Raw genomic sequence first — 112346 nt, forward strand, 5'->3', positions numbered from 1 at the left:
GCGACTCAAGCCGCAGGGCGGGCAATCGGTTCCGGAACATTTTAGCAAAATTGAATGTTTAGTTGGAAATGACGAAGCTGGAAATGGACCCTAGGCCATGGCTGTAAAGATCGGGCGATGAAGTCACACTCACCGTGACAATCCTGAAGGTACTGGACAACGGCATGTCGAGCGTGAGCATACCCTCTTACAGCTTTCCCTTTTCGATCGAGACACCGAAGAGAACAAGGGCTGGCCAGAAATCGAGATCACCGGCTTTGTCACTCGGGTGGATGACGAGGACGGCAAGGTGACTGTCAGGATCGAGGGACGTGGCCTAGTCACGGTAGACATCGAGGCCGTCTCGCGCGAACAGACAACGAAGGTGCTCAATCGCTCCTGAAAATCGGCCTGTGGATAGTAACCCGCCGTTTACCACGTCGCTGCAATCGCATTGAAGGTCCCACACGAGCGCCTACCGTGTATTTGCGCCTGTTGTTGCCGGCGCGCCCCCGCCAAGCTGGCGATCGACGTTTTCACGTTTCTCTACAGTATGCGTCGATCGCAGCTCTCCCCGGATTCGACATCTCCCCAATCGCAAGGCATGATCATTGCCGGCGTTCGGGGGGATGCTTATGGGTTGGGGCAGACAGAACACACGGCCAAAGAAAACTCGTCGGCCGGCGAGGCGTTCGGCTTTTCGCGATCCTCAATTTCGCTTGGCAGCGGTAGTCCTGCTCGGTGCGGTGGGCTACGTCTCAGTCAATTATTCGGATTTCGAGCGGGTCCCGTTCCTGGGAACGATGAAAAATCCCGGCGCGGTCGCCGGGGTTGCTTCCGTAATTGACGGTGACACCATCGAGATCCACGGCCAGCGCATACGCTTCAACGGGATCGATGCACCGGAATCGGCCCAGCAATGCGATGATGCCAAGGGCTTTCGCTACCAATGCGGGGCAAAGGCCGCCGCGGCGCTCGATGCGTTCCTAGCTGCCTCCAAGCCGGTGCAGTGCACGTTTGTTTCGTGGGATCGCTACGGGCGCTATGTGGGCGACTGCGCTCGTGCTGACGGTGTCGAGATCGCTTCCTGGCTCGTCGAGCACGGTCAGGCTCTGGATTGGCCACGGTACAGCCATGGAGCCTACACACAGCAGCAAGCGAAGGCCGAGGCGGCAAAGACAGGCATCTGGGCCGGAACGTTTCAGGCCCCATGGGATTGGCGGGCGGAGCATTCAGAAAATTCACCGGCGGTCAGCCAACCGCTTGGGATCATCAGCCGTCGGCAGCTTGCGCAAAGCTACTCGTGCCAGCCGCGGCGCACTTGCTCGCAAATAAGTTCCTGCGACGAAGCTCAATGGTATCGCAACAACTGCTCATGGGGCGGCAAGCTGGATCGCGATGGGGATGGCACCGCGTGCGAAACGCTTTGCTAACGGGTTAGCCGGCGACAGGGGTGTGGTTCGCTTCCGCCACTAGGTTTGAAAGGCGCCGGGCTTTTCGAGTTCAATGCCCCGATTAGGGGGGAGATCAATATGCGGACGAAATTCTGGCTGCTCACAGTTCTGCTTTGCGGAGCATGTACTGTCTCGCAACCAATAAACGTACAAGCAGGGGTCCAGCTATTCCGACCGCCTAAGCGCCTTCGATCAATGCGATTTCGAAGCGATCCAGAAGATACCGCGCGCCTTGGCAACCCAAATTAGCGGGGCTACTACAATCCGGGATCTCTGCAGTGCAACACATTCGGCACAATGACGACGTGCAACCGCGTCGGCGAGATGAATATTCCAGCCACTGCCACAACCTACGATGCGAACACTGCGATCCGGACCCGCTACATCAATCGGTGCCTCGAAGGTAAGGGGTATGTCGTTTTGCAGCGCGCTCCCTGTCGAACAGACGCCGAGATCGCAAAGGCGCGATCAATCCTCGACAACCAGCCAAATCAGGGTGAAATCACCTGCGCGCTGACATCACGATAGCTAATCGCAGGCTTCCGAAATCTGCGCCGTTCTCGTATCGTTGTGCCCGGAGGCTGTTGACGGGTCGGCAGGATTAACGTCGCTGTGTGGGATTATCTGTGGGACGCGTAAAACCCTGAACAGGTGGCCACCGCCGGATGGGCCGCTACAGGGCGGTTGATGGGAAAAAGACGGCTGGCGCACTCCGACCGAATCGGTTGTGAGTTGTGCGGCGCACAATCTAGACGAGTCGGCCGGAATCAGAGATGCTCCGATAAAATCGGCAGAAAACCGCAGACAGGCAGTTAGGAGGGGATCAAGCAAGCCGTTGATTCTTGCGAGTTTTTTAATGCGCCCCTAAATAGCGTGGAACGCCGCTTCTCGTCACCTTGACTCTAGCAAACGAGACCACTCATATCGTCGGCGCGGCGGGAAGCTTCCTGCTGCCCGAAACGACAAAGCCGGGGCTCACGACCCCGGCTCCGTATCGGTAACCGCAAAGTCTTGGATGGCTTGCGGCTAGTCGTTTGGTGACAAGGGATACATACCCTCATTCGACTCGCTGTCAAGCCATCCAGGCCGATAGAAGGTTTTGGACCAATGAGCGAGACCAATCCCACATACAAATTGACGTTCGATGACGCTGTCGAAATTTGGTTGCGGCACTCGAACGGCGACTACCAGCACCACATCGCCGCTGACTACTGGGTGAACCCCGGTCGTATTAACGACGTGCTCAAGGGCCGGAAACATCTTGGAAGCGAAAAGATCGCAGCCGAAAAAAGGACTGCGGCCTAATGGAAAAATCCGGAGATGAGATCGACAAGGGCGCACTCAACGCTTCCTCGGTCAAAAAATGGTCAAGGACCGCAATGAACGCAGCGGGGGGCATCCCGTTCGTGGGAAGCTTCCTTTCCGCCGCTGCTGGGCATTGGTCCGAAGAGGAGCAAGAACACGCAACCAATGTCATCCGACAGTGGCTTCAGATGCTCGAGGACGAGCTTCGGGAAAAAGGCAAGACGATCGCCGAAATTGTCGCTCGGTTGGATATGAAGGACGAAAAGGTCACGGAGCGGATCGAGTCTCTCGAGTATCAGTCGCTGTTGAAAAAGTCGTTTCGGAATTGGTCGTCGATAGACACAGAGTACAAGCGACAACGCCTTCGCAACATCCTGACGAACGCGGCTGCAGCGGAAACCGCGTCTGATGACGTCGTTCGGCTCTTTATTGATTGGGTGAATCTCTACTCCGATTTCCACTTTGAGGTGATCGGAGAGATTTATCGAAATCCAGCGATCACTCGCGGCGAAATGTGGAGCAATCTCGGCAAACCGCAAGTGCGGGAGGATTCTGCAGAGGCCGATCTGTTCAAGATGCTCATTCGGGATTTGACACTCGGGAGTGTCATTCGCCAGCACCGCCCAACGGACTATGCAGGCAACTTCCTCAGGAAGACGCCTTCGAAGCGGTCTGCTCCTGGCCAAGCCCCGGCCACGGCAAAATCTGCCTTCGACGAAATCGACCCATACGAGCTAACAGATCTAGGCAAGCAGTTCGTCCACTACGCAATGAATGAGATCACCGCGAAAATTGAGTATCACGAATTCACTGAGCCAAATTCTGTTGGCGAGAAGGCAGCATGAGCGAACATCTTTTTCAGGGTCCAAGCTGGCATCAGGAATTTGAAGCCAGAGTGCGCAAGGCGATCGATACCGTTGCAAGAATGCCAAGGGATGAGGTTTCGAATCCTGCCTCTGCCGGAATTTTGGACGAGCTTGCGAGGTCATTTCGATTTGATGTTCCCACCCTTCTTGTCGATCAGAAATCTGGGAACCGCCGCGAGGAAAGGCGAGTAACTGAAGATGGCTGGGGAGAGAGAGTGAACCACTCATTCCCCATAATGGACATCACAATACCTTTCTCTGGTGATCCAGATGGATTTCGGCTTCATCCTTCTCATTCGCCGCATGGGCTCCGGGCGACCATTCGGTCGGGCTCGATTGTACTAAGCCTCCCCGATGATGATAGGGTTCAATCTGCTGTCGATAGCTTTGAGGGTCGTGTCTCTCAGACGTTGGATTTGCTGCGAAGGGAGGTAGCCACGTCGGAGCCGCTCCTTGCTACGGCAATAGAGAACGCCTTCCAGCAAAGGCATAAGGAAGTGGAGGAACAAAGCCGCCGTGACGGCAATTTGAGTTTCCGGTCCGGTAAAAGTCCGACTTATACAACTTTTATGTCAAGCACTACGTAGGAGGGCCATAGTCGCCGAGTGCTAGATCTGCGCCGCCCGATCGGGCCCCCCCATGTCGTTGCCACTATCGTCCCGAGCTGAGCAATCTCAGCGCATATTAGCACGTTGTTCCTCCAACTTCCCCGCCGACCAACCTGGCCACGCCGTGTCCATCATCGGCATACAATTGCAATAGAGGTCGTCCACAAACCCGGTTGCCCGATCTCCGCAGCGCCATGTTGATAGTACTGGTCGTAGAACTGGTGCCAGGCAGCCACATACAACGGGTATGGGCGGGCGGTAATATCCGCCACCGCCATACCCGTTGTTCGCCGCAGCGCGGGCCGCAGCTGCTACACCCGCGACCGCTATGCGCTACCCCTGCATGATCGTGTCGGACAACGGCACCGAGCTGACCTCGAATACCATCTTGGCGTGGCAGGAAGATCGGCAGGTCGAATGGCACTACATCGCACCGGGCAAGCCGATGCAGAACGGCTTCGTGAAGAGCTTCAATGGTCGACTGCGCGATGAGTGCCTCTTCACCAGCTACCGGCAAGCCCGAAACAGCATCGAAGAATGGAGGATCGACTACAATGTGAACCGCCCGCACACCAGCCTCGACGGGGGCTTGCCCCGACCGAATTTGCCACCCGGTCCGCAAAGGATCACAACGTGAACAAGGCCAACTTATAGACGCGGACAAACGCGGAGCACGTCAGCCGATACCCAGCTTCTTCATATCGGCCCAGAAGAGATGGTGTCGATTCCGTCCTGGATGAGCCACCTGCCTCACAGCTACTCCCATTCGGCCAAGTGCCCTTGCTGATACACCGCCAATCGCAATAATGCGCTTCGGCTTAAACGTGTCGAGGATCAGTGTCAAAGACTCCCGGCAAAGTTCGTGATGCTCGTGAGTGGTTTCTGCATTTCTGACTTGCCCGTTTCGCAGTTTGAACGGGTGCAGCATGACGACGTTCCACAGAAGTGGCATCGGCTTTGGGAAGATTTCCCAGATCGCTGTTGATGTTCGGCTTGCGCCGCTTTCTGGATCCCGTGTCGGCACGGCGAAGGAGTTCGGCAAGCCCAGCATGTCGGCCATTTCTTTCAAGTTGTCTTGATGGGTGAAAGGCACGCCCGACCAGCGCGCGCCATAACGCGAAGGGGCCTCGGCTATCCACAAGTCGATAGTTGGTCGCTCAATAAAACTCCGAAGATAGAGCCCAAGATTATGCCGGCGTAATTTCGGCGCATCCGCATCCTCGCGGGCGGCTTCATAGCTTTCGTAGTGATTGAATAGATTGGGCTCAGAAGGTATCCGCCGGATCGCGTCAACAATTACGTCTGCGGCGTCCATGGGGTACCTTTTCAGTTCACATTCCCATAGCACCCGCCGATTTCAACGGGTCAAAGCAGACATCCACCCGGCGGACGAGCCATGCTGACATTGTGGCTCGGCGGGCTTCAGAGCGCCACTAGCCGTCTTTGTCGAATTGATCGGGTACAGTGTCCATGCAATCATCATGGAATGTTTCTGATCCCGTCGCAGGAGGGATACCGAGCGCATCCCCAGAACCGTTTGCCTGCATAGCGACCCCGATGGGCAAGGCGGCTTACCATGGCAGATCCGCATTTAGGGCATGTCACTCGGCCCGGGCTACTGGATAACGGCGGTTTTCGGCTAGGTAACGCCGGGGATCCCGGCGACAATGGTCTTGCTGAGTAGGAGGAGGAATGTTTCGCGTTGGCAAACATTGAGTCTGGCGGCGCGAGATTGAGGGGCGACACGGCGATTCCGATCAGTTCTGCATCGGCCTCCGCAACCTTGAACCTGCGATAGGCCTCCACCAGACTCGCATGGGGGTTACTCTTTGAAGTTTCAATGCGCTTGATCGCATCGCGCAGCGCGTCGGCACCTGAAACCAGCCGTTTCTGGAGATCACTACGCATCTGAGCGACTTTTTGGTCGATCCTTTGCCTCTCAGCTTGGTCGACGGGTGTAGGATTTGGATTGAACACGAACCGCGCATCGTGGCGCCTTTTCCAGTCCAGGAGACGCTGTCTGCGGACTTCTCCTATCCCGGGAACCCTTGTGACGTTGTGGTCAATATCTGCAGCCGTTTCGTAACCATACGCGACAAGCGTCTGGGCGAGGCCTCGGTTGATTGACTGGATTCTCTCCTTATCGACCCGGAATCTGTCGAGATAGTCACTTAGTTGCTTCGCGCGGCGGCTATCCTGATATTCGCTGTGCCACTTCGCCTGCAATTGCGGTAGGCTCTGATACTCCTGTTTGGCTCGCTCCAAGGCCGCCTTAATTCTGAAAGGCTCAATAGAACCACTGTTGCGATGGAAGGTCTCTAGCTCGGATGCGACAAGGCCGCGATCCCGGTCCAGTGCCTTTCTGACCTGCGTGAATGCCTCCGGGGTGGAACTGAGTCTGTTGAGACCGAAGCCTGCCATCCCCAGTGCTATCCACCAAAGTGCCGGAATGAAAGCGATCAACCCACCCGCTGCGCCAATAAGCAGCAGGCCAAATACTCTGCTGGTCCAGCGAGCACCGACGGCCTCTCTCCCTGCACTGCTGGGGACGGGCGTAGTGAGAGGCAATTGCGGAAAGACAGTCTTTGGATCCGGCAAGACAACAGCCTCGATCGCTGCCCAAATCTGATTGAGATCGAAATTGGCAACCGCTGCCGGCGACACGGCGCTGGCCCTGAAGACCAGCGGAAATAGGACGGTACCAAATCGGTTGTCCATGGCGCACCAAGGACAAGATCCAGCATCCTTCGGAAAGAAGTGCTCCTTGTGGGTGGGACAGGTCACGAGTGAGCTTTCGATAGTTCCTATTAAGCTGACCCAATCTCGAGCACTCGGTCGTATCCGGCTGGCATCTGCCGTAAAGGCTTGCTCAAAAGCCATTGCGACGGCCTTAGGCATCATCGACGGACCCGGGCCATGTGGAGGGGGAGCCATGCCTGTCTGACGCAACGTGGAGTAGGCGTAACGCCCCTCGGCAATAGCCCGCTCAAGTGGCATCTCATCAGTGCCGCTATAACGCCCGGCGAAAGGATGCTTGCCTAAGAACAGCAGCTGAAAAATCGCAACCGCTAAGCCGAACGCATCGTGATTGACGGTTCGTACGATCTGGTCGAGGGATTTTCCTTGAAGTTCCGGCGGAGTGTATTCCGGAACACCTACGCGGCAAAGATGGTTTGTCCCGTTACGGCTGACCTGAAAGCTATCGGCATCGATTATTGCGACAAGAGCGCGATCGGAGATCAGGAAGCCGGAATGATTGATGTCACCCACGATACAGCCGGCATTGTGAACGATCCCCACTGCCGCAGCCGCATTCTTGGCGGTGCGCACCAGAAAGCGGTAGTCAGCCTCTGGGAAGTTCTGCTTACGGGCCTTGGGGGCGTAGAGTTCATGAAGCGGCTTCGACGCACTGACAAGGTTCATCGTGAATCCGAGGAACTTGCCCTTCGTGTCAGTTACAATCTCGGTCGGAAACGAAATGAGCTTCGTGCGGGACGAAAACCCGGCTTGGACGATGGCGCTGATCTTTTCGAAGCGAAGCTGATCTGGCTGGAAATAAACTTTCACCGCCTTCGTAGGATCATTTGCTAGCTGATACACCTCACCCTCTCCGCCCTTGCCGATTCTGCGGCCGAGTGGAACCTGTTGCCCTCCTACGCGAATAATGGGCGCGGTCATCAGCGTACGGCTACGATCATCGTTTTATCGTCATCGGTTCGCTCATTGATCTTCGGCGACCCAAGGTATGAATGGAGTTGGCGCGAGAGGGCGCGTTGAGCTCCCGGCAGTCCGCTGTCTTTCATGGCTCCGCTGATAGTATCGAAGAACCCTGATGGCGCGGTGTGGCTCGCAAAATCGAGGACAAGTCGCTCTATCCCGTCAGAAAACAAGGCGATCGCATGCGGTGGATTGTCAAAGGTCGTGGTGCGCAGGCGGACGCCAGCGTTGTCCGTCACGAAGAAAGTAGTCGAAGCGTACTCACCAGACTCTGGCCAGGACACACATTCCCATTGCCCGCCCGGATCATCCTGCCGAACGATCGCTCCGTCGCCAATATGGGCGATGAATAGACTTCGAGCGTCCGACATTGCAAATAGCATGGTCGCCGCGAAATCGCGCATCTGCAGCCCGTGGCGTGTAGCTGTTGAAGCGATCGAATCTCGCAATTCGTCGATCCATTCCTCGAAGAGATTTCGATTAGGCACCTTTCCATGTAACCGCGCTCGGTTGGTGAGAAACCGGCAGGTGATGGTAGCTCCATATCGACTGTGAGACGCGCTCCCAGCTCCGTCCGAAACGGCCGCAATCAGCCTGCCATAACGAGACTCGAAGCAGCGATAGGCATCTTGCCTATGGGTGTTGGACCGCTCGTGCGACGTCCCCCGCCTCGAGGCGGCAATCCATTTCCACTTCGACACAGGTCACCCGGCAACGGCCCATCCATCCGGTGCTGCCGGGTTTTGCAGTGGAACCTGCTCACCCGGTTTCGACTGCGAAACGGAACTGAGTGACGCTGAAAGCCACCGGAAGAACTCGGCGAACTGCAGGCCCTTAAGTTTAAGCGGTGCACGCACTGATATTTGTTGGAGAACGCCGATGTCAGCGCCCTCGACACCCACGGCATAGAACATGAATTCCTTTTTGCCCTCGCCCTGATGCACAGCTTGGGCGGCAGCCTGCCAGGAATCCGTGGGTGCGCCGTCCGTGATCAGGAATATCCACGGGCGATAGTAGGGAGTACCATGGGCCTTGTAGGCGGATTTGCGGTCACGAAGCATCTGAAGGCCGTGCATAACTGCTTCACCTAGGGGTGTCGCTCCGGCCGCTTGGAGAAGCGGCGGATAAAAGCCGTCCACCGTCACGAATTCCGAGACGGTTTGTACCGGTCCGAAGCTGACTATGGCGATTTCAACGCGCTTGGCGGCGAGACTGTCTTCCGACAGCGCTTGCTTGAACGCCGCGATACCCTCGTTTAACTGGCGAAGTGGTTCGCCAGTCATAGAGCCGGAGTTATCGAGAAGAAGAATGCAGGGACAGCGCGGCTCCGTATTCTCGATGAGATCCGCGCCGCCAAATGGCGTTTGTTCAAGATCGGTCATGTCTGAGTCTTTCTTTTCCTGATACTTCAAGTTTTCGAAACTTGGGCGGCTGTGCGTCAGCGCATGAGGGCGGCGGCTACCCATGGGATACTATCGCCGCCCACCTGGTCGGCGTTCAGTGAAAAAGCTTTGCCAATAGACCCCAGAACGAGAATGTCGTCCGGTTGTAAACCCGATTGTAGGCGGCCTTTTTCGGACTTGTAATCCAGCCCAAACCTCCTGGCGCGCGAAGGCCGAGCTTCGTCTTGATGATCCGTTTTGGTGATATACGTGCCGCGAAGCTACGTCGCAAACTAGGTCTGCGCAAACCAAATTTCATAACATTTCCCCCTGCCGTGTACCATATAAAACCATCATCGGAGCCGGTCCACTAGTACATTCGCGAATGCGCTTGCGCGCACCGAGCCGAATAGAATAATCCCCAGGCGGCATTGATGGAGGTTCACTTCGTGCGAGTTGGAGTTCAATGCAGAGCCAAAGCTGGAACCACTCTTTTGCTGTAAGGGTTGGAGGAGTTTGGATCGCTGACGACGACATGACAAATAAAAGCTGGATCACCGTCCGTACGCTTGAGGCCGAGGATAATCGACGCCGAAACTGGGAATTATCCCCTCGATACAGTGACGACCCAGGAGGGCGCTACTTTTTAGTTCAAGATCCATTCAATATTAGAAAGGCCGTTGTCCCGCTTTTTCGAGGGCTAAAAGATGGGTCGCTAAAAGGCTTAGGAACCGCCTTCGGAATTTCGACGGATGGCATCCTGCTGACAGCAGATCACGTGATCTCGGATTTTCGAGAGCGATCCAGGGTAATCGATCATGACGTTCTTAATCCGAAGTTTGAGTATCTTGACAATGAATGCTTGGTTGCATTTCTTTCTCCTGGCCTAATCTTCGGAACGATCGGTATCGGGCCTGCACATCTTCCGATAATTGTCGCGGCCCATACACCAATTAAACCTGGAGATGATCCCCTACGAGCACTACGAGGCGAATTGCACTTCTCGTCAGCGGATGTCTCAGTCTTGCGGACTCAACCTCTATCGGCAGAACTTCACACTCTTTCCCTACAGCTTAGCCAGGATCATCCCAAAATCGGAGATCAGGTAGTCGCCATCGGCTACCCGCAAATCGACACCGTAAAAGAGCATTTGCCACAGATTGTAACGCGTGTGGAGGAAGGAATGTTTGCCTCTTACGGGCAAGTCATCGCGGTTCACCTCAACGGACGCGACCGAGCTAATGGGACACCCGTTTTCGAGGTCGATGCTCATTGGCCGAGCGGGATGAGTGGGGGCCCGGTGCTAAATGCAGATGGTCAGGTAGTGGGCATTGTTAGTCGATCTATCGAGGCAAGCCACGAACATCCCGGAGTTGGATGGGCCACTTGGTTGGGACGCCTTCCAGAAGTCGGGCAGGCGATGCGTCAGGCGCTTTAACCTATCCGTGGCAGCTGGCGCCGGGATAGATCAGGCGACCTTCAATGGAATCGGGAATGATATGCTCAACATGCAGCCCATCGACGCCCCCGCGCGAGCCGCAATAGATGCATCTTTTGGCTCGATCGGAACTCCACTTTAAAGGTGTAGATTCGCGTTAGTTTGGCCAAAAAGAAGGTATCCCTGCATAGAGGAATCCGCGGCTACGGTAGAATCTGAGCGATCTTCAGCGACCGCAGCACGCGAGTGGCTTCACTGACTAGCACCAATGTGTCAGCGCGCCCGATCGGCCTTCCGTGAGCAATTGCTTTGCGGATTGGATGCAGACGTTCGAGCGAAACCCGGAAGTCATCCCTCTTGATGAAGATATGACAAAACGAAGGCCAGTTGTCATTCTGGCAGATAAGCTGTGCTAGATCCATGAAGTCCGCGTACTGGATCAGATCGTAGATTGGTCGTCCGGCTGCACGCTCTTCTGCTTGACGCTCGACCCATCTATTTCTCAGATCTCCAGGAACACGGCGTTTAATCCATGCATCTCCTGCAAGGGTGCGTAGTTCCGCACTGACAAGAGCACGTAACGCGTTCTCAAGCGTCACGAGGATTGTCCAGTGGATGGGATCGAATACGGCACCGGGGTCTTCAGAATCAATGGCGCGCGGAGGCTCGATCTTTGTTAGGCTGAAACGAAAACCTGCGGAAAAGGTCACCTCGCTGTAGGCATTTGGCGCAAATGCGATGAGCTCAGCATTCATCCCACCGGCTACGGTCTCAGTATCGGCATCCAGGGGATTTGTGCTCTCATCAGCAGGACGACCGTTGCCAAGCTCGTCATTAACAAGCTCAGACGCGGGCTTTCCGTATGGCTGCGGGCTATGGACCGCGTCGCTAAGCCGCGCAAGGCGGGCGAATCCGGCTACCGATATATTGAGATGGGCTTCGAGCGCCCACGTCGATCGCATTGCGATCATTCTCTCCGCCAACGACTCCCGCCACACTGCTATATTGCGAAACGTATCGGCGTAGGGTGCAACCGCCTCCGCGATACCCCGGGCCAACTGATGTGCGGCATCAGCCGTTGGAAGAACTACCGGCTGGATTGCCAACAAGGCAGTCCTTAAATCCTCGCGTAACTGCTGAGCAGCTGAAATAAATTCAGGCTCCCGAAGGGGAGCTGTTATCTCTTGAATGCGCGCAACCGCCGTCTGAAGTTGGCCATGACCCAAGCTGGCATTGATGGCCTCATGGGCTGCGATCACTGTACTTGCCGCGCGTTTCAAATCTTGGGACGTGACCAGTTGATGGGAAGCTCGGATCATTTCCTGGCCCTGATCCAATGCCCTAAGCGCTTCACGCACCGCCCTATTGTTGAAGGGATCATCACGCATATGTACCGCTTCCCTGCCGCAAATTTGCCGAGCGAGACCTAAATCTGAAAGCTCAGCTATAGCACGAAGCCGATTGATTCGGGACACTACCGGCGTCCACCCTCGCGAGGGCCGGCGGGCATTCGATGTGTTGTCATCACCGGCAGGTTGGCGGAGGCCTTAAAACATAAACCAGCATTTATGTTTGACGAGGATCCTTGAAATACGTCGGCTATTATCGCGTTTCGACCAAAAGGCAGGCTCGATCTGGCCTCGGATTGGAGGCTCAACAGCAGATGGTCCGGCAATTTGCCGGAGCTCATGGCGAGCTGATCGGCGAATTCGTTGAGGTGGAATCGGGCAGGAACGACCGGAGAATTGAACTAGCAAAAGCGATAAGCGCCGCGAAAAGAGCCGGAGCTTCGCTGCTGATCGCCCGGTTAGACCGCTTTTCTAGGCGTGTCAGCTTCATTTCGGCGATGATGGAAAAGGGAGTTCGCCTCGTCATCGTCGAGATGCCCCACGCAACAGACTTTCAGCTACATATCTTCGCCGCGCTGGCTCAGGAAGAGCGTCGGCTGATTTCGGAACGGACTAAGTCCGCATTAGCGCAAGCTAAGCGTAGAGGAGTCGTGCTTGGGAGAAATGGAAATGTCTTGGCAGCGGCAAACAAGGCAAGGGCAATGCGTTTTGCGCACCGATTGCGCTATGTGCTACCTAACGCTTGGGAAGCGATGTCCTACTCGGAGCTGGCGCGCCGCTTAAATCAGGCGGGTATTGTCACGATTAATGGCAATTGCTTCCATCCTCAGACCGCCAAGAATCTCGTTAAGTTGCTCTCTGCAACCACATAGCAGGCGGTCCGATAGCTTAGAACGGTCATCCGGGCGTGGCTACCGGCTATGCCTTAGCTCTGTCGGATAGAAGCTTTTCCGACTGTTAGTCTGCCAGCTTTCCTGATTGTAGGCCCTAGTTGATTGAGGATAGAGTGAACGTGAGTTCCATGGAACATGTTCGAATGGATTGCGCTGAACTCTACCACGCGAAATCGCTCTGCATATTCGTCCGAAGGTGTCGATGCGCGAAGCGACTCCGTGACTGACGAGGACACCAACCGACGAAAGGCGTTCATAAAGTCCAATATCGAGGTGGATCTGTCGGATCCAGCATCGCTAGACCGGTTGTAAACCCTTTCGGTGAAGAGCGGCTGGTCATTGAAGAAGTCGGCGAAATCATCCGGGTTCACCTCGGCGTCGGTTGCAAAGTTGAAAGCTAGCAATCGCCGCTGCTGATAGGCGGCTACCAGAGGAAACGCAAAAAGAGCGGGGAAAGGTAACCGCTCGTCGAATAGGCTTCCAACACTCCAGAGGATGGCAAGAACTTGATGGACATCTCTTGGCCAAAGGCCCAACTGGTCGGCCATTTGGCCCATTAGGACCAATTGGTCTTGCTGCCTGAAAGGCAGCAAGCGTTCCACCGGAAAACCTTCTGCGTCCCATCTTGCTTTGACCAATTGCGAAAGGTCCGGCCTATCGAACGTATAAGTCCTGTCGAAGAATCGGAGAAGATATCTGTCCGCATCGAACCCTTGTCCATAAACCGCCCGGATAGTGTGCGCGAGCTGATCGGTATGGGTCGCAACCACGAAAATGACATTCGGGACATCAAACAAATGTTTGATCCGCTCCAGCAGGGCGACCGCATAGGTCGGCTTACAGCGGTCGAGTTCGTCGATCAAAACAAATAGAGTAGGCTGGTTCGTCACAACCTTTGCCAGGGTGTCTCGAAAGCTGTCTATAGCAGCTTGACCTTCCTCGAATGATCTTAGTGCATCTTCCGCATATTCATTGGCGACATCTTGACTGGTCTCCCTGAGAGTGTCGCCAACCCCCTTTGTGATTTCGTCGACTGCCTTCCCGATGAAAAACCCTGCGGCTCTGCTTGCCAATCCAATTCCGGTGTGGATTGCGATTTTCGACAAATTCTTCGTGATGGCCTTTACCACGGTCGTCGTCGTATCGCCTTTGCCCAGCGCCTTCAGAATAGGCGATATAACAGCGAACATCGGATCCAATGCATGATCGTCGCGCCACGCGTTCACTTCGGCCACTCTGTAGCCTTGGGCTGACAGTTGGCGTGCCATATTGTTCAGAAAGTACGTCTTACCGGCGCCCCACGGAGCACTCACATTGACAGATGTTCCCGTCGCGCCTCTTTTTATTGCGGCAGCGTTCTGCTGTAATAAGAATTTGATGAGAAAGTCGGCGTCTTCTCGACGATTCAAATAATCGCCATCCCAGATCTCTTTGCTCATAGTGCGCTCCGCTCATGGCATCCGTTCACCACTTTGTAGACGCTTATGGGTCGGGGACGATATCGCGAGAAGCTTTTCCACCGACTTTGACGCACGCTCATCGCAATACCCGAGTTGAGACAGGCACGCCGGGCATCTGTGCGCCTCGAGATAACCGCCGGAGAAGATGTCAGCCAGTATAGGGGGGATCAATGGCATCGAATGTCCAACTTTGCGCCAGTTTTCGAAGAGAGGCGGGCCGCGTCTGGAAGCAGATGGCGACCGCTCGCAGCATGGGTCTGTTCGTCGGCGAGGAAACGATAACCGAAACCTGCCTCTACAACATTGCGATCCGCCACTGGAAAAGTAGCATTGCGATCATTCCGGCGAGCAAGCCACAGGAAACGGTCCATGGTGCCGACTGGGAATGGTGGTTCACCCGAAAGGGGCGCGGCGTAGGCTACAGGGTGCAAGCCAAGCGTCTCTTTCCGAGCGGTCGATATCAAAGCCTCTTCAAGTCCGGTGACAAGTACGGCCAGTTGAAGACGCTGGTCGCCAACGCCAAGGCTGACAACCTTGACGCCCTGTATTGCTTTTACAATTTCGACCATTCTAACGGCCTTCGCGGCTTCACCAACGGCTGTCCACACTCCTATCGCGGCCCGAGTTTTTGGGGTGGCGCGATCGCCCTGCCCGAAGACGTAGAGCAGGTGGGCTCGAATGAGATCAAAGACCTTCGACACATTATGCGCCCCTGGCACTCGCTGGTCTGCCTCTCTTCTCCCGGGGCCCATCTTCCGACCTCAGTTCTCAAGAACGTGAGGCAAATGGCTGCGCCCCGGACGGTCGGCCCAGAAAAAACAGGTCGTCGCGAAGCCATTGAGGTCGCCTCCTCGCAGCGCGATTTGCCGAAATATGTACGCCGGTTGATCGAACTCGACCGCTCGACGCGCGACGCACCGCCAGAGGAACGACGTTACCTTGATTTTGCGTATTGGCAGGAGGGCCTCCTTTCGGGGGGCGATGTCTCCGAAGAGGGAAACCTTCCCGGTGAGGGCGTAGCCGGACTCACCGTCTTCGACGAGGAATGAGCAGACGTCTGAATAATAATCTGAACGTTCTGGGAGCGCAGCGTGGGATTTGAAGACATCGACAGGAATGCAGTTCTTCGTGCGATTGAAGAATACGATCAGCTCGGTCGGCCAAATTTTCTGAAACACTACGGCTTTGGCAAAGCCCGTTCATACGTCTTGGAGCACGAAGGCAAGCCTTACGACTCAAAGGCGATCGTCGGCGTCGCCCACCGCTACGCCCGCCCGGACCTCGGTCCCTTAAAGGCCTCGGATTTCAGTGGCGGTGACGCGACCGTCCGCAAGAAGCTTGAGCAGCTCGGCTTCCAAGTGATCGGCCGTTCGGGCGACACAACATCGCAGGGCCTGCAAATCGGCGGGGTCTACACGCGCGACCGTCTCCGCCAAATGTTCGGAATCGTCGACGCCACCTTGAACACTGGCGTTTTCCGGCCAAAAGGAACTCGATCAGTCTGGCTTTTCATCACGGCTGAAAAGACCGCCGACAGGACGCAATACCATGACTCGCTCGTCGGCGATGTTCTGCACTGGCAAGGTCAAACGAGCGGCCGAACCGACGCGTTGATCATAGATCACCAAGCAAACGGACTTGAGTTGCTGGTCTTTTACCGCCAGCGCAAATACGAGTTCGACGGTGCCGGGTTTCGCTATTTAGGTCCGTTCAACTATGTTAGCCACTCCAGCAGCTCTCCTACGAGCTTCATTCTGCACCGGGCCAATCAAGGCCATTCGGCGATCATACCGCCGGAGGAGTCAGACCCTGACGTCTTCGACCCGGACAATGTCCAGGACGCGCGCAAAAAGATTGCGCGCACGATCGCTCAGCGAAGGGGACAGCAGTCGTTCCGCGACGCCCTGCTCTCCGCCTATGAAGGCAGTTGCGCCATCAGCGGCTGCACCGTGGTTGACGTGCTGGAAGCGGTACACATCGTCCCCTACAAAGGCGACGCTACGAACGTCGTCAGCAACGGGCTTCTGCTTCGCTCGGACCTGCACACGCTGTTCGACTGCGGCCTCATCTGGATCGACACAAAGAAGATGACCGTCCAGATTGCCGGCGCCCTTGTGAAGACGGAATACGAAGAATTACGCGGGCGAACGCTACGCGTACCCAAAAGCGCCGCATTGGTCCCGAGCATCAAGGCGTTGGACAAGCACCGCAACGAATCCACGCAGGATGAAGCCTCGGCATAGCAGGCGACGAGAAATCCCCCAGCTACGATATCTGCTTTCTAGTCGCCGGCGGTCCTTCTACCGTAGTGGAAATGCCCCTAGCAAAGGCTTTCATGGAATCCCGTCTTTGTCGCGGTCTAGCTTTCCGCCCCACGAACAATTATCGCGATACCAGCGCGCTTTATCGCAAGGGCTGATCTGTCCGAACCGAAAACTGTTTGCGATGGGTAGAACCACGGTCTATCGTTTCAAGATTTTAACCGATTTCTGGTTTGATCGATCTCGCCGATCGATCTCTGGCTGATTTGCATGCTTTTTAGCTTCTTTCACAGGGATATAGACCCCACCGAAAAAAGCTCAGCAGGCGTGGAATGGCGAAGGGATCGCGAATGGCTGCGAGGATTGCCTTCAGCAGGATTTTCGATGCCGATTTGGTCGTGAAAGCTCGGGAAAAGACGAGAATTTGGTGCTGATATTTAGGGGTTGAACGAGGTAAACGCGGGTTCTGGGGCTATTTATCGCCGAAAACACCATCCAAACGGCCGGGATCAATGAAAATCCGCTCCAAAATACGTCGTTGTCGATAGTCGGTTGCTTGGGGATAGCGCCACCCATCGGAAACAAACTGATGGAGCCGACGATGGACTACCGACTTATGAAGGCGCTTGCCTGTGACAGCAGGCTGAAAATTCTCGACTACCTGAACCACCCGGAAGAGCATTTCCCTGACGTGCCTGACGCTTCAGAGACCGGCCTGACCAACAAAATGATCTCGCGCAAGCTGCGGATCACCCAGGAGTCTGTCAGCATCCACATGAGATGGCTGACGGAGACGAAGTTGGTCACGTCGACAAAGATCGGCACACGTGTGTTCTATAAGCGGAACGAGGATGCGATCCAAAAGGCGGTCGGCTCCCTAATCAGCATCCTATGACTGACGAATAGGGCGGTGGGCTTGTCCGTCATCCCGGGCGAGCATGGCGGTCAGTAGTGGATCGAGCCCCTCTGGCACCTGTGCCATTTGTACTGATAGCTAGATTGGCCGTTCTTGCCGTAGCACCATTTCGCAGATTCGAGTTGACGAGATAGCGCGTCTCTCGCTTTGCAGGCCATTGCGGTCTGCGGATCATCTCCTGAGCCGCCACGACAATATTCGTTGGCCGCCTCCCACTGACGAATCAGCTTTGTCGGTGGGATCGCCTTCGTCGCCTCGACCTTAGGGCTATGTTGTTCGGTAGGAGGGACAATCGAAATCCCGGCAAGATGATCTTTGCCTTGGTCGGGCTTGTCCGGCGGAACCTTCACATCGCACAAAGTCAGTTGGAAACCGTCCATTCGTACGGTTCGAGGATTTTCCACGTCCAGTATGAAGGAGTGCTGGAAAGGATTGCCAGTCTCCAGGCAATCGGCTTCAATCGCGTACCGATTTGTCCGTAGCTTTCGCACGGAAGCGACTACGCATCCGACTTCGGGAACCTCGTACGCATGACCGCCTGTCGAGACCGAGAACTCGATGGAATCCAGTTCGCCATTGCGAAACTGTTCACAGTACTTGGCCGATCTCATGTAGGCGCCCTCAGCAATCGGGAGTGCATCCGTAGCGTTGGCGACAGGCGCTCCAGCGATCAGCGATAGGAGCGGAAGCACCGTTTTCATCGAAGACCGGGCTAGGAAACTACCGAACAGAGCACCCATCGGTCGCCCTCCTCAGTAGTAGTAGCGCTTGTTCCGGAACAGGTACATCAGGATGTAGACCGGTATCCAAAGCCCACCGGTTATGATCACCAACAGGATGTGGAACCAGTGGGGGAACCGCTTTACTGGGCCGCCGACGCCAGTCGCAGCTGCGGCGGCAGCCGCTCCTCCGCCAGCGTTCATGAACACCTGCGGGCTATTTCGTTGGCTTTTCAGAAGCTCGATCTCTCGCATTTGCGGATCCAGGATTTCCCCGCAGTGCTTGCATTTCCTGGACTTAGTGTTGATCGGCTCCGAGCAATACGGGCAGTCGATCGTAGCGGCTGGCGAAGCGGTCTCGTCCATTATTCCCCCAACAAGTCTGATACCCCGAGGAGATAAACTCCTCAGCCCATAATCATGGTCTTATATTACGTGGTTTCGAGCAAGGGCAACTGATTGCTTCCTGAAATGGAAGTGCAGTCGCTGGTCGCTTGGAATCTTCGACGCTTGAGGGTTGAACGAGGCATCTCGCAGGATGACCTGGCCCTTAGCGCCGACGTTGAAAGAGCTTATGTGGGCTACCTGGAGAGAGGAGCGCGCAACCCGACGATCATAACATTGGAAAAGGTCGCGAAGGCTCTCGATGTCCACATCGCGCAGCTGTTCCGGGAGCCCGAACCTGACGAACAGGTGCCTGCGACCTTGAAGGCAGGTCGAAAGAAGAAGCAATAGCTAGACCCATCCCACCATTCCCGGCGGGATGGGTATTCGTTTGGCAATACTTCTTCACCGCCCTTTCTTGAACCGTGCCCGGACCTGTTCCGACACGGTTGCCAGCTGGCTGTCGAACGTGCCGTCGATGGCGGCTTCACGTGCCTTCTTCAGCGCATCGACTACCGCACCCATGTCCGCGCATGCGATCGCATGCTTGCCCTTGGCAAGTTCCAGGGGAATTTTGCCATATTTGATCGCCAGGATCGGCTTGCCGTCGAGATCGACAGTCCACCAGCGACCACGGAATTTCCGGCCGACATTCTCCGGATCGGCCATATAAAGCTGATGGTCGATCTGCATGACCAGGCGCTGGCGACGCTTCGATGCCGGGTCGGTCGGTGCCTGCTTTGGGGCTGCCACCAGTTTAAGTCCTTCGAATGCCATTGCGATCTCCTTTGGTTGATGATCGACAACGGCGTCCCGTCAGACGGCCGAGAAGGTCAACGCGGGCCAAGTCAGCCATTTTGCAACAAAGATTTTTCGTGCTCAGCAGCGGGTTTTGACGGCTCTGCCAATTTTAGCGCTAGGGGTCCCCGGACAACCCACTGATATCGCCGCGGATTCTGCGAATTAAGTTAAACCAATGGAGAATTGGTATAACTTAAGTATAGAATCATAAAATCCCTCACTATATTGCATTTTCATGCATTCGATGCTAAACAAGCATTAGTGACAAGCGGCGTCACATTTTTTAAAAATCACATTTTTCAAAAATTCCAGCATCCCGCTGGGCCACCTAACGCTAACTCAAAACCAACATCAAAGGATATTCTCATGAATGGTTTCACAACCAAACCCCTCCGCTTGTCTATAAACAAGCGCCTTATCAACAAAGACGAACTCAGCGACACCCTGGCAAAGGCTGAAGGGTTCGAACCATGTCAAATCAGCACCTCTGAGCTGATCAACCATATCAAGCGGGGCCACGCCTACTGCGCAGAGCTCGACGGCCGCCGTCGCGCTACCAACTTTGTCGCCACAGACATTCTGTCCGTGGACATCGATGGCGGTATGACCCTCACAGACGCGGTCCATCATCCGTTCATTCAGAAATACGCGTCTTTCATCTACACAACGTGCAGCCACACTGCCGAAGCCCATCGGTTCCGGGTGATCTTCGTTCTCGAGGAAACATTGCTCGACGCCGGCAATGCCAGAGCGGCGACGCGCTCACTTGCGCTTAAACTCAACGGGGACCCGAAGGCGATCGATGCTGCCCGAATGTTCTACGGCAATACCGCTGCGCAGATCACCGAGATTGGAATGACGCTGCCATCAGAGATTCTCGATGAGTTGATCGAGCAGACAGCTGCCGCAGGTTATAATGACAGATCGCTCGGCGTTGTGGGTACCGGTCGTTCCACGATCCAGTTGCCGCCAGACCTTGTGGTCACTACCGCCAATGGGGTCGAGGTCCTCCTTGCCAGCGCTCAGGCTAAAACCGAAGTGCACTGCCCGGTTCACGACGACAAGAACCCAAGCGCATTTGTCGTCGAGAACACCAGCAAGAGCAACAAGGGAGTGCATTGCAGCGCTTGCGGCGTGACATATTGGCAGGGACATCCCGAGCCGTATGATTTCGACGACTTCGATAAGGCGGCGCGAACAGCGTCAGATTCGTCACAAAAGCGATCGCTCCTGCCAATCGATACTTCCATCGACAGGCTTAAGGACGCGCACATCGCGTTCCGCGATGAGCAATTCCTCGGCTACATCCACCTTCAAGACGGGACGACGTTTATCAAAAGCCCGAAAGGCACGGGAAAAACGGAATTGCTTGCTCAGATTGTAGGTGCGACCAAGGGCCGTGTCCTTCTGATTGGGCATCGACGAGCATTGATCGAATCCATGTGCGTGAGGATGGGGCTGGCGTGCTACCTTCACGATGATCAGATCGACGAGCCCCTGACTAATCGTCGGCAACGTTATGGCATTTGTCTCGACAGCATCACGAAGGTGGTCCAGGAGAAGCCGTACGATCTCGTTTTGATCGATGAATCGGAGCAGGTGCTTGCGCACCTGCTTTCACAAACGCTGGGCGAAAAACGTCCCTACGTGATGCATGGGTTGATTAGCATTCTTGTCAGGGCAAAGCGCGTGATTGCCGCCGATGCCGACCTTTCACGGACCTCATTCGATTTTATCAAGGAATGGGCTGAGCGAGATGGACCAAGGAACACGCAAGTCGTGATCAACCAATATCGCTCTGAAAAGAGCAAGATCGCGGTGTTTGCATCGGAAAACCACCTGATTGGCGACTTTGTAACGTCCCTGAAGTTGGGCAAGCGCTGCTATTTTACGTCGAACTCCAGGGAGAAGGTCAAGGATATCGCCAAGCAGCTCGAGCAAGAATGCCCTGACATTGCGGTCCTGGTCGTCACGTCTGAGGAGACGGCGGACAAAAATCCAGCCGCGGCGGCGTTCATCAAGAACCCGTCGACTGAGGCAACAAAATATCAGGCCGTCCTGTCATCACCCTCGATCGGTTCAGGCGTGGATATTACGTTCCCCGGAAACGAGCAATTCTATGACACAGTTTACGGGTTGTTCGTGCCGCAAGTGTTGACCCACTTCGAGTGCGACCAGCAATTGGGGCGGGTTCGTCATCCAAAACAAGTGAAGGTCTATGTATCGCCGGCGACAGCTGCGTTCGAAACCGACCTCAGCGTCGTGGCAAAAGACGCGCTGACGGCATCCATTTTGGGTGGCAACTTCGTGGGATACACAGACGATTTTGTGCCCAGACCGATTTATCGCCCTGATCCGCTTGCCGGCGTTGCTGCGGCGATCATTTCCGCGCAGAGGGCATCAAAGAACCAGCTTTGGAGAAACTTCCTGCACTATAAGAGACAGCAGGGGTGGGAAATCGAACATGTGGGTCCGCACACCGAAATCGCGCATCTCGGCTTGGGAATCCTGACCGACGGCAAGGAACGCCGTGCTAGATTCCATGCTAACCGATTGATGCAAGCCAAGCCGCTCACTGACGAGGAGTTCGAACGGATCGACCGTCGCATCAGAAACTACGAGTTCGCCAACGATACTGAGCGGGCAGCCTACGAACGATCCGCGATCGAAGTCTTCTATAACAAACCGATCTCTGACGAGACTATCACGCTCGACGATAGGGGGCGCTTTCGTGCCTGCGTAAACAACTTCGAAATGATGGTGGATCGGACCACGGCCGAGGCGCTTAGCGAAGGTGTCCAAGATCCCGAGAGACGTAACCAGGCGAGGTTGCTTATCCCTAACGCTAAGCTGAGACGGATTCTGCTGATGGAGACGCTTTCCACAGCCCCGTTTTATCGGGATTTTGTGTTCACGCCCGAAGTGAAGTTTGGCAAGGCCGACCTTAAACCGTTCATCGATTGGATGAAGGACAATCGGATTGCTATCCAACAGCAGTTCGATATCGCCCCAAATAGAGGCATCGACAACAACCCGATCACTCAACTTCGACCGTTTCTGGCGATGGTGGGTCTTGACCTGGTCAAGCTGCCAAAAACCCGTGTAGGCGGAATTGCGGTCGTCGCGTATCAGATCAGCCAGGCCAGCTTGGATCGAATGATGGAGGTCACGGCAATCCGCAAAACAAAGAAGGTCTCTGGACGTCTTCAACTAGCCGCATGAGGGGACTGGCATTCAATTAGCTATATCTAACGCATGCCCTGCCCCTCTCTGTTAGGGGTGGGGCTTCCTTATTCAAATGTCGCTCTAGTGTAGAAAATAGACCACGGACACACACGCCGTTTGACGGGGTAATTCTAAGGACCACCAAAATCGGACAGGGTGATCGCAGAGTTAGTTAGATTCTTGATGGCGACGTCACACCCCAATTCTAAATACGACGATCCGCTGCTAAAACTCCCAACACCCTGCCTGAACCCTGCCTCAGTTCACTGATTTTTCGGCCTGAAACGGCAGCACCCTGAAATCGTCAGCGACTTTCAGCTCGTGATTATTGTGCACCATGAATTTCGCCATGTACGATGATGCACGACTCTCACCCGTCGAATTTCGATGGTCATGATCAAGCTGTTGGATATCCAGCTCTCGAATCGAAAACCGTTCTTTGATGGATGTGAGACGTTCTTCGTCGGCTAATAACTTTTGAAATCCATCTCGCGTTTGATCGGTGAAAATCCAGATCGAGTGGATGTGAGGGTTTTCCAGCTCTCCCATCGATTTCCAGTATCTCGATCCATTCATGTCCAGACAACCGATAGCTAGAGGTTTCAGGTCATGGAACGATGGTCGATGGTAATTCCTTCCGACCAGTTCACGGCAGATCAAGTTGTACAGGTCGGTGAACGTATCCATCTCCGTTTTGGCACCTGGACCGTCGATCCGTTCGGAAGCTTCTAGCCGCGGCTTGCGACTGGCATGATCGAATGAGATCGTGATGAAGAACCCGTTCCGTCGTTTGAACATCGAGCTGGGTTCGAATCTGCCTATGTGAGCCTTGGTAAACTGCTCGATCTTCTCGTCGAACCAAGATGCGTATTGAGATGAGATGGAGTGGGAAGAGGCCTGTGAGGGGCTTTGGTGCATTCTGGCTGGTCTTTCATAGGGATATAGACCCATCAAATCGATGGGATGAAAAAGCGTTTGCTGTTTGAAGTCGTGCGAGGATGGCCGTCGGCACGGCTTGAAACACCGATGTCGAATGTGGAAAAAGATGAACTGGAGAAACGGAGCAGAGCGGTTCTGGAGGTTCTAAGAGTGATAGCCGGATGACCAGCATCACTATTTAGGACAATGGACACACCGGTATTGTCAGCCCAAGTAGAAAAATCGTTGGCTCACTGAGCCGAGGCGGGCTCATCGAATATGTTGTCCCATCCGTCAGATATACCGAGGGGCATTCCGCGGTCGCTGCCTGAGATCGCTCCATGCTTGTCGACAATTGCCTCTGCGACGAAGTTCGTAGGATCGTTGTTTTTCAGGATAACACGCCGGGACACGCCGTCCGCAAGGACAACGCTAAAGCTTCGGTTGTAACGTTGAGCTTCACGATTTGTGCGCTTGACCGTTTCTAGAATCTGCTGACGCTCTTCCGGATCGATCGTAGCCGCATCGAGCAAGGCTGCAGCCTTATTCTGACGAGGTTTTGATCCATCAACGTACAAACGAAGGTCATTGACGATTTCGCGCAGCTTTCCTGCGAGCATAGATCGCTGTGAAAATGCATCGGGGCCTTCCATCTGCTGAAGCTGATCGATCAAAAGCCGCAGCTCGTCGGGTGAAATCGACTGCTTTTCGCGAGTTTCCCGTCGCTGCCGATCGACGTCCACTATCTCCTGTTCGATGGCAACCAAATCGGCATCGCATTCCCGCAATTTGGTAGTGAGAAACTCGACAGAGATCCCACCGTCGTTGATCAGCGAGTATGTTCGCTCACGCTTCAGCTCCAACTCGCTCTTTTTCTCGGTCAACGCGATTGCGCGTTCATCCAGGGTTAATGCTTCGGATTTTGCAGACGATGCTCGCAGAATTTCGGCCAAGTCGATCTCCTTAACGAACAGGAAGAATGACCTCTCAAAATCCTGATAGCGCCAAGCCGTTGGAACACAATCCAACCCCCGCAAAGCTTGCCTACATTTCAGATATGTCCCGCCTCCCGGCCCGAAGCCCTTATTGAGAAAATGCATCGGAGAACCGCAGTACCCACATTTAGCAAGATGGGTGAACAGGTTGCGCAACGATTCTCCCTTGCGTCCTCCACCTTCTATCCGCCGTTTGCCTCTGGCGAATTGCGCTCGGAGAAACAGCTCTTCATCGACGATTTGCGGATAATAGCCGGGAATTGCATCGCCAAACGGAATCCGTTTTCCATTCTGCTTGGTGTGCGGTTGGAACTCACCGAGAACTGCACGGGTTTGTAGGATTTTGGTGACATAGGACTGCACCCAGCCGTTCGACCTACCAAACGCTGGTATGCCCAAATCGTTCAGTCGTCGCGTAATAACAAAAGACCCCTGGCCGCTAGCGCTGTCCTCGTATATCCGCCTGACGATCTGTGCTCGATCCTCTGTTACTCCAAACGTTTTTCGGTCCGGTGAAAGTTCCAGCCAAGCCGGACATAGACCAGTCAGTTTTTTGTCATCGACGGCCCTTCGTTTGGCCTCCCAGGCAGCTGACAGCCGCTGGCTTTTGATTTCGGACTCCTCATTCGCGCGGGCCATCATTGCAATCGAGATGATCAACTGCGCGAATTCGGCTTCTCCGGCCTTGTACAGTTGATTGTCCGACAGCGTGACTAGGTTGATGCCATTCGACGTGATTTCGAAGAACAGAGGGACAGAGGCACTCAATTTTTGACGTGAGAGGCGATCAAACGACTCGACCAGCAGGTACGATCCTTTTGGAATTTTGCCGGCTTTCACCGCGTCGAGGAACTTACCAAGCGCCCCAGTCGAGATATTGTCGCCCTTGAACGCTGAGACACCGATGTCCTCCAGCCTGAAATCCTCAACGAGTTGGAGATCGTGCTCATCGGCATATTTCTTGGACCGCTCGGTTTGCCTTCGCAAACTGTCGCCCTTGAGCTGGATGTCGGTTGACATACGGATGTAGGAATAGGCGAGGGGCTTGTTCAGATGAGCACTCCAATTTGAAGATTTAATATCCCACAATCATCATGAATTCCAACCTCCCTCGTTTGTTTGATACGACATTGACGGTGTGCCACATTAATGCACCCGTTTCGCCCTTGGATTTTGCGGTCCACTGAACTGTCCCGAAACGCAGGACGAGGTTCAGGCTTGCCAATGTCCTTCCCTTGCGTCAATCTTGCCTTGAAAAGCCGCTCAACTTGGCGGGCGTCGGTTGGTCCTTAGTCCAAATAGGGAGGGTGGACATGGCGTCGCGAAGATACTTTCTAATTTTGTCGACTATCGCTGCTGCGTCGATATCCGGGGCGGCGTGGCCCCATTCTGTAGGTGACCAGCCGAATTTCCTCACTCCCCAAGTTCCAACGGCCACCGATTCTAACGGGCAGTTATTCCCCGCCGTCGTTGAAGGCGTGATTGACCAATTCAAATTATGGCAAGCTGGCTCTGTTATCAGAGGTTGCTTCTTTCAAAGCAGTCCTGCGGTCCGGGTCGCGTTCGTCGAAGCAGCGAACGAATGGCTGACAGAAGCCAATCTCAGCATAGATTTCGGCCAGACTCCGCAGTTCAGAAGTTGTTCGAGCGACGCTGGCTCGCAGATCCGTATTTCGTTTCAGCCAGTCGGAAATTGGTCCTACGTCGGAACAGACTCTATCAGAGTTGATCTTAACCAGCCTTCGATGAACATCCAGAGCGGCAACGCAATGGGAGTCTCGGTGACCGAGATGGGCTCATTTCGTGGAACCGTACTGCATGAGATTGGTCATGCTCTTAGCCTTCAGCACGAACATCAGAGTCCCGAGGCAAGCTGCGACACAGAGTTTGATTGGGACACGGTATACCCCGAGTTCAAACAACGATACGGCTGGGACAGGGCTAAAGTCGACCACAACCTCGGGACGCTTGTTAAATCTAAACGACTCCGAACAACGGCGTATGACCCCCACTCGATAATGCACTACTACTTCCCAGCTTGGATGTTTCGGGATGGCGAGGCAAGCGCGTGCTACACGGGCCACAATCACACGCTATCGCCACTAGACATAGCATCAATTAAGTCGGCGTACCCGCAGGACCCAGGTGCGCAATTGCAACTTGTCAATGGTCGCCTCGAAGCAACAAAGAGTCTCATCGAGGAGTCGATTTCCGATGACGAGGACTTTAGAGACGAGGTGAAGCGGGCAATCCAAGATGTTGTTAAGGACAACTTTCCTCAGGCCGACATAAGCATAATCTCTGGCGATAGCATTGCGACTGGAGACAAATCGCCCGTGATTAATAGGACATCCACAGAAGGGGGAGACATTAAGATCGACATTAAATGAGTTGTCTCATAGCCACTTAACACGAGAACGTGAGCACTACCGATGCCTTTCTGTCGACCGTATAGCGGCCTTTGCAGACGCATTTCCCTCAAGGTGCCTCTGGCGGCGTATTGCGCTTTTCTCGGAACTGCAGTGTATATTCCAACCGAAAGCTACGCTGACGCGATGGTCACGAGGGACTGTTCGCCAATTTTCGCGAATGTCGTATCCAACAGCATCTCTCTCAACATCCGCTGTGATGAGAAGACAGAGGAACGGCTAGTCCTCGATCTTGCTGCTGAACCCTGGCGGAAGGAATGTCAGTTTGCGATACCTGAAAGCTGGTATGCGGCCTTCGACGGCGCAAATTCGGTCTGGGAGATGGCCGCGCCAGGAACCTCGTATTTCTCCCGCTTTGACTTTGGAGTCGGCTTCGGACTGCGGAGTACTTACTGGACCGAAGAAGACGAAATGGCCGCCAACTCGCCAGAGGCTCAGGCCGCTGCTGAGGCTCCTTATGAGCTCCTGATCGATGCTGCTGGAGCTGAGGACGCTGTTGTTGATAAGATGAACGTTAGAATATTTGTCCAAATGGAAGACGGGAGCGAGCTGCAGAAGGGAAGTATATCAGTCGCCAAAAGTTCTAACATTTATACTGCAAAAATGGAGTTTGAAGACCAAGTTAATGCATATCCGAGAGTAGGCGACGAGATACCCGGCGTATGGTTTAGCTGTTTTTCTGATACGACGATAAACCTTATGACTTTTAAGAGTTTGTGTAAGACGGTAATTGAGAAGACGACGCTAAGCAAAGACTTTCAGTCCGCTTCCTGCGACAGTGACTCGGGTGATACTGAATAAAGGTCGCGGCGGCTCCTCTAGGTGTCTACTGACGAGGGAGCAAATTAATGTTCTCATCAATTGGGTATAACATCGGCCTGTCGCTGGTTTCAATTGCGGCCGTGCAGACCATGTGGACCAGTAGTGTGGTTGCGGACACTTTGCGGGCAAAGGACTGCTCCCCTATTCTAAATCAGGTCGTTGCTAACTCCATCGAGATTAACGTCCGATGCGATCCAGAGACAGAACTGGACATAATGCATCGGCTCGCGCAAGCGCCATGGGGGCAGCAATGCCACTTTCGATATCCAGATAGTTGGAATATTGCATCTGATAAGCAGCGTGGCATCGTTGCCATGTTTCCTGGAGTGGATAATTACTTCTCTCGTTTTGATTTCAAGCTGTCGTTTGGCTGGTCATCTCATGAGTACGATAAGGACTGGAAACCTGACCCGACCGTATCGTTGATGGACGGCGTTGTTGATGAGAACTTTATTGATACGTTCGGAGTTAATCCACTACGCGTCGTCGATCGTTTTAGACTCCGCTATTTTCAAACCTCGGAGTTTGGGAGCGATCTAAGGGTAGGCAATGTATCAGTCGTTCATGAATATCCATATGGTATTTATCAATCAGAGATCACTATCGCGGACCACTCCACACCTGAAGAGGATCTCGAAGATGGAGATACTATCCCGGAGGTATTCTTCAGATGTGAGGGAAGCGACGAGATGAATATCGATACATTTATGACTTTATGCAAGATTGTTGTCGAGAAGACGACGGCGACAAGTGATTTCAGTTTTGCGAAATGCGGATCGCAGTGATCGGGCCAACTGGATTTAACCAACGAGGCAAGGAAGTCGGCCATGGCGTTCGACCACAGGTTCCGAGATACGAGCCTATACGCAGGGACGCAGGGTTTGTCGGTGGTTTCTCGAGCTTAGACACATCTCCACCTACAGACAGGTGCTCAGGGGCCCGCGGCGGAGGGCGTGCAAGGAATTCAACTACCACGGTGCGGCGATCCCGTGGTTGGCCGCAAGGTGTGCGGCGAATGCCGAATCGGTCTTAGAGACCAAGCGGGCAAGATGCGCGCCCGGCCTTCTCTCAGAAGTCCCAGCGTAAGCCGTGCGTCCCGTTGCCGTCCCGCAGCCAAGAGACATTTGTTTGGTAGCGAAAATCCATGAGCGACCGAATGTCGGACGAGGACCCACACATTAATCCGCTGTCGCACTTCGCCCTCGTTCCATTGGCGTCTCGGCCTGTGCCACTCCCAGGACGGCCAAGGGTTGAAGCCATGGCTGTCGCGAAATAGGTCGGACTTTGACATCGTCGGGTGTGTTGAACCTCTTGATGGCAGTCTCTATCGCTCTCTATCGCTGGCCGTCTCATCTGAAAGGTATGAACGGCCCAACCTGGAGCCGCCGCGGCAGCGCCGTTTAGATAGGCAGCAATGGCATCAAGCCTTCTCCGCAAGCACCTTCTGGATATACGCCTGCCAAGCTTACGGTCATCAACACGCCCGCGCGATGTATTGCGTCCTGGTGACGGCGGCGGCCTCGTCCGTGTTGAAGTCTACTGTGAATTGCTAGCAGCTGATCAAGACTAAGAGGCTGTTGAATTCCGCTAGTGATCCCGACGCAAAATTGCCCCTGTAACACATCTTGTTATGAGTGTGCTATATTAAAGTTTTTAATATTCCACACTATTCTGATGGTCGGACCGCCGGGATCGGGAAAATCGATGCTGGCGCAGCGGTTGCCGTCGATCCTGCCGCCGCTGGCGCCGAGGGAATTGCTTGAAGTCTCGATGATCGCGTCGGTGGCCGGTGAGCTCGGCGAAGGCAAGCTGACCGACCGGCGGCCGTTCCGCGCCCCGCACCATTCGGCCTCGATGGCGGCCATGGTCGGCGGCGGCCTGCGGGTGCGGCCGGGCGAGGCGTCGCTTGCCCATCACGGCGTGCTGTTCCTCGACGAGTTTCCCGAATTCTCGCCGCAGGCGCTCGACGCGCTGCGCCAGCCGCTGGAGACCGGCGACTGCATGATCGCCCGCGCCAACCATCGGGTCACCTATCCGGCGCGCATCCAGCTGGTCGCGGCGATGAACCCGTGCCGCTGCGGCATGGCCGGCGAGCCGGGCTATCGCTGCCTGCGCGGCGACCGTTGCCGCACCGACTACCAGGCGCGCATTTCCGGCCCGCTGCTCGACCGCATCGATCTCCGGATCGAGGTGCCGGCGGTCTCGGCCAGCGATCTGATCCGGCCGGACCGGGCAGAGAAGAGTGCCGCTGTGGCGCTGCGCGTCGCTCGCGCCCGGACAATCCAGCGCGAGCGTTTCGAGCGGCTCGGCGCGACCACTGCCACCACCAACGCGCATTGCTCGCCCTCGGTCATCGAGGAAATCGCGATGCCGGATGCATCAGGCCTGTCGCTGCTCAGGGACGCCAGCGAAAAACTCGGCTTTTCCGCGCGCGCCTACCACCGGGTGCTGAAAGTGGCGCGAACGCTGGCCGATCTCGAGGCCAGCGAGACGGTCGGCCGCATCCATCTGGCCGAGGCGATTTCCTACCGCATGAGCTCGGAGCGAATGGCGCAGGCGGCGTAGAGTGCAACGTTCGGGCGCCGGAAAGCTTGACCGCCGAGCAGTCAGCAGGCTATGCACCGGTTCTGCTGGGCTGCCGGATCATCTCAAGGGGCTCGACGCGCAGTTGCTACCTGTCGGGAAGAACCATCGTCGCCAGGTCGGCCAACCAGACGCCGTCGGCCGCCAGCCTGACGATTTGCGTGGCGCATGTCGCCATCGGTTGCGAGGTGCCGCCGCTCGAAGCGGGCCTGGAACGAGCTGACCCACAATACGCGCGGATCGGCGTCGGTCAGCCTGCGGGCCGGAAGCGGCCCGCGCCGGCAAGGTATTCGACATTCCGGCGCTATGCAGCCTGACCGCAATCGCCAGTCATTTCCGCGGCGGCTACTTAACCGGGATCATGAGATGTGCGTAGGGAGTGCCCGCCCACATCACATATGGCCTGGACGTGTCAGGTTTGGGGTCAGTCGGATAGCCGTGCATCATATCCGTTGCGTTGACGATCATCACGTGCGGTCCAGTCTCCACCCAATTGTTGCCTGCCTCGGGCTTCGTCGCATAAGGATCGGTGTTGCTGCCATCGGTGCCGCCGGACAGCATATACATGAAGCCGACCTTGCCCTTGGGCGGTTCCTTTTTTCCCATCCACGCCACTGCCCATTCCATCGCGTTGGCATCGCCACACATTGGATCCGGGCCAGGCGTGGCCGGGTTGTCCGGCATGCACCAGAAGCCGTTTGTGCCCTCGCGCAGTGTGCGCATTGCACCCTTCGCATCCATGGCGTGGATCGTAGCGCCGCTTCCTACAGCGGGGGGTGCGGCGGATTCAGCGCTCTTGATCATCGCAGCGTCATCGGCGGCTGCGCCTTGAATCGCAAACAAACTGCCCGCCGCCAAAAGGGCAGCGACCGTCAGAAGCCGTTTCATGGCCGTTCTCCGGTTTCGAGTTGATCTTGTGCATGATGTCAGACGCACGGCCTCCCAGAGCCGTTTGTCGGTGATTAAAATCGTAGCAGATCGCATGCACCGGGACAACGACGTTTTAGGAATGTCTAATATCTGTCGGGTGAGTCATGCTGAAGTTCTGCTGCATTAATCCGTGCATTTCTCTGTGTTGAACATCCGGCATGTTTTTTCCCGAGATGCTCTGGAGCGGGCTGCGACATGCCTTCGGCCTGAGCAGGAATAGGCGCAAAAATTTCTAACCACCTGGAAACGCCCGGAGTGGGGCCAGCACGTTTGCAACGGCGGCGTGTCAGCCAGCGCCCTCCTTTGCCTTCAGCTCCAGCCGTCGTGCGTGCAGCACCGGCTCGGTGTAGCCGTTCGGCTGGACTCGGCCCTTGAAAACGAGGTCGCAGGCGGCGAGGAAGGCGATGGACCTGTCGAAGTCGGGCGCCATCGGCCGGTAGAGCGGATCGCCTGCGTTCTGGCGGTCGACGACGCCAGCCATGCGCTTCATCGTCTCCATCACCTGGTCTGAGGTGCACACGCCATGGTGCAGCCAGTTGGCGATATGCTGCGAGGAGATACGCAGCGTGGCGCGGTCCTCCATCAGGCCAACGTCATTGATGTCAGGCACTTTCGAGCAGCCGACGCCTCGGTCGATCCAACGAACGACATAGCCCAGAATGCCTTGCGCGTTGTTGTCGAGCTCCTTCTGGATTTCTTCTTGAGACCAGTTCGGCCGCGCCGCGACCGGCACGGACAGGATGTCGTCGAGCTTTGCCTTGGGCCGACTTTTCAGCGCCACTTGGACGGCAGGGACATCGACCTTGTGGTAGTGGGTGGCGTGCAGCGTCGCCGCCGTCGGCGACGGCACCCAGGCGGTGTTGGCGCCGGCCTTGGGATGAGCGATCTTTTCCGCCAGCATCGCCGCCATAAGATCGGGCATCGCCCACATGCCCTTGCCGATCTGGGCGTGGCCGGCCAGCCCGCATTCCAGCCCGGTGTCGACGTTCCAGGCTTCGTAGGCGGCAATCCAGGCGGCCTGCTTCATGTCGCCCTTGCGGATCATCGGGCCGGCTTCCATCGAGGTGTGGATCTCGTCGCCGGTGCGGTCGAGAAAACCGGTGTTGATGAAGACGACGCGGTCTTTGGCGGCGCGGATCGCCTCTTTGAGGTTGACGGTGGTGCGCCGCTCCTCGTCCATGATGCCCATCTTGATGGTATTTTCGGCCATGCCGAGCAGCGCCTCGACGCGGCCAAAAATCTCGACGGCGAAGGCGACTTCCTCCGGCCCGTGCGTCTTGGGCTTTACGATATACATCGAGCCCGCGCGGGAATTGGCGCGGCGTCCGTTCGGCCCGACATCGTGCAGCGCGATCAGCGCCGTCATCGCCGCATCCATGATGCCTTCCGGCACCTCGTTGCCGTCGCGGTCAGAGATCGCCGGATTGGTCATGAGGTGGCCGACATTCCTGACCAGCATCAGCGAGCGGCCGGGCAGGGTCAGCGTGCCGCCATCAGGCGCGGTATACGACCGGTCGGGATTGAGTTTTCGCGTAAAGGTCTTGCCGCCCTTGGTGATCTCCTCGGCAAGGTCGCCCTTCATCAGGCCGAGCCAGTTGCGGTAGACCACGACCTTGTCCTGCGCATCGACCGCGGCGACCGAATCCTCGCAGTCCTGAATGGTGGTCAGCGCCGATTCCAGGATGACATCGGCAATGCCGGCTGCATCGGTCCGGCCGATCTGATTGGCGCGATCGATGACGATTTCAATATGCAGGCCATTCCTGGTGAGCAGGACAGCTTCGGGATCGGCGGCGTCGCCGCGATAGCCGACGAACTGCCTGGGATCGGCGAGCGTGGTGGCGCCGGCGCCCTCGCCCAGCCGCAACATGCCGTTGGCAACCGAAAGCCCGTTCACCCCAGCCCATTTGCCTGTCGTCAGCGGCACCGACTCATCGAGGAAATTCTTGGCCCAGGCAATGACCTTGACGCCACGCGTCGGGTTGAAGCTCCTTCCCCTCTCGGCGCCGTCGGTCTCGGGAATGGCGTCGGTGCCGTAGAGCGCGTCGTAGAGCGAGCCCCAGCGCGCATTGGCGGCGTTGAGCGCGTAGCGCGCGTTCATCACCGGCACCACCAGCTGCGGCCCGGCGACCACCGATATTTCCGGGTCGACATTTTCGGTCGCGACGGAGAAGGGCGGCCCTTCCGGCACGAGATAGCCGATCTCCTTGAGGAAATCCTTGTAGGCTTCCATGTCGCTGGGCGCGCCATTGTCGCGATACCAGCGGTCGATCTGGTCCTGCAGGGCGTCGCGCTTTTCGAGCAGCGCCCGGTTCTTCGGCGAAAGATCGTGCACGATGGCCGCAAAGCCGGTCCACAACGCGTTGGCTGCAATGCCGGTGCCCCGCAGCGCCTCGTTCACGACGAAATCATAAAGCTCGCGGGCAATCCGCAATCCAGCGATTTCGACGCGATCGGTCATCGGAGGTTCTCCAGACGAAAGGCTTTGCGCGCTTTGGCATGTCAGGGTGGCAGGGTCAATTCAGCTTAGGGTGAAGGAGGATATTTTACGCTGTTTCAAGACCTGGGTTCCTCGCCCCCGCAGGGCGGGGGAGAGGTGGCCGCGAAGCGGCCGGAGAGGGGGCTTTCGTAAGGCGCAGTCCCCCTCTCCGTCTCGGCTTCGCCGAGCCACCTCTCCCCCATTTTGTGGGGCGAGGAACCCAAGCTGGAGTGATGCCGCGATTCACAGCTCGCCCTCTGGCCTGTCGCGCTCAAACCGCAATCCTTGGCCTGCCGGACGCCACCGCCACCACATGCGCCTCGATGAACATGCGCTGACCCTCGACGGTGGAGACGCGGAATTCGCTGGCGATTTCGATCTCGGCGCTGTCGGTGCCGGCGTCCCTGGCCCGCCCGGCGGCAATCGCGCGCACATCGGTCTCCGCCGCGGCGATCGCCGCCGCCTCGTCGACAAAATCGCGCACGGTTTCGCCTGACGCGACGCGAAACAGCCCCTCCTTGGGCTGGCTGACCCGCGCCTCCGCCGAGACCCTGACCTGACCGACGACGGCGCCGAGCGCATTGGCGACGTCAGTATCCTCAGGCACTACGCAGCCATTGCCGACCAGCTCGGCCAGGCCGGCATAGTGCAGCGGCGCCGAGGCGCCGAGGCCGATGACCGGACGGTCGAGCGCGACGCTGAGCCGGGCGATGCCGGGATGCGCGTCGACGGCGCGCTGGACCAGCGCATGCGCCACGGTCGCGGCGCCGTCGAGCCCGTCCTCGGCAAAGGCGGTTTCGAGGATGACTTCCGCCGACCAGCGCGTCAGCGTCACCAGCACCCGCTCGGAGATCGCCTCCGGCGTCGCGGCGATGAACTGGCCGCGGCCGTCGCGCTTGCGGGCGAACAGTTCGGCGCCGAGCCTCGCGGTGGCGGCATCCCAGTTGGCCTGCTTGCCCAGCACATGGGCGGCATCCGAAGGCGTGAAGCCCGAAATGTGCACCAGGCCGCGCGACACCAGCCGGTTCAAGGTGGCGTTCTGGGCGTTCGAGGTGAGCAGCCTGTCGAGGGCGAGCGGCACGCTGCCGATCGCCTCGTACAGCCTCGCTTCCGGAGCGGTGAGGCCGGCGGCGAGCCGCTCCGGCACGCCGGTGCGCACGGCGAAGCGGCCATCCATGCGGCCGGGGTTCGGCGCCCGCAGTTGGCGCTCCAATTCTGAGGTGACGGCTTCGCCATGCACCATGCCGGCCAGCGCCAGCGGCACCAGGCGGCGCGGCCCGAGCAGGATTTTCGGGCTGAGCACGCCGTCCTCCAGCGCCACTTCGGAATCGCCGCCAAGCCCAAAAGTGCGCATGGCCACCGCCTCGACCATGGTGCGGAAGCCACCGACGGTGGCCCCTTCCGGATCGAGCCTGGGACGGCCCTTGTCGAGCACGGCGACGTCGGTGGTGGTGCCGCCGATGTCCGATACCACGGCATCGTCGAGGCCGGTCATGTGGCGGGCGCCGACCAGGCTGGCGGCCGGCCCGGACAGGATCGTCTCGATCGGCCGCTGGCGGGCAAAGGCGGCCGAGACCAGGGCGCCATCGCCACGCACCACCATCAAGGGGGCGGCGATGCCGCGCGCGGCGAGAAAGCCTTCGGTCGCCGCCACCAGCCGGTCGATCATCGAGATCAGCCGGGCGTTGAGCAGCGTCGTCAGCGCCCGGCGCGGGCCGCCGAGCTTGGCCGACAGCTCGTGACTGGCGGTGACCGGCAGGCCGGTTTTTTCGCGGATGAGTTCGCGGGCGGCGAGCTCATGCGCCGGGTTGCGGGTGGCGAAATAGGCGCAGACGGCAAAGCCGGACACCGAGGCGCCGAGTTCCGGCAGTGCCGCCTCCAGCCCGGACAGGTCGAGCTTTGCCGCATTGCCATGCACATCGTGGCCGCCGGGGCAGAACACGACCGGGTCGCTGCCGAGTGCCGCCTTCAGCCCGTCGCGGGCAAGATCGCCTTCGGAAAAGCCGATCATCACCAGCGCCACGCGGCCGCCCTGGCCCTCGACCAGCGCGTTGGTGGCAAGCGTCGTCGACATCGACACCAATTTTATCGCTGCAGGATCGGTGCCGGCTTTCTGCAACACCGCGTCGACCGCGCCCGAAATACCGACCGCCAGATCGTGGCGGGTGGTCAGCGCCTTGGCCTTGGCCAGGACTTTGCCGTTAGGGCCGCCGGCTTCCGACCACAGCACGGCATCGGTATAGGTGCCGCCGGTGTCGATGCCGAGGAACAACGGTGAGGATTTGGTCTTGGCGGTCATATTCTGGCAGCGGTCCGGAAATTTTGTTCCCCGCCCCTTAGCCGATACGGAACGGCGGATAAAGCTGCGAGCGCTGGGCCACGATGGAGTTCCGATCTCCCCCCGTTGGGGGAGATGGCCGGCAGGCCAGAGGGGGGCGCTGTCCCCGCCAGCGTCGCAATACTTGGGTTCCTCGCCCCTGCGGAGCGGGGGAGAGGTGGCCGCGAAGCGGCCGGAGAGGGGCTTCGTAAGGCGCCGTTCCCCCTCTCCGTCTCGGCTTCGCCGAGCCACCTCTCCCCCACTTCGTGGGGGCGAGGAACCCAAGCCGAATTGATGCCGCGATCCTTCGCGCACCCCTCAGCGATAGGGCGAGACCGCCCTACGGCACCAGATCGATCTCCTCGGTCTCGCCGCCGTCGCAGGTGTAGCAGCAATCGTCGCATTTTTCGGTGTTGCCGGGGCCGACGCCCCAATAGGTGCCCTCGTCGCCATCGACCCAGGCGCCGTAGCAGATCGATTCGCCATCGTTGCAGGACAGCGGGATCGACTTGGTCTCGCCGTCGTTGAGATAATAATCCTGATCGGTTGCCCGGCCAGATATGGTCGCGGTCCTGGCTGTAGAGCTCGACGCGCATGGCGTTGGGATGGCTGTTCCTGATCTCGAAAGTGACGTCGCCGGCATGAGCGACGGGCGCAAACAAGGCGGCAAGAAAAAACGCGACGGCAATGCGCCGCGCGGAAGTGTTAAGACACATGGATGATTCCCCCCGGAACGAAACGGCCTGCCCGGCCGCGAGGGGAACATGGCATGATGCGCGGAGCGGTGGAAGGGGGACGCTGGGTTTTCCCTTCTCCCCTTGTTGTGGGAGAAGGTGGATCGGCGCGCAGCGCCGAGACGGTTGAGGGGTGCTGGACGGAATGAGGCGTTGGTGTTTTCTGGAACACCCCTCATCCGTCGCCTTCGGCGACACCTTCTCCCACAACAAGGGGAGAAGGGAAAAGCCGCTTTACCCCTCCACCGCCACATGCGGCGCCAGCCGCCGGATCGCCGCGATCATGTCCTGCCCCTGGACGTCGAGCGAGGAGATTTCCATGTGCACGATGTTCTTGCCGAAGGGCAGCATCCGGCCGAGCGCATTGGCCGGTGCGTATTTGATCTCCTCGGGCGGCTCCCCGGTCAGCTCGAAATTGAGCATCGCCGCACCCTTGCCGCCGGAGGCGAGCCGCACGCTGCGCACATTCTGCCAAGGCACCAGCACGTCGCCGGCGCGGCGGTCGCGAAAGCCCTTGTCGTCGAGCACGACCTTGACCGATTTGTCGAAGGCGCCGCGCGCGATGAAGAAGCCGAGCGCCAGGCAACCGAGCGCCAGAAGCACGATCACCAGCACCCACCCGCCAGCCGCGCCCGCCGCCAGCCCCTGCAGCGCGCCGACAGCGAAGATCGCGCCGATCAGGAACGGCCCGATGGCCGGGAAGATCTTGCCCGTCGCGCTGTTGCGGATTTCGAGCGGGGTAGACATTTTTTTCCCGCTCACCGTTCGGGCTTCAGCAGGGTCCAGATCCAGCCGACGAAGGTGAGGACCAGGAAGGGATAGCCGGCGGCGGGCAAGGGCGACGACGTCGGCAGCAAGGGCGCACCCCAGAGGATTATGCAAGCCGACACGACGAACAGCAAAGCCGCGATAACAGCGGTGAGCCGCATCCACAGCGCAAAAGTGCTCGGCACGCTTACCATGATCAGCGCCGCCGCCCAGAGCGAGATGCCGCCGACATAGGAGGGAACGCTGGCCTCAAGCCCCGCCGCATTGCCTGCCAGCAGCAGGCCCTCGCCGGCGAGGAAGGTCAGGACCCCGGCCGCGATGCAGTCATTGCCCAGCCGCTGATACTTCATCGTCAACAGCGCCGTCGCGATTACGAGCGCCACGCCGTCGATCGTCCAGAGCGTTTCTCGGAGTGGAGCGCTTGCCGCGAAGGTTCCGGCAAGGCCGAAGATGCCGCCAATGGCGAAATCCGGAGTGGAGCGCATGTCATGTCTCCCCAAGCCGAGAGGATAGCGCAGGGCGGGGCGTCCTCCAACGGATAAGCAATGCCGCTGCGCAGTTAAATGCTTCCGATGGCGCCATTGCGAATTTTGAGCGACGGAGCCCGACGGCAGCACAAATTTTATTCAGAATGGCTACAGCGGCTTTGCCACGGGCGGCGATGGGACTGTGTTTTTCAGCATGGAAAGCGTCTAATGGGCCCCGAAGACCAAGCAGCTCCAACGTGCGAATATGCTATTGTATGTTCCCGGGGAATCCGCGACACCGAGGCCGTCCAGTCAGCGTCATCGGATGAGTTCCAAGGCTCTGGTGATGTCGGTTAGGTAGCGCCCTCAATCCCCCATCTTCAGCGCCTGGATAAACGCCTCCTGCGGGATATCCACCTTGCCGAATTGGCGCATCCGCTTCTTGCCCTCTTTCTGCTTGTCGAGCAGCTTGCGCTTACGTGAGACGTCGCCGCCGTAGCATTTGGCGGTGACGTCCTTGCGCAGCGCCGAGATCGTTTCCCGGGCGATGACCTTGCCGCCGATCGCAGCCTGGATCGGGATCTTGAACAAATGGTGCGGGATCAGCTCCTTCAGCTTCTCGCACATCTGCCGGCCGCGCTTTTCCGCCGCCGTACGGTGGACCAGCATGGACAGCGCGTCGACAGGCTCCTCGTTGACCAGGATCGACATTTTCACCAGGTCGCCCTCGCGGTAGTCGGTCAAATGATAATCGAAGGAGGCGTAGCCCTTGGAGATCGACTTCAGCCGGTCGTAGAAGTCGAAGACGACCTCGTTGAGCGGCAAATCGTAAGTCAGCATGGCGCGCTTGCCGACATAGGATAGGTCCGCCTGGATGCCGCGCCGGTCCTGGCAGAGTTTCAGGATGCCGCCGAGATACTCGTCCGGGGTGAGGATGGTGGCGCGGATCCACGGCTCCTCGATGGCCGATATCTTGACCACGTCGGGCATGTCGGCCGGGTTGTGCAGTTCCTTCGTCGTGCCGTCATTGAGAGCCAAGCGGTAGACAACCGATGGTGCGGTGGCGATGAGGTCGAGGTTGAACTCGCGCTCCAGCCGCTCCTGGATGATTTCCAGATGCAAGAGGCCGAGGAAGCCGCAGCGATAGCCGAAGCCGAGCGCGGCGCTGGTTTCCATCTCATAAGAGAAAGAAGCGTCGTTGAGGCGCAGCTTGCCGACTGCGGCGCGCAGATCCTCGAAATCGGCGGCGTCGACCGGGAACAGGCCGCAGAACACCACCGGCTGCGCCGGCTTGAAGCCGGGCAGGGCCTGTGCCGTCTGGCGCTTGTCCTCGGTGATGGTGTCGCCGACGCGAGTATCGGCGACTTCCTTGATCGAGCCGGTGAAGAAGCCGAACTCGCCGGGGCCGAGCTCGTCGACATTGATGCGGGCAGGGGTGAAGACGCCGGTGCGCTCGACCAGGTACTTGGCGCCGGTGCCCATCATGCGGATGGTCTGGCCCTTCTTCAGCACGCCGTCGATGATGCGGACCAGCACGATGACGCCGAGATACGCGTCGTACCAGGAGTCGACCAGCATCGCCTTCAGCGGTGCTGCGATGTCGCCCTCGCGCGGCGGCGGCAAATCATTGACGATCGCCTCCAGCACGTCGGGAATGCCGAGCCCGGTCTTGGCCGAGATCAGCACGGCGTTCGAGGCATCGATGCCGATCACCTCCTCGACCTGCTCGCGGATGCGCTCGGGCTCGGCGGCCGGCAGGTCGACCTTGTTCAGCACCACGACGATCTCGTGGTTGTTGTCGATGGCCTGGTAGACATTGGCCAGCGTCTGCGCCTCGACGCCTTGAGAGGCATCGACGACCAGCAGCGAGCCTTCGCAGGCGGCGAGCGACCGCGACACTTCGTAGGCGAAGTCGACATGGCCGGGCGTGTCGATCAAATTGAGGATATAGTCCTCGCCATTGTTGGCGCGGTATTTCAGCCGCACCGTCTGAGCCTTGATGGTGATGCCGCGCTCGCGCTCGATATCCATCGAGTCCAGCACCTGCTCCTTCATGTCGCGCAGCTCCAGCCCGCCGGTCAGCTGGATCAGCCGGTCGGCAAGCGTGGATTTGCCATGGTCGATATGGGCGACGATGGAGAAATTGCGGATGTTCTTGATCGGCGTGGTCATGCCGCGCGCTTTAGCAGGGGCAGCTTGCCCGGGCAAGCTGCCGGGCGTGCGGCCAAAGCAATCGCTGAGGTTTGCGCTGCCGGACGGGGGGCGCAACACCGTTAAGCTTTGATCCACCAGATTAGAGCATAGTTCGCGCCCTGCGTGACAGGCAACGACCTGTCACCGTTTGGGGGGCCAAGCAATGCCACAGTCTGGAAGCCATTTTCTCCGTTGCGAGAGCGGCTCCTTAGCGCCGATACTCGCCATCATGCTGATCCCGATGTGTGCCGCTCTGGGCTTTTCAATCGACTACAACTCAGCCGTTGCGACCAAGGGATCGATGCAGAATGCGCTCGATGCGGCGACCCTGTCGATCACGACGCTGCCAACCAGCACGTCACTGGCGGACCGTCAGTTGAAACTGCAGGAGTCGTTTACGGCCAATAGCGGGCAAGGCACCGCCAAGCTCGACAGCTTCGTCCTCGCTGCCGACGGCACCGCCAGCATCAATGCTTCGGCCCGCTTTGCCATGCCGACGAATTTCATGCAGATCGCCCACGTCGACACGGTGCCGATCGGCGTCGCGTCGGCGGTGCGCAAGCGGCCGGCGCTGGTGCAGACCACGTTCAAGGTCGACCTGGTCTCGGGCCATTGGGGCAAGACGATGACGCTCTATGGCACGAAATTCGGCGAGACGGCGATCAACCCGTTGATGAAGATCACCTATGTCTACAACAACTTTGGTGATCCGAAAGGCTACGGCACGTCGACAGTGTATACTGTCAATGGATCGACGAGCACGAAGGTCCAGGAACAAAAATGCACAACCAGGACGGTGTTGAGTTTCAGCAACCTGCCTACCGGGGCGATCACACAAGTTAGCGGCAACAAGAGATACCTGACCACCTGCACCAACACCATGTACCCCGCCAATGGCGCCGGCGCGGTGATCGACGTCAGCCTGATGGATGTGCTGTATCTGCAGATGGACGTGCCATCGGCTCGGCCAAACAAGCTCAAGTCGAATGACGCAAACACATCGAACCGGTTGTACATCGACGGCGTTGAAGTCGCGAACGGCAAACTGGTTGACATCTTCACCGCCGTGCCGTGCGGCCAACCCAGCCAGCAGGCCTGGGAAGATGGCGGCAATCCCGTACCGGCTCCGGTGTCCAACGCCGACTTCTTCTACACCGTGACAGGCAAATGCGACTTCAACCAGCGGCCTTCGCAAACAGTGCTTACGCAATAGGCTGGACAGGTCGCGTCCAGAGAGGACGCGCATTCGCATACATCTCATTTCAACGCCGTCCGGTCGCCACGGGCGGCGTTTTTGTTGCGGGCGACGGTGGCGAGTTCGAAGCGCGCGGAGGTGACACTGCCTTCTCCCTTGTGGGTGAAGGCAAGAACGATCACGAAGCGGTGATGGCTGTAACGAAGGCCCAGGCGGCGGCGAAGAACCGATGTGATCGCCATTCCGGCGGCCACCACCCTGGGAGACCCCATGACCAATCGCCTGACCTTGCCGGCACTTGCCTTCGCGCTTTGCTCGACGGCGCTTTTTGCCGCCGGCATTGCCCGCGCCGAAGATGCGATGAAGCCGGCCGATGCGATGGCGACTGGCGCCATGAAACCAGCGACCGAAGCGATGAAGCCCGCGGATCCGATGGCGGCCGAAAAGATGAAGCCCGCGGATCCGATGGCGGCCGAAAAGATGAAGGACTGCATGGACAAGGCTGCCGTGGAAACCGACGCGATGAAAAAGGACGCGGCGACCAAGACCTGCAACGAAATGGGGACGGCCAAGTAGGCCGCGTCCGGAACGGGGCGCGGCCGATGCACGCGCCGCACGGCAATGTGAAACCGCGACGGACCTATCTGTCGTATAGTCTTAAACTCATGCATGGGAGATCAGAGATGACCGGCATTGAAAAACCCGCCGCGAAACGATTGACGAACTTCGCCAGGGGCGCGCTTGCGGCGCTGATGCTTGCGGCGGCCGGCGCCGCCTTGTGGCAGAAGCCGGCAATCTCGGCCGAGAAGGCGGTGGTGATCCCACCGCCGGCGATGGACGAAAAACCCGCCGCCGGCACCGCCAAGGCGATCTTCGCCGGCGGCTGCTTCTGGGGCGTGCAAGGCGTGTTCCAGCACGTCAAGGGCGTGACCAGCGCCGTGTCCGGCTATGCCGGAGGCGACAAGGACACCGCCGTCTACGAGACGGTCGGCACCGGCCGCACCGGGCACGCCGAAGCCGTCGAGATCACCTACGAGCCGTCCAAAGTGACCTACGGCCAGTTGCTGCAAGTGTATTTCTCGGTCGCGCACAACCCGACGCAGCTGAACTATCAGGGTCCGGACCGCGGCCCCCAATACCGTTCGACGATCTTTGCCGAAAGCGACGCCCAGAAGAAGATCGCCGAGAGCTACATCGCCCAGCTCGACAAGGCCAAGGTGTTTCCGGAGCCGATCGTGACCACGCTGGAGACCGGGAAAACCTTCTATCCGGCCGAGGACTATCACCAGGATTTTTTGACGCTGAACCCGACCTACCCCTATATCGTCTACAACGACCTGCCCAAAATCGAGAATTTGAAGACGCTATTCCCAGACCTTTACAGCGAAAAACCGGTGCTGGTGCTGGCCGCCAACAAGAGCTGATCTTTTGCCAGCGTGTACTTGGTGCGTCCAAGTGGACGCACGTCGGCGTAAGGTGTGTTGAGATTCAGGTTAGGCCGAGCCGAAAATGGTGGATTCCAAGAACCGGAACGGAGCGTACTTTCGGGTACGTGAGTACCGGAAGCGCAGGGAGCCGCCGTTTGCAGGCCGGCATCACCTTATTGCACGCCTAGAAACTGCCTGAGCTCAGGCGTCCTGGGATTGGCGAAGACGTCCTCGGGGGCGCCGATCTCGTGGACGCGGCCCTGATGCATGAACACGACGCGCGAGCAGACGTCGCGGGCGAAGCGCATCTCATGGGTGACCATCACCAGCGTCATCCCTTCCGCGGCCAATTCCCTGACGACACCAAGCACTTCGGCAACGAGTTCGGGGTCGAGCGCCGAGGTGATCTCGTCGCATAGGAGCGCGATGGGCTGCATGGCGAGCGCCCGGGCGATGGCCACGCGCTGCTGCTGGCCGCCGGACAATTCGTCCGGCAAGGCGTCGAACTTGTGGGCGAGACCGACGCGGTCGAGCATTTTTCGCGCGACCGCTTCGGCGTCCTTTTTCGGCGTCTTCTTCACCACCATCTGCGACAGCATGACGTTGCCGCCAGCGGTGAGATGCGGGAACAGATTGAACTGCTGAAAAATCATGCCGACCTTCAGGCGCAGCGCCTTGAGATGCACCTCGTCGGGCAGGAACTGGGCGCCGGCGACGACGATCGAGCCTTCGTCGATGGTCTCCAGCCCGTTGATGCAGCGCAGCAGCGTCGACTTGCCCGAACCGCTCTTGCCGATGATGGCGACGACCTCGCCCGGCGCGATGTCGATGGAAATCCCCTTCAGCACCTCGTTGTCGCCGAAGCGCTTCTTCACCTCAGTGATTGCGATGAGCGACATTGAGCTTCCTTTCCAGGAGCTGGCTCGATTTCGACAGCGGCCAGCACAAAGCGAAGTAGATGAGCGCGACCAGACCATAGACGGTGAACGGCTGGAACGTCGCGTTGGTGACGATCGAACCGGCCTTCGACAATTCGACGAAGCCGATGATGGAGGTGAGCGCGGTGCCTTTCACCACCTGCACCGAGAAGCCGACGGTCGGCGGCACCGCCACTTTCAGCGCCTGCGGCAGGATGACGTAGCGCATCTGTTGGAGATAACCCATGCCGAGGCTGGCGGACGCCTCCCATTGACCCTTGGCGATGCTCTCGACGCAGCCGCGCCAGATTTCGGCGAGGAAGGCGGCGGTCCACAGGATGAGCGCGACACAGGCGGCAAGCCAGGCGGGAACGTCGATGCCGAACAGGCCAAGGCCGAAGAAAGCGAGAAAAAGCTGCATCAGGAGCGGCGTGCCCTGGAACAGCTGGATGTAGCCGCGTGACAGCAGCCGCAGCCACTGCCGGCCGCCGATGCGCAGGAAAAGCAGGGCCGCACCGACGATGCCGCCACCGATGAAGGAAACCAGCGAGAGGACAACGGTCCAGCGGGCGGCCAGAAGCAGGTTGCGTAGGATGTCCCAGAAGCTGAACTCGGTCATGGCGCCTGTCTCATCGCGACGCCTTCCTTGGAAACAGCATCCAGCCCAGGCCGGCCAGCAGCTGGCGCAGCAGGATGGCGAGGGCCAGGTAGATCAGGGTCGAGACGATGTAGGTTTCGAAGGCCCTGAAATTGCGCGACTGGATAAAGTTGGCTGCAAAGGTCAGGTCCTCGGCGGCAATCTGCGAAACGACGGCCGAACCCAGCATGACGATGACGATCTGCGATGACAGCGCAGGCCAGATGCGCTGCAGCGCCGGGACCAGAACCACATACCAGAAGCTCTGGAACGGCGTCATGGCGAGGCTCGCGCCGGCTTCGAACTGGCCGCGTGGCGTGGCCTGGATGCCGGCGCGGATGATTTCGCAGCTGTAGGCGCCGAGATTGACGATCATGGCGAGGTTGGCGGCGGTCAGTTCCGACATCCTGATGCCAAGCGACGGCAGCCCGAAGAAGATGAAGAACAGCTGGATGAGGAAGGGCGTGTTGCGGATCAGCTCGACATAGGTCGCGACGACGGGTTTTAGCCATTTCGGCCCCAGCGCCCGCACCCAGGCGCAGGCAATGCCAAGGGCCACGCCGAACACCGCGCCGATCACGATGAGCTGCACGGTGATCCGGATGCCCTTGAGCAGCACCGGCAGAGAACCGATCAGCCAGCCGAAATCGAACTGATAGGTCATGGCGTGCTATCTGACCTAGAGCGGTTCCGGTTCTCTTGGAACCGGTAACTCGCTCTAACCGTTTGTTTTGCCGCATTTATGCGGACGCCAAATGGTTCCATTTGGCTGCAAAATGCTCTAAGCCACACGCGGCGGGCGGCGATCACAGGTCAGCCGGCAGGTCGACCTTCAGCCATTTTTGCGAAATTGCGTTGAGGGCGCCATCGGACCTGGCAGCGGCGATGATGCCGTTGATCTTGGCCATCAACGCCGGCTCTTCCTTGTTCATGCCGATGTAGCAAGGCGAATTCTTGATCAGGAATTTGAGCTCCGGCCGCTTGGGCGGGTTCTTTTCGAGGATGGCGGCGGCGACGACATTCCCGGTCGCGATCACCTCGACCTGGCCCGAAAGGAAAGCGGAAATAGTGCCGTTATTGTCCTCGTAGCGCTTGATCTCGACGCTCGCGGGCACGACCTTGGTCAGTTCGAGATCTTCGATCGCGCCGCGGGTGACGCCAACGGTCTTGCCGGCGAGGTCTTCCGCCTTCGCGACCGCGACATCCGCCGGAGCGAACACGCCATTGTAGAAGGGGGCGTAGGCTTCGGAAAAGTCGATGACCTTCTCGCGATCGGGATTCTTGCCGAGGCTGGAAATGACCAGGTCGACCTTGTTGGTCTGAAGATAGGGAATGCGGTTGGTGCTGGTGACCGGGACGATCTCGACCTTGGCGCCGAGCTTTTCGCCAATCAGATTGGCGATATCGATGTCGTAGCCTTGCGGCGTCATGTCGGCACCGACACTGCCGAAGGGCGGGAAATCCTGTGGCACCGCGATGCGGATGATGCCCCGCCCCCCAATGTCGCTCAAGGCGTCAGCCCGCGCCTGCGGAAACGGAGCCATGGCGATTCCAGCCACGGCGGCGAAGGCCAGCATGCACATATTGCGACGGTTCATTATTTTCCCCTTTGACTGAGCAAAACCCATTCGTCGTCAGGGCAAAGCAACAGGCATGCCAAACCATCGAAATCGGCTCGAATCGGGCTTTCTCAATAGGATCGGGGAAGGCTTTCTTCACGACCTAATGCCGCTCGACTGGCAGGCCGCCTAAATATTGTGCAGTGCGGCGGTTGCCTGTCAGTCGTAGGTCAGATCCGTCGCCTTGCCGCCGAACACGCGGTAGGCATAAAACGAATAGAAAATGATGACCGGCAGCACGACCACCGTGCCGGCCAGGATTATGGCGAGGCTTTCAGGCGCGGACGCCGCCTGCCAGATGGTCAGCCTGTCGGGCACAACGAAGGGATAGAACGACCAGGCGAGCCCGGCAAAGCCCAGCGTGAAGATGGCGGCCAGTGTCAAGAACGGCGTCAGCGCGTGGCGGTCGTCTGCTTTAGGCAGGTGGAAGGTCTGCCGCCACAGCCAGGCGAACAGCACCGCCGACAGGATCGGCAGCGGCGACAAATAGAGCATGGCGGGCCAGACGAACCATTTGTCGAAGATGCGCGGACTGGCGAGCGGCGTGGCCAGCGAGACGGCGACCATGCCGAGCGCGGTCAGCACCAGCGCCCGGCGCAGCCATAGCACCGCCTTCTTCTGCAATTCGCCTTCCGTCTTGTAGATGACCCAGGCCGCGCCCATCGCCGCATAGGCGGCGGCAAGGCAGAGCGCCACAAGAGCGCCGAAGGCCAGGCCGCTGAGGCCGACATCCAGGCCCAGCACATAAATCCCCAGCATGTAGCCCTGCGCCAGCGAGGCGATGACCGAGCCCAGGAAGAAGATGCGGTTCCAGCGATGCTTCCGGCCGGCCGGTACCTTGGCACGGAAATCGAAGGCAACGCCGCGCAGGATCAGGCCGACAAGGAGCAGGAAGACCGGAATGTAGAGCGCGGTGAGGATGGTGCCGTGCGCCAGCGGGAAGGCAACCAGCAGCAGGCCGACCGCCAGCACCAGCCAGGTCTCGTTGGCGTCCCAGAACGGGCCTATTGCCGCAATCATCGTGTCCTGCTCGGCGTCTTCAGCGGCCGCGAACAGGATGCCGATGCCGAGATCGAAGCCGTCGAGGATAACGTAGATCAGGATGGCAAGGCCCATCAGGCCGGCGAAGATAAGGGGGAGCAATGTCGGCCAGTCCAGGGTCATCACCATGCTCCTATTTCGCCGCCGGCTGCGACAGCGCCGCATCGAGAACGCCCGGCAGCGGCGAGGTATCGCCGTCCTTCGCCGCCTTCAGCGCCAGATAGACCAGCACGCCGAGATAGGCGATCAGAAGCAGCGCGTAGAGGATGAGATAGACCGCAAGCGAGAGCGCGACCTGGCTGCCAGCGACCGGGCCGACCGCATCGACGGTCTTGAGCACACCGGTGACCAGCCAGGGCTGGCGGCCGATCTCGGTGGTGTACCAGCCGGCCAGCGTCGCCAGCCAGCCGGACAGCGCCATCGGCACCATAACCAGCGCCAGCGGTTTCGGCAGGGTGTGGCGGCGCTTAAGGAAAAAGGCGGCCGACCAGGAGACGACGAGCATCAGGACGCCGGTGCCGACCATGATGCGAAAAGCCCAGAACACCGGGAAGACCGGCGGATGGTTGCCGGCATAGTCGTTCAGCCCCGGCACGACGCCACTGGCGCTGTGCCTGAGGATGAGGCTGGCGCCGTCGGGGATGGCGACTTCGAATTTGTTCTCCCTTGCCGCCTCGTCGGGAAGCGCGAAAAGGACCAGCGGCACATTGGGGCCGGTGTTCCAGTTGGCCTCCATGGCGGCGATCTTCTGCGGCTGATGCTCGAGCGTGTTGAGGCCATGCTGGTCGCCGGCGAAGATCTGAATGGGGATCAGGATCGCCGCGGTGAAGACACCGGTGCGCAAGGCCTTCCACATCGATTCCGAGCGGTCGCCATAGAGATAGCGCAGCGCCGACAGGCCAGCGATCAGGAACGAAACCGTCAGGCCGGAGGCAAGCAGCATGTGGACGAGCCGGTAGGGCATCGACGGGTTGAAGACGATCGCCCACCAGTCGGTTGCGTGCGCTACGCCGTTGCGCATCTCAAAGCCGACCGGCGTCTGCATCCAGGAATTGAGCGCGATGATCCAGAAGGCCGACAGGGTGGTGCCGCCGGCCACCAGCACGGTTGCCAGCGTGTGGGTGCGGTTGGAGACGCGGCGGAAGCCGAACAGCATGATGCCGAGGAACGCCGCCTCGAGGAAGAAGGCCGTGAGTATCTCATAGGCGAGCAGCGGGCCGGCTATGTTGCCGACGGTCTCCATGTATCCCGGCCAGTTGGTGCCGAACTGGAAGCTCATGGTGACGCCCGAAACCACGCCCATGGCAAAGGACAGCGCGAACACTTTCACCCAGGTGAAATAGGCGCGCATCCAGGCGGTATCGCCTGTGGCGTTGTAGCGAAGCTTGAAGAACAGCAGCATCCAGCCAAGCGCGATGGTGATAGCCGGAAACAGGATATGGAACGAGATGTTCGCGCCGAATTGAATGCGCGAAAGGATGAGCGGGTCCATGGTGGGCTCCGGCTGCTGCTTATGTCGCAGAAGATAGGCCGGATGCGCTAAACGGTCAAAGCGGCGTGGCGTCACGCGAGGCGGAACGCCGCAGGACTGCGGCAGCGCTGGATGCGTCTTCGCATGCCGATGTCCAGAACTGTCAGGAGTGCCATTGACTTCCGGCTGCGCGCACCGACATTCAGCGGACTAAAATCAACAGTTCTCCTTTCAAGCAGCCGTTTTTTTCAGCCATGCCATCGATCATTTCCATTTCCGGGGTCACCAAGACCTACGCCACCGGTTTCAAGGCGCTGAAGGAGATCAACCTCGACATCGAGCGTGGCGAGATCTTTGCGCTGCTCGGGCCGAACGGCGCCGGCAAGACGACGCTGATCTCGATCGTCTGCGGTATCGTCAACCGCTCGTCGGGCACGGTCACCGTGGACGGCTACGATATCGGCCGGGATTATCGCGCCGCGCGCAGCCTCATCGGGCTGGTGCCGCAGGAACTGACCATCGACGCGTTCGAGACCGTATGGGCGACTGTCAGTTACAGCCGCGGCCTATTCGGCAAGCCAGCAAACCCCGCCTTCGTCGAGAAAGTGCTGCGCGACCTGTCGTTGTGGGACAAGAAGGACGCCAAGGCGATCACCCTGTCCGGCGGCATGAAGCGGCGGCTGATGATCGCCAAGGCGTTGTCGCACGAACCGAGAGTGCTGTTCCTCGACGAGCCGACAGCCGGGGTCGACGTCGAGCTGCGCCAGGACATGTGGGCGATGGTGCGCCGGCTGCGCGAGGATGGCGTCACCATTATCCTGACCACACACTATATCGAGGAGGCCGAAGCGATGGCCGACCGCGTCGGCGTCATCAATCGCGGCGAAATCGTGCTGGTCGAGGACAAGGCCGAACTGATGCGCACGCTCGGCCGCAAAAGGCTGTTGCTGGAATTGCGCAGTCCGCTCGCCACCATACCCGAGACGTTTTCGCGCTACGCGCTGGAGCTTTCGCCGGACGGTGATCGATTGACGTACACCTATGACAACCAGAGCGAACGGCCGGGCGTCGCCTCGCTGCTCCGCGACCTTGAGACGGCCGGCATCCAGTTCCGCGATATCGACACGCAAAACAGCTCGCTCGAGGAGATCTTCGTCAATCTGGTGAGGAAGGACGCATGAACCTGCGAGCAGTCTGGGCGATCTACAAGATGGAGATGGCGCGCGCCTTTCGGACCGTGCTGCAGAGCATCGTCTCGCCTGTCATCTCGACATCGCTCTATTTCGTCGTCTTCGGCTCGGCCATCGGCTCGCGCATCACCGAGATCGACGGCATCAGCTACGGCGCCTTCATCGTGCCGGGGCTGATCATGCTGTCGCTACTGACGCAGTCGATCTCCAACGCCTCCTTCGCCATCTATTTCCCGAAATTCGTCGGCTCGATCTACGAATTGCTGTCGGCGCCGGTGTCCTATCTGGAGATCATCATTGCCTATGTCGGCGGTGCGGCGACCAAGTCGATCATACTCGGCCTGATCATCCTCGCGACCGCGTCGCTGTTCGTGCCGCTGACTATCGAGCATCCGTTCTGGATGCTCTCCTTCCTGGTGCTGACGTCGGTGACCTTCAGCCTGTTCGGGTTCATCATCGGCATCTGGGCGAAGAGCTTCGAGCAGCTGCAGCTGGTGCCGTTGCTGATCATCACGCCGCTGACCTTCCTTGGCGGCAGCTTCTATTCGATCGACATGCTGCCCGGCATCTGGCGCACGGTGACGCTGTTCAACCCCGTCCTCTATCTGGTCAGCGGTTTTCGCTGGAGTTTCTACGGCAAATCCGACGTCTCGATCGGCATCAGCCTCGGCATGACCGTCGTTTTCCTGCTTATCTGCATAGCGATCGTCGCGTGGATCTTCAGGACCGGCTACCGGCTGCGGAACTGACCGGCTTACAGCACGCTGAGCCGTGGGCTAGGCCGGCATCCCCTGAAAGATTGCCCTGGACGGCGGTCGAATAGGCGAGCGAGAAATCGCCATGCCGGCGGACCAGCGCCAGGCGCTCGGCATGGGTCAGCTCCTGCCGGGTGACCTTGGGCGCGGCGCCCTCGAGCAGGCGGTCGAAATGATTGCGCAAGGAGGGCACGGTCGAGATTCCGCGTGCCGCGCTTCGGAATTGGGATACCCGCAAGCTCGCGGGCTTCGAATCATTGGTGGCAGCGAGAATTGAACGGAAGCCGTTGGCAATTGGGAATAAATTGGCAAGCGGGCATAAAAAAGGAGGGGCTTCGGTCGAGCCAAAACCCCTCCCCAACGATTTACCAGCGTGGACCTGGGAGCGCGATGATCTCTAGACCGCGATCTTGCCACCGCCCTGTTTGGTGATGGCGACGACCGACGGCCGCACCGGCATATCGGGCTTGAAGTCAGGCCAGCGGGTCGACGGGTCCTCGTAGTAAGAGGGACGGCCAAAAGCCTCCCAGTCTTCGCCGCCATCGGCCGGATGCTGAACCGCGACGAAGGCGGTCTGGTCGTCGGGCGTGAATAGCGGGCCACACAGTTCAGCACCGATCGGCACGCGGAAGAACAGCTTTGATGTCGCCCGCGCCTCGCCTTCGGTGTCGACCGCCCACAGGCCGTCGGTGCGGCCGGTGGCTTTCGGGCCCTGGCCGTCGGTCGAGACCCAGAGCCGGCCGGCCGCATCGATGGCGCAATTGTCCGGCATGCCGAACCAGCCATTGGCGGTGGTCGCGGTCGAGAAGGTGGCGCCGACTTCGGCCACAGCGGGATCACCGCATTTCAGCAGCACTTCCCACTTGCCCTTGGTGGCAGTGAAATCACCACCGTCCTCGACGATCTCGATGATGTGGCCGAAGGCGTTTTCGGCGCGCGGGTTGGCGGCGTCGACCTGCTCGGCCTTGCGTTTAGAATTGTTGGTCAACATGACGTAGACTTTGCCAGTCGTCGGATTCGGCTGGATATCCTCGGGGCGGTCCATCTTGGTGGCCCCGAGCAGATCGGCGGCACGGCGCGTCTCGATGAGCACGTCGGCCTGGCTGGCAAAGCCGTTCTCCGCCGTCAGCGGGCCCTGGCCGAAGACGATGGGCAGCCATTCGATCGACCCGTCCTCGGCGAATTTGGCGACATAGAGCGTGCCGTCGTCGAGGAGATCCATGTTGGCGGCGCGGTCCTCGGCGTTGAATTTGCCGGCCGTGACGAATTTGTAGACATAGTCGAAGCGTTCGTCGTCGCCGAGATAGAAGACGACACGGCCATCCTTGGCGACGATCGATTCAGCGCCCTCATGCTTGAAGCGGCCCATGGCAGTGCGCTTCCGCGGCACCGAGGTCGGATCGTTGACGTCGACCTCAACGATCCAGCCGAAGCGATTCGGCTCGTTCGGCTCCTTGCCGATGTCGAAGCGGTCGTAATGCGCAGCCCATTCATAGGCGCCTTCGGGAATCCCCAGGCGCTTGTAGTTGGCGGCTTCCTTGTGGCCTTCCTGCAGCTCGCCCGAGAAATAGCCGTGTATGTTTTCCTCGGCCATGACGTAGGTGCCCCAGGGCGTGACGCCGCCGGCACAGTTGTTGACGGTGCCGAAGACCTTCGTGCCGGTCGGATCGGCACTGGTCTTGACCCGGTCGTGGCCGGCGGCGGGGCCGGACAGTGCCATCTCGGTGTTGGAGGTGATGCGGCGGTTGAGCTTGCCGTCGCGCACCACCTGCCATTTGCCTGATACCTTGCGGATCTCGACGATGGTGCCGCCATGCGCGGCCATCTCGATATCGACCTGTTCCTTGCTCAGCGGCGCCTGCTTGGCCTCGCCCTCGACGATGGTGACGAGGCCCGGGAACATCAGATGCGGATTGGTATATTCGTGGTTGACCACCAGCAGACCATGCTCGGCCGAGCCGTCGATCGGGATATAGCCGACATAGTCGTTGTTGTAGCCGAACTGTCTTTCCTGGGCCTGGGCCGACTGTTTTGCCGGATCGAAGTCCGGCGAATCAGCGAACAGCGGGTCGCCCCAGCGCAGCAGCACGTCGGCGTCGTAGCCGGCGGCGACATGATGCTTGTCATCGACGCCCGCCTCGACCTCGTCGAAGCTGAAGGCCGAGCCGCCGGCTGCGCGGGCATCGTCGGCGAGGATCAGCGCCAGCGGGCTGACGGTGGCGGCGATGGCGGTTGCCGCGAGCGATCCCTGCAGGAAGCCACGGCGCGAGAACCGCGCGGCGATGATCTCGCCCATTGTCTGGTTGTCGGTGGGATTGGTTCCTGGCCCATCGTTTTCCTCGAGCAGGCTGGTGCGGAAATGGGTGTCGGGGGAGCGACGTTCTGTCATGGGCTTGCCTCTGGCTTTCTTTGGGATGGCTTGAGCGTGCTGCTTGACTGACCGCGTATCGCCGGCAGATCACAGTTTGATGACGTTGCCGGCCAATTTCCAGCCCCGATTTCGTGTCCATGATCAGCCTCGCTTGACCGCGACCGGCGCTTCGGAAACAAGATCAGCGGCAGGCGCGGAAGGACCGCGTCGAGAGGGACAAAAAGTGAGTTTCTGGGGACTGGGGCAGCTCGGCATTTCGACGGTGATCTTCCTGCTGGCAGCGACGGCGGCCAAGCAATGGGGACTGGCGCCGAGCTTCGGCAAGATCGTTTTGACTTTGGCGCTGTATTCGGCGGGCAATCTGATCATGCTGAGGCTGATCCGTGAATTCGGCATGTCGGTGTCGTTCAGCCTGTCGGCGGTGATCCAGCTGGTGTCGGTGAACGTGGTGGCACTGGTGTTCTTCGGCGAGCGCGTCAATACGTTGCAGGCCACTGGCATCGTGCTCGCCGTCGCAGCGGTGGCGCTGATCACGCTCGGTCCCTATCTGCAAAGGCCGTAACTGCGAGGGCCGATGAAGAATACCGCAAGAAAGCTGCTCAACTGGATCGAATTCCCGGTGCTGCTGGCCGGACTGGTCATCGCCGGCGGACTGTGGGGGTTCGAGGAACTGATGGAGGTGGCGCGAGACACCACGCCGCACGCCTTCGATACGGAAATCCTGCTCGCCTTCCGTGAAGCGGGCCAGCCCGACAATCCGATCGGACCGCTATGGCTGGAAGGGGCGATGCGCGACATCACCAGCCTCGGCAGCGCCACCGTGCTCGTGCTGATCACGGCCGCCGTGATCGTCTATCTGCTGCTGATCCACAAGCCGGGACCAGCGTTTCTCGTCCTCGTCGCGGTGGCGGGCGGGCAGGCCCTGTCGAGCACGCTGAAGCTCGGAATCGACCGGCCGCGCCCCGATCTGGTCTCGCATCTCGCCGACGTGGCATCGCTTTCGTTTCCGAGCGGCCATGCGATGCTGTCGGCGGTGACATATTTGACACTGGGCAGCATGGCGTCGCGCTTCCTGCCTGGGCGAACGACGAAGATTTACGTGCTGTCGCTGGCGGTGCTGACGACCCTGCTGGTCGGCATCAGCCGCGTCTATCTCGGCGTTCATTGGCCATCCGACGTGCTGGCCGGCTGGTGCGCCGGCTTCGCCTGGGCGATGCTGTGCTGGCTGGCCGCATGGGCGCTACAGCGATGGCGCGGGCAGAGCGACGGCGCCTGAAACGGCCGTTCAGAACGACGCTACGCTAATTCTACCGTATTTCGGGCGCCTTCTTCTTCGGCGCCGCCTCGACTGTCGGTGCGGTGCTCGACCGCATCGCCGACCAGCGCCGGAACTTCATCCTCGACTGCTCGGCGGTGCCGTTCTTCGATTCGACGGCGGCCAATGTCATCGAGGGCGCCGCGCACAAGGCCAGGCGCGCCGGCGTGCGCTTCATCATATCAGGCGCTTCGCCGCAGACACGTCGCATGCTGATCAACCACGGCGTCAAGCGGCCGCTTGTGACATACGCCGCCTCGATCAGGGATGCGCGGGCGCAACTGAAGGGCAAACCAGAGACGGATTAGCAACCAGGATTTGCCGGCCGGTGGCCACCTGTTGGCACAAGCTATCCCATTGCTGAATGTCACTTTGATCCATGGCCGACACTCGACAGGTCAAAGGCTGTCATTCGAGAACGACCATAGGCGCGACTGTTGCGAGTATTGGAACACCGGGAGAGCCTTGGCGCTGCTGGCTGCTGGATCGAGCGGGCATCATGAAACCTTTTGATTTTTGGGCCGTTGTCGGCCGTATGTCCGAGGCGAAATCCAAACCGAGATCGGTCGACGGCTCCAGATCGCGCGATGCCCAGACACCGCGTCAGGAGAAATCGAGGGAAGAGAAGGCATCGACTGCCGAAGCCGCGTCCGAGGTCGTCGGCGAAGCCGCGCCGCCGCCGGAAGCCGTCGAACCCAATCCACAGCTGAGCCCCGAAGAGGCCGAGCGGGCGCGCAAGAAATATCTGCTAAGGCGTTTCTGGATCAGCGCGCGCGGTTACTGGAGCCGGCGCGGCGACAGTTTCGCCTGGCCGCTCACGATCGGGCTGTTGATCCTGATATGCGTCAATGTCGGTTTCCAGTATGGGATCAATGTCTGGAACCGCGCGATTTTCGACGCCATCGAGCAACGCAACGCCCGCACCATTTATTTCCTGAGCGCCGTGTTCGTGCCGCTCGTACTCGGAAGCGGAAGCCTTGTCGTAGCACAGGTCTATCTTCGCATGACGATCCAGCGCCGCTGGCGTTCGTGGCTCACCACATCAGTCATCGCGCGCTGGCTCGCCAACGGCCGGTATTATCAGCTGAACCTCGTCGCCGGCGACCACACGAACCCCGAAGCCCGCATCTCGGAGGATCTGCGGATTGCTACCGAATCGCCCGTCGATTTCATCGCCGGTGTCCTCAACGCGTTTCTGTCGGCCTCGACCTTCATCGTGGTGCTGTGGACGATCGGCGGCGCGCTGACCCTGCCGATCGGAGGTTCGAGCGTCACCATTCCCGGCTTTCTCGTCGTCACCGCGGTGATCTATGCCGCCATCACCTCCACCTCGATGGTGGTCATTGGCCGCCATTTCGTCCATCTCTCCGAGGAGAAAAATCAGGCGGAAGCCGAGTTCCGCTACACGCTAACGCGCGTGCGGGAAAACGGCGAGAGCATCGCATTGCTCGGCGGCGAGGAGGAGGAGCGCAGCGGCATCGACAAAACGTTCGCCTATGTGCTCGGGCAATGGGCGCTGCTTACAGGCCAGCACATGCGCACGGCGCTGGTGTCGCAGGGGTCGAGCCTGTTTGCGCCGGTCGTGCCGATCTTGCTTTGCGCGCCAAAATTTCTCGAAGGCAGCATGACCCTCGGGCAGGTCATGCAGGCTGCCTCCGCCTTCGCCATCGTGCAGGGCGCGTTCGGATGGCTGGTCGACAACTACCCCCGTCTTGCCGGTTGGAACGCCTCCGCGCGGCGCATAGCCTCGCTGATGATGTCGCTCGACGGGCTCGAGCGCGCGGAACAGAGCGACAACCTGGGCCGCATCCAGCACGGCGAAACCGAAGACGGTGCGATGCTCAGCCTGAACAATCTCTCCGTGTCGCTCGACGACGGCACCGGCGTGGTCAAGGAGACCGAGGTCGAGATCGAGCCGGGCGAGCGGGTGCTGGTTTCAGGCGAATCCGGCACAGGCAAGAGCACGCTGGTGCGGGCCGTCGCGGGTCTGTGGCCGTGGGGCGGCGGCAGCGTCGATTTCCATGCCGACAGCCGGCTGTTCATGTTGCCGCAACGCCCCTATGTCCCGATAGGGACGCTTCGCCGCGCGGTCGCCTATCCCGCCCCCGCCGACAACTGGACGATTGCCGAGATCATCGTCGCCCTCGACAAGGTGGGCCTCGATTATCTGAAGGGCAAGACCGAGGAAGACGCGCCCTGGGACCAGATCTTGTCGGGCGGCGAAAAGCAGCGGCTCGCCTTCGCACGTCTGCTCTTGCACAGTCCCGATATCATCGTGCTGGACGAAGCGACGTCGGCACTCGACGAGAAGAGCCAGGACAAGATGATGGAGACGGTGATCGACGAATTGCCTGATGTCACCATCATCAGCGTGGCGCACCGCGCCGAACTGGAAGCCTACCACAGCCGCAAGATCACCCTGGAGCGGCGCGAGGGCGGCGCGATTCTTGTCAGCGACATCGACCTTGTTTCGCGCAAGGGCAGACGGAACTTGCTCGCGCGCGCTTTGTGGGGCACCGGCGCTCCGATCGAAAGGCCGCATGAGCTGGAGTAAGGCGGCGTCATCCCAAAACTGAAATCCACCCGGTCTGCGGCCAGGCAAAACCCCGCTATTCGGCGGCCTTGCCGCCCCACGTCACGGCCAGTGGTCGAACCCGTATTCCAGCGTCGGCTTGACGACGCGGAAAAAGGGCGGCAGGTCGGTCTGACTGTCCCGAATTGCCCTTCGCAATTCGGTTGGCAATTCGGGTGAGAGGCTATTCGCTAAATGCAATAGCGCCAATCAGCCGCCGGGCGGCAGCGTCCTCCTGCGACGCAGCGGCCAGATCGTCGCGCGCCTTGCGCGCGAGTTTCCTTGTCGAGCGCCTGGGGCTGTCGCCGAACAGATCGGCTGCCGCGGCGAGACAGGTCTTTTTCAGGCTTTTCTCCGAGCGCTTCAACAGCTTGCTCAAGAGCCGCGTTTCTTGAGGAGAGCCGAGCGGCCGGTCGTCGGCATCGAGAAGCGTACGCAGGACGAACACATCATGCAGTTCGCCCAGTCTTTCGCCGAGTTCGTCGACCGCCTTGCGCCGGGCCTTGATCGGCATCGGCCACAGCCTTCCGAGCAACGACAGATGCATGCCGTGGGTCTTTGCTGCCTTGCGCAGATCGTGGAAATCGTCGGCCCCGCCGCGGGAGCTTGCCTTGTCCAGCGCCTTTCTGGCGCGACGCAGAGTGATGCGGGCGCCTTCGGCAAGCACATCGGCGGCCTGTTCGGGCTGGTCGGGCAAGGCCAGCATATCGATCCGGCTGATGCCCTCCTCGCAAGCGGCAATCGCGGCAGTTATTGCAGCGTCGAGGCCGACACCGCCATGCAATTCGTGCTGACGCGCGACGAGCGTCTCGCGCACCGCATCGAGACCGCCGCCGCCGCTCTGTTCGGGAAAGCTTGCTGCCAGCCGGTCGATGGTTTCAACCAGCGCGGTCGCCTCGCGCGGACCGGCAAGCAGCGCTGCCACCTGTCGGTAGCACTGGTTCTCGGTCAGGCAGAACGTTTCGTCGCCGGAACGGACCAGGCGCAGCAAGGCACGCGCGTTCTTCAGCCGCTTGCGGCATTTGTGCAGCGCCTGCTCCGGCCTGTCATGCGCCGCGTCCAGGTGGACCAGCGCCTTGCCGATCTCCTCGGCGAGGATGCGCCTGACCTCGCCGGTCAACGGCAGGCGCGGATCGATGCGATAACTCATGCGGCGATCTCCGGAATCCCCCCGAGGGCGAGCGACGCGTTATAGAACCTCTGCTCGCCGGTAACTTCGCGGCCGAGCCAGTCTGGCAGCATTTCGTCCGGCACGTCCTCGGGCGTCTCGAGCTCGGCAACCACCAGCCCCGCAAGCATCCCGCCGAAGACATCGACTTCATAGAGATGGCCGCGATGCCTAACATGGTGGCGTGTCTTCTCGATGACATGTCCGATCGCGAAGGCCTGCATCTCTTCCGCCTCCGCCAGAGGGATCGGATATTCGAATTCGTCGCGTTCGCGGACCTTGCTGCCGAATTTGAGCGTCAGCTTTGCCGAGGCGCCGTTGCTGACGCGCACGCGCACCGAGCGGTCCGGTGTGGCGGCGAGATAGAACTGGCGAATGCGGATGTCCGCTTCGACCAAATCCCGCCACTCATTGCCGGAGACCAGGAACTTGCGCTCGATTTCCTTGACCATGGCTTCGCACTAAAGCGCCTGCTGCTGGAGATGGCAAGGTGGAGACGGCTTAGGTTGACTTTAATCATTCGATTGATTAAATTGCAAATCATGGCCAAGCTGACGAACGCCAAAATTCCACGTCGCGAGACGTCTCCCGCCGACATGACGCGCGCGGCACTTGTCCGCGCGGCGCTGAAGCTGTTCGGACGACAAGGCTTCGACGGTACCTCGACACGAGAGATCGCGGCTGAAGCCAAGGCCAATATCGGCTCGATCGCCTATCATTTCGGCGGCAAGGAAGGGCTTCGCGCGGCAGCGGCCGATTATATCGTCGACACCATCCAGACCATTGCCGGCCAGGCGATCGGCAATCTGCGGGCGCCGAGCGATTCAGAGGCGGGCGACCCCGAAGCGGCGCGGGCACAACTGTTCACCGCATTGGAGCGGATGGTGGCCTTCGTCGTGGCTAGGCCGGAGGCCGGTGAGATCGTGCAGTTCGTCCTACGTGAACTTTCGCATCCGACGGCTGCACTCGACCGCATCTATGACGGCGTGTTCGAGCCGACGCATCGCCGGCTCTGCCTGGTCTGGGAGCAGGCGACGGGCGAGCCGGCCGAAAGCGAGGCTACCCGACTCACCGTGTTCACGCTGATCGGCCAAGTCGTCTATTTCCGCATCGGTCGCGAGGCGGTGATGCGCCGAATGGGCTGGCGCGCGATCGGCAACGCCGAGGCTGTCAAGATTGCGGCGACGGTGACGGACAACCTTGGTGCCATATTGGCCGCCCGGAAGGATCGTAGGTCATGAGTTTCCTCTGCTCTTTACCGCTCGCCGCTCTGCTTTTCAGCGCCTGCGCACCAGCGGCACCACTCGCCGTCGGCTATGTCGAGGGCGACTATGTGCTGCTCGCGCCGATCGAGGTGGCGCAGGTGGAGACGATTTCGGTCAAGCGCGGCGACCGCGTCGTGCCGGGCACGCCGGTGGTGACGCTGGAAAGCGCCGATGCAAGAATAGCCGTCGCGCAAGCCGAGGCGGCCCTTGCGCAGGCGCAGGCGCAACTCGCCGACCTGCAGGTAGGCAAGCGGCCGGAAGAGATTGAGGTGCTCAAGGCGCAGGTCGACATGGCCAAGGCGCAGGCCGCCGACGCCAAACGCAGATACACCCGCGCCAGCGACCTGTTCAAACGCGGCACCGGCACGCAGGCCGATTTTGACACCGCCTCGGCCACGCTGGAGACAGCCAATGCGCAGGTCGGCCAGGCGGAAGCCAATCTCGCCGTCGGCGGCCTGCCGGCACGGCCCGAAACGATCAAGGCGGCCGAGAATCAGGTCAGCCAAGCGCAATCGACGCTGGAGCAAGCGCGCTGGCGGCTGTCGAAGCGCGTACTGGCGGCGCCGTCGCCCGGCCGCGTCAACGATGTGATCCGCAATCCGGGCGACACGGCCGGCCCGACCGCGCCGGTCATTTCGATGCTGCCGGACGGCGCTGTGAAGCTCAGCGTCTATGTGCCGGAAAGTGCGTTCTCGTCGGTGAAAGTCGGCACGCTGCTTAATGTTCGTTGCGACGGCTGCGGGCCGGACGTGAAGGCGCGCATCAGCTATGTGTCGCCGGACCCGGAATTCACGCCGCCGGTGATCTACTCGCTCGAGACCCGGCAGAAGCTGGTCTATCTGGTCGAGGCGCGGCCGGAGGGCGACTCCAGCGCGCTGCAACCGGGGCAGATCGTCGATGTCGATCTGGCGGATATGGGCAAATGAACGCCATCGATGTCCATGGCCTGGTCAAGCGTTTTGGTGACAAGACCGTCGTAGACCATGTGACGATGACGGTGGCCGAAGGCGAGATCGTCGGCTTCCTCGGCCCGAACGGCTCGGGCAAGACGACGACCATCCGCATCATGTGCGGCCTGCTGACGCCGGACGAGGGCGAAGGCACGGTGCTCGGCTTCGACATCCGCAGCGACAGTCTGAGGATCAAGCGTGAAGTCGGCTATATGACGCAGAAATTCTCGTTCTACGAGGATCTGACCATCGCCGAGAACCTTGAATTCGTGGCGAGGCTCTATGGGTTGAAGCCGCTTAACGAGCATGTCGGCAGGACGCTGGAAGATCTTGGCCTCACCTCGCGCAAGGACCAGTTGGCCGGTACGCTGTCCGGTGGCTGGAAGCAGCGGCTGGCACTGGCCGCATGCATCATGCACAAGCCCAGATTGCTGTTGCTCGATGAGCCGACGGCGGGCGTCGACCCGAAGGCGCGGCGCGAATTCTGGGACGAGATCCATGGGCTGGCCAGCGGCGGACTGACCGTTCTGGTCTCCACGCATTACATGGACGAGGCCGAGCGCTGCCATCGCATCAGCTATATCTCCTACGGCAAGATGCTGGCCACCGGCACGGTCGACGAGGTGGTCAGGAATGCCGGCCTGACGACCTTCGTCGCGCAGGGCCCGCATCTCGATCGGGTTGCTGCCGCACTCAGCGGCCGCTCCGGCGTCGACCAGGTGGCGCCGTTCGGCGCGACGCTGCATGTCGTCGGCTCCGACAGGAAGGCGCTTAAGGCAGCACTTGCCGATGTCGAGAAACATCACAAAGGCGTCACGGTTTCGCCAGGCGAAACCAGCCTTGAGGATGTGTTCATCCAGTTCATGTCCGACTCGAAGGACAACATGGGATGAGAAACGGGATAAACAGCGTCTTTTCATTCGCCAGGCTCGGCGCGCTGCTGATCAAGGAGTTCATCCAGATGCGGCGCGACCGCATCACCTTCGCCATGATGCTGGGCGTGCCGCTGATGCAGCTCGTGCTGTTCGGCTACGCCATCAACAACGATCCGAAGAGCCTGCCGGCAGCCTTGGTGGCGATGAGCAGCGATCCCTACACGCGGGCCATGGTCTCGTCGCTGCAGACCACCGGCTATTACAGGTTCGACCATGTCGTGCAAAGTGCCGCCGAGGCCGAATTCCTGATGGCGCGTGGCGACGTCGCCTTCGTCGTCACCATTCCCGCCGATTTTGCCCGGCGAGTCGAGCGCGGCGACCAGCCGCAAATCCTGATCGAGGCTGATGCGACCGACCCGGCGGTCGCCAGCGGCGCCATCTCGACGCTCGGCACCGTCGCCAACCAGGCGCTGCTCCGGGCGCGCGGCATGCAGGAGACGGCCGCCGAGACCGCCCGAGGGCAGCTCGAGGTCGTTGTCCACCGACGCTACAATCCGGAAGGCATTTCGCAATACAACATCGTGCCCGGCCTGCTCGGCGTCATCCTGCAGATGACGATGGTGATGATGACCTCGATCGCGCTGACACGCGAGACCGAGCGCGGCACGATGGAGAATCTTCTGGCGATGCCCTCTAGCCCGCTCGAGATCATGCTGGGCAAGGTGCTGCCCTATCTGGTGGTCGGCGCCGTTCAAGTGGTGGTGGTGCTGGCGGCGGCCAAGCTGCTGTTTGGCGTTCCCTTCACCGGGTCGTTGTCACTGCTGCTATCGGCGGTTCTGGTCTTCGTGCTGGCGCTGGTGCTGCTCGGCTACACCATCTCGACGATGGCGCGCACGCAGATGCAGGCACTCCAGCTCACCTTCTTCTTCTTCCTGCCGTCGATCCTGTTGTCGGGCTTCATGTTCCCCTATCGCGGCATGCCTGGCTGGGCGCAGATCTTGGGCGAGATTCTGCCGCTGACGCATTTCCTTCGCATCATCCGCGCGGTGATGCTGAAAGGCGCCGACCTGCCGGCGGTCGCAACCGAAATCGGCTGGCTCGTCGTGTTCGTGGCGCTGTTTGCCAGCGTGGCGCTGGTGCGGTTCCGCCGCACTCTGGACTAGTCCAGCTCAAGCAGCCTACGCAAATGGCCGAGATGGGTGGAGTGCGGAGTTCCAACGCGAACAGCAGCTCAGCTCATTTGGATGCATGATCATTCGGGTCGAGATTTATGCGGGTCTGGCCCAACCCGGGACCGGCGGCAATTCAGGCGCGTCCAGTCCTTGGAAAGGATTGCGCCAGGCGTCGATTCCTTCAAACTGACGATACCAGCGGCTGACAGAAGGATAATCGTCGAGCGGCAATCTGGCGACATCGTTAAAGGGCAGAAACGTCGCCATTCGAAAGTCGGCATAGGAAACCGAATTTTCGACCAGCCATTCTCGCTCGGAAAGCTCGGCCTCAAGTGTTGCAGCGGCCGTGCGGAAGTCTCTCAGCCCCTCTTCAACCCGGTGCTGATCAATCGGGCCGAGCCCAAACCGCTGTTTGGTCCCGCGTTCGAAATGCACGACGTCGCAAGCTCTCGCGAAGTTCTCCTTACCCCAACTGAGCCATCGGATCATCTCGGGTTCATCGTCGCCGGTGCGCCAGAGATCCGAATGCGCGTCGCGTGAAAGCCGGCAGGCTATGGCATCGGCCTCCCAGAGGCTCTTTCCCGAGCCCACAAGTATGGGCAATGAAAGATTTGGATTCAGCGGCCGAAATCGCTCAGCCTGCCCCGGAGCGAAGGGGGAGGCGAATTCAAACTCGACCTTCGCATTGAGATAGCGCGCTACCGCGACCGCGAGGCGGGGATTGGGATTGCGGCTGAAGTACAGCTTCATTGCATGTCAGTCCTTGAATGGTTCGACTGGACGCGCAGGAGCGCTATGACGCTTGGCATCGGAGCGAAGCCGGAACCGCTTGCCACCCTATGCCGCCGCCATGATCTCAGCATAGGTGCTGAAATCGACATTGCCGCCGGACAGCACCACGGCGACGCATTTGCCTGATAGCTCGATCTCGCCCGATGACAGCGCGGCCAGCCCGACGCTGCCGCCGGGCTCGACCACCAGCTTGAGATGGGCCATGGCGTCGCGCATCGCCTGTGCCGCGGCACTGTCGGAAACGGCAATGCCGCCGGCGAGATTCCTGCGGTTGATCTCGAAGGTGATCGCGCCCGGCTCGGTGGTGAGGAGCGCGTCGCAGATCGAAGTGTGGCCGGGTTCGATCGTAACCCGGGCACCTTTGGCCAGTGAGCGACAGGTGTCGTCGAAATGCTCGGGCTCCACCGCCCAGATGGCGGTGGCCGGCGATGCGTCCTTGACCGCAATCGAGATGCCGCTGCTCAGGCCGCCGCCGCCGCAGGGAATGACAATGGCGTCGAGGCTCACGCCGAGCGCTTTCGCCTGCGCCATCAGTTCGAGGCCGATCGTGCCCTGGCCGGCGATGATGGCGGGATCGTCGAATGGCGGGACCAGGACCATGCCCCTCTCCACGTACGGGCCAACCACCGTCATGCGGTCATCGCGGAAACGATCGAACGGCACCACTACCGCACCCATTTTCCTGACATTGCCGACCTTCATCGCCGGCGCATCGGTGGGCATGGCGATGACCGCCTTGACGCCGAACATCGCCGCCGACGCGGCGACGCCTTGCGCGTGATTGCCCGACGAAAAGGCGACGACGCCACGGCTGCGCTCCTCGTCGCTCAGCGACGACAGTTTGTTATAGGCGCCGCGGAACTTGAAAGAGCCGGTGCGCTGCAGCGTCTCCGGCTTGAACAGGATCCTGGCACCGAAGCGCTTGTTCAGCTCCGGCGATTCGATCAGCGGCGTTTCGACTATCAAGCCGGACAATCGCAATGCTGCGGCGCGGATATCGGCGATCCCGGGAGGGGTGGTCATGGGGAGGTCCTGCAGAATGAGATCGCCCATGGTGCACGGAAAACCAGGCCGCGCACCACTGTAAAAATGTGACCGTTACAATTCGCCTTTGGGCAGGAAAGGGGTGTGCCCATCGGCAGCCGGCCACTCTGACAACTTCGTGGCGGCGCACATCGTTTGCGGCGGGCAAGAAGCGCTTGGCGCGCAATGTGGTTGAAGCGCTTCATGAGCCCCGGGTCCAGTGCCTACCCGGCCGCACGCCGAACTCGCCAAGGCCGCCGCCTTCGCCACCTCCAATCGCGCACGCGCAGTCAGCGGCGCCATCATGAACCTCACCTTGTGAATCATGATCGATGTTATTGGCGGCGCTTACCAGTAACCCGCTGTTCTGTACGCGATTTGCAACTACAACGATAAATACACGCCACTCTGTTGCTTGTGACAATATTAACTGACATCCTCCGCCTCAGAAGAGTCTGTCGTCCTCAAATATTCGACAGGGCGGATGCGATGAGTGACAGTTGGCAGAACGTTGTGCTGCGGAACCAGCATCCGAAATTGCGGATGTTCGCAAATTGTGACGCAGACGTCAGTTCCGCGAAATCTGAAGTGCAGCCGGCGCTGCGCGTGACCAGCGAGGAGTTTGCGGCCTCCACTCCACCGCTCGCTACCGCTATCGCACCCGAGGACGCCCCGGTCAGCGGCACCGCCAAGAAGCACGGAGTCGACGTGCAGGCGCAGCGGGCGGCCGTCGAGGTCAGCGTTTTCGTCCGCTCGACCGATTCACTGCCACCGGTGGCTGGCCAGCAGACCTTGCGCGGGATGGCGACCCGCCGGATGACCCTCGATGAAGTGTACGATCTCGCGCGCGACGCCGGCACCATCTTTATCGAACCGGCCGACGCCCTGAAGCTGCCGCGTCCGATCAAGGGCAGCGCCGGCGGCACCGCTCCAGCCCGCCGGGTCCCGGGCGTCACTCCGGCCCAACTCGGCGACGGCAAGGGCATGCTGATCGGCATCATCGATGTCGAAGGCTTCGACTGGGCCCATACCGATTTCCTCGTCGGCGGCAAATCGCGGTTTGTCAGCATCTGGGATCAGGGTGCCAAGGTCGGCCGCAATCGCAAGGGCCTCAAGCGCGGTCGGGTGATCTCCGCCGCCGACATGCAAACCGCACTGACGGATGCCGCCAAGATTCACGTCTCGCCGCACGATCTCGAGCCGCAATCGCAGATGGTGGTGGGCTCGCACGGCACCCATGTCGCCTCCATCGCCGCCGGCAATAGCGGTCTCTGCAGCGCAGCCGAAATCGCCGCGGTGCTGATCGCGCTGCCGGAAGACGAAATCGACCGGCGCACCTCGTTCTACGATTCCACCTGCCTGCTCGACGCCGTCTACTACCTGCTCGATCTCGCCGGTGAGCGCCCCATCTCGATCAACATCAGCCTCGGGACCAACGGCCACGCCCATGACGGTTCAAGCATCCTCGATCGCTGGATCGACGCGTTGCTATCGGAGCCCGGCCGTTCGATCTGCATTGCCGCCGGCAACGCCGGCCAGGAACGACCCGAGGCTCCGGACGATCTCGGCTACATGATGGGCCGCATTCATGCGAGCGGCAAAATCGATGCCCAGGGCCTCGACCACATTCTCGAGTGGCAGGTCGTCGGCGACAAGATCAAGGATGCATCGGAGAACGAGCTCGAGATCTGGTACGAGCCGCAGGATCGCCTCGCCATCAGCATCCGCCCGCCTGATGGCGACTGGATCGGCCCGATCCAGCCCGGTGAGTTTCTCGAGAACCACCAGTTGCCCGACCGCACACTGATCAGCGTCTACAACGAGTTGCACCACCCGACCAACGGCGCCAACTACATCGCCACCTACCTGACGCCGTTCTTCGGCAGCCACCTGATCATCGGCATCCCCGCCGGCGTCTGGCAGGTCCGGCTGCACGGCCTCGTCATCCGCGACGGCGCCTTCCACGCTTGGATCGAGCGCGACGACCCGGCCGACTTGGGCGACGGCAGCTACTTCTGGCCGTCGTTCTTCACCGAGGCCTCGCATGTCGACACCTCCTCGGTCAGCGCCCTCGCCTGCGGCCAACGCATCGTCTCCGTCGCCAATCTCGATGAACTGAAGCGCCGCGCTCACATCACCTCGAGCCAGGGTCCGACCCGTGACGGCCGGCTGAAGCCCGACATCACTGCGCCCGGCACCGGCATCGTCGCGGCCAACGGCTTCGGCGGTCCGGATGACCCGTGGATCGAAATGACCGGCACCAGCATGGCGAGCCCCTATGTGGCCGGCGTCATCGGCCTGATGCTGGCGGCCGAGCCGACGCTCACCGCTGCCCAGATCCTCGGCATCATTAAGGCCACCGCCCGGCCCCTCCCCGGCGCCACCTATCAGTGGACGAACGACCTCGGCTTCGGTGTCATCTCTCCTGCCGCCTGCGTCGCCGAAGCCTCCCACGCGCTGACCCGTACCGAGCTGAAGAAAACCACGCCGCCCGCTACCGCTCCCACCGTCACCGCCGCGGCCCGCCCTGCCAGTCGCCGTGCCGCCAGGCCTGCAACCCGGCGCCCGCCGCCCGAGGCCGCATAATGAAAATCACCCTGCTCCCCTCCGACAAGGGCGATTGCCTGCTGATCGAGGCCGGTGCCGTCACCATCCTCGCCGATGGCGGTATGCCCGGCTCCTATGCCTCCGAGGTGCGCGGCTATCTCGGCAAATGGGCCGAGGACACCGGCAAGCAACTAGACCTCGTCTATGTTTCGCACGTCGATCAGGATCACATCGCCGGCGTGCTGCAGCTGCTCGAGGACACAGTGCAATGGCGCGTTTTCGACCACAAGCACGCCAACGGCCAGTCCTCCGGCAAGCCACCGTTCAGGAGACCGCCCAAGGTCAAGCGTATCTGGCACAACGCCTTCAAGCTCATGGTGGATGAGTCCGAGGCGATCGGCACTGTCCTCGCCGCCCGCGCTAACACGCTGTCCAGTTCGGCCAACCCGTCACTGCTTCGGCTCGCCGACGCCTTCCGCAGCATCGCCAACTCGGTCCCCGAGGCGATCAAGGTGTCCCGCCGTATCGCCGCCGACCAGTTGAACATCCCTCTTAATGGCGAGTTCGGCAAGCTCCTCGCCATGGTCCGCGGCCACGAGGTGATCAGCCTCGCGGCCAACAGCTCCCTCGCCATCCGCGTCATCGGCCCGTTCGAAAAGGATCTCGAAGTCCTCCGCAAATACTGGAAGAACTGGCTCAACAACCCTAAGAAGGCGGGCTCGCTGCAGGACCTCGAGGAGTGGCTGGAAGAAAACGACGGTCCGATCCCGCCCGGCTTCGGCGTGTCCATCGACGACGAACTGGGCCACCGCAAGGACGTCACCGAGCCCAACCTCGCCTCGCTCATGCTGCTGCTCGAGGAGCCGAAGGCTAGCGGCGGTGTCACCCGCGTCATCATGACCGGCGATGGCCATGCCGACGATATCCTCACCGGCCTCACCCATCACGGCCGTCTAGCCGATGGCGCCGGACTGCATGTCGACGTGCTGAAGCTCCAGCACCACGGTTCCGAGCACAATCTGCACCGCGCCTTCGCCAGGCGCATCACCGCCGATCACTACCTGATCTGCGCCAACGGCAAGGACAAAAACCCCGACCTGCGTGTCCTCGAGGTGCTGCTCGATTCCCGGCTGGGCGTTGCCGACAAGCTCTCCCCGAACGCGGAAGCCGGCCAGCCCTTCACCATATGGCTCAACTGCAGCACCCACTATCTCGACAAGCAGCAGGCCGCCTACATTGCGAAGAAGGGCACGCGCTCCACCGAGCTCGACAAGAACATCGCTCATATGAAGGCGGTCGAGGCTCTCCTCGCCCAGGCCAAACAGCACAACCCTGGCAGGCTGAAGCTCAAATCCCTCAAAGCCTCGCCGCTCGAACTCGAGGTCTGAACCGATAACGCGTCGAGTCAGTCCGCGCATCACCAGCGCCACCACGCCGTCGCGCCTGCAGGACTGCTTGGGAGGCTCCAAAATATGGCGACCGCCATGGGGCCTGGGGCCTGCGGCGAACTGGCCGCTCCGGCCCTCCGCTATGGCTTCGGGCGTTCGTCGCTTCAATTGACGAATGGCTGTCAATTGCCCCGGTCTGGTAGCTGATTGCCTCAGCTGGAGGCCGCTGCCGGCGGCAGCTCCCCGGGTTCGAATCCTTTGAAAGGTCCCCTGGATCTTTTCAATTCGCCTGCGACGAACCGGGTTCTCACCCCAAAAGCGTCCTTTTCCGTTTGGCACCGCCCATCTTGCGCCAAGTGTTGAAGCGATGGGTGGCGGCGGCGAAGGAGATCTTCATCTGCTGGGCAACCGAATAGCGCGATTTGCCCTCGTCGAACATGCGGTAGCAGCACTCGACGCCCTCCTCTGTCAGCTTGCCGTCGGGCGCTTTGTTGTGCGGATTGGCCGGATCGAATTTTTCGACCTGCTGCTCGACCAAGCCTTTAAGGCGCTGCAGGTCCCCCTCGATGCTGGCGATGAGGTCGAGAACGGGTTTCGGGTCAAATGCATGGGTGGGCAATTTTGCCGGCATTTACGGTTTCCTTTCTCTTGGCTTAAGTTCGGCTATATAGGTGAACATTCGCCAATGAAGAAGAGGTGGCGGAAGAATCCCGGAGTCGCTAATTTTGAACGTCCGGCCGACGGGCGCGATTGACCAAGAGCGCACCAAACCCTAGTTTAGAATTATTCTAAACTGGGGTGAATTTCTCATGCTTTCTCGTGTTTTCGGTTTTGGCCGCCGTCCTTTCGAGTCGCTCTCGGAGCAAGAGATCTTGGCGCTCGCCATCTCTTCCGAGGAGGATGACGGGCGCATCTACCGCGCCTATGCCGACGGGCTGGCGGGTAGCTTTCCGCATTCGGCCAAAGTGTTCGAGGAGATGGCCGAGGAAGAGGACGGCCATCGCGACTCGCTAATCGAGCTTCACCGCGAACGTTTCGGCGAACGCATTCCGCTGATCCGGCGCGAGCATGTGAAGGGCTATTACGAGCGCAGGCCCGACTGGCTGGTCAGGCCGCTCGGCATCGAGCATGTGCGCCAACAGGCTGAAACGATGGAGCGGCAAGCCTATCTGTTTTATGTCGAGGCAGCGAAACGCACCAGCGATGCCTCGACGCGAAAGCTGCTCGACGATCTGGCGGTCGCCGAACAGGGCCACGAGACGTTGGCGCAGCGGCTGGAGAAAAAGCATGTGCCGGGTGCGGTGAAGGATGAGGAAGCCGCGGCCGAGCAGCGCCAGTTCATCCTGACCTATGTGCAGCCGGGACTGGCCGGTCTGATGGACGGATCGGTGTCGACGCTGGCGCCGATCTTCGCCGCCGCCTTCGCCACGCACGACACGTTCCAGACCTTCCTGGTCGGGCTTGCCGCCTCGATCGGCGCCGGCATCTCGATGGGCTTCACCGAGGTCGCCTCCGACGACGGCAAGCTGTCGGGGCGCGGCTCGCCGGTTAAACGCGGCATTACCACAGGCGTCATGACGGCGCTGGGCGGTCTCGGTCACGCCTTGCCCTACCTCATTCCTTATTTCTGGACCGCGACAATTCTCGCGGTCGTGGTGGTGTTCTTCGAGCTGTGGGCGATCGCCTTTGTGCAGAACCGTTACATGCAGACGCCATTCTGGCGCGCCGCCTTCCAGGTGGTGCTGGGCGGCGCGCTGGTGTTTGCGGCTGGAGTGCTGATCGGGAATGCCTAGAAAAGCGCTACCCATTCACCGCCCGGCTGTCCTCAGGCGCCTCGGCGCGTTCGGTCAGGCCGTAGTCGCGCACGACATGGGCGATGCGCAGACGATAGCCGGCAAAGATGCCGCCACGGCCGGCCTTCTGCGCCTGCCTATGTTCCTCCGTGTTGCGCCAGGCCTTCACCGCCTCCTCGTCGCGCCAGAACGACAGCGACAGGATGCGGTTCGGGTCGGTGAGGCTCTGAAAGCGCTCGATGGTGAGAAACCCGTCTATGCCGTCGAGCAGCGGACGCAGGTCGGCTGCGAGGCCGAGATAGGCGTCGCGCTTGCCCGCTGCCGGCTCGACTTCGAAGATGACGGCGATCATAGTTTCACCTTTCCTTCAGGCATGATCTCGGTCTGAAAAGTCTGCAACTTCTGGGGATCATGCTTCGGTGCGTGCGGCCCGGACGCGAGTTTCAGAAACGTCCGATCCTCCTTCAGGATGAATCTTTCACGCCGGGCGAATTCGTAATTCGCCCGGCCGACCGGATCGGCGGCGAGCCTGATGCGGTAGGCTTCGTAAGCCGCCAGGCTGTCGATATTGTAAGCGGCGTAGGCGGTGGTGGCCGAGCCCTCATGCGGCGCAAAATAGCCGATCAGATCGGCGCCGCAGCGCGGGATGGCCTCGCCCCAGTTGCGGGCATATTCCTCGAATGCCGCGTTGCCGAACGGGTCGATCTCGTAACGGATGAAGCAGGTGATGGTCATCTTTTGTCTCCTTGCTGGATTTGTTTGTTGCAGCGACAGTTCGAGTGGGGTCGAAACGTTCGGCGGACCGATGTGCTAGGCAATTTCTCTGGTGGTCACGCTTGCCAGAAGCACTTCGCGCATTCGCGGCGAACGTCTTCTGGCGTCAGGCCAACATCGCGCAAAAGGTGCTCGTCAATCTCGGCGAGGTCGAGGCGCTGCAGATGGCGGTCGTACCACCGCGCCAGGAGCCGCAGATGCAGCCTGCGCAAGATAATGAACGGAAATGGCCGACGGCCTAAGCGCCTGACAAGCACGGTGTGGGGAACGGTTCTTGCGATCATCGTTGTCTCCTTGATCTCAGCCGAGGATAGTGGTTATCTGACGACAATGCTTCGATGGGGAACGAACTATGCGTGAAGGACCAGATATAGCCCGCATCGCCAGCCTGGTCGGCGATCCGGCGCGAGCAAACATGCTGACCGCGCTAATGGGCGGCACGGCACTGACGGCGAGCGAACTGGCGCTCGAGGCCGGCGTTTCGCTGCCGACTGCCAGCTCGCATCTGTCGAAACTGATGGAGGGCGGGCTGCTGACGCTGGCAAGCCAGGGGCGGCATCGCTACTACGGCCTCGCCGGGCCGCAGGTGGCGGGCATGATCGAGGCGATCACCGGTGTCGCCGCTGCGGTCGGGCCGCAACGGGTGCGGCCGGGTCCGCGTGATGCGGCCATGCGCGCGGCGCGGGTTTGCTACGACCACCTCGCCGGAGAACAGGCAGTGGCGATGCTGGATCGTCTTGTCGGCAAAAAAGTCCTCATCCGCGACGATAAGGAGATCAGGCTTGGGCCGTCAGCCGCCGCGCATTTCGCCGAAATCGGCATCGATGTCGAGAGCAAGGCGCGGCGACCCGTGTGCCGGGCCTGCCTCGACTGGAGCGTGCGGCGCTCGCATCTGGCCGGCACGCTGGGCGCGGCCATTCTCGACAAGATTCTTTTGGAAAAATGGGCGCGGCGCGAAAAGGACAGCCGCGCGGTGATTTTTTCGCCGATGGGCAAGCAGGCCTTCGAGACGGTTTTTCTCGGCTGAAAGATGATCAGCCGCCCTCGAGCGGCTTGCCCTGCTTGAAAAAATCCGCCCAGGGATCGGCTTTCGCCAACTGCTTCAGCGTCGTCTTGTCGCCGACCGGAAAGGCGTTCGGCGCCAACCCGGCCTCGATCTCCGCCCAGGTCGCCGGCATCGAGACCGTAGCGCCTTTCTTGGCCCGCGACGAATAGGGTGCCACCGTGGTCGAGCCGCGGCCATTGCGCAGATAGTCGACGAAGATCTTGCCGGTGCGCGCCTTCTTCGACAGCGTCGCTGTATACCGATCAGGGGCGGCCTGCTCGAGGGCGCTGGCGAAATCGTGAGCGAAGTCCTTCACCTCATCCCAATCCGCCGACGGTTTCAGCGGCACGACGACATGATAGCCCTTGCCGCCGGAGGTCTTGACGAAATGCGGCAATGACAGCTCATCGAGCTGGCCCCGGATTTGGAGCGCCGCCGCGCGCACCGCTTTCACGTCGACGCCTTCGTCGGGATCGAGATCGAAGATGACCTGGTCCGGCTTGTCCAGTTCGTCGATGGTGCAGCCCCAGATATGGATCTCGACCACGCCGAGCTGGACTAAGGCAGCGACACCATCGAAATCGCGGATGAACAATATCTCCTCGCCGTCCATCGGATCCTTCATCCTGGCGATTTTTTCGTGCATGCCTGCGGACGCATGCTTTTGGAAGAAGCGTTGGCCGCCGACGCCGTCCGGCGCCCGTACAAGGCTGAGCGGCCGATTGACGACGAATTGTTGCATGCGCGGCCAGACCAAAGCGTAATGATCGAGCAGACCCTGCTTAGAGACCTTCTCCTGCGGCCACAGAAGCTTGTCGGGATGAGAAAGTTTTACGACGGTTTTTGCCCTCCCGGCGGATTTTACAGAGGTCTCGGCCTTGCCCCCGGCAGGCTTTGCCTTGGTGTCGGCCTTGCCTGCGGGTGCCTTCGGCTTTTCCTGCACGACTTCCTCCGCCGGTTTGTCCTCGCGCAATCTGGAACGAGGCGTGGCGCATTATACGGTCGACGTCCAGGTACGGAAAGTGAGGCAAAGCCGGGTTGTCCGGCCTTGCCTCAATCGCGAGTGCTATTCCGCGGCCTGAAGGTTGACCTTGGCTTCCGCAATCTCGGTAAGCTTGCGGTCGGTCGCCTGCTCTTCCTTGATGTTGTTGGCCAGGACATTGGCACAGTCGGTGCGGCCAAGCTGCTTGGCCCAGGCGATCAGGGTGCCGTAACGGGTTATCTCGTAGTGCTCGACCGCTTGCGCGGATGCGATCAGGGCGGCGTCGAGAACGTCCTTGTCGTCGATGTCGCCGCTGACTTCATCGGCTTCCTCGAGAATGCCGTCGATAGCCGGACAGTTGACCGTCTTGGCCTTCACGCCATGCAGTTCGAACACCTTCTCGACCCGCTCGATATGGCCTTTGGTCTGGCCGAGGTGCTTCTCCAGGCCGGCTTTCAGCTGCGGATCGGTCGCCTTGTCGATCATCTTCGGCAGCGACTTCTCGATCTGTTTTTCGGCGTAATAGATGTCGCGAAGCGTGTGGACGAAGAGGTCGTCCAGCGTCTTGATGTCTTTCGAAAAGAAACCCATGGCTTTGCCTTTCCATTGTTCTTGCTGTGCGGGTCCTGGCGGCGGTTCCGCACGGAAACCGCTGCCTGCTGGGCCGGGTTGGTCCCGGCTTTTAGCGTCAACGTGCGGCTATCGGACGGGTTCCTGGCTTTCCCCGAGCACGCACGGAAATTTCGCGGCGCCGGCCAAAGTTGAAACACAAGCGCGCCGCAGCGACATCCAAACGAAACATATGTGATGCAAAAGTCACACTAGCCGGAATGCCGACGAACTGCATGGAAAGACCCCGAATCAGCCGCATTCCAGCCAAGAACCAAGGCCTTTTTGACCAAAGATTAACATCGTGTTCACCGACTATTCACGCCTCGACGCTATGATCCCCGCAATTCGGAAGGGACATCCGAAATCGGGACAGGGACAGGGACAATGAACTTCTTGACGCACCTCATCGGCTACGCTACCGCCATCCGCGAATTCGTCGCGCCGACCTACCGGCCGGAGCGCTATTACATGCGCGGCCCCGGCCCCGCCTGCGCACGCCGCGGCCACACGCTCGGCATCAGCGCGCACTGATGACGACCATGGAAGGCCGTCACGACAGCCGGATCTGCAGGCCGGCCGCCGATCACCGTGCGACGACCTATCGCGCGGAACGTCCTGGGCTCGCCGACAGGCGGCGTGCGACAACGCCAAGATTCTGAGATTCTAGGGCTTTGAGATTCAGGGGCTTTGATCTCGCCGCCGGCAAGCTTAGTGTCGTTTGACATCAAGCAGCCGGGACTCGCGTGACCGCCCAGCCAGACCATCCTCCCGAAAAGCCAGCCTTCGATGCAAGCCAGCCGCTGATCGTGTTCGACGGCGTCTGCGTGCTGTGCTCTGGCTTTGTGCGCATGGTGGTCAGGCTCGACCGCAAAAGCCGCTTCCGTTTCGCCACGGCGCAGTCGCCGCTCGGCGAAGCGCTGTTCCGAAAATACGGGCTGCGGACGGACAGCTACGAGACCAATCTGGCCCTCATCGAGGGTGCCGCCTTCACGCGGCTGGACAGTTTCATTGCCGTGATGGCGGAACTGGGCTGGCCGTGGCGGGCGGCGAGATCTTTACTCCTGCTGCCGCGCCCGCTTCGCGACTGGCTCTACGATCGCGTTGCGAAGAATCGTTACGCGCTGTTCGGCAGGAAAGAGAGCTGCGAGATCCCGTCCGCCGAGTTGAAAGGGCGGCTGATTGGCTAGGCCGGCCACTGCAAGGGTTCTATCCTGCACGATACCGCGGGCGGATCGGCACCCCCCTTTGCCGGAATCATCCGTTATCGCGGCTGGCTCGAACCTTCGCAAGGCTCCAGCAAGATCGCGTCGCCTGCCGCCCTGGCGAGTTCGCGGCAGCCCTGAATCGTGCACAGCGTCCAGCCTTCACCCGTCGCGCCAGAGGCCGCGAGCAAAAGGCGCCGCTGCGGCGCCATCTTGGGTTTATAGGCCCACCAACCGTCCCGCAGCACCGAGCCTTCCGGCGGCTCCATGCCGGCGCCCGAGCCCTTGATCCGCGCCTCGGCGATCTGCAAGCCGGAAGGCATCACTTTCCAGTCTTCCTGCCAACGCGTCTTTTCCACCGAATGCGTCCAGGCGAGCGTGAACGCAGCCACAGTGAGCGTCACCGTCTTGCCGGCGGCGAGGATACAGAGGCTCATGCGGTGCCGGTGGCCTGCCGCGCACGCCAGCAATGCCAGCCGATCCAGGCGACAGAGAGCGCCCAGCCGGCTTCGTCGGTGACTGGCAGCGCCGCAACCAGCAGCACGCCGGCGGCGAAGGCGACGAGACGTTCCCACCAGGCCATGCGCCGGGCGAGGAACCCGACGGCGGCTGCGCCCCACAGGGCAATGCCCACGCAAGCCTTGGCGACGACATAGGCGACCTCGACGGGATAGCCGAACTGGGCGGCGATCGGGCCGGGGTCCTGCAACATCAGCGCCGGGGTGTAGACCGCCATGAACGGCACGACGAAGCCGGCGACGGCAAGCTTGGTGGCCTGGATGCCGATCTTGAGTCCGCTCTCCTTGGCCATGGGCGCGGCGGCGAAGGCGGCCAGCGCCACCGGCGGTGTGAGGTCGGCCATGATGCCGAAATAGAAGACGAACATATGGCTGACCACCAGCGGCACGCCGAGCGACAGCAATGCCGGTCCGGCCAGCGACGAGGTGATGATGTAGTTGGGGATCGTCGGTATGCCCATGCCGAGCACCAGGCAGGTCAGCATGGTCAGCACCAGTGACAGGAACAGATTGTTCTCGCCGATGGAGATGATCCAGCCGATGAAAGTCGAGGCGATGCCGGTGAGCGTCAAAGTGCCGATGACGACGCCGACGATGGCGCAGGCGATGCCGACCGGCAGCGCGTTCTTTGCTCCCTCGGCAAGTGAATCTACGCATATCTGCAGCGTCTCGCGACCGCCCTTGAAGGTGACGCAGGCGACAATTAGCCCGGCGATCACAAGACTGAGGATATTGACGCCGAATTTCATGAAAGAGGCGGCGGCAAGTCCCAACGCCAGCCAGAAGACGATGCGGAAGGCAAGCGGCCCGATCAACGCCGCCAGCGGCGTGCCGAGGATGAGCACGATGGTCAGCGCCAGACCCATGGTGCCGGCGAAGATCGGCGTATAGCCGGCAAACAGCAGATAGATAAGCGCGGCCAGCGGCAGCACCAGCGGCCAATGTCTTCTCACCGCGTCCCACGGATTGGGCAGGTCCGCCTTGGCCATGCCCTGTAGGCCGGCCTTGCCGGCTTCCAGGTACACCTGCCAGAAGCAGGCGCCGAAATAGAGCAGCGCCGGGATGATCGCCGCCTTGACCACCTCGGCATAGGGAATGTTCAGCGTCTCGGCCATGATGAAGGCGACCGCGCCCATCACCGGCGGCATGATCTGACCGCCCATTGACGAGGTTGCCTCGACGGCGCCGGCGAAAGCCGAACGGAAGCCGAAGCGCTTCATCAGCGGGATGGTGAACTGGCCGGAGGCCACCACATTGGCGACGCCAGAGCCGGAAATGGTGCCCATCAACGCCGAGGACAGAACGCAGACCTGGGCCGGGCCGCCGCGCCACGAGCCGACCAGGCCAAGGGCGAAATCGTTGAACAGTGCGATCATGCCGGCGCGTTCGAGAAAGGCAGCGAAGACGACGAAGATGAAGATATAGGCGGCCGAGACGTAGACCGGCGTGCCGTATATGCCTTCGGTGCCAAAGGCGAAGGTGTCGATGAGCTGGGCGAAATCATAGCCGCGATGGATGAAGGGCGGCGGCAGGTGATTGCCGAAGAAAGCGTAGGCGAGAAAGATCAGAGCGATCAGGGCAAGCGGCAGCCCCATCAGCCGCCGCGCCGCCTCGAAGACCAGCACGACCAGCACCGTGCCGATGATCAGGTCCGGCGTGGTGAGGAAGCCGGAGCGGCGGATGAGGTCGGTATAGAACACCCAATTGTAGAGGCCGGTGGCAAAGCCGAGCACGCCGAGCGTCCAGAACGCTGCTTTCGCCGGTGTGCTTGTGGCGCGCAGATTGGCGATCAGGGCAAAGCCGAGCAACAGCAAGAAGCCGACATGCATGGCGCGCACCACCTGGCTCGGAAGGCTGCCATAGGCGGCGATGTAGATCTGGAAGATAGAAAAGGCGATGGCGATGAGAAAGGCGGCCTTGCCGGCGATGCCTTCGCCGAAACCCGACGGCAGGCCTTCGACCGGGGCTTCGGCGGTGGGGGAAAGAACGGTCGGGGCGTCGGTCATTGGCGGGATTCCTGGCGGGGCGTTGCCCTCCCCCTTGAGGGGAGGGTGGACAGCCCCCGAAGGCGGATGGACGGGTGGGGTAACCTCAACTGCCTCGACCTTTGACTGAAAAGACGGAGTGCGTCGCCGAGGACCTCTCCCGGCCCTGCGGGCCACCCTCCCCCCTCGAGGGGGAGGGAGTGCCCTACTTCACCAGCCCTTTTTCCTTGTAGTACCGCTCGGCGCCGGGATGCAGCGGCACCGGCATGCCGTCGAGCGCCTTGGCCATGTCGATCGCCTTGGCGGCGGCGTGGGCGGCGGCGAGCTGGTCGAGATTTTCGAACAGTAGCTTGGTCATCTGATAGGCGGTCTCGTCGGAGACGTCGGCATGGCTGATGAGGAAATTACCGACGGCGGCGGTCGCGACATCCTCGGTCTGGCCTTCATAGGTGCCCTTGGGAATGGCTACCGAAAGATAGGGCGAACCGATCTTTGCGACGTCCTCCGCCGGTACTGCAACGACGTTGATCGGCACCGAGGTGGCGAGGTCGCGGATCGATGCGACGCCGAGGCCGGCCGATTGCAGCGTGGCGTCGAGCTGGCGGTTTTTGATGAGCTCGACCGATTCGGCGAAGGGCAGATACTCGACCCGTCCAAGGTCTTCGTATTTCAGCCCGGCGGCCGCGAAGATGGCGCGGGCGTTGAGCTCGGTGCCGGAGGCCGGCGCGCCGACAGACAGGCTCTTGCCCTTGAGGTCGGCAAGCGTCTTGATGCCGGACTCCTTGCTGGCAACGATCTGGATGTAGTTGGGATAGATGGCGGCGATGCCGCGCAGCTTGTCGAGCTTGCCCGGGTAGCCGGCTTCGGTATTGCCCTCGGCAGCCAGTTTGACGGCATCGCCGAGCGCGAAGGCGATCTCGCCTTTGCCCTGCTGCAGCAGGTTGAGATTCTCGACCGAAGCTTTCGTCGCCTGCACCTGGGTGCGGGCGCCTTCGATGCCCTTGCCGTAGATTTCCGACAGCGCGACACCGAGCGGATAATAGACGCCCGAGGTGCCGCCGGTCAGCACGTTGATGAATTCCTGCGCCTTGGCCGAAACCGCGCCAATGCCCAGCGACAGCGCCAGCGCGCCGGCGGCAACAAACTTCGTCCTGAAATTGAGCATGTGATTTCCTCCCTGAAATATTTGCCACCGCACGACCCGAGGCGAGTTTAGACAGCGGGCGGGAAATGCCAACCCGCAATTGCGCCGATTAGACCAACGGTCGATGCCGCTGGACATGCGGGCTTGCGCGAGATGCCATCCGGGCCGAAAGATTTTTGCAGCGCCTGTCGAATTCGGGCGAGGACGCGCGACATTGGTTCGGCCGGCAACGACGCGGCCTTCGAAACCACGGGAGAAGACCATGCGATACATGCTTTTGATCTACGGAAACGAAGCCGCAATGGCGAATGCGCCACGCGAGAGCACCGAGCAGACCCTCGCGGCCTATGGCGCTTATACCGAAGCGTTGAAGAAATCAGGCGTATGGCTGGCCGGCGACCGGCTGAGACCGACCCAGGCGGCCACCTCTGTACGGATGGCTAACGGCAAGACCAACGTGCTCGACGGCCCGTATGCCGATACCAAGGAGCAACTTGCCGGCTTCTACATGATCGAGGCGGCGGACATCGACACGGCCATCGAATGGGCTGCGCGCTGTCCAGCAGCCAGCACTGGCACGGTCGAGGTGCGACCGATCTGGGAAATGACGGAGTACTTATCTGAGAAATGACCATGTGATGGACAGTCGTCCGGAGATCGCACGGGCGGCGGCGGATGCAGCCGCCCGCCAAAGCTACGGCAAGCTGGTCGCCTATCTGGCCGCGCGCATCCGCGACGTGGCCGGCGCCGAGGACGCGCTGGCCGACGCCTTTGCGGCGGCGCTCGAACGCTGGCCGCAAACCGGCGTGCCTGAGAAGCCGGAAGCCTGGCTGCTGGCGGTGGCACGAAAACGTAGCGTCGACGCGATCCGGCGGCGGCTGACCAGCGAGGCGGGCCGCGACCATCTCAGGTTGATCGCCGAGGAGATCGAGGCCCGCATGGCCGATGAAGACCTGCCCGACGAACGGCTGCGGCTGATGTTTGCCTGCGCCCATCCGGCGATCGAGGCCGGCGTGCGCGCGCCGCTGATTCTGCAAGCCATTCTGGGCTTCGACGCCGCGACGATCGCCTCTGCCTTCCTGGTGTCGCCGGCAACGATGGGCCAGCGCCTGGTGCGCGCCAAAAACCGCATCCGCGAGACCGGCATTCCGTTCCGTGTGCCGGAGCGGGCCGAGCTCGGCGAGCGGCTGGATGCGGTGCTGGAAGCGATCTACGCCGCGTTCGCCGAAGGCTGGTCCGACCCGGCCGGCACCGAAACCCGGCGGCGCAATCTCGCGACCGAAGGCATCTGGCTCGGCCGGCTGGTGGCGTCGTTGATGCCGGATGAGCCGGAAGCGCTCGGCCTGCTGGCGCTGATGCTGTTTGCCGAGGCGCGGCGTGCGGCGCGGCGCAACGCCGCCGGAGACTATGTGCCATTGGCCGAGCAGGAGCTTGCGCTGTGGGACGGCGCCTTGATCGACGAAGCGGAGACGCTGCTCAGGCGCGCCGCGGCCAAGGGCGTTGTCGGTCGCTACCAGCTCGAGGCGGCCGTGCAATCCGCCCATACGACCCGGCGGCTGACCGGCCGGACCGACTGGATTGCGATCAAACATCTCTACGACGCGCTGTCGATGGTTGCCGGCTCGCCGGTGATTTCGATCAACCGCGCGGTGGCCATTGCCGAGGCCGACGGCGCCGCGGCGGGATTGAGTGCACTTGATGAGCTTGGCGACGACAAACGGCTGCATGATTATCAGCCTTATTGGGCCGCGCGCGCGGGCCTTCTGGCCAGGATCGGCAAAACGCGAGAAGCGGCCGCAGCCTATGACCGGGCGATCGGCCTCGAACGCGACCCGGCTGTGCGCTGGTTCCTGCAGGAACGACGGGCGGGGCTCGGCCGCGCGGAAGCAGACTGAGACAAGGCGATCGGTTCAGGCCGGCCACATGGCGTGGGAGGCGTTCAGCTTCCTCATCACCTGATGCTCCCGCAATTTGGCCCACAGGCGTTCGATGTTCGGCCAGGCGGTGCGGACTTTTCCGACCTCGGGATGCCAGGCCACCAGCATGACGAGATAGATGTCGGCCAGCGAGAGCTGGTCGCCGACCAGCCAGTCGCGGCCTTCGAGGGCAGCATCGAGAATGGCCAAGCCGCGATCCAATTCCGAGATCGCCGCCTGCTTGACCGCGTCCACGCCGCCGGGATCGGCTGTGTAGCGATGAGCATAGAAGAACCGCAGGTCAGCCTGATAGATGACCGACGACATGAACGTCATCCAGCGCAGGAAGTCGGCGCGGTCAGGCGAGTTCGCTGCCGGCGCCAAGTTCGCTTCCGGGTGACGCTCGGCAAGCAGGATGCAGATCGCCGCCGATTCGGTCATCGAACTTCCGTCCGGCAAGATCAGGACTGGCACCTGGTTCAAGGGGCTGATGTCGAGGAAGGCCTGGTCGGGCGGGTTCGACTTCGGAACATCGATCTGGTCGAAAGGCGCACCCGCCAGTATCAGCGCCGCCTCGACGACAACGCCGCCGGTATTGGCACGGGTATAGAGCTTGTACATGAAATCCTCCGCCAGCCGATGCAAGGCCGGCGACGATCTGAACCGGAAGCGCCGCTCCACTCAAGCGAGCAACGGCCGCCACAGGTGTTTTTTCAGCGGTCCAGCGCTGCCATCTGGGTCCTCGGCGCACGGCTGGAGCCTGTCGCTCCTTAGGTGGACTAGCGCAACTTTCGAGATTAGCTGAGGCCCACCTACCTTCGTCGAGGGACCTAAGCCCCCAGCCCTTCGAACAGGATCGTCGACAGATAGCGCTCGGCGAAGGACGGGACGACCACCACGAGGTTCTTGCCATTGTTCTCCGGCCGCGAGCCGACGACGATCGCCGCCTGCAGGGCAGCGCCCGACGAGATGCCGACCGGCACGCCTTCGAGGCGCGCGACGAGCCGCGCATTGGCGACCGAATCCTCGTTGGAGACCTTGACGATCTCGTCATAGATCGTCGTGTCGAGTATCTTCGGCGCGAAGCCGGCGCCGATGCCCTGGATCTTGTGCGGACCGGGCTGGCCGCCCGACAGCACCGGCGAGGCTTCCGGCTCGACGGCGACGACATGCACGGAGGGCTTGCGCTGCTTCAGCACCTGGCCGACGCCGGTGATGGTGCCACCGGTGCCGATGCCGGCCACGAAGATGTCGACCTCGCCATGGGTGTCGTTCCAGATTTCCTCGGCCGTGGTGCGGCGGTGGATCTCCGGGTTGGCCGGATTTTCGAACTGCTGCGGAATAATGGCGTCGGGCAGCGTCGCGGCCAGCTCGTCGGCCTTGGCGATGGCGCCCTTCATGCCTTTCGGCCCTTCGGTCAGCACCAGTTCGGCGCCGAGCAGCGCCAGCATCTTGCGGCGCTCGACCGACATGGTTTCCGGCATCGTCAGGATCAGTTTGTAGCCCTTGGCGGCAGCGGCAAAGGCGAGCGCGATGCCGGTGTTGCCCGAGGTCGGCTCGATCAGCGTCGTCCTGCCGGGTGCAATCCTGCCCGATGCCTCCAGCGCCTCGATCATCGAGACGCCGATGCGGTCCTTGACCGAGGCGATCGGGTTGAAGAATTCGAGCTTGGCCAGCAGATTGGCAACGACGCCCTTTTCATTGGCGAATTTGTCGAGCCGTACCAGCGGCGTGTCGCCGATCGTCTCGGTGATCGAATTGTAGATGCGGCCGCGGCCCGGCGCGTGCTCGGTGGTGGCGGGCTTGTTCATTGGTTTCGCTCCCAAGAGTTAGGCGGGCAAGAGTCAGATGGGCATAAGTCTCGATAAGGCAGGATAAAGCCTTCGGCCGCGCAAGATAGTCTGCCGTTTGAAAATATCCGACTGGAACGCATTCTGAAAACACCCTCGCCCGGGAAAAGCATTCAGGCGTGGCCAAAACTGGCCTATTGCCGGGCGGCGATCGCAGCCGCCGCCCCGACCATGAAGCCGGCGGCGGTGCGGTTCAGCGCCCTCAGCGCGCGCGGCGACTTCAGAAGCCCGCGCGCCTTGGCCGCCAGCGCCAGATAGGGCACCAGCACCACCAGCAACACGACGAGCGTCAGCGCGACGAGGATGCCGTAGTCGGCGAGCGTAATGGTCTTCAGATCGACGATGGTCGGCGTGATGGCGAGATAGAAGATCATCGTCTTCGGATTGCCGAGCGTGACGGCGAGGCCGGCAATAAAGCTCGACACCAGCCCGCCCCTGCCTTTCTTCGCCGCCACCGTTTCGGGCGCGATGCCGCTTGTCCAAAAGCGCCAGCCCAGGAAAGCGAGATAGGCGACGCCCAGCCATTTGATCGCCAGGAAGGCCATGCCGAAGGTCTGCGCGACGAGCGCGAGGCCGAGCACCACGGCGGTGAGGTAGGTGAGATCGCCGAGCATCAGCCCGAAGGACATGGCGAGCGCCGAGCGAAAGCCGGACCCAAGTGCACGCGCAATAAGCGCGGTGAGCCCCGGGCCGGGGATGGCAGCGGCGATGCCGAGGGCCGCGCTATAAGCGAGGAATCCGGTGAGGGTCATAGTTTCGGCCTTAGCGCATGAGCCCAAAAAACGGGATCGACCTTTTAGACTGAGCCTTTTAAGACTGGGGCCTTGTCGCACAAAGGTGGGCAGGCGTGTACTCCCTGAGGGACGGTTTCGATTGCACCAGCGCCGCCCGGCCAGGCGAACGCGCCGATCAAGACGGGCTTTGCCGTAAGTGACGCGCCGGCAAATCGACCGTATGGTTTTTCGGGCTCAGTTTCCGGCTGCGTAGAAATCGTCGTCGAGGCGCTTTTCCAGCGCGACGAGATCGGCCGGCAGCGGCAGGCCCATGGCGCGCATCTCCCTCAGCTTTTCGCGCAGTTGTTCCTGCACTTCATGCTGATCCTCGGGCTGGTTGATCATCTGCTCGAGCAATAGGCTGATCTGGGCTTTGAATGATTCCAGCGCCATTTTTTTCTCCTTGAGGTCCCCGAAAGCGTGTCGCGTTTGAAGGGATTCGTGCGACGCGCTTTGGTTTTGGGCGACATGTATTACCGCAGCATGCGCGAAATAAGCTGCGCGGTATAGTCGACCATCGGCACGATGCGTGCGTAGTTCAGCCGGGTCGGGCCGATGACGCCGAGCGCGCCGATGACGCGGGCGTCCTTGTCGCGATAGGGCGCCACGACCAGCGACGAGCCCGACAGCGAAAACAGCTTGTTTTCCGAGCCGATGAAGATGCGCACGCCGGAGCCTTCCTCGGCGAGGTCGAGAAGCTGGATCAGCCCGTTCTGCGTCTCCAGATCCTCGAACAAATGCCGCAGCAGCTCGATATCGGCCTGCGCGGTGACATTTTCCAGCAGGTTGGCGCGGCCGCGCACGATGAGACGCGCCGGCAGGCCGCTCTCGGCGCCCGCCCAGACCGCGAGGCCCTTCTCTACCAGATCCTGCGACAGCGTGTCGAGGGCGGCCTTGGTCTCTTCCTTGATGCGGGCGATCTCGATCCGCGCCTCGGCCAGCGTGCGGCCACGGATATGGGCATTGAGGAAGTTCGAGGCTTCATGCAATTGGAAGACGGTGATGCCGGCCGGCAGGTCGACGACGCGATTTTCGACGTCGCCGTTCTGCGACACCAGCACGGCCAGCGCCTTGGTCGGCTCGAGTTGGATGAATTCGATGTGCTTGAGCGCCACCTCGTTCTTGGCGGCAAGCACGAGGCCGGCGCCGCGCGACATGCCGGACAGCATCTGGCTGGCCTCGGTGAGCATGTGCTCCAGCGTCGCGCCAGAGCCGGAGGCGCGCACCTGCGCCTCGATGGTGCGGCGCTCCTCGTCGGAGAGATCGCCAAGCTCCATGAAAGCATCGACGAAGAAGCGCAGGCCGGCCTGGGTCGGCAGCCGGCCGGCCGAGATATGCGGCGCATAGATCAGGCCGAGATGCTCGAGATCACTCATCACGTTGCGGATGGTGGCGGGCGACAGCGAAGACGGCAGGATACGCGACAGGCTACGTGAGCCGACCGGCTCGCCGTCCTTCAGATAGGAATCGACAATGCGCCGAAAGATGTCGCGCGAGCGCATGTCGAGCGACTGGAGTGCGGGCGACTGGAGTGCGGGCGATTGAAGCGCAGGGGACTGGAGCACTGCCGCCGACTGGGAATTGGGATCGACTGCCTTGGTCATTTCGAGCCAAACACCTCCGGCCCAAAGATATAGACTTCGGCCACGCCGGCGCAACTGGTCCATTTTCCTTTGCGCCTCTCGTCGCGTGCGGCTACAAGCCGGCCACGATTCCGAAAAATAGGATAAATGCCTGAATGCGCCCTTCCAAACGCCAATTCGACGAAATGCGCGCCATCTCCTTCGAACGCGGCGTCTCCAAGCACGCGGAAGGTTCGTGCCTGGTGAAGTTCGGCGACACGCATGTGCTGTGCACGGCCAGCCTCGAGGAAAAGGTGCCGGGCTGGATGCGCAATTCCGGCAAGGGCTGGGTGACGGCGGAATACGGCATGCTGCCGCGCTCGACCGGCGAGCGCATGCGCCGCGAAGCTTCGGCTGGCAAGCAAGGCGGCCGCACGCTGGAAATCCAGCGGCTGATCGGCCGTTCGCTGCGCGCCGTGGTCGATCTGCAGGCGCTCGGCGAGCAGCAGATCACCGTCGACTGCGACGTGATTCAGGCCGATGGCGGCACGCGCACAGCCTCGATCACCGGCGGTTGGGTGGCGCTTTACGATTGCCTGCGCTGGATGGAAGCCCGGCAGATGGCCAGCGTCGCCAAGGTGCTGAAGGATCATGTCGCGGCTATCTCCTGCGGCATCCATGACGGCCAGCCGGTCATCGATCTCGACTATCTCGAGGATTCCTCGGCCGGCACCGACGCCAACTTCGTCATGACCGGCAAGGGCGGCATCGTCGAGATCCAGGGCACGGCCGAGGGCGAGCCTTTCTCGGAAGAGCAGTTCACGGCGCTAATGGAATTGGCCAAGAAAGGCATCCAGCGACTGGTCAGCCTGCAACAGATGGCTGTAGCTTAACCCTGTCATGACTCCTTCCGCCATCCTCGAATCAGCCCTCTACGTGACCGACCTCAATGCCGCGGAAGAATTCTATTCCGGCGTGCTTGGGCTCGATCTGCTGGGCAAGGTCGACGGCAGGCATCTTTTCTTCCGTTGCGGCGACGGCGTGCTGCTCGTCTTCAACGCCGAGGCGACCAAGGTGCCGCCGGCGCCCGATGCCAGGCTGAAAGTGCCGCCGCACGGCGCTGTCGGCGACGGCCATCTCTGCTTTGCAGCAAGCGCGGACGAGATCGTGCGCTGGAGAGCGCATCTGGAAGCGAAGAAGATTGCCATCGAAAGCGAGTTCGAATGGCCGCAAGGCGGCCGCTCGATCTATATTCGCGACCCTTCCGGCAATTCGATCGAATTCGCCGAGCCAAGAATCTGGGGCCTCTGATGCATTCGCTTGATGGGCACAGAATTGTCGTAGCCAGCCACAATGCCGGCAAACTGCGCGAGTTCGCCGATCTGATGGCGCCATTCGGCATAGAAGCGAAGTCGGCCAAGGTATACGGCCTGCCGGAGCCGGACGAGACCGGCACCACCTTCGAGGAGAACGCCTATCTCAAGGCTTTTGCCGCCGCCAAGGCGACAGGCCTGCCGGCATTGTCGGACGATTCCGGCCTGTGTGTCGATGCGCTAGGCGGAGCGCCCGGCGTCTATACTGCCAATTGGGCCGAGGCGCCGGACGGGTCCCGCGATTTCGGCATGGCGATGCAGCGGGCGGAAGTGGCGTTGCAGGAAGTCGGCGCGGCCGCGCCTGCGCAGCGCAAGGGTCGCTTCGTCGCCGTCATCTGCCTGGCCTTTCCTGACGGCGCGGCCGAATATTTCCGAGGCGAGGTCGAGGGCACGCTGGTATGGCCGCCGCGCGGCGAACTCGGCTTCGGCTACGACCCGGTGTTCGTGCCGGACGGTTTCGAAAAGACCTTCGGCGAGATGACCGCAGAGGAAAAACATGGCTGGAAGCCCGGCCAGCCGACGGCATTGTCGCACCGCGCCCGCGCCTTTCAGAAATTCGCGCACGCCAGACTGGATTTGGCACGATCGGGCGTGAAATGACCATGCTGCTCGACCGCAGCCCCGGCTTCGGCGTCTACATCCACTGGCCGTTCTGCGCGGCCAAATGCCCCTATTGCGACTTCAACAGCCATGTCCGGCACCAGCCGGTCGACCAGGAGCGTTTTGCGCGCGCCTTCGAGACCGAGCTTGCGACGATGCGCCACCGCACCGGACCGCGCGAGGTGACCAGCATTTTCCTCGGTGGCGGCACGCCATCGCTGATGAAGCCGGAAACCGTGGCGACGGTGCTGGACGCGGTGGCGAAGAACTGGACGGTGCCCGCCGGCATCGAGGTGACGCTGGAAGCCAACCCCTCCTCGGTCGAGTCCGAGCGCTTTCGCGGCTACCGGGCGGCAGGCGTCAACCGCGTGTCGCTCGGCGTGCAGGCGCTGAACGACAAGGATCTGCGCTTCCTCGGCCGCTTGCACAATGTCCATGAAGCGCTGCATGCGATCGGCCTGGCGCGTGAGATTTTTCCGCGGCTGTCCTTCGACATGATCTACGCACGGCCCGGCCAGACACCTGAGGCGTGGCAGGCGGAGCTCGAACAGGCTATCGGCCACGCCGCCGACCATCTGTCGCTCTACCAGCTGACCATCGAGGAAGGCACGCCGTTCCACGCGCTGCATGCGGCCAAGAAATTCGCTATTCCCGACAATGACCATGCCGCCGATCTCTATGCGCTGACGCAGGAGATCACCGCCGCATATGGGCTGCCGGCCTACGAGATTTCCAACCACGCCAGATCAGGTGCCGAAAGCCGGCACAATCTCACCTATTGGCGCTATGGCGAATATGTCGGCGTCGGTCCCGGTGCGCATGGCCGCTTCGTCGAGAATGGCCGCCGCGTGGTGACGATCGCCGAAAGAATGCCGGAAACCTGGGCCAATCTGGTCGAGGCCAAGGGCCATGGCGTCACCGGCGGCGAGACCCTGACGCGCTCGGAAGAGGCCGACGAGTTCCTCTTGATGGGGCTGAGGCTGGCCGAGGGCATCGATCTCTCGCGCTACGAAGCGTTTTCCGGGCGCGGCCTGTCGACGGCGCGGCTGTCGATGCTGCAGGGCGAGGGGCTGGTGGCGCCGATCGGCAATGCCCGCCTGCGCGCCACGCCGGCCGGCATGATCGTGCTCGACGCGGTGGTGGCGGATCTGGCGCGGTAAGGCATAGTTTTGGGCGTATGAGCTGCGTTCGAAAATCCTACTGCTGGCGCGCCTATTTTAGGCTGAATACCTCGATCATCTCGGCGCGCCCTTTGACCTCGTGATAGCCGCAGGACTTGAAATATTGTCTACCTTCAGGCCAGTGCTCGACGAATTGGGCGCTGACCAACAGCGGCTTGTCCAGTTTTCGCGTCAATCCCTCAATACGAAAGGCCAAATTCACGGCATCGCCCAGCGCGGTGTTGATGCCTTTGCCCATAGCGCCGATAGCAACTTCACCCACATGAAGGCCAATGCGGCAGTCGAGCACGATGTCTTGTTGTTCCCTGACCAGTACTCGGGTTGGCGACGTAGCCGCGTCTTCCGCAGCGCGGAGCGCCTGGGCAGCCTGAACCGCAGAGACACAGACATCCGCTGCGGTCCCGTGCCAATAAGCAAATACACAATCACCGATGAATTTGTCGATCGAGGCACCGTAGTGCTTCAAAATCACATTGCAGTCCATATACCACTCGGCCAAGAGGGCCGCCACCTGTTCCGGGGATAGCCTTGCGCTAATTCCGGTAAACTCCTTCAAATCAGCAACGAACAGGGTGGCCGCCCGGCTCGTAGGGGCTGCCGGCTTGCCCCATTGAGTTTTTGTGTTCGCCACTTGCCAATCTAGATCGGGGGCAGTCGTGCCCTGGTCGAAAAGAAAAATCGATCTGCCGAACTGGACGCGATCGCCGGTGTGCAGCATACGCGCGGTTGTGAGCGCCACGTCATTCACATAACTGCCATTGGCACTGCCGACATCAACAACCCAGTAGTTCGCGCCGTCGCGCCGGATCGTTGCATGCTGGCGCGAAACTTCCCCGTCTGCCAAGCTTATGGTGGCATGTTCGCCACGACCAATCAGGTTGAAATCTCCCAGCTTATAGGCCTCTCTGTTGCTCAGTGCGGTTAAGGTTGCCGACATAATCCTCTCCCGTACGCTCAAGCGCCCACGCAGGTACAATCTTAACACGGAGCGTTAGGGATATCGAAGTCGCATCGGCCGGCACCAACTACGATGCCGACACCCCGTTGACGCACGACCTCGTCTCTTGGGCCGACATCATCTTCGTGATGGAAAAGGCGCACCGCGCCAAGCTGCAGAAGAAATTCAAGGCCAGCCTGAAGAAGGCTCGCGTGATCTGCCTCGACATTCCGGACGACTATGAGTTCATGGACCCAGGTCTGGTGCGTCTGCTGGAAGCGCGCGTCGCGAAGTATCTGGGTTGAATAATGTGGCCGAGCGTTTCCCCCCACGCTTTAGAGAAAAGTGTCTCGGCCAATCGCGAAGGTTGCGGTAGTCAGGCGTCATGCTTGTGGCGGCGCTTGGCGTGGTCTTTCTCGGCGTCCGCCTCACCGGAGCGAGCCGGCTTGGCGTCGCCCTTGTCGCGGCGGGCGCGGTGTTGATCGCTCATCGGGTGTGGGGGCGCTCCATTGCGGGAGCTTTTCGTTTCAAGGCGGGTGATGAAAATGTCAAAGCGATTGGGCATCGTCTGGTCAGTGCTCCATCGTGCTGCCGGTGCCGGTCGAGGGCTCGATTTCCAGCTTGGTTGCCTTTGACGGACGGCGCTTTCGCGGCTTTTTAGCCAAGCCGGCGCCGACTTTGGCAGGCAGGCTCTTGTCCTTTCGCGCGGCAAAGCGCTTGCGCCCTTCATAGTAAGGTTCGAAAACGTCCTGTATCTTGAGGCTGTCCATCCTGCTCCTCCCGAGATCAGGCATTAATCCGCCGGGCACGGTTTCGTTCCGTACTGTGGCAAAGGCATGACCGCCGCTTCACTTCGGCATGGGTTTTGCAACCGGGCGTGAGCCGTGCCAAACAGGGCCGAATGCATTTAAGGTCAGAGGATGCTCTGACGGGGGACACCGGTGATCGGCGAGTTGGCAAGACGCAGCTACGTGATCGGCCAGACCGAGATACCGGCCCGGCCGCTCGAGCCGGCGCTCTACCTGGTTGCGACGCCGATCGGCAATCTCGCCGACATCACATTACGCGCACTTGAAACGCTCGCCGCCGCCGACATCGTCGCCTGCGAGGACACGCGGGTCAGCCGCGTGCTGCTCGACCGCTACGGGATTCGCCGCCGCACCACAGCCTATCACGAGCACAATGCCGGCGAGGCCGGCCCAAAACTGATCGCAGCCTTGCTGGCCGGGCAGAGCGTGGCGCTGATCTCGGACGCCGGCACGCCGCTGATCTCCGATCCCGGTTATCGGCTGGTCGGCGAAGCGCTCGACCAGGGCATTCGCGTCGTGCCGATCCCCGGCCCCTCAGCGGCCCTAGCGGCACTGACGGCGTCCGGCCTGCCTTCCGATGCCTTTCTGTTTGCCGGCTTCCTGCCAGTAAAGACCGGGCAGCGGCTGGCGCGGCTGGAAGCGCTCAAAATGGTGCCGGCGACGCTGATCTTCTTCGAATCGCCGCGTCGGCTGGCCGAGACGCTCAGTGCCATGGTCGAGGCGCTGGGCGGCGCCCGCAAGGCCGCGATCGGCCGCGAGCTGACCAAGACCTTCGAGGAGATGCGGACCGGCACCTTAGAGTCGCTCGCCGATCACTATGAGGCGGCCGACACGCCGAAGGGTGAGATCGTCATCTGCGTCGGCCCGTCGGAAGCAACGGCCGACGAACCAGCCGACATCGACCGGCTGCTGCTTTCGCTTGCCGCCGAGATGCCGGCCTCCAAGGCGGCTGCGGAAGCCGCCAAGATGACCGGCGGCCAGAAGCAGGCGCTTTATCGGCGGCTGCTCGAACTCAAGGATACTGGAAAGAACCTGGACACCGGGAAAGACGGCGATGGCTGAACGCCCGGTCGCCAGCCGCCAACGGGCCTATCGGCGCGGCCACCACAGCGAGTGGCTGGCGGCTGCGGCATTGATGGTGAAGGGCTACCGGATCCTGGCGCGCCGCCACCGCACGCGGTTCGGCGAGATCGACCTGATCGCGCGCCGCGGCGACCTGGTGCTGATCGTCGAGGTGAAGGCGCGCCGCACACTGATGGAAGCCATGGAGGCTGTTCGCTACGAATCGGAGCGTCGCATCGAAAGCGCCGCCGATCTCTGGCTGTCGCGACAGTCCGACTATGGACGATTGTCGGTGCGTTTCGACATGGTCGCGGTGCTGCCGTGGCGCTGGCCGGTGCATGTCGAGAATGTTTTCTACGGGCGAAACTAGACCATGCCCTGCCGCAAATGGCCGAGATAGGTGGATGTTATCACCGTCTCGTCCATCGGGAACGAGCAAGCAAGTGCCAATAGCCGACGCTGCAGCAGTCTACGTCAGAGTTTGCTTGCGATCGCGATATGCGCCTCCTGTGGGAACGAGAAGCGCCCATCGACCATCATGCTCGGATCAAGGCGCAACCGAGTGGCGGAGGCAACCGCCTCTATCACGCTGTCGCGCTCGGACGCCTGGTAATCGGCCAAGAGGCCAGCCATGGGTGTAGCGATCAGCTGAAAACGTACATAGTCGAGAACAGATGGAAAGCTAATCGTTTTCGTGACGGTGTAGAGTTCGACGTCATCCAGCCCCTCTTTCCTTAACAGATCGCCGACCTCATTCGCGTCAGCAAAAATATGCTCGGCACGTTTGATCTTCGACGCGTCCGGTCCTAGCCGCTCATCGAGAGCACTTGCAAACGCCTCTGCGCCGGGTGTGCGTTCGATGGCGCTATAGACGCTGAGCGCAACCCTGCCCGAAGATACCAGCACCCGCTTCATCTCGCGGACAGCGCAGGCTCGATCCGGGAAGAACTGGAGACCGAGTTGGCAAAGAACGAGGTCGATCGCGCCGTCATTAACCGGGAGTGCGAGGGCACTGCCTTGCAGCCATTCAATTGGCACACCTGTGTGCGGCACGGACCGCGCGACGGTGAGCATACCCTCATTCAAATCAAGCCCGATGACACGTCCCGTCGTGACCCGTTCGGCAGCCAGGCGCGTCACCACGCCAGTTCCGCAAGCAACGTCGAGTACGGCTTCTCCGCGCTTTGGCTGCACGCGATCGATAAGATCGGCTGCCCATATCGAAGTGATCGCCGGTACCAGGTAGCGCTGGTAAAGCTCGGGCGCGCTGCCATCGAGTTGCCAATGCTCGTGCCCTGACATTGCGCACCTGCAAGATATCGCCTGTTAGCAACGGTACCATGCCACACCACCGATGTCTGCTCAGATGCGACGTTCCCTCCGGAATTGTGGTGGGGTGAACGTCCAGGAAGGGTTGAGCTCGGTCGTTCAGAGTGATTGGTCCGACCCTAGGGCGACCGTTCCAAATTAACTGTGCCGCCTTACCCGCAGACGAACAGCGCCGCCAGCCCGACGGTGCCGATGACCAGCCGCCACCAGCCGAACAGCGAATAGCCGTGGCGCGAGACGTAGTTGAGCAGGAAGCGCACGACGATAAGCGCCGCGACGAAGGCGGCGATGAAACCGGCGGCGATGACCGGCAGATCTGCGCTGGTCAGCACGTTGCGGTTCTTGAAGAGGTCAAAGGCGAAGGCGCCGACCATCGTCGGCATGGCGAGGAAGAAGGAGAATTCTGCAGCCGCGCGTTTGTCGACGCCCAGAAGCAGCGCGCCGACGATCGTCGAGCCGGAGCGCGACGTGCCGGGGATCAGCGAAAGGCACTGGAACAGTCCGATCTGCAGATAGAGCCTGAGCGGAAACCGCTCGACGTCATGGTAGAGCGGCTTCGGCTTGAAGCGATCCACCCACAGCAGGACCACGCCGCCGATGATCAGCATGATGCAGATCAGCCTCGGCGATTCAAACAGCACCGTCTTGATGAAGCCATGCGCCAGCGCGCCGATGACGGCGGCCGGCAGGAAGGCGACGAGGATGCCGAGGACGAAATGCCGCGTCACCCGATCACGCGGCAGATCGACCAGCATCTGCCACAGACGATGGAAATAGACGCTGAGGATAGCCAGTATGGCGCCGAGCTGGATCAGGATCTCGAAGGCCTTGCCGGTTGAATGGAAGCCGAGAAAATGGCCAGCAAGCAGGATATGGCCAGTCGACGAGACCGGAATGAACTCGGTCATGCCCTCGATCATGCCGAGCAGCAACGCTTCGACGATGGTCTGGCTTTCCATGGAAACCTCGGCGTTCGAGTGAGGGCTTTGAAGAACGGCTTGCTTGTCATGGCGCGGAACTCCTCCTATAGGTCGCAGCACCCTGACGGCCACCTGAATTCGGGGCGGCCAAGACTTACCGGCGCAGCCGGCGATTTGCCAGTGCGCTCTATTATCGCGGGACCATGCTGACGCTTTTCCACCACCCGATGTTCGCCACCTGCCGCTTCGTTCGCCTCGCTTTCGGCGAGTATGGCGAGGAGCTGGCGCTGATCGAGGAAAAGCCGTGGATGCGGCGCAAGGAATTCCTGGCGCTGAACCCGGCCGGCACGCTGCCGATCCTGCTTGCCGAGGGCGACGTGCCGATTGTCGGCGCGGTCGTCATCGCGGAATATCTCGACGAGACGCGCGGCGTCTTGAAGCGCGACAAGCGGCTGTTCGCCGAAGACCCGATGGAGCGTGCCGAAATCCGCCGGCTGACCGACTGGTATCTCAACAAGGCCGAGGGCGAGGTTACCCGGCATCTGGTGCGCGAGCGCGTGCTGAAGCCGGTCATGCCGGAAACGGCGGGCGGCGGTTCGCCCGATTCGGCGGCGATCCGCGCCGCGCGCGCCAATATCCGCCAGCACATGAAATACACCAACTGGCTGGCCGGCACCCGCCATTGGCTGGCCGGCAACAAGGTCACCTATGCCGACCTCGCGGCTGCGGCTGCGCTGTCCGTGCTCGACTATCTCGGCGAGATCGACTGGCGCGAACACGCTGCCGCGCGCGAATGGTACGCACGGGTGAAATCACGGCCATCGTTCCGGCCGCTTTTGTCCGACCGGGTGCGCGGCCTGTCGCCGGTGTCACATTATGCGGACCTCGATTTCTAGAGCGCAAAACCTGCGCGCGCTGATCGACCGCGAGGCACGGCGCGCCGGTTTCGATGCTGTTGCCGTCACCACGCCAAATGCCATCCCGCTGGCGCCGGCCCGGCTGGCCGAGTTCGTCGCCGACGGCTTTCAAGGCTCAATGGGCTGGATCGCCGAGACGCTCGAGCGCCGCGGCGAGCCGACAGCACTTTGGCCTGAGGTTCGCTCGATTATCGTGCTGGCCATGAACTACGGCCCGGACCATGATCCGCGCGCGGTGCTGGCGAAGCCCGGTTGTGGTGCGATCTCCGTCTATGCGCAGAACCGCGATTATCACGACGTGATGAAAGGCCGGCTGAAAGAGATCGCCGGCAAGATCGTGGCCCGTGCCGGCGGCGACGTGAAAGTGTTCGTCGATACCGCCCCGGTGATGGAAAAGCCGCTGGCTGAAGCCGCCGGCCTTGGCTGGCAAGGCAAGCACACCAACCTGGTCAGCCGCGCGCATGGCTCCTGGCTGTTCCTCGGCACCATCTTCACGACGGCCGAGCTTGCGCCCGATACGCCCGAGGACGATCATTGCGGCTCGTGCCGCGCCTGTCTCGACGTTTGCCCGACCGACGCCTTTCCGGCGCCCTACCGGCTCGATGCGCGACGCTGCATCTCCTACCTCACCATCGAGAACAAGGGACCGATCCCGCATGAGTTCCGGGAAAAAATCGGCAACCGCATCTATGGCTGCGACGACTGCCTGGCCGCCTGCCCGTGGAACAAGTTTGCCCAGGTTGCCTCGGAGGCGAAGCTCGTCGCCCGCGCGGATTTGCGCGAGCCGCCGCTCGCCGATCTCCTGACGCTCGACGACGCTGCCTTCCGTGCACTCTTTGTCGGTTCGCCAATCAAGCGCATCGGTCGCGACCGCTTTGTCCGCAATGTGCTGATCGCTGCCGGCAATTCAGGCGATTCCTCGCTCGGCAACGCGGTGCGTGCACTGCTCGGCGATGCCTCGCCCCTGGTGCGCGGGGCGGCGGTATGGGCGCTGTCACGGCTTGTGCCCGAGACCGAATTTGCCAAACGTGCCACCGCTGCAATGAAAGCAGAAAGCGACGAGGCCGTGCAACGCGAATGGCGCCTGGCGCTGGCAAATCAAATCGAGGCGCATGCATGAGCGAGAAGCAGATCTTCATTTTCGGCGCCGGCTATTCGGGCAAGGCATTTGCCCGCGCCAACAGGGATGCCGGCACGATCCTTGGGACGACACGCGGGCCGGAGAAATTCGAAGCGCTGCGGCAAGCCGGAATCCAGCCGCTGCTTTTCGATGGCGCGCTGACACCCGAAATCGGCGACGCGCTGAAGAAAACAACCCATCTCGTCGTCTCGGTGGCGCCGGAAGAGGCCGGCGACCCGGTGCTGAATGCGGCGCGCGGGACAATCGCGGCAGAGATGCCGGCGCTCGAATGGATCGCCTATCTCTCCACCGTCGGCGTCTACGGCGACCATCGCGGCGGCTGGGTGGACGAGACCGCCGAGTGCCGGCCGCTGTCGAAGCGCTCGATGCTGCGTGTCGCCGCCGAGCGGGACTGGCTGAAATTGGGTCAGGACATCGGCCGGCCGGTGGCGATCCTGCGGCTTTCCGGCATTTACGGGCCGGGCCGCAATGCCCTGGTCAATCTGGAAAACGGCACCGCGCGGCGGCTGGTCAAGCCGGGGCAGGTGTTCAACCGCATCCATTGCGACGATATTGCCGGCGCGCTCTGGCATCTCGCCGAAGGCAATCGCGGCGGCATCTTCAACGTCACCGACGATCTGCCGGCGCCTCCGCAGGACGTCGTCGCCTATGCCGCCGGGCTGATGGGCGTCACACCGCCGCCCGAGATTCCGTTTGAGAGCGCCCAACTTTCGCCCATGGCGCGGTCCTTCTATGGCGAGAACAAGCGTGTCGCCAACACAGCGATCAAGGCGGCCGGCTATCGCTTCCGCTTTCCCGACTACCGGACGGCCTTCGACCATATGTGGGCTGAGGGTAGCTGGCGCGACGGCGAGGCGCGCAGTCCGATGAAGCGGTCGTGATCGAAACGTCGCGCCGGGCGTGATATGATTCGACTTAATTCGCAGAGGGGTTCTGCCTCATGAAAACTTTGAAGCGATCATTGCCCGGTAGAACGCTGCTGCTGACCGCAGCACTCGCCGTTCTCGCCATAGCGGGGCTTGCACTGCGACCTGCAGCGGCCGAGGAACTGGCAAAGAACCTGTTCGGCGCCAAAAAACTGCCGGCCGTGGCTGCGCCGCAGTCGATCGGCTTCTATTCCAAGGGCTGCTTTGCCGGCGGCGTCGCCATTCCCCTGGACGGCCCGAAATGGGAGGTTATGCGGCCTTCGCGTAACCGCCGCTGGGGCCATCCGACAATGATCGCGCTGATCAAGAAACTGTCGCGCGACGCCGCGGCCGATGGCTGGCCCGGCCTGCTGGTCGGCGACATTTCACAGCCGCGCGGCGGCCCGATGCTGACCGGCCACGCCTCGCACCAGATCGGCCTCGACGCCGACATCTGGCTGACGCCAATGCCCGACCGCAAGCTTTCGATCGAGCAGCGCGAAAACATGAGCGCCACCTTGCTTGTCGACGAAAAGACCCATCTGGTGAAAGATGCGCTCTGGGTTCCGGCGCATATGCGGCTTCTGAAGCGCGCGGCAAGCTATGCGGAAGTCGAGCGCATCCTGGTCAATCCGGGCATCAAGAAGAAGCTCTGCGACACGGTGAAAGGCGACCGCGCATGGCTGCGCAAGGTCAGGCCGTTCTGGGGCCACGACTATCACTTCCACATCCGCATCGGCTGCCAGCCCGGCTCGCCCAATTGCAAAGCGCAGGAAAACACGGCGCCCGGCGACGGCTGCGACCAGTCGCTGGCATGGTGGTTCACCGAGGAACCGTGGCGTCCCAACAAGAATCCGGATAGACCGAAAGCGCGCGACGTGATGACCATGGCGAGCCTGCCCGCAGCATGTCAGGCGGTGCTCGATGGGCCAGATCCGGCTTCGGCGGAGGCGGTTACCGACTATGGCGACGGCGTGCCGGTCGCGGTTGCACCCGTTCTAACAAAGGCTCCGTCGCCGGCGCGGGCATCCGCAAGCGGCGCGGCAGCGCTCCCGGCCTCGGTCAGCGCCTTCGCGGCAACGCCCGAGATCGGCATTCCGCTGCCGCGGCCGCGACCGGGGAACTGACCGATATTAGGGAAAGGCGCTTGATCGATCGTCTGGAATCCTGCTCTGCGAAGGCGTTCAACGCAGCAGCGCTCGAAGAGCGCGGCATGGATACTAGGGCCTCCGCGACGTCGCTTCGCTCCTGCTCCGCCCTAGGATCCATGCCGATGCAGTGGTCGAGGAGTGCAGCGATCCGGGTTGCCCGCAGGCATGCCTTCGTCCCCGGTTCGGCCTGACCTGAGGCCACATCCGACCCCATCCTGCTCCGAATCCTGGCCGCCTCATTTCGAAAACCGATTTCCCTTTCCCGGGTCATGCGCTAGTCAACGAAAGGACGGCGGAACGCCACTGGGAACCGGGACGGACGAGAGCATGCCAGGCGACGACGACACAGCGCTGCAGTTTCCGGTTCTGATCGGCGACATTGGCGGCACCAACGCGCGCTTTTCAATCGTGCTCGACGCGAACTCGGAACCAACCGAACCACAGATCGTCCAGACCGCCAATTTCAACACGATCGACGAGGCGATCCAGGCGGCGGTTCTCGACCGCTCGTCGGTCCGGCCCAACTCCGCGGTACTGGCGGTGGCCGGCCCGGTCGACAGCGACGAGATCCCGCTCACCAACTGCCCGTGGATCGTCAAGCCGAGAAAGATGTTCGCCAGCCTCGGCCTCAGCGACGTCGTGGTGCTCAATGATTTCGAGGCGCAGGCGCTGGCCGTGGTGGCGCTCGGCGAAGAGCATATGGAAAAGATCGGCGGCGATGCGCCGGAGCCCAATGCCGGACGGGTTGTGCTCGGTCCCGGAACCGGGCTTGGCGTCGCCGGCCTGGTCCACGCGCTGAACCACTGGATACCGGTGCCCGGGGAGGGGGGACACATGGATATCGGGCCGCGCTCGCCGCGCGATTTCGAGGTCTTTGTGCATATCGAGAAACTCGACGGCCGCATCTCCGGGGAACAGATCCTGTCCGGCCGCGGCCTGGTCAATGCCTATCGGGCGGTCGCCAAGGCGGACGGCAAGCCGGCCCCCTTCACCACGCCGGCCGAGGTCACCGCCGCGGCATTGGCGAAGTCAGATCCAGTGGCCGAGGAAGCGCTGTCGATGTTCGTCACCTGCCTCGGACGCACCGCCGGCGACCTTGCGCTGGTGTTCATGAGCCGCGGCGGCGTCTTCCTGACCGGCGGCATTGCGCAGAAAATCCTGCCGGCGCTGAAAACCGGCAATTTCCGCGCCGCCTTCGAGGACAAGGCGCCGCACAGCGAGCTGATGCGCACCATGCCCGTCTATGTGATCACCCATCCGCTGGCAGCGCTTTCCGGCCTTGCCGCCTATGCCAGAAACCCGTCCCTGTTCGGCGTCCAGACGGCAGGGCGGCGCTGGCGGGCTTAGATGACGACCGAAGCCGCGGCGAAGTTTTGCCGGCCTCTGCCATAGGCAAGCCGCCACTAGGGCGCTAAGAGGATTGCCGAATTAGCCCGGCCGCGGAGCCGAACCGACATCACGGAACGATCCCGACTTGAACCAGTCGCCAAACCACCAAGCCAAAGCCCGGCCCGGCGAGATCGTGGCGGTGATCCGCCGCATCATCGCCGAGAACAGCCGCGACTATCGCTGGTACTATGTTCTGGCCGTTCTGTGCCTGGTGACGGTTGCCGCCACGACCGCCTTCACCGCCTGGATCATGAAGGATGTCGTCGACCAGATCTTCTACGAGCAGCGCGGCGATCTCATCGCGCTGATCTGCGTGTCGATCCTGGGCGCCTTCATGCTGCGCGGGCTGGCCACCTACGGCCAGGCCGTGACACTGGCCAGAATCGGCAACAATCTGGTGGCGCGCTACCAGCGCCGCATCTTCGCTCATCTGATGAAGCTCGGCATCGGTTTCTTCAACGACACGCGCTCGGGACGGCTGGCCGCCCAGATCAACGAGAACGTCAACGGCATCCGCGACCTGCTGTCGATGACGCTCACATCCGTGGCACGCGACGCCGTATCGCTGATTGCGCTGATCGGCGTCATGATCTGGCAGGATCCGATGCTGTCCCTGATGTCGCTGCTGATCGGGCCGCCGCTGATCTACACGGTTGTCTATCTGACCCGCAGAATAAGGCGCGCCACGCGCGAAGCCGTGCAGATCAACTCGCGGCTGATCGGCGCCATGCAGGAAGCGACGCAAGGCATCGCCATCGTCAAGGCCTTTACGCTGGAGGACGAGCTGTCGCGCCGCATCAGCGGCCTTGTCGACGGTGCCGAGCAGCGGGCAAACCGCATCGCCCGCGTCTCGGAACGATTGACGCCGATCTCCGAAATGCTGGCCGGCTTCGCCGTCGCCGGCGTCATCGCCTATTCCGGATACCGGGCAGCCGTCGGCGGCCAGCCGCCTGGCGCGGTCTTTTCCTTTATCACCGCATTGCTGCTCGCTTATGACCCAGCCCGGCGGCTGGCACGCATGCAGGTCGGCATGGAACGGGCGCTAGTCAATGCCCGCATGATCTACGAATTGCTCGACCTCGAGCCGCAGCAAGGCGACGCGCCCGGAGCGGCGGACGCGAAGATCAGCAGGGGCGAGGTGCGCTTCAACAATGTGTCGTTCGGCTATGTCGCCGACGCACCGGTGCTGCAGGATCTCAGCTTCGTCGCCGCCGCCGGCAAGATGACCGCCATCGTCGGCGCCTCGGGCGCCGGCAAATCGACGCTGGTAGCACTGCTGCAGCGTTTCCACGATGTCGAGGCGGGCAGCATCGAGGTTGACGGCCAGGACATTTCAGAGGTGACCAAACAGTCGCTGCGCCGCTCTATCGCCTATGTCTCGCAGCAGCCCTATCTGTTCGAAGGCACCATTCGCGACAATATCCGCTACGGACGGCTGAGCGCCAGCGACGCCGAGATCGAAATGGCCGCGCAACAGGCCGAGGCTGATGGCTTCATCCGCCAGCAGCCGCTAGGCTATGACACCCCTGTCGGTGAAGGCGGCCTGACGCTGTCGGGCGGCCAGCGCCAGCGCCTGTCGATCGCCCGAGCCATCGTGCGGCAGGCGCCGATCCTTCTGCTAGACGAGGCGACCTCGGCGCTCGACAACGAGGCGGAAGCGCGCGTCCAGCAGGCGCTGACCCAGGTGATGCAAGGGCGCACGACCATCGTCATCGCGCACCGGCTGTCGACGGTGGTCAATGCCGACCACATCATCGTGCTGGAACAGGGCCGGCTGGTCGAACAAGGCACGCATGCCTCGCTGATGGCCGACCCGCACAGCGTATATGCCCGGTTCCACCGGGTGCAGGGCAACAAGGGGCTGGGGCTTGTCGACGACGGCAAGCCAATCCAAACTCCGCTGCGGCGCGCGAAAAAAGCGGTTGGGAGAAATTTATGAGCGGTACGGCCACAAACGACCCCCCCGTCAATGAAATGGGCCTGGTGGTGGTCGGCGCGGCCGGCCGGATGGGCCAGGCGCTGATCCGCGCCATCCACACCATCCCGGGCGCCCGCGTCGCCGGCGCGATCGAGCGGGCCGGCTCGCCGCATCTCGGCAAGGATGCCGGCGAGCTTGCCGGCATCGGCAATATCGGCGTGACGATCGGCGACGATCCGCTGCCGGCCTTCGCCAAGGCCGACGGCGTGCTCGATTTCACGAGCCCGGCAGCGACGGTCGAATTCGCCGGCTATGCGGCGCAGGCGCGCATCGCCCATGTCATTGGCACCACCGGCTGCTCGGCGGACGACAATGCCAAGATCGCGGCGGCGGCGCGCCACGCGACGGTGGTCAAGTCAGGTAATATGAGCCTCGGCGTCAATCTGCTGGCGGTGCTGGTCGAGCAGGCGGCGCGCGCGCTCGATGCCGACGATTTCGATGTCGAGATCCTGGAAATGCACCACCGGCACAAGGTCGACGCACCCTCGGGCACGGCGCTGCTGCTCGGCGAAGCCGCCGCCACCGGGCGCGGCATCGACCTTGACGGGAACAGCGTGCGGTCGCGCGATGGCCACACCGGCGTGCGAAAGACAGGCTCGATCGGCTTCGCCACGCTGCGCGGCGGCTCGGTGGTCGGCGACCACTCCGTGGTGCTGGCCGGCACCGGCGAGCGCATCACGCTCGCCCACCACGCCGAGGACCGGGCGATCTTCGCCCGCGGCGCGATCAAGGCCGCCCTGTGGGCGCGCGGCAGGAAGCCGGGACTGTATTCGATGCGGGACGTGCTCGGACTGAGCTGAGGCGACCCTATCCATAAAGCAGAAGGAGCAAAAATGTCGGGAACTCTCGTGCTCGTGCGCCATGGCCAGAGCGAATGGAACCTGAAGAACCTTTTCACCGGCTGGCGCGACGTCGACCTGACCGAGCTGGGCCACGCCGAGGCCAAGGAGGCGGGCGCCAAACTGAAGGCGCGCGGCATGAAATTCGACATCGCCTTCACGTCGTCGCTGATCAGGGCGCAGAAGACCTGCCAGCACATCCTCGACGCGGTCGGCCAGAGCGATCTCGAGACCATCCGCGACCAAGCGCTGAACGAGCGCGACTATGGCGACCTCTCCGGCCTCAACAAGGACGACGCGCGCAAGAAATGGGGCGAGGACCAGGTGCATGTCTGGCGCCGCTCCTACGACGTGCCGCCGCCCGGCGGCGAAAGTTTGAAGGACACCGGCGCGCGCGTCTGGCCCTATTATCTGCACGACCTGCAGCCGCATGTGCTGCGCGGCGGCACCGTGCTGGTTGCAGCGCACGGCAATTCGCTGCGCGCGCTGATCATGGCGCTGGACGGCAAGTCGGGCGAGGAGATCGTCAGACTGGAGCTCGGCACCGGCGTGCCGGTTATCTATAAGCTCAACGCCGATTCGACCGTGGCATCCAAGGAAGTGCTGGAGGGCGCATGACCCCGAACCTCAGATTCGGAAAGGATCATGCGCAGCTCAAAACCACACTAGCCGGCGAGCAGGGCGTGTTTCTTGATTGAGCATGATCATTTCCGAAAACCGGTTCCCACTTTTCGCTGGCGCGGACCTTCGGTTCGGAATCGTGCTCTAAAAAAGCGCGTTGACACTCACCCTTTGCCCGCCTAAAGAGCCCGCACCAGCCCAGATGGCGGAATTGGTAGACGCGCACGGTTCAGGTCCGTGTTCCGCAAGGAGTGGAGGTTCGAGTCCTCTTCTGGGCACCAGATTTCCGTTTCGAACTTTTTGATAAGGTTCACAGACGCCAAAAAAGCCCGGTTTTGCCGGGCTTTTTTCTTGGCCTGATGTCCTATTGCTGTTCGCCGTCGTCCGTTGGCGCCATTTCCTGACTGTCATTGATTCCTGGTCATGCTTATCCGTCCGGGTTGGGCAGCGATCTGTCGTTGCGACAGCGCACTAGCGGAAGGATTTCGCCCGAGATCACCCTGGTTATCCTTTGTTGCTTGGCGTTGGTCTCGACGATCATGCACGCACATCCATAGCCGTGACCCGAACCAGGCACGTTGGTGTCCACGAACTGCCGGTCATCAAAGGCCGGCACATTGTCGATGCCGTTGGGGTCCGGTCGTCCCTGCATCTGGATCCACCAATCCCCATCCTTATCAGTCAGGAGGAGGTTTCCGGGTGTCGGGCTGGAATACCAGCCGCAACGGCGCTCGGCAGGGGCGGCCGCAGATAGGGGCACAGTCGTCTTTATGGGATCCGCTTTGCCGCCTTGGCGTTTGACCAGGCCGATCCTCGAGAGTTCGGGGTCCGCGGCAGCCAGGTTCAAGTGCTTCAACTCGCTAGCGCTTTCTTTTGTTATCGGGAGTCCCCAATCCATGAAGAACTTCGTCAGATCCTGGTTGGCGATTCTACTGGCACGCAGAATGAACGTTTGAATCTGTAGCGACTTCAGCGCTTTGTCGTCTTCATCGCCGCGCGTTTTGAGCGGATGTTCTCGATAGTCTTTGTGCAGGCGTTGGTAGAAATTTGATCCGAAGGCTTGCCGGAGCTGATCGAACATTACCAAGCGCACCCAGACCTCGCCCTCGTCATCTTCGCCTGCCCGCATCTGGGCCCCGTTGTCGAATGCGCGAGCTTTTCGGGCAAGATACCGAGCGGCATTGTCAAGTACAGTCCTGCCGGTATCGGGATCGCGCTCCGCGAGGCGTGACGGGTCGCCGAGGTGTCGCTGAGCGTTCAGGGAGTAAATGTTGACGGTCGTCTCCCAGACATCTTCCCAGGTCCAATCCCGTTGCTGGAAAGTGTGGCCCGTCTCATGCCACATCGACCATGCCTTGCGCAGTTTTTGCGGATCCAGCATATCGGGGAGAGAGCCTGCCGGTATGCCGATCATATAATCGGTTGCATACATGTAGACGCCATCGCGAAACTCCGCCGATGACGAGAAGGTATCCTGAAGATAGTGGATGCGTAGCGGAGTAGGTTGATTGACTTCCGATGAACCGTCGAACCCAGATATTTCGCTATGCCAGCCAATTATCTTGGCGACAAGATCGAGAATCTGGCTCGGATCGGCAATCGGCTCCTTCATATACGATTTTCGCGTAACAGTGATGAGCGCGTCATTGTTCATCATCTCAACGAAGGGCGTTGCCGCATCTGCGGCCAGCATGCTGCGCCACTCATCGAAACTGGTCTGCCCTTCGATATAGAAAGGTATCGAACTGCCGCCCCGCACGATTGCCACGTCTATTGCAGGGAGTTCATGCGCATTGAACCCACTGTCGATGTACTGGAAGTAGATCAGGCCGCTGCGTTTGGCGGTAAAGTCAGTACGGCCTTTTCCGGCCCAGACGAATTGAGGATCATTCTTGCTGTCTTCATCATAGAAGCTGTTTCGAGGCCCTACCAGTATCATCAATCCATCCGGCGACGTCGCCAGACCTGCAACAGTCACCGAGACTGCCTCGCCCTTTTTTACGTATAAGCCGCTCGGCTGGTAGTCCAAGACTTTGAAGCGGCGCGTGCGTTCGCTCTCCAATGCCGCGGAAGGCAGGGGTGCGATTTTGTATTGCTTGGAGCGGTTATCGAATCGTGAGGTTTCCGATACATGAATTGGACTGTGCCTAGTGTTGCTCGCCGGATATAAAAGCCACTGCCTGTTGTCATCCGTGCCCGCTTCGTAAACGATGATCGCCGCGTGATCGTCGGATGAGTCCCCGGTGATATTGAGGGTCAGCCCACTGTTGCCGGACTCGACGCCATAGCTGTTTTGAAACGGATGCAGGCGCCAGGATGGCGCCTTGTTCGCGGCACTTTCCACGACGACGCTGGTGTCTCCGTTGTCGTTTTCGTCGCCGGTGGTGAGGTACGCACCGTTCAGCTTTGAGCGGATCGAATAGCCGGACCCGTCACGCGTCCTGGAAAGGGTCCACACTTGCGCGGCATTGCTGCCAGGCTTGGGCGCCGATTGCCCGACGATATCAGCCCCATTCTTTTCGTTGAAGGCCGTGAGTGCCTTTTGAGAGCTTTTGTTGACGATGTAGTAGTCCCCCGGCGCCAAGTCGGCCGCATGTGCGGCTGCGCCGACGGTAATGAAGAGCAATCCGATTAGGATGCGTATTGCCGAATGGACCAATTCCCTCATGTCGCCACCCTCATTCGACGACTTTAGCGTTCCGACAAATAAGGCCACTGAATTCAAACATAATGGCTTCCTCCTTCTGGTGGGAGTTCCACGTTGGCACCGGGAACGAGGCGGCACGACTTTTGTGAGCCTTATGGCTTCAACTCCGTGTCGAAATTTTCTTCAATCAATGCGCAATGAAGCGTCACAGGTTCCTTCTGGACGTTGCTTAGTGGACCGTCGATAAAATCGCAGCCGAGCAGATTGTCCGAACTGCTCTTGCGTGCCGATGCAACGTTGACGTTGACATTGGGAGGGCCGGCAAGCCAGTCGAGACGCTTGGTGTCGACCTTTGCGCCGCTGATGTGGGCGTGGCCACCTGTGCCTGGTATCGCCACCTGCTCGTCCTGCTGCTCAAGACTGATTTGGCCGATCTCGTTGGCGTGCTTCTCGGCACTCTGCTTTGGATCGCCGTAATAGTCGACCATGACAACGATCCCCTCCTTTTCGGCCGCGAGCTTGGCGGCTGCCTTTTTGGAAAGCGTGACGTTAATATCGAAGCCCATGTTACCCGGCGCCGGCGTCGGCGCGGCCGCGGCTGCAACGGCAGCGGCTGGAACGGGGCAGCTCATGTCCCCTTCCTCGCACTTCAGGTAACCCTCGAAGTTTTCGACGCGGGATTGCGTCAGGCCGTCCATGCACTGGCCGATGAGCATTGGCATCATGCTTCCTCCGGCCGCTTCCGCGGTCTGGAAACTGCACTCCGCGTCACGAAATTTGACCCAATCCCGCTGTGCCTGAACGAGAAGCTTCTTGGTATCCGCGTCGTCGTCCAGGCGGGCTTCGATCTGCTTGTAAAGCTCGCTGAGCTTCTTATCGGATTTCCTGAACGCGGCATCGGCGCACGCGTTCAGGGCGGGCTGATCCTTGGCGGCGTCGTAGCATTTGTCCTGGGCAAAGGCGAAAGCCGGCATGGCCAGAACCACGGCAGCAGTCAGTATCGCGGTTTTCATCGATCGTCCTCCGTTTAGAAATCCACCCTTGACGGGCGCCCCTGCCAATGGTGGGTGTCCGTTGCCGACACGGCCGGCCGCTAATTGGACTCGTCATCGCCCGATCCGTCAGCGTCGTCGGTGCTGTCATCCGGCGCATCGTCGTTCACGTCGCCATCCGTGCTGTCGTCAGTGTCAGTGCTGTTTTGGTCATCACCACCGTCCGTTGGGTCTTCATCGTCATTCTGATCGCCTGAATCGTCCTGATCATCGGAATTATCGTTGTCAGTGCTGTCATTCGACGTGTCGTCATCCGTGCTGTCGTCAGTGTCAGTCCTGTTTTGGTCGCCAACACCGTCCGTTGAGTTCTTATCGTCGTTCTGATCGCTCGAATCGTCCTGATCATCGGAACTATTGTTGTCAGTGCTATCATCCGACGCGTCGTTATCCGTGCTGTCGTCAATGTCGGTGCTGTTTTGGTCATCAACACCGTCCGTTGAGTCCTTGTCGTCGTTCTGATCGCTCGAATCGTCCCGATCATCGGAGCTATTGTCATCGGCATCGGGAGGAGACGCGTCTGCGTCCGAACTGACGTCGCCAGGCTGCGAGTCGTCCTCGCGATAATTTGCGTCACTAGGCTTGTCTCCATCTCGTCGTTGTATTCATCGACGATCTGCGTCCACTCCTGACGGTTGTCGACACTCGTCCATTGCGAAACATTGTTGATTGAGATGTTGGTTTGAAGTTGTTGACCGTGATGTTGGTGTTGACCTCGACGACGTCCGGTCCTCGGTTCACGCCAAACAGAAAATCGGTGACACTCACAGCGAGGGCGGCCCAAACGAGCCTGTCGACGTCGGCCGGCGTCGAAATCGGTTGACGCCGCACTGTGGCAAGCACGTCACCGGGTCGAATGCCCTCCCGTGCGGCAACACCATGGGGTGCAACAGCCAGGACATACACCCCGCGAAGTTTGGGCGGGATCTGGTAGCGGTGCCGAGAGGCGTGATTGATCGGTATCAGAACCGCATCAAGAGCCCGGGAGACGTAGGGTGTCGGCAGATCATACTTGTTGGCATACGCAATATTGATCGTTTGCGGGACGGCCATGCTCACGACAGCCGTCATTTTCACCGAGGTTGCCAATGCACGGGCGAACTGCATGATCAGTCTGGATTCTCGAAGAGTTCGCATTTTCCGCCTCCTGCAGCCGATATTTGGAACTTACGTCAGATGCCTCGCGCTTCCTTGCCTGCGGGCCAGCATGACCGCCGGCGCCCCTGTGCTGCCTAGAACCGACCGTCGAGCTTGGCGTTAAAGCCGTGCTCCTGCCCCTGATATGCAAGGCCAATAGAGGCGTTCCGGGTGACCTTGGCATCCAGGCCCGCTTCCAAGAGTGCGGCATTTTTCGCTATCGGCGTTCCCCTCACGGCGAACGCATCACCGCCAGCAAAGGCAAGCGTCGCTTCAGGCGCGGGTTGCACGCCTGTCACTTCCGAACCGAGCTGCGTGGTGAGTTGATCCGAACCCGTGTCGAATATGTAGCGCTGGGCCTTGCCGTCGTTGATCGCGGCCCAAATGCCCAGACGGTCGGTACTCCCGTCATTATTCTTGAGGTACTCCAGAGGGATCATGGCTGGATCATCAGCCAGCGTATCGACGGTCGAGCAGACAACCAGTCCGGCGCCGAGCAACGTCACCGGCAAAATCGCTGTCGACATTGCCGTCGTGGCCGCCAGAAATTTGATCGTCGTGAAAGGCTGAACTCTGCTGCGGGAGATCGACACCGGCCTTCCTTCCTAATCGCGACATCAGTCGTTAATGGCGGTGATCCTGACCGTCTGCTGTTTGCACGCTTCGTTGTTGCAAATGCCGCTGAACCAGATTTCTCCATCGCCGATGGAAACGCCCTGCCAGTTCGCAAAAAGCGCCGCATAGGTTTGCTTGGCCACAGCACCCTTCACCTTCTGCGTGATAATTTGGTCGTAGTCGGTCAAGAACTGCTTCTGATCCTTGATCTTCAGGGCTTTTCCCTTGATGCGGGCCTGGAACGGATAGTCGACCATCGCGGCAACGGTCGCCTTGTCACCGGAACCGACCGCTTTTTTCAACTTGTCGAAGAAGGTCTGGTACGGCGCATGACTTCCGAACAGCGTGTCCAGGTTGCTGTTCACCTCCGCAGCCGATTGCGCGGACGCTGATCCGGCGCCGATTACTGAGATTAGCCCCAGCGCAAAGAGAAAAGCGTGTCTTCTGGCCATTGTTAGAATCTCCTCCGCTATTGTGTGAAACCCTTAGTTGTCATGCCGTCTCTGATCAGTTTCTGCTGATCCACGCCTGTTCGATGCCATGCCATCCCGGCGCCGGCTTTCGTTGCTTACGCATCCGGCCAAAACCAGCGGAGCGGCCAGAAGAGGGATGAATTTATAAAAAGTCATTCGCGATAATCTCCAGCGATCATCGCCGTCATTCCGTGACTGCTTCGGCAAAACACTTTGCCAGGTCTTGCGGCGCTCCGAGCTTCTTCGCCCAGGATACGAGTTCAGGTTTTTCCGACGGTTCGGCATAGCCGCCCCATACATCGCGAAACTGCTTCTTTCCGTTGACTGTCTGGAAGAACATCACGCCGTCGTCGCTCACCGGCGTGGAGACATAGGCGGCACTCCAGTTGCCGCTCTCCATGATCGTGATGAACTTCGCCTGGGCGGGCTTGAATTTTTTGTCCAACGCCGAGACGACGAGAGGGGCATATTCCTGCTTGCGCGCCTTCGTCACTTCGACCTTTACACCGTCACAGGCGTTATTCGCGGCGAAAGCAGGAGTGAGCGCCATTCCCAAGGCAAGGCCGACCATGACAATTTTGGCACGTCGACGGATGAGACCGTTCAATTCAGACATGAGTGGCTATCCTCCTTCTTGTTCGCTGCAGGGGCATTAGTCGGAATCGTCGTCGTCCGATGAGCTGTCGTCGTCCGGTGTATCGACCTCGCAGCCGACGCCGCGGCATCCCTGATAGTTGCCTTGCGTATCGAAGTTCGGATTGCCTTCTCTGTCGTACTGCGGTCTGTCGTCGATGCTTTGATCCCCGTCATCAGGATCGTCGACCTTGCACCCGAGCCCACGGCATCCGATGTAGCGGCCCCGCGTATCGAAGTTGGGATTGCCGCTCCTGTCGAACTGCGGCCGATCATCAATCCTGCGATCCCTTTTTTGCGGTCTATCCACCAGGCAACCTGTCCCGCGACAGCCATCGTAGCCGTCGTCGGTGGTACAACCGGCGATCGCCGTCAAAGCAGTGACCAGGGCCGCATGGATTACGAGTTTCACGGTTCATTCCTCCGACTGCCTGGCGGCTGGGGATCGTTCATATCCGAAGACTATTGCAGGCGACGGTCCCCGCTCTTGTCGGCCGCCGCGAAGTCCTTCATGACCCGGTTCATGAATTCGTCCCGACTGACACGGCCGTTCCCGTTCGCATCGGTCGCTGCGAACTGATCGGCGTTCAGGACGTCGGCGGTTTCGGCTTGGTTGAGAGCGCCGTTATTATCGGCGTCCAGCTTTTCGAAGGCCTTGGTCATGAAGGCCTGATACTCCTGCCTGTTCACCGCGCCGTTGTCGTCGGTATCGAGTTGGTCGTGCTGGCCTCGTACATGGACTGCTGTGCCGTGACCGAGCCGGTGCAAAGCAGAAGCAAGGAAATGGTCATCGCAATTATGGATTTCATTGTTTTGTCCCTTTCTTCTCGTCTCAGCCGCAGGCAAGACGATTGCCGAGATAGCCACCACCGCCGATGCCAATCGCTGAACCGATCACACGTCCGGTTCCACCGCCAATGGTGCTGCCGATCAGGCCGCCGACGATCGCGCCACCGACAGTACCGGCGATGCAGCGGAACTCGCTGTTGCGCGCCTGAACTTCCGGATTGGATGACGACTGGCACGCCGTAAGCGCGAAAGTGCCCGCGAGCACGACTGTCAAGGTTGATTTCCTCATGACTCTTTCCTGATCTGATTGCTGATTGGCGCCCATCCGAGGAGGACAGAGCTTCGCCGGCCATCGAATGAGCCAGGCCGCAGCCCATGCATTCGAAGTCTTAGCCGCCGACTGAAGTAATCTCTTGCGTCGAGGGGAACGCTCCCCACGGGGGGCCGCATTAGCGAATGTCGATTTCCCTCTCCATGCTTCGCGCCCGTCCGCCGAAGCATGCCAGCAATCCACTGACGCGGCTGCTGTTACCAAAACAGTTGCATCCGCAGTCGGCCTACGGCAAGGAAAAATCCCAATATCGCGGGTTTGAATTTTGCAAATGCTTAATAATTCGGAACCAACACCGGTTACCTTAGCAGATGCTGAAATGGCACCGACAGCAAGATTCTAGAATGCAAAATAATTTTTATTTGCTTGCCGCTCGTTGTTTAAAGTAGTGCATTATATTCTTACGAATTTACACCGCATCGGAAAGAGCCACGGACGAAATGACTCCTTATGCGATCCCCGTTATCCCGATCTATTGTCGTATTTTTTTCGAACCCGGCCAACCCGTTGCGCAGACCGAAAGAAACGCCGCTCACTCATTCGATTTTTTCAACGCTGGCGGCGACCAGCCGTGGTGAAAAGTTCAGAACCTCGAGACAAAGCCGGCCGATCGCAGCTTGCCTCAAATCAGCGGCATCATCGTGATTGGCACATTCGGGCATTAGCTGTACCATTCCTACGCCGGTCGTCGACGTGGCGTGTTCCGGCGAGGGAGAAACGTCCATGTTACGATCAATTTCGCTTGCAGTTTTCCTGGCGGTCGTTCCTGCGACAGCCTTTGCAAATTCATGCCCGACCACTATGGCCGCGATCGACGCGGCGTTGCCGACCGCGACGCTAGCCGAGGCCGATAAGACCAAAGTCAAGGAACTGCGCGCCCAGGGCGAGAAATTGCACGCCGCCGGCGATCACGCAGGATCAGAGGCTGCCCTCAACCAAGCCAAGACGATGCTCGGCATATAGCTGCGATCAAGCTTTCCTGGCCGATTTTCTTGGCCGATTGCCGGGCTTTTGTTCGGTTGTCGGCCGCTGAGGATCGCGGCCTTGACCGGTTGGATCAGCCCAGCCCGATGCGCTTGGCGCCTTGACGGAACATGGCCTCGGCGTCCGGCTCGAAGCGGAAGGTGCCGATGAAATCGTCGGCGCAGTAGTTCGGCAGCGTCTTGCGCAGCGCGGCGGAAAAGTTTCGCGCCTCGTCGATCCGCCCCGCCAGCGCAAGGCAGTGGGCGGCGATCGCCAGGATGATGGCATGGGCGTTGGGTCGCGCGGCTGCCTTCAGCGCCCATTCGGCAGCCTCGTCGAACTGGCCGAGGCGGACATGCGCCATCGCCCTGGCGCCAAGCATGCCGAACAGCAGCGGATCGAACGGGCTCAGATGGCGCGAGTGATCGGATGAACCGATCGCGGCGTTCGGATCGCCCGACTGCGAGTGTACAAACGAGAGCGCGTAGTGGCCGAGCGCAAAATTCGGGCTGAGGTCGACGGCACGTTCCAGCTCGACCAGGGATCCGTCCTGCTCGCCGCGCAGCCACAGCGCCCGGCCCATGGCCCAGTGGGCGGCCGGATTGTGATCGTCGACCAGAAGACTTTGGCCGGCCGCCTCGAACGCGAGCGCGCTTTCCCTGTCGCGGTCTCCCCAGCGCTGAAAGGCGTTCTGCCAATGGGTGAACGACAGGCCGGCATAGGCACGGGCGAAGGTCGGATCCAGCCTCAGGGCCATGTCGAAGAAATGCCGGGCCTGTTCGTTTTCCGTGCGGGTGAAGCGATACATATGCCAGAGGCCGCGATGGTAGGCCTCCCAGGCGTTCAGCGAGTTGGGGGCTTTCAGCATGGCGCGGTTGCGCTCGACCATCTCGATCTCGGCCGAGATCGACGAGACGATGCTGTTGCCGATATCGTCGAGGATGGCAAAGATGTCGTCGGGCCTGCGTTCGAACGTCTCGGCCCAAACGATCCTGGCCGTGCGCACCTCGACAAGTTCGACGCTGACGACGACGCGGCCTGCCTGGCTGCGCACCGTGCCGGTGGTCACATAATCGACGTTGAGCCGCCGGCCGGCATCTTCTGGCGCGATGTTTTTTTCCGACAGCGCAAAGACCGAGCCGCGGGCGATGACGAAGAAATCCCTGAGCTTGGCCAAACGGGTGATGATGTCGTGGGTCAGGCCGTCGGCCAACCCGCCGCGAGAGGGGCCGCCGCGAGAGAGGTCGCCGCAAGGGTCGCCGACAGCCGCCTCCTCGACAAACGGCATTATCGCGAGTGAGGCCTTGCACGATGCAGCAACACCGGAATCGGGCAGCACAATTGACGCTTGCGGGGCCGCGGGCACAAGTGCCGGTCGCGCCCGGAGCGTCGCGGCAGGTCGCTCGCTGCGGATCGTCCGCCATGCCTCACGAACGGGTCCAAAATCCAGATCCTCCGAAGCAAACAGCTTCGCCGCGGAAGCGAGATGTTCCTCGCATGCGGCGATCTGGCCGCGCTGCGCCAACCTTGCCAGAAGAGCCACATGCGCACGCCCGTCGAACGGAGCGAGTTCCACCCACTTTTCCAGATGCGCTGACATTTCGTCGGCATCCGCCGGAAGCTTGTTGACGAGATGTTCCAGAATGGCGGCATGCCACGAGCGGAAGCGGCGGCGTTGCGCGATCAGCCAGCCGTTGAAATGCGGGTTGCGGTCGAGCTCCAGCCCGTCGAGGAAATCGCCGACGAATAGTCCGGACAGGGCCTGCAGCCGCTGCAGATCGAGCGTCTCGATCCCTCCAGCGGCGGCCGAAGCGATGTCGACGGCATCGACGGAAACCCCTTTCAGATCAAGCTCGATCGTGTCGCCAGGCGTTTCGATCCTGCGGCGATCCGGTTCGTCGAGAATGCCCCTGAGCTTACTGAGGCACCAGCGAAGCTCTCCCCTCGGATCGTTCGGCACATCCCACAGCAGCTCGCACAGACGGCTGCGGCCGACGGCATGCGGCGCAAGCGCCAGATAGGCGAAGAGCGCGCGCAACTTGCGCGATGCCGGCAGTTGCACGGTGGCGCCGTCGCGGATGACCGTCAGCGGTCCGAGCAGCCGCACGGACAGCCCGGCCGTTGCGCCGTCAAGGCTCGATCGAGCGGATTCCACGTGCGTTTCCACGCTTGTTCCCACGCTGGCCAGTTGTCCTCTGTTCTACCATCGAAAGCGATAGAGTGCATCCGGCAACGAATTTCCGCGCCGGACGTCGGCATTGCCTCCGGGCCGGACTGCCGACACAGGCACCTTACCGCGGCAAGGTCTCGAAACCTCGC

General features: G+C 60.8%; 110 protein-coding genes, 1 tRNA gene and 6 pseudogenes. 56 read left to right on the forward strand and 61 right to left on the reverse strand.

Annotated elements, in window-relative coordinates:
- Positions 1-698: 698 nt before the first annotated feature.
- From ACWTU7_RS16460 to ACWTU7_RS16480, 5 genes and pseudogenes are all read left to right on the forward strand, one after another.
- Positions 699-1412, forward strand: coding sequence for a thermonuclease family protein (locus tag ACWTU7_RS16460; protein ID WP_455839310.1), 714 nt, complete (start codon positions 699-701; stop codon positions 1410-1412).
- A gap of 1128 nt (positions 1413-2540) precedes the next feature.
- Positions 2541-2738 (forward strand): hypothetical protein, encoded by a 198-nt coding sequence (locus ACWTU7_RS16465; protein ID WP_455839309.1) that lies wholly within the window; start codon positions 2541-2543, stop codon positions 2736-2738.
- Positions 2738-3583, forward strand: coding sequence for a hypothetical protein (locus ACWTU7_RS16470; protein ID WP_455839308.1), 846 nt, complete (start codon positions 2738-2740; stop codon positions 3581-3583). The genes ACWTU7_RS16465 and ACWTU7_RS16470 overlap by 1 nt, the downstream gene beginning before the upstream one ends.
- Entirely contained in the window at positions 3580-4191 is a 612-nt protein-coding gene (locus ACWTU7_RS16475; RefSeq protein ID WP_455839307.1) for a hypothetical protein, read from the forward strand. Before ACWTU7_RS16470 ends, ACWTU7_RS16475 begins: the two co-directional genes overlap by 4 nt.
- Positions 4192-4549: 358 nt before the next feature.
- Positions 4550-4866 (forward strand): annotated as a pseudogene (locus ACWTU7_RS16480) (integrase core domain-containing protein); the annotation flags it as partial.
- Between the two features lie 22 nt (positions 4867-4888).
- Here ACWTU7_RS16480 and ACWTU7_RS16485 read toward each other — a convergent pair.
- The 4 genes from ACWTU7_RS16485 to ACWTU7_RS16500 all read right to left on the reverse strand — a co-directional run bounded on the left by ACWTU7_RS16485 (position 4889) and on the right by ACWTU7_RS16500 (position 9395).
- The gene (locus ACWTU7_RS16485) at positions 4889-5527 is read right to left on the reverse strand and encodes a uracil-DNA glycosylase family protein (RefSeq protein WP_455839306.1); all 639 of its coding nucleotides are present in this window, start codon (positions 5525-5527) and stop codon (positions 4889-4891) included.
- Between the two features lie 164 nt (positions 5528-5691).
- Positions 5692-7812 carry a topoisomerase DNA-binding C4 zinc finger domain-containing protein gene (locus ACWTU7_RS16490; RefSeq protein ID WP_455839305.1) on the reverse strand — a complete coding sequence of 707 codons (2121 nt, stop codon included), beginning with the start codon at positions 7810-7812 and terminating at the stop codon, positions 5692-5694.
- Between the two features lie 77 nt (positions 7813-7889).
- Positions 7890-8630 carry a PP2C family serine/threonine-protein phosphatase gene (locus tag ACWTU7_RS16495; RefSeq protein WP_455839304.1) on the reverse strand — a complete coding sequence of 247 codons (741 nt, stop codon included), beginning with the start codon at positions 8628-8630 and terminating at the stop codon, positions 7890-7892.
- 3 nt (positions 8631-8633) lie between these two features.
- Positions 8634-9395, reverse strand: coding sequence for a vWA domain-containing protein (locus ACWTU7_RS16500; RefSeq protein WP_455839303.1), 762 nt, complete (start codon positions 9393-9395; stop codon positions 8634-8636).
- A gap of 382 nt (positions 9396-9777) precedes the next feature.
- Here ACWTU7_RS16500 and ACWTU7_RS16505 point away from each other — a divergent pair, with 382 nt between their 5' ends.
- Positions 9778-10749 carry a S1 family peptidase gene (locus tag ACWTU7_RS16505; protein WP_455839302.1) on the forward strand — a complete coding sequence of 324 codons (972 nt, stop codon included), beginning with the start codon at positions 9778-9780 and terminating at the stop codon, positions 10747-10749.
- 1 nt (position 10750) lies between these two features.
- Here the strand turns inward: ACWTU7_RS16505 and ACWTU7_RS16510 are convergent, their stop codons facing one another.
- Both ACWTU7_RS16510 and ACWTU7_RS16515 read right to left on the reverse strand, forming a co-directional pair.
- Positions 10751-10858: a hypothetical protein gene (locus tag ACWTU7_RS16510; RefSeq protein WP_455839317.1), complete on the reverse strand. Its 108-nt coding sequence runs from the start codon at positions 10856-10858 to the stop codon at positions 10751-10753.
- Between the two features lie 94 nt (positions 10859-10952).
- Positions 10953-12137, reverse strand: coding sequence for a Swt1 family HEPN domain-containing protein (locus ACWTU7_RS16515; protein WP_455839301.1), 1185 nt, complete (start codon positions 12135-12137; stop codon positions 10953-10955).
- Between the two features lie 197 nt (positions 12138-12334).
- Between ACWTU7_RS16515 and ACWTU7_RS16520 the strand changes: the two genes are divergently transcribed.
- The gene (locus tag ACWTU7_RS16520) at positions 12335-12970 is read left to right on the forward strand and encodes a recombinase family protein (protein WP_455839300.1); all 636 of its coding nucleotides are present in this window, start codon (positions 12335-12337) and stop codon (positions 12968-12970) included.
- Between the two features lie 53 nt (positions 12971-13023).
- Here the strand turns inward: ACWTU7_RS16520 and ACWTU7_RS16525 are convergent, their stop codons facing one another.
- On the reverse strand, positions 13024-14430 hold the full coding sequence (locus ACWTU7_RS16525) for a KAP family P-loop NTPase fold protein (protein ID WP_455839299.1): 1407 nt from the start codon (positions 14428-14430) through the stop codon (positions 13024-13026).
- A 191-nt stretch (positions 14431-14621) separates the two neighbouring features.
- Here ACWTU7_RS16525 and ACWTU7_RS16530 point away from each other — a divergent pair, with 191 nt between their 5' ends.
- The 3 genes from ACWTU7_RS16530 (at position 14622) to ACWTU7_RS16540 (ending at position 17607) form a co-directional block, all read left to right on the forward strand.
- Complete coding sequence (locus ACWTU7_RS16530) at positions 14622-15500, forward strand: DUF6615 family protein (RefSeq protein ID WP_455839298.1); 879 nt, start codon at positions 14622-14624, stop codon at positions 15498-15500.
- A 42-nt stretch (positions 15501-15542) separates the two neighbouring features.
- Positions 15543-16694 carry an HNH endonuclease gene (locus ACWTU7_RS16535; RefSeq protein ID WP_455839297.1) on the forward strand — a complete coding sequence of 384 codons (1152 nt, stop codon included), beginning with the start codon at positions 15543-15545 and terminating at the stop codon, positions 16692-16694.
- A 607-nt stretch (positions 16695-17301) separates the two neighbouring features.
- Positions 17302-17607 carry an ArsR/SmtB family transcription factor gene (locus tag ACWTU7_RS16540; protein WP_455839296.1) on the forward strand — a complete coding sequence of 102 codons (306 nt, stop codon included), beginning with the start codon at positions 17302-17304 and terminating at the stop codon, positions 17605-17607.
- Positions 17608-17657: 50 nt separating this feature from the next.
- Here the strand turns inward: ACWTU7_RS16540 and ACWTU7_RS16545 are convergent, their stop codons facing one another.
- The gene (locus ACWTU7_RS16545) at positions 17658-18368 is read right to left on the reverse strand and encodes a hypothetical protein (RefSeq protein ID WP_455839295.1); all 711 of its coding nucleotides are present in this window, start codon (positions 18366-18368) and stop codon (positions 17658-17660) included.
- A 12-nt stretch (positions 18369-18380) separates the two neighbouring features.
- Positions 18381-18713 (reverse strand): hypothetical protein, encoded by a 333-nt coding sequence (locus tag ACWTU7_RS16550; RefSeq protein WP_455839294.1) that lies wholly within the window; start codon positions 18711-18713, stop codon positions 18381-18383.
- Between the two features lie 93 nt (positions 18714-18806).
- Between ACWTU7_RS16550 and ACWTU7_RS16555 the strand changes: the two genes are divergently transcribed.
- Positions 18807-19082, forward strand: coding sequence for a helix-turn-helix domain-containing protein (locus ACWTU7_RS16555; protein WP_455839293.1), 276 nt, complete (start codon positions 18807-18809; stop codon positions 19080-19082).
- A gap of 54 nt (positions 19083-19136) precedes the next feature.
- On the opposite strand, the gene ACWTU7_RS16560 is transcribed toward ACWTU7_RS16555, so the two are convergent.
- Positions 19137-19508 (reverse strand): hypothetical protein, encoded by a 372-nt coding sequence (locus ACWTU7_RS16560; RefSeq protein WP_455839292.1) that lies wholly within the window; start codon positions 19506-19508, stop codon positions 19137-19139.
- A gap of 390 nt (positions 19509-19898) precedes the next feature.
- Between ACWTU7_RS16560 and ACWTU7_RS16565 the strand changes: the two genes are divergently transcribed.
- Positions 19899-22754: a plasmid replication protein, CyRepA1 family gene (locus ACWTU7_RS16565; RefSeq protein WP_455839291.1), complete on the forward strand. Its 2856-nt coding sequence runs from the start codon at positions 19899-19901 to the stop codon at positions 22752-22754.
- Between the two features lie 261 nt (positions 22755-23015).
- On the opposite strand, the gene ACWTU7_RS16570 is transcribed toward ACWTU7_RS16565, so the two are convergent.
- Both ACWTU7_RS16570 and ACWTU7_RS16575 read right to left on the reverse strand, forming a co-directional pair.
- Complete coding sequence (locus ACWTU7_RS16570) at positions 23016-23555, reverse strand: hypothetical protein (protein WP_455839290.1); 540 nt, start codon at positions 23553-23555, stop codon at positions 23016-23018.
- A 371-nt stretch (positions 23556-23926) separates the two neighbouring features.
- Positions 23927-25759, reverse strand: coding sequence for a recombinase family protein (locus ACWTU7_RS16575; RefSeq protein WP_455839289.1), 1833 nt, complete (start codon positions 25757-25759; stop codon positions 23927-23929).
- A gap of 656 nt (positions 25760-26415) precedes the next feature.
- On the opposite strand from ACWTU7_RS16575, the gene ACWTU7_RS16580 reads away from it, so the two are divergent.
- The 5 genes and pseudogenes from ACWTU7_RS16580 to ACWTU7_RS16600 all read left to right on the forward strand — a co-directional run bounded on the left by ACWTU7_RS16580 (position 26416) and on the right by ACWTU7_RS16600 (position 30821).
- Entirely contained in the window at positions 26416-27060 is a 645-nt protein-coding gene (locus ACWTU7_RS16580) for a M12 family metallopeptidase (RefSeq protein WP_455839288.1), read from the forward strand.
- 132 nt (positions 27061-27192) lie between these two features.
- Positions 27193-27900 (forward strand): hypothetical protein, encoded by a 708-nt coding sequence (locus ACWTU7_RS16585; protein ID WP_455839287.1) that lies wholly within the window; start codon positions 27193-27195, stop codon positions 27898-27900.
- A gap of 47 nt (positions 27901-27947) precedes the next feature.
- Complete coding sequence (locus tag ACWTU7_RS16590; protein WP_455839286.1) at positions 27948-28706, forward strand: hypothetical protein; 759 nt, start codon at positions 27948-27950, stop codon at positions 28704-28706.
- An 877-nt stretch (positions 28707-29583) separates the two neighbouring features.
- A pseudogene (locus ACWTU7_RS16595) lies at positions 29584-30486 on the forward strand (YifB family Mg chelatase-like AAA ATPase); the annotation flags it as partial.
- A 26-nt stretch (positions 30487-30512) separates the two neighbouring features.
- On the forward strand, positions 30513-30821 hold the full coding sequence (locus ACWTU7_RS16600; RefSeq protein ID WP_455839285.1) for a hypothetical protein: 309 nt from the start codon (positions 30513-30515) through the stop codon (positions 30819-30821).
- Positions 30822-30849: 28 nt separating this feature from the next.
- On the opposite strand, the gene ACWTU7_RS16605 is transcribed toward ACWTU7_RS16600, so the two are convergent.
- From ACWTU7_RS16605 to lepA, 7 genes and pseudogenes are all read right to left on the reverse strand, one after another.
- Positions 30850-31392 carry a hypothetical protein gene (locus ACWTU7_RS16605; protein WP_455839284.1) on the reverse strand — a complete coding sequence of 181 codons (543 nt, stop codon included), beginning with the start codon at positions 31390-31392 and terminating at the stop codon, positions 30850-30852.
- Between the two features lie 328 nt (positions 31393-31720).
- Positions 31721-33895 carry a malate synthase G gene (locus tag ACWTU7_RS16610; RefSeq protein ID WP_455839283.1) on the reverse strand — a complete coding sequence of 725 codons (2175 nt, stop codon included), beginning with the start codon at positions 33893-33895 and terminating at the stop codon, positions 31721-31723.
- Between the two features lie 289 nt (positions 33896-34184).
- Positions 34185-36212: a hydantoinase/oxoprolinase N-terminal domain-containing protein gene (locus ACWTU7_RS16615; RefSeq protein WP_455839282.1), complete on the reverse strand. Its 2028-nt coding sequence runs from the start codon at positions 36210-36212 to the stop codon at positions 34185-34187.
- A 358-nt stretch (positions 36213-36570) separates the two neighbouring features.
- Positions 36571-36946, reverse strand: a pseudogene (locus ACWTU7_RS16620) (hypothetical protein).
- 252 nt (positions 36947-37198) lie between these two features.
- Entirely contained in the window at positions 37199-37711 is a 513-nt protein-coding gene (locus ACWTU7_RS16625) for a hypothetical protein (protein WP_455839281.1), read from the reverse strand.
- An 11-nt stretch (positions 37712-37722) separates the two neighbouring features.
- Positions 37723-38217, reverse strand: a complete 495-nt coding sequence (locus ACWTU7_RS16630; RefSeq protein ID WP_455839280.1) for a hypothetical protein — start codon at positions 38215-38217, stop codon at positions 37723-37725.
- Between the two features lie 348 nt (positions 38218-38565).
- Positions 38566-40371: a translation elongation factor 4 gene (gene lepA, locus ACWTU7_RS16635; protein ID WP_455839279.1), complete on the reverse strand. Its 1806-nt coding sequence runs from the start codon at positions 40369-40371 to the stop codon at positions 38566-38568.
- Between the two features lie 184 nt (positions 40372-40555).
- Here lepA and ACWTU7_RS16640 point away from each other — a divergent pair, with 184 nt between their 5' ends.
- On the forward strand, positions 40556-41605 hold the full coding sequence (locus ACWTU7_RS16640; RefSeq protein ID WP_455839278.1) for a TadE/TadG family type IV pilus assembly protein: 1050 nt from the start codon (positions 40556-40558) through the stop codon (positions 41603-41605).
- 44 nt (positions 41606-41649) lie between these two features.
- On the opposite strand, the gene ACWTU7_RS16645 is transcribed toward ACWTU7_RS16640, so the two are convergent.
- The gene (locus ACWTU7_RS16645) at positions 41650-41859 is read right to left on the reverse strand and encodes a hypothetical protein (protein WP_455839277.1); all 210 of its coding nucleotides are present in this window, start codon (positions 41857-41859) and stop codon (positions 41650-41652) included.
- Between ACWTU7_RS16645 and ACWTU7_RS16650 the strand changes: the two genes are divergently transcribed.
- A complete protein-coding gene (locus ACWTU7_RS16650; protein ID WP_455839276.1) occupies positions 41858-42163 on the forward strand; it encodes a hypothetical protein in 306 nt (101 codons plus the stop codon). The genes ACWTU7_RS16645 and ACWTU7_RS16650 overlap by 2 nt on opposite strands.
- Positions 42164-42270: 107 nt before the next feature.
- Positions 42271-43011 (forward strand): peptide-methionine (S)-S-oxide reductase MsrA, encoded by a 741-nt coding sequence (msrA, locus tag ACWTU7_RS16655; RefSeq protein ID WP_455839275.1) that lies wholly within the window; start codon positions 42271-42273, stop codon positions 43009-43011.
- A 176-nt stretch (positions 43012-43187) separates the two neighbouring features.
- Here the strand turns inward: msrA and ACWTU7_RS16660 are convergent, their stop codons facing one another.
- From ACWTU7_RS16660 to ACWTU7_RS16685, 6 genes are all read right to left on the reverse strand, one after another.
- A complete protein-coding gene (locus ACWTU7_RS16660; protein ID WP_455839274.1) occupies positions 43188-43913 on the reverse strand; it encodes an amino acid ABC transporter ATP-binding protein in 726 nt (241 codons plus the stop codon).
- Complete coding sequence (locus tag ACWTU7_RS16665; protein ID WP_287152145.1) at positions 43891-44550, reverse strand: amino acid ABC transporter permease; 660 nt, start codon at positions 44548-44550, stop codon at positions 43891-43893. Before ACWTU7_RS16665 ends, ACWTU7_RS16660 begins: the two co-directional genes overlap by 23 nt.
- A gap of 10 nt (positions 44551-44560) precedes the next feature.
- A complete protein-coding gene (locus tag ACWTU7_RS16670) occupies positions 44561-45232 on the reverse strand; it encodes an amino acid ABC transporter permease (RefSeq protein WP_127314159.1) in 672 nt (223 codons plus the stop codon).
- A 142-nt stretch (positions 45233-45374) separates the two neighbouring features.
- A complete protein-coding gene (locus ACWTU7_RS16675) occupies positions 45375-46151 on the reverse strand; it encodes a transporter substrate-binding domain-containing protein (protein WP_455839316.1) in 777 nt (258 codons plus the stop codon).
- Between the two features lie 195 nt (positions 46152-46346).
- Positions 46347-47351, reverse strand: coding sequence for a cytochrome d ubiquinol oxidase subunit II (locus ACWTU7_RS16680; RefSeq protein ID WP_455839273.1), 1005 nt, complete (start codon positions 47349-47351; stop codon positions 46347-46349).
- Between the two features lie 10 nt (positions 47352-47361).
- Complete coding sequence (locus ACWTU7_RS16685; protein WP_455839272.1) at positions 47362-48720, reverse strand: cytochrome ubiquinol oxidase subunit I; 1359 nt, start codon at positions 48718-48720, stop codon at positions 47362-47364.
- 233 nt (positions 48721-48953) lie between these two features.
- Here ACWTU7_RS16685 and ACWTU7_RS16690 point away from each other — a divergent pair, with 233 nt between their 5' ends.
- Both ACWTU7_RS16690 and ACWTU7_RS16695 read left to right on the forward strand, forming a co-directional pair.
- Positions 48954-49880 carry an ABC transporter ATP-binding protein gene (locus ACWTU7_RS16690; protein ID WP_029347888.1) on the forward strand — a complete coding sequence of 309 codons (927 nt, stop codon included), beginning with the start codon at positions 48954-48956 and terminating at the stop codon, positions 49878-49880.
- On the forward strand, positions 49877-50638 hold the full coding sequence (locus ACWTU7_RS16695; protein WP_065006435.1) for an ABC transporter permease: 762 nt from the start codon (positions 49877-49879) through the stop codon (positions 50636-50638). Before ACWTU7_RS16690 ends, ACWTU7_RS16695 begins: the two co-directional genes overlap by 4 nt.
- Here ACWTU7_RS16695 and ACWTU7_RS16700 read toward each other — a convergent pair.
- Complete coding sequence (locus ACWTU7_RS16700; protein WP_455839271.1) at positions 50610-50837, reverse strand: hypothetical protein; 228 nt, start codon at positions 50835-50837, stop codon at positions 50610-50612. The two genes, ACWTU7_RS16695 and ACWTU7_RS16700, sit on opposite strands and share 29 nt — an antisense overlap.
- A gap of 204 nt (positions 50838-51041) precedes the next feature.
- The gene (locus tag ACWTU7_RS16705) at positions 51042-53033 is read right to left on the reverse strand and encodes a PhoX family protein (RefSeq protein WP_455839270.1); all 1992 of its coding nucleotides are present in this window, start codon (positions 53031-53033) and stop codon (positions 51042-51044) included.
- 205 nt (positions 53034-53238) lie between these two features.
- Between ACWTU7_RS16705 and ACWTU7_RS16710 the strand changes: the two genes are divergently transcribed.
- The 4 genes and pseudogenes from ACWTU7_RS16710 to ACWTU7_RS16725 all read left to right on the forward strand — a co-directional run bounded on the left by ACWTU7_RS16710 (position 53239) and on the right by ACWTU7_RS16725 (position 56884).
- A complete protein-coding gene (locus ACWTU7_RS16710; RefSeq protein WP_455839269.1) occupies positions 53239-53577 on the forward strand; it encodes a hypothetical protein in 339 nt (112 codons plus the stop codon).
- A gap of 12 nt (positions 53578-53589) precedes the next feature.
- Complete coding sequence (locus ACWTU7_RS16715; RefSeq protein WP_455839268.1) at positions 53590-54291, forward strand: phosphatase PAP2 family protein; 702 nt, start codon at positions 53590-53592, stop codon at positions 54289-54291.
- A gap of 32 nt (positions 54292-54323) precedes the next feature.
- A pseudogene (locus tag ACWTU7_RS16720) lies at positions 54324-54638 on the forward strand (sodium-independent anion transporter); the annotation flags it as partial.
- A gap of 227 nt (positions 54639-54865) precedes the next feature.
- Positions 54866-56884 carry an ABC transporter ATP-binding protein/permease gene (locus ACWTU7_RS16725; RefSeq protein WP_455839315.1) on the forward strand — a complete coding sequence of 673 codons (2019 nt, stop codon included), beginning with the start codon at positions 54866-54868 and terminating at the stop codon, positions 56882-56884.
- 202 nt (positions 56885-57086) lie between these two features.
- Here ACWTU7_RS16725 and ACWTU7_RS16730 read toward each other — a convergent pair whose 3' ends face one another.
- Positions 57087-58052 carry a CHAD domain-containing protein gene (locus ACWTU7_RS16730; protein WP_455839267.1) on the reverse strand — a complete coding sequence of 322 codons (966 nt, stop codon included), beginning with the start codon at positions 58050-58052 and terminating at the stop codon, positions 57087-57089.
- A complete protein-coding gene (locus ACWTU7_RS16735) occupies positions 58049-58522 on the reverse strand; it encodes a CYTH domain-containing protein (protein WP_455839266.1) in 474 nt (157 codons plus the stop codon). Before ACWTU7_RS16735 ends, ACWTU7_RS16730 begins: the two co-directional genes overlap by 4 nt.
- Before the next feature lie 90 nt (positions 58523-58612).
- Between ACWTU7_RS16735 and ACWTU7_RS16740 the strand changes: the two genes are divergently transcribed.
- The 4 genes from ACWTU7_RS16740 to ACWTU7_RS16755 are packed head-to-tail and all read left to right on the forward strand — an operon-like array spanning position 58613 to position 62323.
- Positions 58613-59311, forward strand: a complete 699-nt coding sequence (locus ACWTU7_RS16740) for a CerR family C-terminal domain-containing protein (protein WP_287337514.1) — start codon at positions 58613-58615, stop codon at positions 59309-59311.
- Positions 59308-60261 carry an HlyD family secretion protein gene (locus ACWTU7_RS16745; protein ID WP_029347903.1) on the forward strand — a complete coding sequence of 318 codons (954 nt, stop codon included), beginning with the start codon at positions 59308-59310 and terminating at the stop codon, positions 60259-60261. Before ACWTU7_RS16740 ends, ACWTU7_RS16745 begins: the two co-directional genes overlap by 4 nt.
- Complete coding sequence (locus tag ACWTU7_RS16750) at positions 60258-61178, forward strand: ABC transporter ATP-binding protein (protein WP_455839265.1); 921 nt, start codon at positions 60258-60260, stop codon at positions 61176-61178. The genes ACWTU7_RS16745 and ACWTU7_RS16750 overlap by 4 nt, the downstream gene beginning before the upstream one ends.
- 8 nt (positions 61179-61186) lie before the next feature.
- The gene (locus ACWTU7_RS16755; protein WP_455839314.1) at positions 61187-62323 is read left to right on the forward strand and encodes an ABC transporter permease; all 1137 of its coding nucleotides are present in this window, start codon (positions 61187-61189) and stop codon (positions 62321-62323) included.
- 105 nt (positions 62324-62428) lie between these two features.
- Here ACWTU7_RS16755 and ACWTU7_RS16760 read toward each other — a convergent pair whose 3' ends face one another.
- Together ACWTU7_RS16760 and ACWTU7_RS16765 are read right to left on the reverse strand one after the other, a co-directional pair.
- Entirely contained in the window at positions 62429-63082 is a 654-nt protein-coding gene (locus ACWTU7_RS16760; protein ID WP_455839264.1) for a glutathione S-transferase family protein, read from the reverse strand.
- 87 nt (positions 63083-63169) lie between these two features.
- On the reverse strand, positions 63170-64147 hold the full coding sequence (locus ACWTU7_RS16765; protein ID WP_455839263.1) for a threonine ammonia-lyase: 978 nt from the start codon (positions 64145-64147) through the stop codon (positions 63170-63172).
- Positions 64148-64660: 513 nt separating this feature from the next.
- On the opposite strand from ACWTU7_RS16765, the gene ACWTU7_RS16770 reads away from it, so the two are divergent.
- Positions 64661-66733, forward strand: a complete 2073-nt coding sequence (locus tag ACWTU7_RS16770; RefSeq protein WP_455839262.1) for a S8 family serine peptidase — start codon at positions 64661-64663, stop codon at positions 66731-66733.
- Entirely contained in the window at positions 66733-68082 is a 1350-nt protein-coding gene (locus ACWTU7_RS16775; RefSeq protein WP_455839261.1) for an MBL fold metallo-hydrolase, read from the forward strand. The genes ACWTU7_RS16770 and ACWTU7_RS16775 overlap by 1 nt, the downstream gene beginning before the upstream one ends.
- A 307-nt stretch (positions 68083-68389) precedes the next feature.
- Here ACWTU7_RS16775 and ACWTU7_RS16780 read toward each other — a convergent pair whose 3' ends face one another.
- Positions 68390-68713, reverse strand: coding sequence for a hypothetical protein (locus ACWTU7_RS16780; RefSeq protein WP_029347916.1), 324 nt, complete (start codon positions 68711-68713; stop codon positions 68390-68392).
- 178 nt (positions 68714-68891) lie between these two features.
- Here ACWTU7_RS16780 and mbfA point away from each other — a divergent pair, with 178 nt between their 5' ends.
- The gene (mbfA, locus tag ACWTU7_RS16785; protein ID WP_029347918.1) at positions 68892-69875 is read left to right on the forward strand and encodes an iron exporter MbfA; all 984 of its coding nucleotides are present in this window, start codon (positions 68892-68894) and stop codon (positions 69873-69875) included.
- Positions 69876-69882: 7 nt separating this feature from the next.
- Here mbfA and ACWTU7_RS16790 read toward each other — a convergent pair whose 3' ends face one another.
- The 3 genes from ACWTU7_RS16790 to ACWTU7_RS16800 form a co-directional block, all read right to left on the reverse strand.
- Positions 69883-70227 (reverse strand): antibiotic biosynthesis monooxygenase family protein, encoded by a 345-nt coding sequence (locus ACWTU7_RS16790; protein ID WP_292313350.1) that lies wholly within the window; start codon positions 70225-70227, stop codon positions 69883-69885.
- Positions 70224-70610, reverse strand: coding sequence for an NIPSNAP family protein (locus ACWTU7_RS16795; protein WP_455839260.1), 387 nt, complete (start codon positions 70608-70610; stop codon positions 70224-70226). The genes ACWTU7_RS16790 and ACWTU7_RS16795 overlap by 4 nt, the downstream gene beginning before the upstream one ends.
- Before the next feature lie 95 nt (positions 70611-70705).
- Entirely contained in the window at positions 70706-70933 is a 228-nt protein-coding gene (locus ACWTU7_RS16800; protein WP_455839259.1) for a DUF1127 domain-containing protein, read from the reverse strand.
- A 68-nt stretch (positions 70934-71001) separates the two neighbouring features.
- Between ACWTU7_RS16800 and ACWTU7_RS16805 the strand changes: the two genes are divergently transcribed.
- The gene (locus tag ACWTU7_RS16805) at positions 71002-71676 is read left to right on the forward strand and encodes an ArsR/SmtB family transcription factor (RefSeq protein WP_095517651.1); all 675 of its coding nucleotides are present in this window, start codon (positions 71002-71004) and stop codon (positions 71674-71676) included.
- A 7-nt stretch (positions 71677-71683) separates the two neighbouring features.
- Here the strand turns inward: ACWTU7_RS16805 and ligD are convergent.
- Positions 71684-72701, reverse strand: a pseudogene (ligD, locus tag ACWTU7_RS16810) (DNA ligase D); the annotation flags it as partial.
- Positions 72702-72760: 59 nt separating this feature from the next.
- Positions 72761-73267, reverse strand: coding sequence for a YciE/YciF ferroxidase family protein (locus tag ACWTU7_RS16815; RefSeq protein WP_027154740.1), 507 nt, complete (start codon positions 73265-73267; stop codon positions 72761-72763).
- A gap of 405 nt (positions 73268-73672) precedes the next feature.
- On the opposite strand from ACWTU7_RS16815, the gene ACWTU7_RS16820 reads away from it, so the two are divergent.
- The gene (locus ACWTU7_RS16820; protein ID WP_455839258.1) at positions 73673-73819 is read left to right on the forward strand and encodes a hypothetical protein; all 147 of its coding nucleotides are present in this window, start codon (positions 73673-73675) and stop codon (positions 73817-73819) included.
- Positions 73820-74031: 212 nt separating this feature from the next.
- A complete protein-coding gene (locus ACWTU7_RS16825) occupies positions 74032-74475 on the forward strand; it encodes a thiol-disulfide oxidoreductase DCC family protein (protein WP_455839257.1) in 444 nt (147 codons plus the stop codon).
- A 74-nt stretch (positions 74476-74549) separates the two neighbouring features.
- On the opposite strand, the gene ACWTU7_RS16830 is transcribed toward ACWTU7_RS16825, so the two are convergent.
- The 3 genes from ACWTU7_RS16830 to ACWTU7_RS16840 all read right to left on the reverse strand — a co-directional run bounded on the left by ACWTU7_RS16830 (position 74550) and on the right by ACWTU7_RS16840 (position 78158).
- Positions 74550-74927 (reverse strand): DUF1850 domain-containing protein, encoded by a 378-nt coding sequence (locus ACWTU7_RS16830; RefSeq protein ID WP_455839256.1) that lies wholly within the window; start codon positions 74925-74927, stop codon positions 74550-74552.
- Positions 74924-77014: a TRAP transporter permease gene (locus ACWTU7_RS16835; protein ID WP_029347930.1), complete on the reverse strand. Its 2091-nt coding sequence runs from the start codon at positions 77012-77014 to the stop codon at positions 74924-74926. Before ACWTU7_RS16835 ends, ACWTU7_RS16830 begins: the two co-directional genes overlap by 4 nt.
- Positions 77015-77198: 184 nt before the next feature.
- On the reverse strand, positions 77199-78158 hold the full coding sequence (locus tag ACWTU7_RS16840) for a TAXI family TRAP transporter solute-binding subunit (protein ID WP_065006456.1): 960 nt from the start codon (positions 78156-78158) through the stop codon (positions 77199-77201).
- Between the two features lie 241 nt (positions 78159-78399).
- Here ACWTU7_RS16840 and ACWTU7_RS16845 point away from each other — a divergent pair, with 241 nt between their 5' ends.
- Both ACWTU7_RS16845 and ACWTU7_RS16850 read left to right on the forward strand, forming a co-directional pair.
- Positions 78400-78768 carry a YciI family protein gene (locus tag ACWTU7_RS16845; RefSeq protein WP_029347934.1) on the forward strand — a complete coding sequence of 123 codons (369 nt, stop codon included), beginning with the start codon at positions 78400-78402 and terminating at the stop codon, positions 78766-78768.
- 7 nt (positions 78769-78775) lie between these two features.
- On the forward strand, positions 78776-80032 hold the full coding sequence (locus ACWTU7_RS16850) for an RNA polymerase sigma factor (protein ID WP_455839255.1): 1257 nt from the start codon (positions 78776-78778) through the stop codon (positions 80030-80032).
- A 15-nt stretch (positions 80033-80047) separates the two neighbouring features.
- Here ACWTU7_RS16850 and ACWTU7_RS16855 read toward each other — a convergent pair whose 3' ends face one another.
- The 5 genes from ACWTU7_RS16855 to hrcA form a co-directional block, all read right to left on the reverse strand.
- Positions 80048-80674 carry a glutathione S-transferase family protein gene (locus ACWTU7_RS16855; protein WP_095517657.1) on the reverse strand — a complete coding sequence of 209 codons (627 nt, stop codon included), beginning with the start codon at positions 80672-80674 and terminating at the stop codon, positions 80048-80050.
- A gap of 209 nt (positions 80675-80883) precedes the next feature.
- Positions 80884-81864, reverse strand: coding sequence for a cysteine synthase A (cysK, locus tag ACWTU7_RS16860; protein WP_095517658.1), 981 nt, complete (start codon positions 81862-81864; stop codon positions 80884-80886).
- Between the two features lie 173 nt (positions 81865-82037).
- Positions 82038-82655 (reverse strand): LysE family translocator, encoded by a 618-nt coding sequence (locus ACWTU7_RS16865; RefSeq protein ID WP_455839254.1) that lies wholly within the window; start codon positions 82653-82655, stop codon positions 82038-82040.
- A gap of 216 nt (positions 82656-82871) precedes the next feature.
- The gene (locus ACWTU7_RS16870; RefSeq protein WP_029347942.1) at positions 82872-83069 is read right to left on the reverse strand and encodes a hypothetical protein; all 198 of its coding nucleotides are present in this window, start codon (positions 83067-83069) and stop codon (positions 82872-82874) included.
- 80 nt (positions 83070-83149) lie between these two features.
- Complete coding sequence (hrcA, locus tag ACWTU7_RS16875) at positions 83150-84280, reverse strand: heat-inducible transcriptional repressor HrcA (protein ID WP_455839253.1); 1131 nt, start codon at positions 84278-84280, stop codon at positions 83150-83152.
- Positions 84281-84414: 134 nt separating this feature from the next.
- On the opposite strand from hrcA, the gene rph reads away from it, so the two are divergent.
- From rph to hemW, 4 genes are read left to right on the forward strand one after another with little or no spacing between them, the layout of a single operon-like run.
- Entirely contained in the window at positions 84415-85131 is a 717-nt protein-coding gene (gene rph / locus ACWTU7_RS16880; RefSeq protein ID WP_029347945.1) for a ribonuclease PH, read from the forward strand.
- Between the two features lie 7 nt (positions 85132-85138).
- Positions 85139-85549: a VOC family protein gene (locus ACWTU7_RS16885; protein ID WP_287337543.1), complete on the forward strand. Its 411-nt coding sequence runs from the start codon at positions 85139-85141 to the stop codon at positions 85547-85549.
- On the forward strand, positions 85549-86211 hold the full coding sequence (gene rdgB / locus ACWTU7_RS16890) for an RdgB/HAM1 family non-canonical purine NTP pyrophosphatase (protein WP_455839252.1): 663 nt from the start codon (positions 85549-85551) through the stop codon (positions 86209-86211). The genes ACWTU7_RS16885 and rdgB overlap by 1 nt, the downstream gene beginning before the upstream one ends.
- Positions 86208-87371: a radical SAM family heme chaperone HemW gene (hemW, locus tag ACWTU7_RS16895; protein ID WP_455839251.1), complete on the forward strand. Its 1164-nt coding sequence runs from the start codon at positions 86208-86210 to the stop codon at positions 87369-87371. Before rdgB ends, hemW begins: the two co-directional genes overlap by 4 nt.
- 52 nt (positions 87372-87423) lie before the next feature.
- Here the strand turns inward: hemW and ACWTU7_RS16900 are convergent, their stop codons facing one another.
- A complete protein-coding gene (locus ACWTU7_RS16900; protein WP_455839250.1) occupies positions 87424-88329 on the reverse strand; it encodes an FHA domain-containing protein in 906 nt (301 codons plus the stop codon).
- 56 nt (positions 88330-88385) lie between these two features.
- On the opposite strand from ACWTU7_RS16900, the pseudogene ACWTU7_RS16905 reads away from it, so the two are divergent.
- Positions 88386-88634: pseudogene (locus tag ACWTU7_RS16905) on the forward strand (low molecular weight protein tyrosine phosphatase family protein); the annotation flags it as partial.
- 267 nt (positions 88635-88901) lie between these two features.
- Here ACWTU7_RS16905 and ACWTU7_RS16910 read toward each other — a convergent pair.
- Positions 88902-89099, reverse strand: a complete 198-nt coding sequence (locus tag ACWTU7_RS16910; protein ID WP_455839249.1) for a hypothetical protein — start codon at positions 89097-89099, stop codon at positions 88902-88904.
- Positions 89100-89270: 171 nt separating this feature from the next.
- On the opposite strand from ACWTU7_RS16910, the gene rsmI reads away from it, so the two are divergent.
- Positions 89271-90200, forward strand: coding sequence for a 16S rRNA (cytidine(1402)-2'-O)-methyltransferase (rsmI, locus tag ACWTU7_RS16915; RefSeq protein WP_455839248.1), 930 nt, complete (start codon positions 89271-89273; stop codon positions 90198-90200).
- Positions 90193-90570 carry a YraN family protein gene (locus ACWTU7_RS16920; RefSeq protein ID WP_455839247.1) on the forward strand — a complete coding sequence of 126 codons (378 nt, stop codon included), beginning with the start codon at positions 90193-90195 and terminating at the stop codon, positions 90568-90570. The genes rsmI and ACWTU7_RS16920 overlap by 8 nt, the downstream gene beginning before the upstream one ends.
- A gap of 104 nt (positions 90571-90674) precedes the next feature.
- On the opposite strand, the gene ACWTU7_RS16925 is transcribed toward ACWTU7_RS16920, so the two are convergent.
- Both ACWTU7_RS16925 and ACWTU7_RS16930 read right to left on the reverse strand, forming a co-directional pair.
- Positions 90675-91502, reverse strand: a complete 828-nt coding sequence (locus tag ACWTU7_RS16925; protein WP_135934021.1) for a class I SAM-dependent methyltransferase — start codon at positions 91500-91502, stop codon at positions 90675-90677.
- 179 nt (positions 91503-91681) lie between these two features.
- Positions 91682-92488, reverse strand: a complete 807-nt coding sequence (locus ACWTU7_RS16930; protein WP_455839246.1) for an undecaprenyl-diphosphate phosphatase — start codon at positions 92486-92488, stop codon at positions 91682-91684.
- Positions 92489-92652: 164 nt separating this feature from the next.
- On the opposite strand from ACWTU7_RS16930, the gene ACWTU7_RS16935 reads away from it, so the two are divergent.
- The 9 genes from ACWTU7_RS16935 to ACWTU7_RS16975 all read left to right on the forward strand — a co-directional run bounded on the left by ACWTU7_RS16935 (position 92653) and on the right by ACWTU7_RS16975 (position 101671).
- Positions 92653-93345 (forward strand): glutathione S-transferase family protein, encoded by a 693-nt coding sequence (locus tag ACWTU7_RS16935; RefSeq protein ID WP_029347960.1) that lies wholly within the window; start codon positions 92653-92655, stop codon positions 93343-93345.
- The gene (gene queG / locus ACWTU7_RS16940; RefSeq protein ID WP_029347961.1) at positions 93326-94486 is read left to right on the forward strand and encodes a tRNA epoxyqueuosine(34) reductase QueG; all 1161 of its coding nucleotides are present in this window, start codon (positions 93326-93328) and stop codon (positions 94484-94486) included. The genes ACWTU7_RS16935 and queG overlap by 20 nt, the downstream gene beginning before the upstream one ends.
- On the forward strand, positions 94483-95388 hold the full coding sequence (locus tag ACWTU7_RS16945) for an SDR family oxidoreductase (RefSeq protein WP_455839245.1): 906 nt from the start codon (positions 94483-94485) through the stop codon (positions 95386-95388). The genes queG and ACWTU7_RS16945 overlap by 4 nt, the downstream gene beginning before the upstream one ends.
- A 59-nt stretch (positions 95389-95447) precedes the next feature.
- Entirely contained in the window at positions 95448-96539 is a 1092-nt protein-coding gene (mepA, locus tag ACWTU7_RS16950) for a penicillin-insensitive murein endopeptidase (protein ID WP_455839244.1), read from the forward strand.
- A gap of 351 nt (positions 96540-96890) precedes the next feature.
- Positions 96891-97910, forward strand: coding sequence for a glucokinase (locus ACWTU7_RS16955; protein WP_455839243.1), 1020 nt, complete (start codon positions 96891-96893; stop codon positions 97908-97910).
- Positions 97911-98037: 127 nt separating this feature from the next.
- Positions 98038-99891: an ABC transporter ATP-binding protein gene (locus ACWTU7_RS16960; RefSeq protein WP_455839242.1), complete on the forward strand. Its 1854-nt coding sequence runs from the start codon at positions 98038-98040 to the stop codon at positions 99889-99891.
- A complete protein-coding gene (gene dapB, locus ACWTU7_RS16965) occupies positions 99888-100730 on the forward strand; it encodes a 4-hydroxy-tetrahydrodipicolinate reductase (RefSeq protein WP_455839241.1) in 843 nt (280 codons plus the stop codon). Before ACWTU7_RS16960 ends, dapB begins: the two co-directional genes overlap by 4 nt.
- 33 nt (positions 100731-100763) lie before the next feature.
- The gene (locus tag ACWTU7_RS16970) at positions 100764-101387 is read left to right on the forward strand and encodes a 2,3-bisphosphoglycerate-dependent phosphoglycerate mutase (RefSeq protein ID WP_455839240.1); all 624 of its coding nucleotides are present in this window, start codon (positions 100764-100766) and stop codon (positions 101385-101387) included.
- 199 nt (positions 101388-101586) lie between these two features.
- A tRNA-Leu gene (locus tag ACWTU7_RS16975) sits at positions 101587-101671 on the forward strand.
- 146 nt (positions 101672-101817) lie between these two features.
- Here the strand turns inward: ACWTU7_RS16975 and ACWTU7_RS16980 are convergent.
- Together ACWTU7_RS16980 and ACWTU7_RS16985 are read right to left on the reverse strand one after the other, a co-directional pair.
- Complete coding sequence (locus tag ACWTU7_RS16980; protein WP_455839239.1) at positions 101818-104058, reverse strand: DUF4087 domain-containing protein; 2241 nt, start codon at positions 104056-104058, stop codon at positions 101818-101820.
- A 131-nt stretch (positions 104059-104189) separates the two neighbouring features.
- Positions 104190-105098 (reverse strand): lysozyme inhibitor LprI family protein, encoded by a 909-nt coding sequence (locus ACWTU7_RS16985; protein ID WP_455839238.1) that lies wholly within the window; start codon positions 105096-105098, stop codon positions 104190-104192.
- Here ACWTU7_RS16985 and ACWTU7_RS16990 point away from each other — a divergent pair.
- Positions 105098-105286 carry a hypothetical protein gene (locus tag ACWTU7_RS16990; protein WP_455839237.1) on the forward strand — a complete coding sequence of 63 codons (189 nt, stop codon included), beginning with the start codon at positions 105098-105100 and terminating at the stop codon, positions 105284-105286. The two genes, ACWTU7_RS16985 and ACWTU7_RS16990, sit on opposite strands and share 1 nt — an antisense overlap.
- Positions 105287-105662: 376 nt before the next feature.
- Here the strand turns inward: ACWTU7_RS16990 and ACWTU7_RS16995 are convergent, their stop codons facing one another.
- The 8 genes from ACWTU7_RS16995 to ACWTU7_RS17030 all read right to left on the reverse strand — a co-directional run bounded on the left by ACWTU7_RS16995 (position 105663) and on the right by ACWTU7_RS17030 (position 109864).
- Positions 105663-106223 carry a hypothetical protein gene (locus ACWTU7_RS16995; protein WP_455839236.1) on the reverse strand — a complete coding sequence of 187 codons (561 nt, stop codon included), beginning with the start codon at positions 106221-106223 and terminating at the stop codon, positions 105663-105665.
- Positions 106224-106318: 95 nt separating this feature from the next.
- Complete coding sequence (locus tag ACWTU7_RS17000) at positions 106319-106816, reverse strand: hypothetical protein (protein WP_455839235.1); 498 nt, start codon at positions 106814-106816, stop codon at positions 106319-106321.
- Positions 106817-106840: 24 nt separating this feature from the next.
- Positions 106841-107290, reverse strand: a complete 450-nt coding sequence (locus ACWTU7_RS17005; RefSeq protein ID WP_455839234.1) for a hypothetical protein — start codon at positions 107288-107290, stop codon at positions 106841-106843.
- A 205-nt stretch (positions 107291-107495) separates the two neighbouring features.
- A complete protein-coding gene (locus ACWTU7_RS17010) occupies positions 107496-107927 on the reverse strand; it encodes a hypothetical protein (protein WP_455839233.1) in 432 nt (143 codons plus the stop codon).
- Positions 107928-107963: 36 nt separating this feature from the next.
- Entirely contained in the window at positions 107964-108356 is a 393-nt protein-coding gene (locus tag ACWTU7_RS17015) for a hypothetical protein (protein WP_455839232.1), read from the reverse strand.
- 50 nt (positions 108357-108406) lie between these two features.
- Positions 108407-108826 carry an EF-hand domain-containing protein gene (locus ACWTU7_RS17020; protein WP_455839231.1) on the reverse strand — a complete coding sequence of 140 codons (420 nt, stop codon included), beginning with the start codon at positions 108824-108826 and terminating at the stop codon, positions 108407-108409.
- Entirely contained in the window at positions 108777-109022 is a 246-nt protein-coding gene (locus ACWTU7_RS17025; RefSeq protein ID WP_455839230.1) for a hypothetical protein, read from the reverse strand. Before ACWTU7_RS17025 ends, ACWTU7_RS17020 begins: the two co-directional genes overlap by 50 nt.
- Before the next feature lie 578 nt (positions 109023-109600).
- Positions 109601-109864: a hypothetical protein gene (locus ACWTU7_RS17030; protein ID WP_455839318.1), complete on the reverse strand. Its 264-nt coding sequence runs from the start codon at positions 109862-109864 to the stop codon at positions 109601-109603.
- Here ACWTU7_RS17030 and ACWTU7_RS17035 point away from each other — a divergent pair.
- Positions 109788-110027, forward strand: a complete 240-nt coding sequence (locus ACWTU7_RS17035) for a hypothetical protein (protein ID WP_127313999.1) — start codon at positions 109788-109790, stop codon at positions 110025-110027. The genes ACWTU7_RS17030 and ACWTU7_RS17035 overlap by 77 nt on opposite strands.
- A gap of 94 nt (positions 110028-110121) precedes the next feature.
- Here ACWTU7_RS17035 and ACWTU7_RS17040 read toward each other — a convergent pair whose 3' ends face one another.
- Complete coding sequence (locus tag ACWTU7_RS17040; RefSeq protein WP_455839229.1) at positions 110122-112182, reverse strand: transcriptional regulator; 2061 nt, start codon at positions 112180-112182, stop codon at positions 110122-110124.
- Positions 112183-112346 lie beyond the last annotated feature (164 nt).

It is taken from the genome of Mesorhizobium sp. BHscii, assembly GCF_053848065.1.

Bases quoted from the DNA above. Each gene is read 5' to 3' on its own strand.
- ACWTU7_RS16465 (WP_455839309.1), top strand. From the start codon at position 2,541: ATGAGCGAGACCAATCCCACATACAAATTGACGTTCGATGACGCTGTC.
- ACWTU7_RS16470 (WP_455839308.1), top strand. From the start codon at position 2,738: ATGGAAAAATCCGGAGATGAGATCGACAAGGGCGCACTCAACGCTTCC.
- ACWTU7_RS16475 (WP_455839307.1), top strand. From the start codon at position 3,580: ATGAGCGAACATCTTTTTCAGGGTCCAAGCTGGCATCAGGAATTTGAA.
- ACWTU7_RS16485 (WP_455839306.1), bottom strand. From the start codon at position 5,527: ATGGACGCCGCAGACGTAATTGTTGACGCGATCCGGCGGATACCTTCT.
- ACWTU7_RS16500 (WP_455839303.1), bottom strand. From the start codon at position 9,395: ATGGGTAGCCGCCGCCCTCATGCGCTGACGCACAGCCGCCCAAGTTTC.
- ACWTU7_RS16505 (WP_455839302.1), top strand. From the start codon at position 9,778: ATGCAGAGCCAAAGCTGGAACCACTCTTTTGCTGTAAGGGTTGGAGGA.
- ACWTU7_RS16515 (WP_455839301.1), bottom strand. From the start codon at position 12,137: ATGCGTGATGATCCCTTCAACAATAGGGCGGTGCGTGAAGCGCTTAGG.
- ACWTU7_RS16525 (WP_455839299.1), bottom strand. From the start codon at position 14,430: ATGAGCAAAGAGATCTGGGATGGCGATTATTTGAATCGTCGAGAAGAC.
- ACWTU7_RS16530 (WP_455839298.1), top strand. From the start codon at position 14,622: ATGGCATCGAATGTCCAACTTTGCGCCAGTTTTCGAAGAGAGGCGGGC.
- ACWTU7_RS16540 (WP_455839296.1), top strand. From the start codon at position 17,302: ATGGAGCCGACGATGGACTACCGACTTATGAAGGCGCTTGCCTGTGAC.
- ACWTU7_RS16545 (WP_455839295.1), bottom strand. From the start codon at position 18,368: ATGGGTGCTCTGTTCGGTAGTTTCCTAGCCCGGTCTTCGATGAAAACG.
- ACWTU7_RS16550 (WP_455839294.1), bottom strand. From the start codon at position 18,713: ATGGACGAGACCGCTTCGCCAGCCGCTACGATCGACTGCCCGTATTGC.
- ACWTU7_RS16560 (WP_455839292.1), bottom strand. From the start codon at position 19,508: ATGGCATTCGAAGGACTTAAACTGGTGGCAGCCCCAAAGCAGGCACCG.
- ACWTU7_RS16565 (WP_455839291.1), top strand. From the start codon at position 19,899: ATGAATGGTTTCACAACCAAACCCCTCCGCTTGTCTATAAACAAGCGC.
- ACWTU7_RS16570 (WP_455839290.1), bottom strand. From the start codon at position 23,555: ATGTTCAAACGACGGAACGGGTTCTTCATCACGATCTCATTCGATCAT.
- ACWTU7_RS16580 (WP_455839288.1), top strand. From the start codon at position 26,416: ATGAACATCCAGAGCGGCAACGCAATGGGAGTCTCGGTGACCGAGATG.
- ACWTU7_RS16590 (WP_455839286.1), top strand. From the start codon at position 27,948: ATGTTCTCATCAATTGGGTATAACATCGGCCTGTCGCTGGTTTCAATT.
- ACWTU7_RS16605 (WP_455839284.1), bottom strand. From the start codon at position 31,392: ATGAAACGGCTTCTGACGGTCGCTGCCCTTTTGGCGGCGGGCAGTTTG.
- ACWTU7_RS16610 (WP_455839283.1), bottom strand. From the start codon at position 33,895: ATGACCGATCGCGTCGAAATCGCTGGATTGCGGATTGCCCGCGAGCTT.
- ACWTU7_RS16615 (WP_455839282.1), bottom strand. From the start codon at position 36,212: ATGACCGCCAAGACCAAATCCTCACCGTTGTTCCTCGGCATCGACACC.
- ACWTU7_RS16625 (WP_455839281.1), bottom strand. From the start codon at position 37,711: ATGTCTACCCCGCTCGAAATCCGCAACAGCGCGACGGGCAAGATCTTC.
- ACWTU7_RS16630 (WP_455839280.1), bottom strand. From the start codon at position 38,217: ATGCGCTCCACTCCGGATTTCGCCATTGGCGGCATCTTCGGCCTTGCC.
- lepA (WP_455839279.1), bottom strand. From the start codon at position 40,371: ATGACCACGCCGATCAAGAACATCCGCAATTTCTCCATCGTCGCCCAT.
- ACWTU7_RS16640 (WP_455839278.1), top strand. From the start codon at position 40,556: ATGCCACAGTCTGGAAGCCATTTTCTCCGTTGCGAGAGCGGCTCCTTA.
- ACWTU7_RS16650 (WP_455839276.1), top strand. From the start codon at position 41,858: ATGACCAATCGCCTGACCTTGCCGGCACTTGCCTTCGCGCTTTGCTCG.
- ACWTU7_RS16645 (WP_455839277.1), bottom strand. From the start codon at position 41,859: ATGGGGTCTCCCAGGGTGGTGGCCGCCGGAATGGCGATCACATCGGTT.
- msrA (WP_455839275.1), top strand. From the start codon at position 42,271: ATGACCGGCATTGAAAAACCCGCCGCGAAACGATTGACGAACTTCGCC.
- ACWTU7_RS16660 (WP_455839274.1), bottom strand. From the start codon at position 43,913: ATGTCGCTCATCGCAATCACTGAGGTGAAGAAGCGCTTCGGCGACAAC.
- ACWTU7_RS16665 (WP_287152145.1), bottom strand. From the start codon at position 44,550: ATGACCGAGTTCAGCTTCTGGGACATCCTACGCAACCTGCTTCTGGCC.
- ACWTU7_RS16670 (WP_127314159.1), bottom strand. From the start codon at position 45,232: ATGACCTATCAGTTCGATTTCGGCTGGCTGATCGGTTCTCTGCCGGTG.
- ACWTU7_RS16675 (WP_455839316.1), bottom strand. From the start codon at position 46,151: ATGTGCATGCTGGCCTTCGCCGCCGTGGCTGGAATCGCCATGGCTCCG.
- ACWTU7_RS16680 (WP_455839273.1), bottom strand. From the start codon at position 47,351: ATGACCCTGGACTGGCCGACATTGCTCCCCCTTATCTTCGCCGGCCTG.
- ACWTU7_RS16685 (WP_455839272.1), bottom strand. From the start codon at position 48,720: ATGGACCCGCTCATCCTTTCGCGCATTCAATTCGGCGCGAACATCTCG.
- ACWTU7_RS16690 (WP_029347888.1), top strand. From the start codon at position 48,954: ATGCCATCGATCATTTCCATTTCCGGGGTCACCAAGACCTACGCCACC.
- ACWTU7_RS16695 (WP_065006435.1), top strand. From the start codon at position 49,877: ATGAACCTGCGAGCAGTCTGGGCGATCTACAAGATGGAGATGGCGCGC.
- ACWTU7_RS16705 (WP_455839270.1), bottom strand. From the start codon at position 53,033: ATGACAGAACGTCGCTCCCCCGACACCCATTTCCGCACCAGCCTGCTC.
- ACWTU7_RS16715 (WP_455839268.1), top strand. From the start codon at position 53,590: ATGAAGAATACCGCAAGAAAGCTGCTCAACTGGATCGAATTCCCGGTG.
- ACWTU7_RS16725 (WP_455839315.1), top strand. From the start codon at position 54,866: ATGTCCGAGGCGAAATCCAAACCGAGATCGGTCGACGGCTCCAGATCG.
- ACWTU7_RS16730 (WP_455839267.1), bottom strand. From the start codon at position 58,052: ATGAGTTATCGCATCGATCCGCGCCTGCCGTTGACCGGCGAGGTCAGG.
- ACWTU7_RS16735 (WP_455839266.1), bottom strand. From the start codon at position 58,522: ATGGTCAAGGAAATCGAGCGCAAGTTCCTGGTCTCCGGCAATGAGTGG.
- ACWTU7_RS16740 (WP_287337514.1), top strand. From the start codon at position 58,613: ATGGCCAAGCTGACGAACGCCAAAATTCCACGTCGCGAGACGTCTCCC.
- ACWTU7_RS16745 (WP_029347903.1), top strand. From the start codon at position 59,308: ATGAGTTTCCTCTGCTCTTTACCGCTCGCCGCTCTGCTTTTCAGCGCC.
- ACWTU7_RS16750 (WP_455839265.1), top strand. From the start codon at position 60,258: ATGAACGCCATCGATGTCCATGGCCTGGTCAAGCGTTTTGGTGACAAG.
- ACWTU7_RS16760 (WP_455839264.1), bottom strand. From the start codon at position 63,082: ATGAAGCTGTACTTCAGCCGCAATCCCAATCCCCGCCTCGCGGTCGCG.
- ACWTU7_RS16765 (WP_455839263.1), bottom strand. From the start codon at position 64,147: ATGACCACCCCTCCCGGGATCGCCGATATCCGCGCCGCAGCATTGCGA.
- ACWTU7_RS16775 (WP_455839261.1), top strand. From the start codon at position 66,733: ATGAAAATCACCCTGCTCCCCTCCGACAAGGGCGATTGCCTGCTGATC.
- ACWTU7_RS16780 (WP_029347916.1), bottom strand. From the start codon at position 68,713: ATGCCGGCAAAATTGCCCACCCATGCATTTGACCCGAAACCCGTTCTC.
- mbfA (WP_029347918.1), top strand. From the start codon at position 68,892: ATGCTTTCTCGTGTTTTCGGTTTTGGCCGCCGTCCTTTCGAGTCGCTC.
- ACWTU7_RS16790 (WP_292313350.1), bottom strand. From the start codon at position 70,227: ATGATCGCCGTCATCTTCGAAGTCGAGCCGGCAGCGGGCAAGCGCGAC.
- ACWTU7_RS16795 (WP_455839260.1), bottom strand. From the start codon at position 70,610: ATGACCATCACCTGCTTCATCCGTTACGAGATCGACCCGTTCGGCAAC.
- ACWTU7_RS16800 (WP_455839259.1), bottom strand. From the start codon at position 70,933: ATGATCGCAAGAACCGTTCCCCACACCGTGCTTGTCAGGCGCTTAGGC.
- ACWTU7_RS16805 (WP_095517651.1), top strand. From the start codon at position 71,002: ATGCGTGAAGGACCAGATATAGCCCGCATCGCCAGCCTGGTCGGCGAT.
- ACWTU7_RS16815 (WP_027154740.1), bottom strand. From the start codon at position 73,267: ATGGGTTTCTTTTCGAAAGACATCAAGACGCTGGACGACCTCTTCGTC.
- ACWTU7_RS16820 (WP_455839258.1), top strand. From the start codon at position 73,673: ATGAACTTCTTGACGCACCTCATCGGCTACGCTACCGCCATCCGCGAA.
- ACWTU7_RS16830 (WP_455839256.1), bottom strand. From the start codon at position 74,927: ATGAGCCTCTGTATCCTCGCCGCCGGCAAGACGGTGACGCTCACTGTG.
- ACWTU7_RS16835 (WP_029347930.1), bottom strand. From the start codon at position 77,014: ATGACCGACGCCCCGACCGTTCTTTCCCCCACCGCCGAAGCCCCGGTC.
- ACWTU7_RS16840 (WP_065006456.1), bottom strand. From the start codon at position 78,158: ATGCTCAATTTCAGGACGAAGTTTGTTGCCGCCGGCGCGCTGGCGCTG.
- ACWTU7_RS16845 (WP_029347934.1), top strand. From the start codon at position 78,400: ATGCGATACATGCTTTTGATCTACGGAAACGAAGCCGCAATGGCGAAT.
- ACWTU7_RS16850 (WP_455839255.1), top strand. From the start codon at position 78,776: ATGGACAGTCGTCCGGAGATCGCACGGGCGGCGGCGGATGCAGCCGCC.
- ACWTU7_RS16855 (WP_095517657.1), bottom strand. From the start codon at position 80,674: ATGTACAAGCTCTATACCCGTGCCAATACCGGCGGCGTTGTCGTCGAG.
- cysK (WP_095517658.1), bottom strand. From the start codon at position 81,864: ATGAACAAGCCCGCCACCACCGAGCACGCGCCGGGCCGCGGCCGCATC.
- ACWTU7_RS16865 (WP_455839254.1), bottom strand. From the start codon at position 82,655: ATGACCCTCACCGGATTCCTCGCTTATAGCGCGGCCCTCGGCATCGCC.
- ACWTU7_RS16870 (WP_029347942.1), bottom strand. From the start codon at position 83,069: ATGGCGCTGGAATCATTCAAAGCCCAGATCAGCCTATTGCTCGAGCAG.
- hrcA (WP_455839253.1), bottom strand. From the start codon at position 84,280: ATGACCAAGGCAGTCGATCCCAATTCCCAGTCGGCGGCAGTGCTCCAG.
- rph (WP_029347945.1), top strand. From the start codon at position 84,415: ATGCGCCCTTCCAAACGCCAATTCGACGAAATGCGCGCCATCTCCTTC.
- ACWTU7_RS16885 (WP_287337543.1), top strand. From the start codon at position 85,139: ATGACTCCTTCCGCCATCCTCGAATCAGCCCTCTACGTGACCGACCTC.
- rdgB (WP_455839252.1), top strand. From the start codon at position 85,549: ATGCATTCGCTTGATGGGCACAGAATTGTCGTAGCCAGCCACAATGCC.
- hemW (WP_455839251.1), top strand. From the start codon at position 86,208: ATGACCATGCTGCTCGACCGCAGCCCCGGCTTCGGCGTCTACATCCAC.
- ACWTU7_RS16900 (WP_455839250.1), bottom strand. From the start codon at position 88,329: ATGTCGGCAACCTTAACCGCACTGAGCAACAGAGAGGCCTATAAGCTG.
- ACWTU7_RS16910 (WP_455839249.1), bottom strand. From the start codon at position 89,099: ATGGACAGCCTCAAGATACAGGACGTTTTCGAACCTTACTATGAAGGG.
- ACWTU7_RS16920 (WP_455839247.1), top strand. From the start codon at position 90,193: ATGGCTGAACGCCCGGTCGCCAGCCGCCAACGGGCCTATCGGCGCGGC.
- ACWTU7_RS16925 (WP_135934021.1), bottom strand. From the start codon at position 91,502: ATGTCAGGGCACGAGCATTGGCAACTCGATGGCAGCGCGCCCGAGCTT.
- ACWTU7_RS16930 (WP_455839246.1), bottom strand. From the start codon at position 92,488: ATGGAAAGCCAGACCATCGTCGAAGCGTTGCTGCTCGGCATGATCGAG.
- ACWTU7_RS16935 (WP_029347960.1), top strand. From the start codon at position 92,653: ATGCTGACGCTTTTCCACCACCCGATGTTCGCCACCTGCCGCTTCGTT.
- queG (WP_029347961.1), top strand. From the start codon at position 93,326: ATGCGGACCTCGATTTCTAGAGCGCAAAACCTGCGCGCGCTGATCGAC.
- ACWTU7_RS16945 (WP_455839245.1), top strand. From the start codon at position 94,483: ATGAGCGAGAAGCAGATCTTCATTTTCGGCGCCGGCTATTCGGGCAAG.
- mepA (WP_455839244.1), top strand. From the start codon at position 95,448: ATGAAAACTTTGAAGCGATCATTGCCCGGTAGAACGCTGCTGCTGACC.
- ACWTU7_RS16955 (WP_455839243.1), top strand. From the start codon at position 96,891: ATGCCAGGCGACGACGACACAGCGCTGCAGTTTCCGGTTCTGATCGGC.
- dapB (WP_455839241.1), top strand. From the start codon at position 99,888: ATGAGCGGTACGGCCACAAACGACCCCCCCGTCAATGAAATGGGCCTG.
- ACWTU7_RS16970 (WP_455839240.1), top strand. From the start codon at position 100,764: ATGTCGGGAACTCTCGTGCTCGTGCGCCATGGCCAGAGCGAATGGAAC.
- ACWTU7_RS16980 (WP_455839239.1), bottom strand. From the start codon at position 104,058: ATGAGGGAATTGGTCCATTCGGCAATACGCATCCTAATCGGATTGCTC.
- ACWTU7_RS16990 (WP_455839237.1), top strand. From the start codon at position 105,098: ATGGTGGGTGTCCGTTGCCGACACGGCCGGCCGCTAATTGGACTCGTC.
- ACWTU7_RS16995 (WP_455839236.1), bottom strand. From the start codon at position 106,223: ATGCGAACTCTTCGAGAATCCAGACTGATCATGCAGTTCGCCCGTGCA.
- ACWTU7_RS17005 (WP_455839234.1), bottom strand. From the start codon at position 107,290: ATGGCCAGAAGACACGCTTTTCTCTTTGCGCTGGGGCTAATCTCAGTA.
- ACWTU7_RS17010 (WP_455839233.1), bottom strand. From the start codon at position 107,927: ATGTCTGAATTGAACGGTCTCATCCGTCGACGTGCCAAAATTGTCATG.
- ACWTU7_RS17025 (WP_455839230.1), bottom strand. From the start codon at position 109,022: ATGAGGAAATCAACCTTGACAGTCGTGCTCGCGGGCACTTTCGCGCTT.
- ACWTU7_RS17035 (WP_127313999.1), top strand. From the start codon at position 109,788: ATGTTACGATCAATTTCGCTTGCAGTTTTCCTGGCGGTCGTTCCTGCG.